Raw genomic sequence first — 114,022 nt, 5'->3', positions numbered from 1 at the left:
TTCAGCCCAGAAGCTGTAGTCGCCATGGCGGATGCCCTGTCCCTTCGGCCCGCCGACGGTCACCTGTGTGGGCGCGTCGGGTACTTCGTCGAGCTTGCCGCGGTTGGCGCCGTCGGTCACCACCACCTTGCTGCCGGCCAGCTTCACGCGATGCTCGATGGCTTTCGGCCCGAAGGCGGTGAACAGCGGCTGGTAGACCGCGCCCAGGCGCCAGGTGCCGAGCACGGTGATCAGCAGTTCCGGGGTACGCGGCAGCATGCCGGACACCACATCGCCGGGACGCACGCCGAGGCTGTGCAGAAAGCTGGCGAAGCGGGCGGAGAGTTCTTTCAGCTGGGTGAAGGTGTAGGAGGCGCTGCCGCCGTCCTTGCCCTCCCAGAACAGCGCGACACGGCCGGGAATGGCGTGGCGGTCGCAGCATTCGACGCAGGCATTGAGGGCATCGAGGTTGCCGGCCAGGGTGGCGTCGGCGGTGGCGCGGTAATCGAATTCGCCAGCGGCGGCGGAATGGGAACGCATCACTTGGGACTCCCGGGTTGTTCTTGTTGGAGTCCCCTGATGTTCCCGCCGCACGCGGGCACGGGCAATGTCGAAAGCCGCCAATCTGGATGAGCGGATTGGACAGCTTGGGCTGTGCGCTGACGATTGGTTGGCGTGGGAGCGGACTCCGTCCGCGATCAGCACCGAGTCATGCGGTTCGCGAGCAAGCTCGCTCCTACAGGCAAACACCAGCGCCAGACTGTAGGAGCGAGCTTGCTCGCGAACCCGCCGTGGCGCCGAACTCATCGGCTGACCGCGGAGGACGTTCACTACGGCGGGAAGTTTCCGAACTCGGATCAGCCCTCACCCTAACCCTCTCCCAGAGGGAGAGGGGACCGTTCGGCGTGCAACGAGAGAACGGCGTCAGCCGGTTGGCGATGGCGCAGCAAGAGCATCGCCCTCACCGGCCGCTACGGGCTGCTCCCTCGCCCCCCCAGGTGCGGGGCGCGCAGCCAGGGCTGGGGTGAGGGGAAAATCCGAGCTACGGAGGTCAGGCTCACACGCGGAACTGATCCATCAACCCCTGCTGATGGTTCGCCAGCTTGTTCAGCGACTGGCTGACCTGCGCCGATTCCTGCGCCTGGCTCGACAGCGACTCGGTGACGTCGCGGATGCCCGCCACGTTGCGGTTGATCTCCTCGGCCACCGCGCTCTGTTCCTCGGCGGCGCTGGCGATCTGCAGGTTCATGTCGGTGATCACGCTGACCGCATCGCCGATGCGCTTCAGTGCGGCGACGGCCTGCTCGACCTGGCTCACGCTGTCCTGGGCCTGGCGGTGGCTGTTGCTCATCGCGCCGACCACGTCGCGGGTGCCGTTCTGCAGGCCTTCGATGACCTGGCGGATTTCCTCCACCGAATCCTGGGTGCGCCGGGCGAGGTTGCGCACCTCGTCGGCGACCACCGCGAAGCCGCGGCCGGCCTCACCGGCGCGGGCCGCTTCGATGGCGGCGTTGAGCGCCAGCAGGTTGGTCTGCTCGGCGATGCCGCGGATCACTTCCAGCACCGAGCCGATCTGCTCGCTGCTCGCCGCCAAACCTTCCACCTGGCTCATGGCACTGCTCATGTCGCTGGCCAGTTCGTCGATCAGGCGGGTGGTGTTGTCGATCACGTTGAGACCGTCGCGGGTCGCACCGTCGGCGCCGCGCGCGGCATCGGCGGCCATGGCGGCGCTGTTGGCGACGTCGTGGGCGGTGGCGCTCATCTCCTGCGAGGCGGTGGCGACCTGGTCGACTTCGCGGAACTGCTGCTGCATGCCGGCACTGGTCTGGCTGGCGATTTCCGAGGATTGGTCGGCGGTGGCGCGGGCGTCGTGCACCGAGGATTTCACGTCGCGGATGATCGGCTGCAGCTTGTCGAGGAAGCGGTTGAACCAGCCGGCCAGCTCGCCCAGCTCGTCCTTGCCGGCGTAGTCCAGGCGCTTGGTCAGGTCACCTTCGCCGCTGGCGATGTTGCGCAGCATGGCGGCCACGCCGAGGATCGGCCGGGTCACGCCGCGCGCGGTGAGCCACACCAGCAGCAGGCCGACGATGGCGGCGATCAGGCCGAAGATGGTTTGCCACAGCGCACCGCTGGAGTTGCGTTCATCCAGCTGCTTCTGCAGTTGCAGCGCGGGGGCCAGGAGCACGTCTTGCGGCACGTCGAGCACCACGGCCCATGGTTTGCTGGCGTCCGGGATCGGCAGCAGCGGCTCGACCACGCGCAGTTGACCATCCTTCTCCAGCACCTGCGGGCGACCGCTGGCCTGCAGCGACAGCAGTTCGGCAGCCTGGCCGGGAATGGCTTTTTCCAGCGGCTGGCCGAGCAGCGCTTCGTCGCTGCTGTAGCCGGCGAGCAGGCCGGCCGGGCTGACGATGCTGACACTGCCGGCGCCGTCGTAGAGCTGGCGGTCGCCATCGACGGCCAGCTGTTGCAGGCGGCTGAGGCTGATGTCGATACCGATCACGGCGATGACCTTGCCCTGGTCCATCAGCGGGAAGGTGACGGTGGTCATCAGCACCTTGCTGCCCGAGGCGCTGTCGAAATACGGGTTGAGCACGCAGGCCTTGCGAGTCTGCAGCGGGCACAGCTGCCAGGTGTTGAAGGGGCTGCCGTCGAGCATGGCCGTGGTGTCGGCGATCATGTCCTCGGTCACCGCCAGGCCGGTCATCTCGCCGGAGGCCTTCTGCGCCCAGTAGGCGCCGAAGCGGCCCTTCTCGTTGCTGCCGGCGTCGGCCTGGTCATGGAAGGCGGCGTCCTGGCCATCAAGCGCATCGGGCTCGAAGACCACGTAGAGGCTGAGCAGATTCGGATTGCTCTTCAGGCCGTCGCGTACCAGCTGATTGAGGTCCTTGCGCACGCCGGCGGCATCCGCGCCGTGCTTGGTCGACTGCTCGCGCAGCTGGCTGACCTGGCGGGAGAACTGGTTGCCGAAGTGGTACACGTCGGTGAAGAAGCGCTGGATGATCTCCGCCTGCTGCTCGCTGCGCGCCTGCATCCGCGACTTGGCGGCGTCCTTGAGCATGTCCGCGTTGGCCGCCTTGATCAGCTCGGCGTCATGGTTCATCCGGAACAGCGAGAGGCCGACCAGCAGGCAGACGATGCAGAGCAGGCACAGGCCGGTCAGCAGCGTGATCTTCCACTGGATCGAAAGGCGGGACAGGGGCATGGAGTGGCGTCCTTGAGCGAGAGCGATTCTGTAACGATCTATCGGCTTTAAAGGCGGCTACTTGAGCCGCACCCTTAAATTTCAGGGCTCCTGGCGGATCAGTGCGCGGTATTGCCCCGGCGTCGATCCGGTCCATTTGCGGAAGGCCTTGTAGAAGGCGCTGGTGTCGGCGAATCCCAGCTCCTCGGCGAGGTCGGCGAAGTTGCCGTCATCACTGTCCAGTCGCGCAATCGCGAGGTCGCGGCGCAGCTGGTCCTTGAGTGCCTGGTAGGACTGCCCTTCGGCGGCCAGCTTGCGGCGCAGGGTCGAGGGCGCCATGTAGAAGTGGCTGGCGAGTGCGTCGAGGTCCGGCCAGCGCTCGAACTTCAGGCTGCGCAGATAGGCCTTGGTGCGCGCGGCGAGACTCTGCGGGTCGCGGTAGCGCACCAGGATGTTGGCTGGCGCACCACCGAGGAAACGCCGCAGCTCGCGCTCGTCGCGGCGCACCGGCAGCTCCAGGGCTTCGGCATTGAACAGCAGCCGCGACTGGCGGCGGGCGAAGTTGAGGTTCTCGCTGAACATCACCCGGTAGTCGGCGATGTAGTCCGGCTGCGGGCAGCGCAGTTCGATGGCCAGGACCGGAATGCGCCGCCCCACCAGCCAGCAGGCCAGGCCGTGCAGCATCAGCCACAGGGTGAAGTAGCAGAACGCGCGCGGCGCCGGGCCCTCCGGCTCGTCGAGGACGATGGCGGCGAGGCCGTCCTGGCGCACGAGGCGCGGGGTGAAGTCGTCGAACACCAGGCCCATGAAGCGCAGCGCAGCGTTCATCGCCGCTTCCAGGGTCGGCTCGCGGATCGCCGCAGCGGCCATGAAGTTGAAGCTGCCGGACTTCATGCGCCGGGTATTCATGCCGAAGAATTCGTCGTCCATCTCCTTCGCCAGGCGCAGCCAGAGCCGCGCATAGGCCTGGCTGGAAACCCGCGCATAAGGCTTGCCGAACAGCTCCGGGGCGATGCCGGCGGCGGCCAATAGCGGCCCGTCGTCGCGACCGGCGCGACGAAACTCGGCCAGCGCTTCGCCGACCAGGCGGATGGAGATGGTGCCCTTCTCTACGCCCATGGCGCCCCGGTTTCAGGAACGCGCGCGTGGGCGCAGGAAGGTGTCGAACGCTCAGCCACGCTTGCCGCGCACCTCTTCGATGCTGATCTCGCGCATGCGGAACTTCTGAATCTTGCCGGTCACCGTCATCGGGAACTCGTCGCAGAAGCGGAAGTGCCGCGGCACCTTGAAGTGCGCAATGGCGTTCTTGCAGAAGGCGCGCAGGTCCTCTTCCTCGACGCGGTGGCCGGGGTGGAACTTGACCCAGGCCACCAGTTCCTCGCCGTACTTCTCGTCGGGAATGCCGATCACCTGGGCATCGGCCACGGCGTGGTGGGTGTAGAGGAATTCCTCGATCTCGCGCGGATAGATGTTCTCGCCGCCGCGAATGATCATGTCCTTGCTGCGCCCGACGATGCGCACGTTGCCGGCCTCGTCCATCTCGGCGAGGTCGCCGGTGAGCATCCAGCGCGCCGGGCTGATGGCCTCGGAAGTCGCCTGCGGGTTGTTCCAGTAGCCGAGCATCACGCTGTAGCCACGGGTGCAGAGTTCGCCGATGGTGCCGCGCGGGACGATGCGGCCGTCGGCGTCGATGATCTTGCTTTCCAGGTGCGGCTGCGTGCGGCCAACGGTGGTGACGCGGGTTTCCAGGTCATCTTCCGGGCCGGTCTGCAGCGACACCGGGCTGGTTTCGGTCATGCCGTAGGCGATCTGCACCTCGGCCATGTGCATCTCGTCGATGACCCGGCGCATCACTTCGATCGGGCAGGTCGCGCCGGCCATGATGCCGGTGCGCAGGCTGGAGAGGTCGAAGTCGCGGCGGGTCGGATGGTCCAGCTCGGCAATGAACATGGTCGGCACGCCGTACAGCGCGGTGGCCTTCTCCTCCGCCACCGCAGCCAGGGTTGCCTCGGGCTCGAAGCTGGGCGCGGGGTAGATCATGGTGGAGCCGTGGGTCAGGCAGCCGAGGTTGCCCATCACCATGCCGAAGCAGTGGTACAGCGGCACCGGGATCACCAGGCGATCCTGCTCGGTGAGGCCGAGGCTGTCGCCGACCATCAGGCCGTTGTTGAGGATGTTGTAGTGGCTGAGCGTGGCGCCCTTGGGGAAGCCGGTGGTGCCGGAGGTGTACTGGATATTGATCGGCTCGTCGAACTGCAGCAGCGCCTGGCGCTCGGCCAGTTCGGCGGCGGACGTGCCACGGCCCAGCGGCTCCAGCTGGCTCCAGCGCAGGAAGCCGGACGGCGCGGTATCGGACAGGCTGATCACCCCGCGCAGCTCCGGCAGGCGGTCGCTGGACAGCTCGCCCGGGCGCCCCTGCCCCAGCTCGGGCAGCAGGTCGGCAAGCATGCCGTGGTAATCGGAGCTCTTGAACGCATCGGCGCACACCAGCCAGCGGCAGCCAGACTGCTTGAGCGCGTATTCGAGCTCATTCACCCGGTAGGCGGGGTTGATGTTGACCAGTACCGCGCCAACCTTGGCGCTGGCGAACTGGGTGACGCACCACTGCGCGCAGTTGGGCGCCCAGATGCCCAGCCGGTCGCCGGGACGCAGGCCGAGGGCGAGGAAAGCGCGGGCGATGCCATTGACCACCTCGGCCAGTTCGGCCCAGGTGTAGCGCAGGTTCTGGTGACGCACGACCAGAGCCTCGCGTGCCGCGAAACGCTCTACCGTGGCGTCGAAGGCCGCGCCGACGGTCATGGCCAGCAGGGGTTTGTCCTGGGGGCCGCGGGTGTAACTCAGGTGGTTCATGGCTTTCCCTTGTTGTGCTTGTTCTGGGATCAACGCTGAACGATCGGCTCTGGCAGCGGTGCCAAAGCACCGGGAGCCAACCTACCCCGCCGGCCTGACTGACCGGTCGCGGGCGACGGGGAATGTTTACGTTAACGTAAAGGTAAACGCAACCCCGACCATCGGCGGCGCGATGGCAGTGGGCGCCTCCGCATCATTCAGGATAGCTACTCACAAAGCGTGCCATTCGGCTTGAAAGCCATAGCTGGCGAGGCCTTGAGAAGAGTTTCGGCGGTCGGCCAGGCAGCCGCGGCGGTTGCATTTCGCAACAGCTCAGGCAAGCTGCCCCACCGCGGCTGCCAGCACCAGTCGTGGCCTTGCCCGAAGGCCATCGATACGTCTCAGGCTGTCGCAAACTGAGACGCCCCGCGCCACGTGCGCTAACGCAGGCCTTGCAGTAGAATTCGCCGAAAATGCCTACATGGATGTAGACAAATTCCCACTCAACGCTTGCGAATCACATCCATGACTACTCGTCGTTCGATACTGAGCCTGCTGTTTGCCTGCGCCGCTGTTGTCTGTACATCGAACTCCGTCGCCGCCACTCCCGCCAAGGCGGCCTCCCCGAAAGATCTGGTGCTTGCCTCCGGCAGCGCACTGGTGGTCGACCTGGAGAATGGCAAGACGCTCTACTCCAGCAACCCCAACCTGGTGGTACCCATCGCCTCGGTAACCAAGCTGATGACCGCCATGGTCACCCTGGATGCCAAGCTGCCGATGAACGAACTGATCCCCGTGGACATCTCCGAGACCGCCGAAATGAAAGGCGTGTTCTCCCGCGTCCACCTGGGCAGCATGATCAGCCGCCAGAACATGCTGCTGCTGGCCCTGATGTCCTCGGAAAACCGCGCTGCCGCGAGCCTGGCGCACAACTACCCGGGCGGCTCCAGGGCCTTCGTCGCGGCGATGAACGCCAAGGCGAAATCCCTCGGCATGACCAGCACCCGCTACGTCGAGCCCACCGGCCTGTCGATCCACAACGTCTCGGACGCCAATGACCTGATTCGCCTGGCCAAGGCCGCCTACACCTATCCGCAGATCCGCCAGTTGAGCACCACGGCGACCAGCGATGCGCGCTTCAGCAAGCCCAGCTACTCGCTGAGCTTCTTCAACACCAACCCGCTGGTGCGCAATGGCAAGTGGGACATCCGCCTGACCAAGACCGGCTTCACCAACGACGCCGGCCATTGCCTGGTGATGGTCACCATGATGAATGGCCGCCCGGTCGCCCTGGCCCTGCTCGATGCCTTCGGCAAGCGCACCCATGTGGCCGACGCCGCGCGCATCCGCCGTTGGGTGGAAACCGGCGTCGCCTCGCCGGTGCCCGCCGTCGCCCTGCAGTACAAGGCCCAGCGCAGCCAGGCGCGCGCGGCCGGCATGACCGCCACCGCCGAGTAAGCTCCCCCCGCGCTGGCGGAGCCCGCTCCGCCAGCGCCCTCTCCTTCCCCTTGTATTGCTGTCGCTTCAGCCCTGCTGGATGGCGCTTCCGTCACTTATATGCCGATCATCATTCAATGCTAGTATGATGACCGTAATATTTATTCGAAGTGCTGGAGCCCGCGATGACCGAACTGACACTGACCCGTGAACAGAAGATTGCCGCCTGGGAAGCGGCGGCCGCGCAGATGCGCCAGCGCCTGGCCGAGCCCGGCGTGATTGCCCTGCAGGAACTGCGTGGCAAGACACCCCAGGAGTTCTTCGACGGCATCGGCGCCGGTGAACTGCCCGCCCCGCCGATCAACGCGCTGATCGGCTTCGTCCCGCTGGAATGGAGCCAGGGGCGCTTCATCTTCCAGGGCACCCCGGACATGCGCCACTACAACCCGCTGGGCACCGTGCACGGCGGTTACGCGGCGACGCTGCTGGACTCGGCCATGGGCTGCGCGGTGCACACCATGCTCGAAGCGGGCCTGGGCTACACCACCACCGACCTGCGCATCAGCTACATCCGCGCGCTGACCCGCGACACCGGGCCGATCCGCGCCGAGGGCACGATCGTGCACGTCGGCCGCTCCACCGCCCTGGCCGAAGGCCGTCTCTACGACGTCGACGGCAAGCTCTACGCCACCGGTTCCACCACCTGCCTGATCCTCGGGCGCTGACAGCTGTTCAGGAGACCGACCATGACTTCCGTAGTGATCGCGGGTTATGCCCGCTCTCCCTTCCACTTCGCCAAAAAGGGCGCGCTGATCGACGTACGCCCGGACGACCTCGCCGCGCAGACCGTCAAGGCACTGGTACAACGCAGCGGCCTGGATGCCAGCCTGATCGAGGACCTGATCATGGGCTGCGCCTATCCCGAGGCCGAACAGGGCATGAATATCGCGCGCATCACCAGCTTCCTCGCCGGGCTGCCGGAAACGGTGGCCGGCGCCACGGTAAACCGCTTCTGCGGCTCATCCATGACCTCCATTCATTTTGCCGCCGGGCAGATCCAGCTCGGTGCAGGCGATGCGTTCATCTGCGCTGGCGTGGAATCCATGACCCGCGTGCCCATGGGTGGCTTCAACCTCTCGCCCAATCCGCGCCTGCTGGCGGAGTTTCCGCAGGCCTACATGCCCATGGGGCAGACAGCGGAAATCGTCGCCGAGCGCTTCGGCATCTCGCGCGCGGACCAGGAAGCCATGGCCGTGGATTCCCACGCCAAGGCGGCCCGCGCCCGTGAACAAGGGCTGCTGGCGGCGGAAATCGTGCCCATCGACACGCCAAACGGAGTGGTCAACGAGGACGGCTGCATCCGCCCCGGCACCAATCTGGAAGCATTGGCGCAGCTCAAACCGGCGTTCGGCGGCAGCGTCACCGCCGGCACCGCCTCGCCGCTCACCGATGGCGCAGCGGCCGTGCTGGTGTGCAGCGAAGACTTCGCCCGTGCCCACGGGCTGGACATTCTGGCGCGGGTGAAAGCCGTCGCCGTGGTTGGCTGCCCGCCGGAAATCATGGGCATGGGCCCGCTCTACGCCACCCGCAAGCTGCTCGACCGCGCGGGTCTGCGCATGGCCGACATCGACCTGGTGGAAATCAACGAAGCCTTCTCCAGCCAGGCCCTGGCTTGCCTGCGCGGCCTGGAACTGGATATCGACCGGGTCAACCTGCACGGCGGCGCTTTGGCCATCGGCCACCCGCTGGGCGCCACCGGCGCGCGCATCACCGGCAAGGCGGCGGCGCTGCTGAAGGAAACCGGCGGGCGTTATGCCGTTGCCACCCAGTGCATTGGTGGCGGGCAAGGTGTGGCGACGTTGCTGGAGGCTGTTCGCTGAGCTGAGAACCCGCTCCTGCAAGGAGAGTTTTCGAGCGGTGCGAAAACATCGCGGACGGAGTCCGCTCCTACCCGAGGCTGAGTCCCGTAGGAGCGGACTCCGTCCGCGATTGCCTTCGGCGCATGCCCTGTCTGCGCTGAATCACCTCCCCGAACCCACCCTGCGTTAGAATGTCACCCAGCATTCCATGCACCGCAGGAGACACCCGGTCATGCGTTACTCCGAAGACCACAAGGCCCAGACCCGCGAACGCATCATCAACGAGGCGGCGCAGCGCTTCCGCAGCGAAGGCGTCGACGCCACCGGCCTGCAGACGCTGATGAAGGCGCTGGGCCTGACCCACGGCGGCTTCTACGCGCACTTCAAGTCCAAGGACGAGCTGGTGGAAATCGCCCTGCAGCAGGCCGCCGAGCAACTGCGCCCGATAGTCGACCAGCAGTTCGCCAAGGACGACCCGCTGCCCGGCTTCATCGACCAGTACCTCTCCACCGGCCACCGCAACACACCGGGCAAGGGCTGCCCATTGCCGACCATCTCTGCCGAACTGGGCGCCCGAGGGCATGCCAGCGCCACCACGGACGCCATCGTCCAGGCGCGCATCGAAGCCATCGAGCAGGCGCTGCCCAGCGAACATGCCGAGGATGAAAGCGTCGCCCTCCTCGCCACCCTGATCGGCGCGCTGGTGCTGTCGCGCAGCGTGGCGGACACCGAGCTGGCCGAGCGCATCCTGGAGAGCACGCGGCGGCACCTCAAGCGGGAGATTGGCGCGGCGGAGTGAATCTCCCACAGCAGGTGCGAATGGCGCTTTTGTAGGGCGATAACGCGCCAGCGTTATCCGCCGTTAAAGGGCCGGCGGATAACCTGTTCCAGGTTATTCGCCCTACGCCCCTGCGCCCCACCCTTCCTACGTGTGACAGCTTTGCTCCGGGGAATCAGGCACCTGTAGGAGCGAGCTTGCTCGCGAACCGCTTGGCACCGTGCCTTGCAGGTTCGCGAGCAAGGACTAGGCGTCCCCCTCGATCCTACAAAGAGCCGCGCATAAAAAAGCCCCGGCGCCAGGCCGGGGCAAGCTTTTCGCCACTCAGTTACTCGGTTAGCCCACTGCAACTCCGTAGCGCTGCGCCGGCGCGCTGCGCGAGAGGTTCGGCGTCATCTTCAGGCGCGCGGCGGTGAAGGCTTCGAATTCGCCCGCATCCGGCAGCGCCGGCAGGGTTACCACTTCGCCCTGGGCCAGGCCGGCCAGCGCGGCATCGACCATGTGGTTCACGTCCATCAGCATTTCCGCCGGCAGTGCGGAGATGTCGGTGCCGGCGCGGTCCCAGATTTCGGTGCGGGTGGCGCCCGGCAGCACGGCCTGGATACGCAGGCCCTGCGGCGCCAGTTCCTGCTGCATGGATTGGCTCAGGTTGAGCACAAAGGCCTTGGTGGCGCTGTAGCTGCCGTTGAACAGTTCCGGCGCCAGGGCCAGCACCGAGGCCACGTTGATGATGGTGCCGCGCCCGCGACCGGCGAAGGCCTTGGCGGCAGCGCCGGCCAGGCGCGCGGTGGCGATGACGTTCAGCTCGATCATGCTTTCCAGGCGGTCCAGGTCGGTCTCCAGCAGGGTGCCGTTGATCGCCACGCCGGCGTTGTTCAGCAGCAGGCTGATGCTGCCGTCCTCAGCCAGGCGCGCTTCGACGCGGGCGCGGTCTTCGCGGCGGGTCAGGTCGGCCTTGAGCACATCCACGGAAACCCCGTACTCCTCGCCCAGCCGCGCGGCCAGGGCTTCCAGGCGTTGCTGGTCGCGGGCGACCAGCAGCAGGTCATAGCCCTGGGCGGCGAAGCGCTGGGCGTAGGTAGCGCCGATGCCGGAGGAAGCACCGGTGATCAGTGCGCGGCCCAGTTCGGATTTGGCATTCATGGTTCTGTCTCCAGTGAGGCGGTTGCCCCGCATGCAAGGTGGGTAGGGCCGGTTGGCCGTCTGGAATGTCCGACCTGATTAAGATTATGGCCGTCATCTGAAGGTGAATATTATGCTCATAATATTAACTGTCAAGGTCCATTCCCTGAGGGTGACGAGTGGTAACCGGCGTGGCGGCAGACCGCACCGCACGGGCCATGAAGGCCATTGGGCGGTTTAGGTTGCCCATTCCAGAGCGCTCGCGAGAACCTCTCGGGCGTCTCCACACAAGAACAAGCCGGGACCCACACCTGCACCTTTCTGCCTGTCTCAACACCGGCGTTGCCGGAGGAGGACACATGCGATTGCGCTGCTTTTTCCTGGGCTGTGTTTGGGATGAAGGGAATCTGACCGAGGTCGGCCATGTGCCGATGCTGTGCCAGCGCTGTGCGCGCTGCGGGGCGCAGCGGTACCTGAGGCCCGCCCCGGAAATCTGAGCCGGGATTGCGGGCCGGAAACGAAACTGCCCGGAGCACGCAAGTGCTCCGGGCAGTCCGCTACAGCAAGGTGAATCAGTTGGCCACGAAGGCCTGGCTGGTGGTGATCGCCATGTCGCCGCCGGGCAGCTTCAGATCGCCGATGCGCTCCAGGCTGTCGGCATCGTAGATCGCCACGTCGTTCAGGGTGCCGGTCAGGTACAGCTTGTTGCCGGCCTTGTTGGTCGACAGGCAGTAGTAGGAGTGGTCCAGGTTCGCCGCCTTGACCAGCTTCTGCTCCTTGATGTCGTACTTGGCCAGGCGGTTCAGCACGCCGTAGATGACGTTGCGGTCCTTGGCCGAGCGAATACCGCTGAAGTACACCTCGGTGACCGGGCCGAAATCGACGGTCTCGGTCTTGCCGGTGGCCAGGTCGATATTGAAGAAGCCATAGAGGAAATCGGCCGTGGCCATGTCCTGCTTGGCGTCCTTGAACTTCGCCGTGGTGTAGAGCAGCGAGAAGTCACGCGGGTAGGTCTGCTGGTTCCACACGTAGAGCACATCTGGCGGCGCGTAGTTGGGGCGCTTCCAGTTGCGGCTGGGGATGATCACGTCGAACTTGCCGGTCTTCACGTCCACCTTGTAGATGTCCGGGCCCGCCACGTAGAGGGTGCCGTCGTCGCCGCTCTGCATGATGGTCAGCTGGCGCGGCGCCGGGAAGGTGCGCACCGGCTTGGCGCCCATGCCGTCGGCCACCGAGTAGACCTGCAGGCGCGGCTGCTGCACTTCGTAGTGTTCGGAGAGGATTAGCGTCGGGTTGGCGATGGCGTAGATCTCCTTGCCGTCGTGGCTGACGGTCATGGAGAACATCGCCCGCGCGTTCTCGCCCGGCTTCTGCGCGATGGTGGCGTGGAACACCGGTTTGCAGTCATCGAGCTGGATGCCATAGATGTCCGCATAGTGGTTGCTGAGGATGTAGGCAACCTTGCGGTCCGGCGACAGCTGGGTCATGCCCGGGCCATAGGCGCCGGGGATGGTGCAGGTCTTGTAGAGCTTGTCGGTCTGCATGTCGATGACGTGCAGGTTGTTCGGGTAGTTGGTGCTGATCAGGTACTCGTGGCCACTTTCCAGCGCTTTGCCGGTGTCGGCGCCGGCATCGGCGGCGACGGCTTGCAGCGCGCAGGCCAGCGAGAGGCCGCCGAGCGCGGCGGCGAATGCTTTTCTGGACATGCAGGTTTTCCTCTTGTTCTTCTGGTCCATGCTCTTTGGGCCGATATTCGTCAGTCCGCTCATTTGTCGTCCGGGAATACGGTGCCGAGGTTGCGCCAGTTCTCGGCCGAGGCCTGCGCATCCTTGTTCCAGTCGGGGTAGGTGCTCATCATGTCCGGCACCTGGGCCGGCCACCAGCAAGGGTCGGAGCAGCCGTAGAGGTCCGCTTCCATCGGCTGGCAGAGCGAGGACACGCCGCCGAACACGTCGACTTCCCAGCCCGGGTCGGTGGTGGCCGCGCAACCGGCCACGGAGTTCATCGCCACCACGTCCTCGATGCGATCCTCGGCGGCGGCCTGTTCGAGCTTCTGTGCTTTGGTGTTGATCGCTTTCAGATGTTTCATGTCAGTGCGCCTTCCGCGGAGTGATGTGGCGGTCGATGAAGCTGGGGTTGGAAGCCATGATCCGGCTGTAGACCTCGATGCCGAAATCGACCCAGTCCCTCATCAGTTCGCAGTAGTGGTAGGTGGGGTGCGCCGGGTCGCCGTAGCGCGCATAGCTCTCGTGGTAGCAGCCGCCGGAGCAGAGGTTGCGGATATGGCAGCTGGCGCAGCCGGTGTCGGTACGATCCAGGCGCTGGGAGAGGAACTCGTTCAGCTCGGCCTGCTTCACCCCTTCATGCACGTTGCCGAAGGTCGGCAGCGAGGAGCCGGTGAAGCGGTGGCACAGGTTCAGCTCGCCCTTGTGGTCCACCGCCAGCATCTTCAGCCCGGCGCCGCACGGCAGGGCCTTCTTCTGCCCTTCGTGGATGTCGGTGATCAGCTGGTGCAGGTTGGAGAAGCCGATGTTGCGCCCTTGCAGCGCCTCGTCCAGGTAGCGCCGGCCGAGGGCCTTCATGCCGGCGAAGACCGCCTTCAGCTCGTCCCCGGTGAGGTTGTAGCTGCTGATATCGCCCGAGGTGACCGGGGCGAAACCGACTTCGGCAAAACCCATCTCGTTGAACAGGTGGTTCCAGATGGTCTCGACATCGGTGACGCCGGTGGTCAGCGTCACCCGCGCGCCGACCGGCCGCGCGGTGTAGCGCGACAGCAGCATGTCGGCCTTGCGCCGCACCACGTCATAGGTGCCCTGCCCGCCCACGGTGATGCGGTTGCGGTCGTGCACCGTCTTCGGTCCGTCGATGCTGATGGACAGCCCGAAGCGATGGGCGTTGAGCCAGTCGACGATTTCCTCGGTGAGCAGCGTGGCGTTGGTGGTCATGACGAAGTCCACCGTCTTGCCCAGTTCGCCGAAACGGCGCTCGCAGTACGCGACCATGTGCTCGATCAGCGGGCGGTTGGACAGCGGTTCGCCGCCGAAGAACACCACGGTGTAGCGCTGCTCGTCGGGGGACTCCTGGATCAGCATTTCCACCGAGGCCTCGGCGGTTTCCGCACCCATCTTCTTGCCGGCGGAGGGCTTGTCCAGGTCTTCCTTGTAGCAGTAGGTGCAGCTCAGGTTGCAGCCGGTGTTGACGTTCAGCACCACAGTGTTGAGCGCGGTGCGGTCAACCTTCCTGATGCCGATTTCAGGGGTCAGCGGCGAGCCGTCGCTGACCAGTTCCAGCGCGATCAGCTCGCGCAGGGTCTCGTCGATTTCCTCGGCGCCGAAGCGCCCGGCCAGGCGTTGGGTCAGCTCGTCCGGCGAGCAGGCATGCCCGCGCAGCGCGTCGATGATCCCGCCGGTCAGCGCGTCGCTGGCGAACAGCGAGGAGCTGGGGATATGGAACAACAGGCGGTCGGCGTCGACCTGCACTTCGTGCAGGTTGCGTTCGACCAGATTCAAGATGGCGCCCATGGCGACCTCCCGGAACTCTTGGAATGTGCCCGCCCGAAGGCGGGACTCACGCGTTCAGTTCATCCGAGCCCGAGGTTTACGGGATCGGCGGGTTGTTCCAACGCTGCACGGTGACGATCATGTGCCCTTCGCCCTTGTGCGACTGGCCGGCGTCGTCCACTGCGGCAATCACCTTCAGGTTGCCGGCGTTGTTGGTCATCATCTTGCGCGCCGGGTTCGGGCCGGCGTCGCCCGGCGTGAAGATGCCGCTGTCGGCGTCCATCACCCCGGCGAACTTCACGTCCTCGTCCTCCTTGGCGCGGTCGTCGAACGGTTCCACCGACCATTGCGCGGGGAACACGCCGATGCGGAACGGCTTGCCGTCGGCGCCCTTGCCCCAGGCCTCGGCGTCGAAGCTGCCCTGGACCTTGGGCGTCGAGCCGCCATTGCCGCCGATGCGGGAGATGGAGAACTCCGGCACCACCTTCACTTCGGCGATGTCCTTGTACACCGCGAGGCTGCCGCCCTTGGCGCTGCCCACAGCAACATCGCGCTCGCCGACGGCAGCGGAGTCGGCAGCCTTGACCTTGACGGTCACGCGTTCGGGAGTCTCGGAAACCACCGACACCACCTCGACGCCCGGGCCGAACGACGGCTTGCCTTTCAGGCCGCTGCCGATGACGCTGACTTCGGTCTCGGCACCGGCCTTCAGGTAGGCCGGCTGCACGCCCAGCACGCGGCTGGTGCCGTTCTGCGCGGCGACAAAGTCCAGGCCGCGCTCATCGTGGGCCTTGTCGAACATGCGGCCCTGCATCTGGCCGTTCAGGGCGGCGAACACCTGGCGCATAGTGACGTCACCAACCTTCACCGCGCCGCGCCATTCGTAACCGTTGTACAGGACCGCGCTGCCGTCACCGTTGAACGGCGTACCGTCGGCGTACTGGCCTTTCACACTGACCTTGAACGCGTCGTCGCCGTCCTTGCTGACCTTCATGCTGCCAGCGACGTCGCCCTTGCCCGGCATGTGCCCGGCGAAGCTCCACTCGCCGGCCAGCGCCTCGGCCTTCGGCCGGTTCTTCTGCCAGTCGCTCCAGGCCTTGTCTTCCAGCGGGAAGCGCTTGGCCAGCTCCGGGACCATCTCTTTCTTCGCCAGGTCGAACCAGTCGCGGTCGCGGGCCAGTGCCTGGTACTCCAGCGACGGCCAGCGGCCGAGGTGGAAGTTCACCAGCTTCTCCCATTCCGCCGCCGGGCGACGCTGCAGGGCGATACGCGCGGCCGAGTGGCAGCGGGCACACATCTGCTCGAAGTTGGTATCGAAGGTTTCGACGGTGTTCAGCCGGCGTTCCAGGGCGTAGCGCACGCCGTCGGTCTCGCTGGGTGCCAGGCCCTGCTTGTCGGCGAGGAACTTGACCACCGCGCGACGCTCCTCGTCGGTGATCTTCAGGCCGTACATCACCTGCATACGGCCAATGCTCATCAGCCAGCCTTCGGGAGTCTTGCGCTGGTGGCTGATGCGGCTGAGGGAGTTGTTGCCTTCGGGCGTGTGGCACGCCTGGCACTTGGCGTTGATGATCGCCTGGCCCTCGGGTGCGGCCTGGGCCGTCTGGTGCAGCGCAAGAGCCAGTGCGGCCAGGGTTCCGGCACCCAGATAGTGCCGAAGTCGTGTCATCTTCAAGGTCAGGCCTCCTCGGTATTCTTGTTGGTTATTGGCGCCCACCGATGGGCTAAGAGCGAGCTCTTCAAAGCGGTTTTGCAGGTTGTGTGCCACTACTGTGCAAACCCCGCCGAATCAGGCTTTCGGCGGTACTTGCCGGCACGCCCGGCGGGTGGCACCGGGGTTGCGACGTCACATTTCGCGATTGCTGTCTAACTCTGAGACAGGGCCTGTGAGACACCCTGCGAAGCAGTATGGTCCTGCCTGCGCAAAGTGCCGCCCACCGGCAGCATCAGGGCGCCGAACAGCATGGTGAGCAGGCCGATCCAGACCAGCGAGAGGAACGGGAAGCGACGGACCACCACCACGCTCTCGATGTCGTCACCGGGTTGCTTGAGCAGCCTTGCGGAAGCCGGCACCCAGATCTGCAGGTCGCCACTCCAGCCACGGACGATGAAGGGATGCAGCACGTAGCCGCGGTCCGAGGCGAAGCGTGCGTAGTGGTAGTCGAGGATTTCGCAGAGTTGGCGAACCGGGCCCTGGTAGGCCGGCGGGTTGCCGCGGCTGTCCTGGAACAGCGCGTGGCCTGCAAGTGTCTGTTCGCCGTCGCGCAGCTCGACCTTGGCCACCGCGTGGTAACCGGAGAAATCCGGGCGGCTGGAGTCCGGCGAGACGCGCATCTGCATGCCGCCGATCACCGCGTGCCACTGCTCGAAGGAAGTACCCGGCGGGATGCTGATCTGCTGGTAGCTGTTCAGCGCGGTGGCGGCCAACCCGCCCACCAGCGCAATCACCGCGCCGCCGTGCACCAGCGCCAACCCGCCGCTGTAGCGCAGGTTGCCCAGGCGTCGGCTGCGCCACAGGCTCTGCACACCCCACAGCAGGCAACTGCCCATCAGGAAGGCGCCCCCCAGCAGCGCCGCGTCCAGCCAGGGCAGCACCCGCACGATGTTCTGCGAAAGCATGCCGTCGCCGTTGTAGCCGCCGCTCAGCCAACCGCCGCGCCAGCCGGTCCAGAGCATCAGGGCGGCCATCAGGGCGCTTGCCAGCAGCGCCAGCCGGGGCCGCCCGCAACGGCGCAGGAAGCTGTAGCCGCCCATCAGGCCGAGGGCCGCCAGCAGCGGCACCACCCAGTGCGCCAGGCCGTAGCCGTTGACGTCCCACTGGTCGAAGGCGCGGCGCAGGCTGTCCATCTCGGCGGTGGTGGCCCAGGCGGTCAGCGTCTCGAAGAAGGGTTTCAGCTCGCTCGGCCGCTCCATCCCCAGCCATTCGTAGAGGTGCGCCTGGAGCAGCGCGCCGAGGGCCAGCAGGCCGGTGCCGGCGAACAGGCAGATGGCCACGTCCAGCGTCCAGTCCGAGGCTCCGCGCCGCCCTGCCCGCTTGCGGGATCGCCATCCGGCCAGCAGGTGGAATGCCGCCAGGGCCAGCAGGATTGCCGCCAACGCCAGGTGGCTGAGCCAGGACGTGGTGCCGATGTAGCGGTGCGAACTGGCCAGCACAGTGCTGCGAGTCACCGCCATGGCACCGCAGGCCATGGCCGCCGCCAGCAGGCTGAGCGCCGGCAGCAGGCGTGCGTAGGCGCCGTCCGCGCGCCAGCGGCGGGCACCGTGCAGGACCGCGCCGAGCAGCGCCCAGATGATGAAGGCCGAGGTCTGCACCGGGTCCCAGTGCCACAGCTGACCGTAGGTGAAGTCCTCCATGGCCCAGGCCATGCCGACGCCGATACCGGCACTGAGGATCAGCCAGGCACGACGGCTGTAGCGCGGCATCACCCAGGCGTAGGCGTGCCCGCCCCGCCCCAGCGCTTCAAGCGCGGCACCGGCCGGCGCCAGTACCCAGGCGTAGGCACAGAGAATCAGCGGCGCATGCAGCGACATCCAGAAGGTCTGCAGGTGCGCATTCATGCCCTGGCTCGGCTGCGCCGCCAGCCAGTCCCCCGGCGTCGCACTGAACGGCCCGAGCCAGGCGGCGGTGGCGGCATACCAGGCAGCGATCAGCGCCATGCCGCGCCCCGCCCAACCGCGCAGCGCAGCACTCTTCAGGGCGATCGCCATGCAGAAGGTCGCCAGCAGCAGCACCGTGCCTTCGTCGCCACCCCAGAGGTTGGAAAACTTCAGGTAGGCCGGCAGCGCCGCGGCGCTGTAGAGCCACGCATAACGCAACTGGAAATGATCGGCCACCAGGTGCAACGCCAGCGCCAGGCAGGCGCCGCAGAGCGCACCGACGGCAATCGGCCAAGCCAGCCCTCGCCACTCATGGCGGATGGCGCCCAGGGCAATCAGACCCGCCAGCGCCCAGAGCAAAGCGTTGCCCATGCCGGGCAGCAACCACAGCAAAAGGCAGCTCAACGCGGCGGCAAGCAACCCCGCCATCCACGGCAACGACAGATGCATCCTCTTCAAGCCAGGCCTCCTTGTGCAGCGCCTACGCGGCGCTTGGCGAAACCCAGCGCTCTTCACGTTGCGTGCCAGGGGGGAAAATCCTTGTGAAACAGCAGGCTGCGCTCACGCGATGGGCAATGCGACGTGGCAGATCGCGACAGCTGTAGCAGCCTGAGACAGCTCCACCCGTTATAGACGATGGTCTAACGGCAGAAAGCCATCATCGAATACCGCCCCCGAAAAAGGCGCCAGCCAGACACGTCACCTCCCACCGCTTGTCCAGAACAGGTGCCAATCCGCGCCAGCCGGGGCTTTGCCGGTGATGGCCAGTGGATATCCGCGGCAGGCCGATTATGCTTCTCATTGACCTTGCGACGTGCCGCAGGGCTGCCTGTATTCAAGCTTCGCGCAATCCGTACGACCTGACATCAGCCCTGGGCTCGAGTGCGGTAACGGTATTGAGGGACTCCGGCCCAACACAACAACAAGACGGAGACGAACATGGCACAGACATACAGCCCGTCCGCGGGCAACGCGCCTTCCACCGGAGTGACGAAGGAGGAGCGCAAGGTCATCTTTGCCTCCTCCCTGGGCACCGTTTTCGAGTGGTACGACTTCTACCTCTACGGCTCCCTGGCGGCGATCATCGCCAAGCACTTCTTCGCCGGGGTCAACGAAACCACCGCCTTCATCTTCGCCCTGCTGGCCTTCGCCGCCGGCTTCGCGGTACGGCCCTTCGGCGCCATCGTGTTCGGCCGCCTGGGCGACATGATCGGGCGCAAGCACACCTTCCTCATCACCATCGTGATCATGGGCGTGTCCACCGCCGTGGTCGGCCTGCTCCCGGCCTACTCCACCATCGGCGTCGCTGCGCCGATCATCCTCATCACCCTGCGCCTGCTCCAGGGCCTGGCGCTGGGCGGCGAGTACGGCGGCGCGGCGACCTACGTCGCCGAGCACGCGCCCAAGGGCAAGCGGGGCTTCTTCACCTCGTGGATCCAGACCACCGCGACCCTCGGCCTGTTCCTCTCGCTGCTGGTGATCATGGCCTGCCGCACCGTGCTCGGCACCGAGGCGTTCGAAGCCTGGGGCTGGCGGATTCCGTTCCTGCTGTCGATCCTGCTGCTGATCATCTCGGTGTACATCCGCCTGCAACTCGCCGAGTCGCCGGTGTTCATGAAGATGAAGGAAGAAGGCAAGGCCTCCAAGGCCCCGCTGACCGAGTCCTTCGGTCGCTGGGAGAACCTCAAGGTGGTGATCATGTCGCTGCTTGGCGGCACCGCCGGCCAGGCCGTGGTCTGGTACACCGGGCAGTTCTACGCGCTGTTCTTCCTGCTGCAGACACTGAAGATCGACCCGCAGACCGCCAACCTGCTGATTGCCGGCTCGCTGCTGCTGGGCACACCGTTCTTCGTGTTCTTCGGCAGCCTGTCCGATCGCATCGGCCGCAAGAAGATCATCATGACCGGCTGTATCCTCGCGGCGCTGACCTACTTCCCGATCTTCCACGGGTTGACCCAGTTCGGTAACCCGGACGTGTTCGCCGCCCAGGAGAAGAACCCGGTGACGGTGGTCGCCGACCCGAATGCCTGCGCCTTCCAGTTCGACCCGGTGGGCAAGGCCAAATTCGTCAGTTCCTGCGACATGGCCAAGAGCCTGCTGGCGAAGCGGGCGATTCCCTACGAGAACATCAAGGCTGAAAGCGGTGCCGTGGCCCAGGTGCACATCGGCGACAAGATCATCGCCAGCTTCGAAGGCGCCGGCATGCCCGCGGCGGACTTCAAGGTGCAGTCCGAAGTCTTCACCGCGCAGCTCGCCGCCTCGCTGAAGGAAGCCGGCTACCCCGAGAAGGCCGACCCGGCGAAGATCAACCACCTGATGATGCTGGTGCTGCTGACCGTCCTGGTGATCTACGTGACCATGGTCTACGGCCCCATCGCCGCGTGGCTGGTGGAGCTGTTCCCGACGCGCATCCGCTACACCTCCATGTCGCTGCCCTACCACATCGGCAACGGCTGGTTCGGCGGCTTCCTGCCCACCGTCGCCTTCGCCATGGTGGCGGCTACCGGGGATATCTACTACGGGCTCTGGTATCCCATTGTCATTGCGGTGATGACGGCGATCCTCGGCATCTTCTTCCTGCCGGAAACCAAGGACCGGGATATCACGAACTGATGTGTCGGGCCACGCCGGAGAACCCCTCTCCCTGACGGGAGAGGGGGTTCCGTGCAACCCGAGCCAGCGGTGCTCGCCCACGACTCAGTCGCCAGTGAGCGGTGAACGTTCAGTACCTGCCAAACAGTCCCCTCTCCCGTCAGGGAGAGGGGACGACCAGCTCCGGAGCCAGTTCCGCAAACACCCATCCGCCGTCTCAGCCGCTGTCGCAATGTGCGACAGCGGCTTCTCTTCTGCGCTGCCCATCAATCTATTAAATCGTTATATTTCAATAAGTTAAAAATACAGACCAGCCTTGGCACAGCCGTTGCGATGCTCCGCCTCAACGTTCCAGGAACAGACAACAAGAGGCCACCGCAATGCTCGCTTCCCTGCCCATCAAGCCCGAATCCCGCGCCTTCCTGCAGCGCGCGCCGAAGATGCTCATCGGCGCCGACTGGACCTCCGCCAGCGACGGCGCCCTGATGGACCTGCGCAACCCGGCCACTGGCGAAGTGCTCTGCCAGGTGCCGGCCGGCACCCCCGATGACGTCGACCGCGCCGTGCGCGCCGCGCGCCAGGCCTTCGACGATTCCGCCTGGAGCCGCACCCGTCCGCGCGAACGGCAGAACCTGCTGTGGAAGCTCGCCGACCTGATGGAGCGCGACGCCGACCTGCTGGCCGAACTCGAGTGCCTGAACAACGGCAAGAGCGCCGCCGTCGCCCGTGTGATGGACGTGCAACTGGCCATCGACTTCCTGCGCTACATGGCCGGCTACGCCACCAAGATCGAAGGCAGCACTGTGGACGTGTCGATGCCGCTGATGCCCGACGGCGACTTCCACGGCTACATCCGCCGCGAAGCCGTGGGTGTGGTCGGCGCCATCGTCGCCTGGAACTTCCCGCTGCTGCTGGCTTGCTGGAAGCTCGGCCCGGCGCTGGCCACCGGTTGCTCGGTGGTGCTCAAGCCCGCCGACGAAACGCCGCTGTCCGCGCTGAAACTGGCCGAACTGGTTCTGGAAGCGGGCTACCCGGCCGGCGTGTTCAACGTCGTCACCGGCACCGGCATCACCGCGGGCGCCGCCCTCTCCCACCACCCGCTGGTGGACAAGCTGACCTTCACCGGCTCCACCCCGGTGGGCAAGCAGATCGGCAAGGCGGCGATGGACAACATGACCCGCGTGACCCTGGAGCTGGGCGGCAAATCGCCGACCATCGTCATGGCCGACGCCGACCTCGCCACCGCCGCGGCCGGCGCCGCCCAGGCGATCTTCTTCAACCAGGGCCAGGTCTGCTGCGCCGGCTCGCGCCTGTATGTGCAGCGCAAGCACTTCGACAACGTGGTGGCCGACATCGCCGGCATCGCCAACGGCATGAAGCTGGGCAACGGCCTCGACCCGAGCATCGACATGGGCCCGCTGATCTCCGCCAAGCAGCAGAAGCGAGTGTTCGACTACATCGAACTGGGCCGCGACAAGGGCGCCACCATCGCCTGCGGCGGCGAGCAGTTCGGCCCCGGCTACTTCGTCAAGCCGACGGTAATCGTCGACGTCGACCAGAAGAACCCGCTGGTACAGGAAGAGATCTTCGGCCCGGTGCTGGTGGCCATGCCCTTCGACGACATCGAGGACGCCCTGCGCCTGGCCAACGACAGCCCCTACGGCCTGGGCGCCAGCGTCTGGTCCAACGACCTGGCGGCGGTGCACCGCATGGTGCCGCGCATCAAGTCCGGCTCGGTGTGGGTCAACTGCCACAGCGCGCTGGACCCGGCGCTGCCCTTCGGCGGCTACAAGATGTCCGGCCTCGGCCGCGAGATGGGCGCCGCCGCCATCGAGCACTACACCGAGCTGAAGTCGGTGCTGATCCGGCTGTAAGCGACCGGTTGCTCAACGCCAGCTATTGAGGACCGCGTAGGAGCGGACTCTGTCCGCGATGTGCCACGCCCACGCTCGGAGTCGCAGGGAAACGATCGCGGACGGAGTCCGCTCCTACGAAAGCAATACCGTCTACCTCGCCCACGCATCCCCTGCGCGGGTCTTGCATCCCTCGGCCACGGCAGTGGCCGGGGGATTTTTTTGCCGGCGGCCAGCGGCAGGCATGATGCCCTTTGTAGGAGCGAGCTTGCTCGCGAACCGCCCAGCACCCAAGTCGCCGGTCAATCTGTTCGCGAGCAAGCTCGCTCCTACAAGAGCAGGCGGCCCGGCGTTGGAGAAGCTCAATCCCGATCCGGCGCCCCCAGCGGGAACAAATCCCTGAGCGGTCGCGCTTCCTCCACCGCGCGGGCGAAGGATGGCCGCGCCAGCAGGCGCGAACGGTAGGCGCGCAGCGTCGGGTACTGGTCGCCGATGAGATGCGTCCAGTCGGCGTAGAACAGCGACGGTGCGGCGGCGCAGTCGGCGAGGCTGAAGCTGTCCCCCGCCGCCCAGGTACGCCCGGCGAGCTGCTCTTCCAGCCAGGCGTAGGCCAACTCGAGCTTGCTCACCGCGTGGGCCAGGCCCTCGGCACGCTTGCTCGCCTCGCCGCTCATGGCGCCCAGCACGGCATGCTGCACCGGCGTCATCACGTGCCAATCGAAGAAACGGTCGAGGAAGCGCACGTCCAGCGCCTTCAGCGGGTCATCCGGCAACAGGCGTACCGGGCCGGGGTGCTTCAGGTGCAGGTATTCGATGACGATGCTGGTCTCGGCGACGCTGTGCTCGCCGTCCAGCAGCACCGGGAACTTCGCCAGCGGCCACAGCCGCAGCCAGTGCGCGCCATTCTCCGGCTCATCCGGGCCGAGGCCGCGGAACTCGAAGGGCGTGGCGTTCTCGTAGAGGGCGATCAGCACCTTCTGCGTGTACGAGGAAAACGGGTGGCCGAACAGGACGAGGGACATGGCGGGATCACCTGGGGCGGACGAAAGTACTCAGCCTAGACCCGAATGAAGCCGCCATGGACTCAGCAGGCCTGCGCCTGATCGGCAACCGGGCGCTGCGGCGCGAAACGACAGGCCAGGACGAGCATTACCAGGCATACCAGCGCCATGCCGATCCAGGCCGGTGCCAGGCTGGCCATGGACTGCCGCGCCACCCCCGCCAGCAGCGGAAACAGCGCGGCGATCAGGTAGCCCACGCCCTGTACGAAGCCCACCAGCGCGCCGGCTTCGGCGGGACTGCGGGCGCGGTCCATGGCGACGATCAGCGACAGCGGGAACAGCGCGCCGATGCCCAGGCCGAGCCCGACCATCGCCAACAGCACCCGTTGCTCCGGCCACATCACCAGCACGATCAGGCCGCCGAGCAGCAGGGCAATGGCCAGGATCAGCGCCGGGCGGCGGTCTGGCAGGCGGTCGATGAACGCCGAGACCAGCAGGCCGGCAAGCACTTCGGTCAGGGTCAGGCCACCGAGCAGCGCACCGGCCTGGGCCGGCGTCCAGCCGAGTGCGGTGTAGTACGGCGGCAGCCAGGCGAGCACCAATACGTAGGCGCCAGTGCCAAGCCCGAAGAACAGCGCCAGCCAGGCTCCGCGCCGGGCGACGTTGGAAAAGGCCGGCGCAGCCGCACTGACGGGCGCCACGTCCCTCGCGGTGCGCACCCACAGCGGCAATGCCAGCGCAGCAGGCACGGCCCAGAACGCCAGCGCGGGTAATTCGCCCCAGGCTTTCGCCAGCCACGGCGCTGCCACGCTGGCCAGCACCGCGCCGCCCATGATCGCCGTGGAATAGGCCCCCATCGCCCCACCCACCCGCGCGCCGAAACGCTGGCGGATGAACACCGGCAGCAACGCCTGGCAGGCGGCGATGCCCAGCCCTGCGAGCACCGCGCCACCCAGCAATCCGAATTGGCCCGGCAGCAGCCGCAGCATGCAGGCCAGGACGATCAGCAACAGCCCGAACGCAACGCCACGGCGCACCCCCAGGTGGCGCAGCAACTGCGCGGCGCCCAGTGCGCCCAGGCCCATCAGCAGTACCGGCAGGCTGGTGAGCAGGCTGGCCAGGCTGTCGGAGAGATGCGTAGAAGCCTGCAACGCATCCAGCAGCGGGCCGATGGAAGCCAGCGCCGGGCGCAGGTTGAGACCGGCCAGCGCAACGGCCAGCAGGCAGGCGGCAAGGGAAACGCTTCGAGACATGGCAAACATCCTTCCAGTGGGGCACCAGCGCTTGATCGAAAAGACGGCGCAGGCGAATATCTCTACATCAAGACAAATCCAATGTATCTCGACATCAAGATAAAAAGGAAGCCCCATGGACAGAGCCGCGTTCGCCATCGAGCAATGGCGCCAGCAACTGCCCGAGCTGGATACCGATGGCATGCTGCTGCTCGGCCGCCTCGGTGAAGCCGCGCAACTGATCGCCCGCGACCACCTCAACCCGCTGTTCGCCGAGTTCGGCCTGCAGCCCGGCGAGTTCGACGTGCTCGCCACCCTGCGCCGCAGCGGGGCGCCCTTTCGCCTCACACCCACTGTGCTCTACGAGGCCGCGATGATTTCCTCGGGCAGCATGACCAACCGCCTCGACCGCCTGGAAAAACAGGGCCTGGTGCAGCGCATGCCCAATCCCGAGGACGGTCGCGGCTCGCTGGTCGGCCTGAGTGAAGCCGGTCTCGCGCTGATCGACCAGGCCGTCGGCGCCCACGCCGACAACCAGCGCCGGGTGCTCTCCGGGCTGAGCGCCAGCGAGCAGGAGCAGCTCGCCGGCCTGCTGGAAAAACTCCTCGCCAGCTTGCCCGCCACCGAGCGCTGAGCGCCTGCCCGCCGCTCGCAGCGGCGGGCCTCCGCACACAGCGGCAGCGCCGCAGAGCGGCTCCTGGCCAGTATCGCGGCCGCCGCCCATGTCGTTTTTGGTCATGCCCACGGCGATTTCGAGCAACTCGCCGACCCCCTACTGCCTTAGCTTGAGCCCCGCGTTAAGCGTATTGCCGCCACGCCGACTGCCCGGCACCGACTGCAGGTGCCACGGCGGCGGGGAAGCTGCGCGTCAGCGCGTCCTGCATAACAATTTCAAGAAAAGGCCGACAGATGAGTGCTCCCAGTGCAAAAGGCGCCCATGGCGACCTGGTGCAGGGCTTCAAGCCCCGCCACGTAACCATGCTTTCCATCGCTGGCATCATCGGCGCCGGCTTGTTCGTCGGCTCCGGCCATGCGATTGCCGCCGCCGGCCCCGCCGCCATCGTCGCCTACGCCCTCTCCGGGCTGCTGGTGGTACTGGTGATGCGCATGCTCGGCGAAATGGCCGTCGCCAGCCCCGACACCGGTTCCTTCTCCGCCTACGCCGACCAGGCCATCGGTCGCTGGGCCGGCTTCACCATCGGCTGGTTGTACTGGTGGTTCTGGGTGCTGGTGATTCCCATCGAAGCCATCGCCGCCGGCGTCATCCTCAACAACTGGTTCCCGCAGGTCGAGACCTGGGTATTCGCCCTGTCGATGACCCTGCTGCTCACCGCCACCAACCTGTTCAGCGTGGCCAAGTACGGCGAGTTCGAGTTCTGGTTCGCCATGCTCAAGGTGGTCGCCATCGTCGCCTTCATCGGCCTTGGCGCGGCGGCGCTGCTGGGCCTGCTGCCAGGCCGCGAGGTGAGCGGCCTGCACAGGCTGATGGGCGAGCACGGCGGCTTCATGCCCAACGGCTGGACGGCGATCTTCAGCGCACTGATCACCACCCTGTTCAGCTTCATCGGCACCGAGGCAGTGACCATCGCCGCCGCCGAATCCAGCGACCCCAGCCGCAACATCGCCAAGGCCACGCGATCGGTGATCTGGCGCATCAGCGTGTTCTACCTGCTGTCGATCCTGGTGATCATCTCGGTGGTGCCGTGGGACGACCCGCGCCTGGTGGAGATCGGCTCCTACCAGCGCACCCTGGAACTGCTGCACATCCCCAACGCGCAACTGCTGATGGACCTGGTGGTGCTGGTCGCCGTGGCCAGTTGCCTGAACTCCTCGGTGTACATCGCCTCGCGGATGATCTATTCGCTGAGCCGCCGCCATGACGCGCCGGCCTTCATCCAGCGCACCTCCGCCGCCGGCGTGCCACGCGCGGCGGTAATCGCCAGCACGCTGATCGGCATGTTCACCACCCTGCTCAACTTCTTTGCACCCGGGCGGCTGTTCGAATTCCTGCTGGCCAGCTCCGGCTCCATTGCCCTGCTGGTCTACCTGGCCATCGCCGTGTCGCAGTTGCGCATGCGCGGCATCCTACGGCGGCGCAACCACCAACTGGCATTTCGCATGTGGTTGTTCCCCTGGCTGACCTGGCTGGTGATCGGGATCATCAGCTTCATCCTCGCGGTGATGTTCATCATGCCGACGCACCGCATCGAGGTGAGTTCGACCCTGGCCCTGACGGTCATCATCATCCTGCTCAGCCAGACCAGCCCGCGCAGCACGGCGCACGCTCGATCAAGCATCGGCCGACGCGCCATGCGCGGCTGAGCCAGACCGACAACCCACGCAGACGAGGTGCCGATTGGTCGAACGCCGCCAGTTCAGTGGGGCCATGCAGGGCCGCAACCTGCGCTACCTCGACGCCGAGCCCCGGGAGCCCGACCGCCTTGCGCGGGTGGGCTTCCTGCTGCTCGAACACTTCTCCCTGCCGGCCTTCACCCAGGCGCTGGACACGCTGGTCACCGCCAACCTGATCCGCGCACAGACCTTCACCACGCAGACCTTCAGCCTCGACGGCGAATCCGTCACCAGCGACCTCGGCCTGGTGATCTGCCCCGGCGACACGCTGGCCTCGACGCAACTCGCCGAGCTCGACCTACTGGTGCTCTGCGGCGGCCTGCGCACCCCGCTGCGCGCAATTCCCGAACTGACGCGCCTGCTGCAGATGGCCGCGGACAAGGGCATCGCCCTCGCCGGCCTGTGGAACGGCGCCTGGTTCCTCGGCCAGGCTGGCCTGCTGGACGGTTACCGTTGCGCCATCCATCCGGAGAACCGCGCGGCGCTGGCGGAGATCGCCCGGCATAGCGAGGTCACCAGCGAAAGCTACCAGGTCGACCGCGACCGCCTCACTGCCGCCAGTCCCACCGGCGCCTTCAACCTGGTGCTGGAATGGATCAACGCGCGTCATGGCCGCGCACTGGTGGACGCCATCGTCGACATCCTCGCCTTCGAGGAATCGCGCTTCCGCCGCACCCGTCCGGCGCTGCACGAGAAGCTCAGCGAACCGCTGCGCGAGGCGATCAACCTGATGAGCGCGAACATCGAGGAGCCGCTGAGCCAGGATCAGCTGTCGAGCTACGTCGGGCGCTCCAAGCGGCAGATCGAACGACTCTTCCAGGAGCAATTGGGCACCACCCCGGTGCGCTATTACCTGGAGCTGCGCATCACCGAAAGCCGCCGCCTGCTGCAGCATTCCAGCCTGCCGATGTACGAAGTGGGCCTGGCCTGTGGCTTCGTCTCGCCCAGTCATTTCAGCAAGTGCTACACGTCGTTCTATGGCTACTCGCCGTCGAAGGAAGCGCGCTTCGGCAATGTCAAATCCCCTCGCACAGCCGAGCGTTTCTTGTAGGAGCGGACTCTGTCCAAGATGGCTTCCCGGCTGTCGCGCCAGGCCGGCTGGGGTTCGCGAGCAAGCTCGCTCCTACGAGGAACTGGACCGCCACAGCCTGTAGGAGCGAGCTTGCTCGCGAACCATGGCCCATCAACACACGAGATCATCGAGAACCTCGCACCCAACGCTTCTGGCAATAAAAAACCGCGCCCTGGGGCGCGGCTTTTCATCCTGCTGGCAACACAGCTGGTCAACCCAGCCTCGTAGGGCGCATAACCCGGAACGGGTTATCCGCCGAATGGGTGGATAACGCCTGAAGGCGTTATCCACCCTAGGGGACTGTAGGAGCGGACTCTGTCCGCGATGGCTTCCCGGCTGTCGCGCCAGGTCGGCTGGGGTTCGCGAGCAAGCTCGCTCCTACGAGGAACTCGACCGCCACAGCCTGTAGGAGCGAGCTTGCTCGCGAACCATGGCCCATCAGCACACAAGATCATCGAAAACCTCGCACCCAACGCTTCTGGCAATAAAAAACCGCGCCCTGGGGCGCGGCTTTTTATCCTGCTTGAAGCAACCGACCGATCAGCCCAGTGGCGGCGTGCTCGGCGGCACCTGGCGCTTGGAGCCGGTGGCCTCGAAGGCCGCGGCGAAGGTCAGCAGCGCGGAGTCGTCATAGGCGCGACCGGCGAAGGTCAGGCCCACCGGCATGCCGATATCGGCCATCACGCCCATCGGCACGGTGACGGTCGGTACGCCCAGGTGACGGATCGCCAGGTTGCCGTTGGCCACCCAGATGCCGTTGCTCCAGGCGATGTCGGCCGATTCCGGGTTCACGTCAGCATCCGCCGGGCCCACGTCGGCCACGGTGGGGAACAGCACGGCGTCCAGCTTCAGGCCATCCATCCAGTCTTCCAGGTCGAGCTTGCGGGTCTTTTCCAGGCCGCGCAGGCCGTCCGGCAGGCTGTCGATCTGGTCCCAGGTCTTCAGGCCGCGCTTGGCCATGTTGACGTACTCGTCCATGCCGGCGACCAGGTCGTCCTCGCGGTTCGGCAGGGTGCCCGGATCGTGGGGGAAGATCTGCGGCCCGTCGACGTCGGCCAGCTTGTTCAGCTTGGGGTCGCCGTTGGCGCGGAGGAAATCGTCGAAGCCCCAGCCGGACAGCTCCCACAGCTCGTCATGCAGGAACTGCTCGGAAACGAAGCCACGGTTGTACACGGTCGGCGCGCCAGGACGGTCGCCCTCGCAGTTGGAAACCAGCGGGAAATCCACTTCGACGACTTCGGCGCCGGCGGCTTCCAGGGCCTTGCGGGCCTGTTCCCAGAGGTCGATGACCGAGGCGCGGGTGTTGATGCGCTGGCCGGTCGGGCCGCCGATGCCGGGCTTCTCGCTGGTGCCGGCCAGTTCGTCCTTGTTGATGAACATGCGCGGCACGCCCAGGCGCTTGCCCTTGAGGGCTTCCGGGCCGGCGGCGAGGTCCAGGTAGGACGCCGGACGCACTTCGCTGACGGCGGGGATCGGCACCCACGGCTGCAGGCGCCACAGGTCGCCACGCTTGTCGGCATCTTCGGCGACGACCACATCGAGCACTTCCAGCAGGTCGGCCATGGTGCGTGCGTAGGGCACGACCACGTCCATGGTCGGCGTCAGCGGCCAGTTGCCGCGCACCGAGATCACGCCACGGGACGGGGTGTAGGCGCACAGGCCGTTGTTCGAGGCCGGGCCACGACCGCTGGACCAGGTTTCTTCCGCCAGGCCGAAGGCCGAGAAGCTCGCGGCGGTCGCGGTGCCGGCGCCGTTGGACGAGCCGGAGGCGAAGGGCGCGGTGAGGAACTTGCGGTTGTACGGGCTTTCCGCGCGGCCATAGACGCCACGCTGCATGCCACCATTGGCCATGGGCGGCATGTTGGTCTTGCCCAGGCAGATCGCGCCGCCGGCGCGCAGGCGCTCGACGGTGAAGGCGTCGCGGTAGGCGACCAGGTCCTTGAAGGCCGGGCTGCCGGAGGCCGCGGTCAGGCCCTTGACCAGGTAGCTGTCCTTGGCGGTATAGGGGATGCCATCCAGCGGGCCGAGGGTTTCGCCACGGGCGCGACGGGCGTCGGAAGCTTCAGCCTCCTTCAGCGCCTCGGTGTTGCGCACGACCACGGCGTTGAGCCTGGTCGGGCCATCATAGGCGTCGATGCGCGCGAGGTAGGCCTTGACCAGTTCGACCGCGGTGGTGCGGCCCGACTCCAGGGCTTCACGCAGCTGCGCAATGGAAACTTCGGTTACCTCGATCATGCTGTCACCGTCGGCTGAAGGTTGGTGGGAAGGGGCAGGTCTGCGTCGCGACGGACCCAGACGGCGCAAGTCGGAAAATGCGTGTTCATCTCGATTCTCTTGTACTTCTGTTACGCGACGGGAGTGAGTTTACCGTCGGCCGGCGGCCTCGTTCAGCGCCCGGCGGACAAACCGGATGCGCAGCTTGAGCAACGAAAGGCGAATACAGCCGCCAGGGCGCACACACTGGCATGCCCGATCAGAATACACAACAGTCGTAAATTAAAAAAAACGCCCACCGAGCGGGGACTCGGCGGGCGAGATGCGGGCGCTGGGGGAAGCGCCCCTGGAGAGTCAATCAGCGACAGCCCGAGGGCAGACACTGACGCAGGCTACTCGCCGCCTGCCGGCGCTGGGCGGGTCGCTGGGGGGAGCGACCGAGCCGAAGAGGGTTCAGCTGTGTTGCGCGCACTGGTAGGCGGCGTCCAGCAGCTCGCCTTTGTCCTGCCAGGCGCTGCGCTGGTAGGCGCTGAAGTGATTGCCGCCGGCGATCGGGGTCACCTGGACGATGCCGCTGGCCTGCAGCGGATCGGCGCTGCCGGTGAGCAACTGGCGGGTATTGCCGCTGTCGCTGACGAAGGTGGCGGTGCCGGGGGTGAGCCTGTTGTCGACACAGCTCAGGTAGGCGCCGCTGTCCTGGGCGGTGGTGCCGCCGAGACTGTCCCAGCTCAACCGGGTTTCGGCGGTCGATGCACAGCCGACCAGGCTGGCCACGGCCAGCAGCAGCGGCGCAACGGCGATGCGGACTGCCAGGCGATCGGGTGTGGGGCGCGGAGTGTTCATCGATTCTGTCCCTTGCTCGGTTCAACCAGCTGTTGGAACAGATAGTCAGGCGTGCCCGGCCCGCGCACCACTCGATTGCATCGATAGTGAGACTCGACGGTATTGATGGTTGCGCGCCGCCGCGCAGGAAGTTCGAACCCTCCCCGCTATGACCGGTCGCACATCAGGAGGCTCCCACCTTTCCCATCCCCTCGGAGGACACGCCATGAGCTACGACTGGGATCTGATAGAACGCCTGCTGCTGCACGCCCAGGAGTGTGCCGACCAACCCTACAAGGCCCGCGAATGCGGCGAGCAAGTCGCCGAGCAACACCGGCTGCAGGGCGAGCCATCGCACGCCAGCGTGGACCATCTGAAGCGCATCGCCGGCGACCTGGAGGGCGACCTGTTGAGGAACGACTACATCCGCGAGCGCCCGGTCGAGCATGGCGGCACCGGCAACAATTTCGAGTTGACCGAACGCGGTACCGAGCTGCTCACGCTGATCAGCCGCAGCTTCCCGGACCACCTGGTATTTCGCCAGTTGCTCGATGAACAGGGCGAGGCAGCGCTGCTGCCGGAACGTTTCGACCTGCTGGCCGAACGCGCCACGCGCGACCGCGTGAACGACCGGCCGGAACGCTGAGGCGCCAGGGGCCGGGGCTTACCCGGCGGCCAGTTGCATCTCCATTTCGTGCCAGGCCATGCCGCCGTGGTCGGACTCCGACGGCTTCACGTAGCGATAGCCCATGCGCTCGTAGAGCGGCACGTGGCGGTCCTTGCACATCAGGTGAATGGTGCGCTTGCCGAGGCCGCCCATACGCTCGATGAAGCTGCGCATCAGCAGCGTGGCATAGCCCTTGCCCTGCTGCGCCGGGTCGATCACCACGGACATGATCACCACGTTCGGCGCCGCCGGGTCATGGCCGATAAGCTCCTTGAACGCCTCGTCGGACATCACCACATCGAACGCGCAGCCGCTGTTGATGAAGCCGATGATCGCGCCGTCCAGCTCCATGATCAGGAAGCCTTCGGGGTACTGCGCGATGCGTGTGGCGATCTTCTCCCGGGTCGCCGCCTCGTCGCCTTCGTAGGCGGTTGTTTCGATCTCGAAGCAGCGGTCGGTGTCGGCGGGCGTGGCGGTACGGAAGGTCGGCGTGATCATGGAAAGTTCCTGGCAAAACAAAACAGGACAACATGGTAAAGAAACCCGGCTGTCCCGTCTCGCCACCCTGCCCTGCGACCGGTTCAGGCTTGCGGCAGGCGCGCGATCACCTTGATCTCGAAGTCGAAGCCGTACAGCCAGGTGACGCCGATTCCGGTCAGGGTGGGATGCGGAGCGTCGCCCCAGTATTCCGGGACGATCTGCCAGATGCGCTCGAAGGTCTGCTCGGGGTTGACCAGGAACACCGTCACGTCGATCACGTCATCGAACGTGCAGCCGGCGCCAGCGAGGATCCCATTGAGGTTGTCGAAGGCGCGGCGCACCTGGGCTTCCAGTCCTGGCTCGGGCGAGCCGTCTTCGCGACTGCCGACCTGGCCGGAAACGAACAGCAGGCCGTTGCTGCGGATTGCCGGGGAATAGCGGTTGCGTTCATAGAGGGCCTGGCGGCCAGCGGGGAAAACCACATCACGTGTACTCATCTGCTTGCTCCATGGAGAGGGTTTCAACGATGGAGGCAGGTTACGGCGCACAGCGACGCTGATAATCGGGCAACACTGGCCAGCATTGTTTGTAGAATCCAAACAATCAGCCCTTTCGCCGTCCTTCATTCTGTTCCGCCGGAGCTGCCATGGACCGTTTCGATGCGATGCAAGCTTTCGTCCGCGTGGTGCAAACCGGCAGCTTCACCAGGGCCGCCGAAACCCTGCACATGAGCCGCACCAGCGTGACCCAGCTGATCCAGCAGCTGGAAGCACGGCTGCGTGTGCGTCTGCTCAACCGCACCACACGCAAGCTCAACCTCACCGCCGACGGCGCCGCCTACTTCGAGCGCGTGGTGCGCCTGCTGGCGGACATGGACGATGCCGAGACCAGCCTCTCCGGCGCCGCCGCCATGCCGCGCGGGCGATTGCGCGTCGACGTGCCCAGCCCGCTGGCACGCCTGCTGCTGATCCCCGCCCTGCCGGACTTCCATCAGCGCTATCCGGACATCCAGATCGACCTGGGCGTCAGCGACCGCATGGTCGACCTGATCGACGAGAACGTCGACTGCGTGGTGCGCGGCGGCGAACTCACCGACCTGTCGCTGATGGCCCGCAGGATCGGCGACCTGCCGCTGGGTGTTTTCGCCGCGCCCGCCTACCTGCAACGCGCCGGTGTACCGGCGCACCCGAGCGAGCTGGAGAACAGCCAGCACCGCATCGTCGGCTACCTCTGGGCGCGCACCGGCAAGCCGCTTTCCTATGCGATGGACAGGGCTGGCGAAACCCTGCAGGTGCATGGCCGCCCGGTGCTCACGGTGGACGACGGCAACGCTTACCTGGCCGCCGGGATCGCCGGCATGGGGGTGCTCTGGTTGCCGCGCTACATGGCGCTGGAAGCCGTGGCGCGCGGCGAGCTGGTGGAACTGTTCGAGGACTGGAGCATGCAGAGCATGCCGCTCTATCTGGCCTTCCCCGCCAATCGCCACGTCAGCGCCAAGCTGCGGGTGTTCATCGACTGGGTCGCCGGACTGATGGCACGGCATGCGCCGGTGGCCCCGCCACCGCGGTAGCCAGCGGCCAGGTTTCAACCCAGGCGCATGGACAGTTCCACATCGTCGGCAAAAGGAATCGACAGGTAGCGCCCGCCGGGCATGCGAACCTCGGCGAGGTACTCGGGGCAGTAATCGGCGTTGTCCGCGATGATCATCGCACCGGGGCGCAGGCGGCTTTCCACCAGGGCAAGGATTTCCGAATAGAGCGCCTTGGCGCCGTCGAGCAGCAACAGGTCGATGCGCTCCGGCAGGTCGCGGGCGAGGGTCTGCAGCGCATCGCCCTGGCGGATTTCCACCAGGTCGGCCACACCGCCAGCCAGCAGGTTGGCCTGCGCCCGCGCCACTTTCGAAGGCTCGAACTCGCTGGTGATCAGCCGGCCACCGCCGTTGTCGCGCAGCGCCGCTGCCAGATGCAGGGTGGAGATGCCGAACGAGGTGCCGAACTCGACGATATGCTGTGCGCCGATGCTGCGCGCCAGCATGTACAGCAGCACACCGGTTTCCCGGGAGACGGGCAGTGGCTGGTCCTTGAGCTGGCCGTAGAGTTCGCGGTACCGGGTCTTGCTCTGCATCAGGCGGGTCAGCGCGGCCTGGTCGAGGTCGGCGAATGCCGGGCTGGACTGTGGCGAGGCCGCGTCAGCCTCCTCGAACAGGTGTTGCAGCAGGGGCGCCACGGGGGCGGAAGTCAGAGTCGTCATGCTGGGTTTCCCGTGTGGAATTTGAGTGCGAAAAAGCGCCCGGCTAGAATGCGATCTTTTCGTCAGGTTTTACTATTCGCATTACCGGAGCCAGCCATGGGCGAACGCCGCAGCCCGCGTATTTCCACGCGCAAGGAACCCCAACAGGCCCGTTCCAACGACCTGGTAACGGCCATTCTCGACGCCGCTGTTCAGGTTCTGGAAAGGGAAGGCGCCCAGCGCTTCACCACTGCGCGGGTTGCCGAGCGCGCCGGGGTCAGCGTCGGTTCGCTGTACCAGTACTTCCCGAACAAGGCCGCGATCCTCTTCCGCCTGCAGAGCGACGAATGGCGGCAGACCACCGAGATGCTGCGCGGCCTGCTCAGCGATGAAACCCAGGCGCCGTTGCAACGCCTGCGCAACCTGGTTCACGCCTTCATCCGCTCGGAGTGCGAAGAAGCGCGCATGCGCATCGCCCTCAGCGATGCCGCCCCGCTCTACCGCGATGCGCCCGAGGCCCGGGCAGCCAAGGCCGCCAGTGAAGGCATCTTCCAGGCGTTCATCGCCGAGGCCCTGCCGCACGTCGGCGATGCGCAGCGCAGGCTGGCCCGCGAACTGATCACCACGACACTGGGTTCGGTGGGCAAGCAGTTCTCGGAAAGCCCGCGCACTGCCGAAGAAATCCAGGCATTCAGCGAGTCCATGGCCGACATGTTCTGCGCCTACCTGAAGAGTTTCACGCCGTAACGGCTGGTCCCTGGCCCTCCACCAGCAGCATCCGGGCAGTGGCGCCCGGCATCATCGCCTGAAGCCCGGCGACCAGTTGCTCGCCGGCTTCGTGGAGTGCCTCCAGCGGCATCTCCGGCAGGCTTTCGAGGATGAACCACATGCGCTGCGCCTCGGCGTCCAGGCGGGTGCGCACGCCCTGCCGCCAGTTCCAGCGGCGGCAGGTAACGCCAGCGTCGTCGCGCCAGATGACTTCGCCGGCAGCGGGGGATTCCTCGGCCGGCGCGCCGTCCTTGAAGGTGTCGAAGGTCTCGCTGCCATTGGCGATCAGCAGCCGCGGCGTACCGACGTAGGCGGCGAGGTTTTCCCCGCCGACGGGAATCGCGAACTGCACACTGATGGCGTTGTACAGGTCCACCACTGGATCGATGTTCGGCAGGCTGCCGTCACGCAGCGCGCGCTTGCGCAGCGCTTCCGCCGAACAGGGTGTGCGCTGTGGTTTGGCGCCGAAGCGGCGGAACACCTCGGCCCAGGCCGCCAGATGCGCTTCAGCCCAGGCCGGCTCCCCCGCCGCCAGTGCCGCGCAGGCGCGCTGCAGAGCCTGCTCCGCCACCTCTGGATGACCAATCGGCGCGGCGTCCAGCGTGATGCTCAGGGCACGAAAACCGGGAGCGATGGCGGCGATGGCGGGATCGATGTGGGGTGTGACAGCTTGCATGGCGCAATCCTTGTACGGCGAAACAGGGTGATTCGGACTCTCGGGGCGCGCGCCTCAGCGGCGGACGATGTTGCGCTTGTTGTAGTCGCCCCAGGCGACGGAAAAGGTGCTCAGCAGGCAAAGCAAGGCGGTCCATCTGGACTTCATTGGAATAACTCCGGAAACAGTGGGGATGGGGCACGAACAGCGCGCCCGACCCGTACAGTTCTACCGGCATGGCGTCAGCGCTGCCATGAAATCCCCGAATGAACAATTAGCCCTGCTTATGCAGGAGCATGAAAATCAGCTTCGCTAATCCCGCCAGGCTTTAGCTGAACTGAACTGTCGGACCACAGAAAACGTGCATTGAAGTACACCCTCGCCAGCGCTGAGATGGGCAGGCGGCCGACCCGCCGCTACCGACAACAACGAGAAAGAGGTTCGCGCCCCATGCGCATGCTGATCAAAGTCCTGGCCCTGGCTTCCACTACCCTGCTCGGCGCTCCGTTCGCCGCGACCGCCGCCGAGGCAGCCAACGCCACTGCCCTCAAGGTGGAGAATCCGGCCTTCGTGGTGCACAAGCTGACGGATTTCCTCTACGCCATCGGCGAGCCGAACTACTACCAGAAGAACTATTCGTACCTGCTGGTGGGCTCGAACCAGGCGCTGATGTTCGACTCCGGCGCCAACCAGAAGGACGACATCACCCAGGTCGCCCGGCAGATCACCGACAAGCCGCTCTCCGTGCTGCCCTCGCACCTGCACTTCGACCACCTGGGCGGGCTGCACAACTTCCAGAGCATCTACCTGGTGGATACGCCGTTCACCGCGAAATTCCGCCGCGCCGACGGTCTCTACCACGTGCCCGAGCCGGTCTACCTGGGCAATATCGATCACATGACGCTGCCACCCTTCAAGGTGTCGCGCCTGGTCAAGCCCGATGAAGTGATCGACCTGGGCGGCCTCAAGCTGCGCCTGCTGAGCATGCCCGGCCACACGCCGGACGAAGTCGCGCTGTTCGATGAGGCGCACAACATCCTGCTCTCCGGCGACCACCTGTATCCGTCCTGGCTGCTGGCGGGGAACCTGAAGGATTACGTCGCCTCGCTGGACGCCACCCTGAAGGTGATCAACCCGCAGACCACCCTCTACGGCGCCCACGCCGACGAAGACCCGAGCAAGGTACCGGCGATGACATACGCCGACGTCGTCGCGGTGCGCGACAAGATGCAGCAGATCCAGGCCGGCCACGCCAAGGGCGAAGCCTTCAGCGACCCGGAGCTGATCAGGAGCTCGGAGCTGTACAAGGTGGAGAAGGACATCAGCATCCTCACCGATATCCAGTTCACCGATGGGCGCGGTTACGGCTACTGAGCCCTGCGCCCAGTGCTCTGCGTAGGACCGAGGGGGGCGCCCAGTCCTTGCTCGCGAACCGCGCGAACTTCGGCGCTGCCAGGAACCGCGTTCGCGAGCAAGCTCGCTCCTGCAGGCTCACCAGACTCACAGCGCTGCCGGGTTGAGCACTACTCACCCACCGACAGCAACCACTCGATGAACGCCCGGACCTCCGGGCGTTCGCGTTTCGCCTCGGGGCAGACGACGTAGTAGTTGTGCACCGCCGCCACCGCAATCGGCAACGGGCGCACCAGGCGACCCTCGTCGAGGTCGCGCTGCGACACCGTCTCATCGCTGAGCGCCACGCCGAAGCCATCGCGCGCCGCCTGCAGGACCATGCCGAAATCCTCGAAATGGATGTCCTCGGCGCCACCCCGGCTGTAGCCAGCCTCGGCCAGCCACTGCTGCCACTGGCTGCCGTCGTCCTCGTGGAGCAGACGGTGCCGCTGCAGGTCGGCGGCCGTACGGATCGCCAGCGGCCCGCGCAGGAACTGCGGGCTGCACACCGGCGTCATGCGGATGCCATGCAGCAGACGCCACCAGACACCGGGCCACGGCGGTGTGCCGTAGATCACCGCGACGTCGGCGCGACGCCAGTCCACCTGCGGCACGCCCGGCGCGGTGATCACGCTTACCCGCAGCGAACGCGATTCCTCCATGAAGCGCAGCAAGGGCCGGGTCAGCCACTCCACACCTTCGGCCGGCGGGATCGACAGGCAGATATCCGTGCGTTCCTCCTCCAGCCGGGCTCCCGCCTGCAACGCCTGGACGGCCTCGCTGATCTCGCCCATGGCACTGGCCACGCGCTTCTGCAACTGCCGCCCACTGGCAGTCAGCACCAACTGCCGGCCGCGCTTCTCGAACAGCTCCACGCCGAGGCTGGCCTGCAGTGCCTTCACCTGTTGGCTGACCGCACCGATGGTGACGTGCAGTTCGACGGCAGCCGCGGCCAGGCCGCCCAGGCGAGCCACGCTTTCGAACACCCTGAAACTGTGCAGCGGCGGAAGGGCCATCTTTTCTGCAATCCGGCGGAAACCTGGGCGCACGGTTATAGCAGGAGCTGCCTTCGGCGGGGAGAGCAGCGGGCAACCCACGCCGCTGGCGCGCAATTTGCGAAGCCCTGGCTCCAGGTGCTGGCAAAGAACCTTTCGGCGCCCTGCATGCAGCCTACTGGTGCTTTTGGATTCAAATATGCACACATTTTGTGCAGTACGCTGCGAGTCAGGATTTCATGCAGAACGCCGATTGCAGAGCCATTTCAGCGAAAAAAACACTTAACCTCCCGGTCAGATTCCGGACCATCGGCCGCGAAAATGTATACAAACCAGTGGATATTTCCTACGAACTTTGTCTACAGTGGCCGCACAACAAAAACAAGCGAGTCCTCAGCCATGAATGATCGTTCAGCTGTAGCGTCCGCCGGAGCACGCCCGGAAGACGAGAACCTCGGAATCGGCGCCAACCTGGCGTACGGCCTGCAACACGTTCTGACCATGTACGGCGGTATCGTCGCCGTGCCCCTGATCCTCGGCCAGGCGGCCGGGCTCTCCCCCAGCGAGATCGGCCTGCTGATCGCCGCCTCGCTGTTCGCCGGTGGCCTCGCCACCCTGCTGCAGACCCTCGGCATCCCCTTCTTCGGCTCGCAGATGCCACTGGTGCAAGGCGTATCCTTCGCCGGCGTCGCCACCATGATCGCCATCCTCGGTGGCGGCTATGAGGGCGGCGGCATGCCCGCCGTGCTCGGTGCGGTGATGGCGGCCTCGTTCATCGGCTTCCTGATCACCCCGGTGTTCTCGCGTATCACCAAGTTCTTCCCGCCGATGGTCACCGGCATCGTCATCACCACCATCGGCCTGACGCTGATGCCGGTGGCGGCGCGCTGGGCCATGGGCGGCAACCCCAAGGCACCGGACTTCGGCAGCATGGCCAACATCGGCCTGGCCGCGCTCACCCTGGTGATCGTCCTGCTGCTGAGCAAGCTGGGCAGCGCCTCCATCTCGCGCCTGTCGATCCTGCTGGCGATGGTGATCGGCACCCTGATCGCCGCCGCCCTGGGCATGACCGACTTCTCCCGCGTGGCCGAAGGCCCGATGGTGGCCTTCCCGTCGATCTTCCACTTCGGCATGCCGACCTTCCACATCGCGGCGATCCTCTCGATGCTGATCGTGATTATGGTGACCCTGGTGGAAACCTCGGCGGACATCCTCGCCGTCGGTGAGATCATCGGCACCAAGGTCGACTCCAAACGCCTGGGCAACGGCCTGCGCGCCGACATGGCGTCAAGCATCGTGGCGCCGATCTTCGGCTCCTTCACCCAGAGCGCGTTCGCCCAGAACGTCGGCCTGGTGGCCGTGACCGGCGTCAAGAGCCGCTACGTGGTGGCCACCGGCGGCCTGATCCTGGTGACCCTCGGCCTGCTGCCGGTGATGGGCCGGGTGATCGCCGCGGTGCCCTCCTCCGTGCTCGGCGGCGCCGGTGTGGTGCTGTTCGGCACCGTGGCGGCGAGCGGTATTCGCACCCTGTCCAAGGTCGACTACCGCAACAACATGAACCTGATCATCGTCGCCACCTCGATCGGCTTCGGCATGATCCCGATTGCCGCACCGAGCTTCTACGAGCACTTCCCCAGCTGGTTCGCCACCATCTTCCACTCGGGCATCAGCTCGGCGGCGATCATGGCCATCGTCCTCAACCTGCTGTTCAACCACTTCAAGACCGGCAACTCCGACCAGCAGTCGGTATTCGTCGCCGCCGAGGAGCGCACCCTGCGCTACCGCGACATCGCCGCGCTGAACGAGGGTGACTACTTCCAGAATGGCAAGCTGTATGACGCCGAGGGCAATGAGGTACCGGTGATCGTCGACGATCACGACCACGACGAGCACCACGCGCCAGCAACCCGAACGGTGAAACGCGAAACGGTGAACAGCAGCGCCTGACCCGGCTCCACCCATGAAAAAGGCCCCTTTGCGGGGCCTTTTTCATTGCCGTATCTCCGGCCTGGGGTAGGAGCGAGCTTGCTCGCGAACGGCTCTGCCGGCGGCACCGGTGGGAAGCGGTTCGCGAGCAAGCTCGCTCCTACAAAAGCCAAAGACACTCGTGGCTCAGTGCAGCGCTACCGCCGAATCCTCTTCCGCCGACGCCACCACCATCGCCACCGGCCCGGCCTGTGCCGGTTCTGCCTCGGCTTCGGCGGCCTGCGCTACGTTCACCTCCAGCATCAGCGACGCGGACGGTCCGCCTCCCGGCGGCGGGTTGACCACCACCACGGCCAGGCTGCCGGCGCTGGCCACATCCTCGGGCAACAGCTGGAACGCCAGCCGCGAACTGTCGGCCAGCGACGTCTCGCGCTGCAGGCCGTTCACCTGCACCCGAGCACCACGGCTGAAACCGCTGCCGCGCAAGGTGACGTAAAGCGACTGGGCATCGAGGACCGGCGGTTGCGCCTCGCTGATGACCGCCACGGGATTCTCCAGCTGATCCTTGCGCCGGGCGTCACCTCTGGCCTGCCGGGTGCGGAACAGCCGGTCGAGCACTTCGGCGAACTTGTCGGTGCCCTGCTTGGACGCCATCCCCACCAGGGTGGCCATGGCCATCAATCCGTAGAGATTGACGCTGGCAGCATCACTGGCGGCATTCACCATGAGCAGCAGCGCGCGCACGATCAGGTAGAGCATCAGGGCCAGCGCCATGCCGATGCAGGGCTTGAGCAGATACCACCAGATCCAGCTGGCCATGAAACGGTCGTTGCCGACGAAATCACCGAAGGACTTCGCCACATGCACGAAACTGCCCAGCGCCCCGGCGACCATGACCATCACCAGCAACCGCGCGTCCGCGCCCGGGCACCAGCCGAGCAGGCATTGCACGCCAGGGTCGCCGACGGCGCCGGCAGGGGGAAACTTCGGATAGGACTGCGGCCACAGGCTGACCAGGGAAACCGCCAGCAGCAGGGCCAGGAGCATCAGCCCCGCGCCCATCAGGCTGATCTGCAAAGCATTGGCGCGTCGTCTCTTGCTGCGTGTCTCCATCATGCGCTCCGGGCAGAAGGCCAGCGGGGAAAACGCCCTGCCGCGAAGGGCGTATTCCGCCTTCGCACGACGGACAGAGAGACTCACGTTAGCGCAGCGCAAAGCCTCCGCAAGAGGCGCTGGCGAATTTTTAACCGCTGTCTCGAAGGCGTTACGTAACGCTGGCGCAACAGCGTGCGCAAAGCCCCGCGCTCAGGCCACCTCAGCCTCGGCCAGGGGCGCGTCCAGTAGTCCGATAAATGCCCGCAGCGCCGGCGTATCGGTGCCGCGCCGCCAGAACAGCCAGGTCGTCGCGTCGGCATGCTGCGGCGCCAGCCGGTGGATGGCCACGTTACGACCGCCGGCCAGGCTGTCGAACATCGCCCGCGGGATGATCGCCACGCCACCGCCCGCCGCGATGCAGGCGAGCATGCCGTGGTAGGACTCCATCTCCATGATCTTGCCCGGCACCACGCGGTGCTCGGCGAACCAGCCTTCCAGGCGCTTGCGGTAGGAGCAGGTATCGCGGAAGGCGAACACCGTCTCCCCCGCCACGTCCCGCGCATCGTGCACCGGCGCATGGTGCCGGGCGCTCATCAGCACCAGCTCCTCGTGGTACACCGGCTTGCCGTCCAGTTGCGGGTGATTGGCCGGACCGTCGGCGAAGGCGGCGATGAAGCGCCCGGAGAGCACCCCGTCGATCATCTCGCCCGAGGGGCCGGTGGAAAGATCCAGCTGCACCTTCGGGCACTGCTGGTGATAGCGCGCCAGCATCTCCGGGATGCGCACCGCTGCCGTGCTTTCCATCGAGCCCAGGGAAAAACCGCCATGGGGCTCGGCACCCACCGCCACCTGCCTGGCCTCTTCCACCAGATCGAGGATGCGCTCGGCGTACTCGAGGAAGCTGCGACCCGTCGGCGACAGGCGCAGGCGCAGCTTCTCGCGGATAAACAATTCGGTGCCCAGCTCGGCCTCCAGTTGCTTGATCCGCGTAGTCAGGTTCGACGGCACGCGATGCAGACGGGCGGCGGCGGCGGTGATGCTGCCTTCGTTGGCGACGGCGCGGACGATTTCCAGTTGGGTGAGATCCATGATTCTCTCCGAGAGAAAGAGTCTTTCTTGATTATTCATTTTACATGAATGGTTGCGCATCTTAATTTCTGCGCCATCCCGGAGCTACTCGCCCGGACGAACGACCGGCCTTGCGGCCCCTCAACAGAACAAGCAGGACTCACCATGAACCAGATTGCCGCCATCCCCGCTGCCATCTCCCGCAGCCCCGCCACCGGCCAGGAACTGGCCCGCTACACCTTCGAAGACGCCGCCCAGCTGGAAACCTCGCTGGCCCGCACCGATGCCGCGTTCCGCCAATGGCGCGACACCAGCATCGCCGAACGTGTCGCCGTGCTGCGCAAGATGGCCGAAGTACTGCGCGCCAACGTCGAGCCGATGGCCCGCATGGAAGCCCAGGAAATGGGCATGCCGGTCACCCAGGCGCGGGGCGAAATCAACAAGTGCGCCAACCTCTGCGAGTGGTACGCCGACAACGGCCCGGCCATGCTCGAAGACGAGAAGACCAGCATCGAGGGCGCGTACATCTCCTACCTGCCGCTGGGCCCGGTGCTGGCCGTGATGCCGTGGAACTTCCCCACCTGGCAGGTCATGCGCGGCGCGGTGAGCATCATCCTCGGCGGCAACACCTACGTGCTCAAGCACGCGCCGAACGTCATGGGTTGCGCCTATCAGCTGCGCGACGCCTGGCTGCAGGCCGGCCTGCCGGAAGGCGTGTTCGAGGTACTGAACGTCGAGCCGCCGCTGGTTTCCAAGGCCATCGCCGATGACCGCATCGCTTCCATCGCCGTGACCGGCAGTGTCGGCGCAGGCGCCGCCATCGCCTCCCAGGCCGGTGCCGCGCTGAAGAAGTGCGTGCTGGAGCTGGGCGGTTCCGACGCCTTCATCGTGCTCGCCGACGCCGACCTCGACGCCGCCGTGAAAGCCGCTGTCGCCAGCCGCTTCGGCAACTGCGGCCAGGTGTGCATCGCCGCCAAGCGCATGATCCTCGAAGAATCCATCGCCCCGGCCTTCACCGAGAAGCTGCTGGCTGCGGTCAAGGCACTGAAGATCGGCGACCCGCTGGCGGACGACACCTTCGTCGGCCCGATGGCCCGCTTCGACCTGCGCGACGAGCTGGACGGCCAGGTGCAACAGGCCATCGCCGACGGCGCGACCCTGCTGCTGGGCGGCCACAAGCTCGACGGCGAAGGCAACTACTACGCGCCGACCGTGCTGGCCAACGTGCAGCCGGGCAACACCGCGTTCAAGAAGGAAATCTTCGGACCGGTCGCTTCGCTGATCGTCGCCCGCGACGCCGAGCACGCCCTGGAGCTGGCCAACGACAGCGAGTTCGGCCTCTCCGGCGCGATCTGGACTGCCGACAAGGCCAAGGCCCAGCACATGGCCCGTCGCCTGGTCAGCGGTGGCGTGTTCATCAACGGCTTCTCCGCTTCCGATCCCCGCGTACCGATCGGCGGCGTGAAGAAGAGCGGTTTCGGCCGCGAGCTGTCGCACTTCGGCCTGCGCGAATTCACCAACCCGCAGACCGTGTGGATCGACCGCAAGTAAGCCACGCCAGTCAAAAAGCCCCCTCTACCGCCTGGCGGTAGAGGGGGCTTTGTGTTTGCAGGTGGACGGTTGATGTGCCGTGCGGTTCGCGAGCAAGCTCGCTCCTACAGGGGGGGGCGCCGGCGTGTTTCTTGTAGGAGCGAGCTTGCTCGCGAACCCACCGGGATGTCAGCGCGATATCAGGGCTTGGCCGCGCCGCTCTTCTGAACGTAGGGCGCATGACCTGGAACAGGTTATGCGCCCTACAGGCTTCGGCCTGCGCGAGTTCACCACCCCGCAGACCGTGGGGATCGACCGCAAGTAAGCCAGTGCTCGCGTAGGAGCGGACTCCGTCCGCGATGGTGTCCGGCGCGATGCAGACCTATCGCGGACGAAGTCCGCTCCTACGCTCCTGCCAACAACGATCCGAGCCCTGCGATATCAGGGCTTGGCCGCATCCTTCTTCAAGCGCAGGAGTTCCTGTGTGCTATGCCGCAGGTTCTCCGCCAGGCTGCCCTGCTCATTGAAGCAGTCTTCGACCAGCCAGCCCCCGGCCGTGCGATGCAACAGCAGGCCAAGATCGCGGTCCTCTCCGGTCAGTGCGTCCTTGAGCACCACCCGGGCCTTCAGGCGTTCGTCGTCCACCGCGGCAAAATCCAGCGACTTCACCTTGATATCGCCCCAGTCCTGGCAATCGCACAGCGGGTCCCCACCGAGGTAGCCCAGCTCGCCTCCGGCGGCGTCCTGGTCGGCTTTCATCAGGGCGATCAGCGAGGCATCGTAGACGTCCTCTTCCTTCAGCGTCTTGTTCGGCACGCCCGGGCCGTCCGGCGAATAGCTGGCGTACAGCTGGCGCAGGAAGCGTTCCGCGCTGGCGGCATCGGTCGCCGACGTCGAAGCCGCGAGCGAAGTATCGAAGAGCGTCAGCAGGATCAGCGACAGGGCAAAGGCGGATCGCAGGAAGGCCATGGGATTCTCCATCGGGCAGCCGTGCATCATCGCCCAGCGCAGCCTCGAAAATCCGTGAAGTGGTTAAAGCTGCGGCCGATAGCCCTGAGACAGCAGCCAGCCCTGGAAGGCCCGGCGACGCTCCGGCGGCAAGTCCGCCAGCACCTGGCCCTCGGGCTCCGTGCGTAGCCGCCGCAGCCAGGGCGCCAGCTCCAGGCCATCCAGATGCCAGATGCCCAGCGGCTGGTCGGCGCTGACCACCACCTCCGCCTCGTCGACGAACTCGCCCTTCAGCACGGGCGCTCGTTCGATGCGCAGGCTGGCGAAGTCCGTCGGCACATGGCTCGGCTGCTCGTCCGGCCAGGCGCGGCGCGCTTGCCAGAACGGCTGGTCGGTCCATTGATTTTCGCTGGCATAGAAGTCGCGGCCGACACGGGCAAAGCGCAGGAACAGTTGCTCGACCCGTTGCTGGTGGAAGCGCCGGGCCAACTCCGCGCGCTCCGGCGCACGCAGCAAGGTGTTGATCACCAGCGGCGCCTGCAACGCCGACGACAGCGACTGGAAGATGCCATTGCCGGACAACGGGTCCACCGCCATCGCCGCATCGCCCACGCGAATCCAGGTGTCGCCACAGGCTTCCAGGCAGAGGATCGCCGTGCTGCTGCGGGCGTGCAGGTCCAGTTCACGCTCCTCGGCATCCCCGAAGAATTGCCGGACCAGCTGCGACGTGGCGCGGCGCTCGCGGCAGTAGGCGAGCAACTGCTCGCGCGGCGGCAACTGGCTGCTGGCGACGTCCAGGGTCAGTTGCCAGTAGCAGCGCCCATCCTCCAGCCGCGCCATCCACGCCCAGCCATCGGCCAGGCTTTCCACCGCCGTCGCCAGCGGGCCGGGCTCGCCCTGCCAGCGGTTGAGCAGGCTGAGGGTTTCCGGGCCGCGCCGGGCTTTCATGCCCTTCTGGTTCAGCGGCGCCTGCCGCCCCCGGGCTTCGACCAGAAAAGTACCCTGCACTTCCCGGCCATTGTCGAGTTTCACGCGCCAGCCGGGGCCTTCTTCCGCCACCGCCAGCACCTGGGCTTCGACCAATTCGACGCCGGCTTCTTTCAGGTCCTCGCGCAGTCCCACATCGAAGCGCGGGCGGTCGAGGATGCATTCGATGTTCTGCGCGCTTTCCACGCCGTTCCAGCGCACGCGACGCTGTGACGGTGGCGCGGCGCATTCCAGTGCGTGCTTCAAGCCGGAATTGCGCAGGCCTTCGAGCACACGCTGGGAGACGCCTTCGACGGCGGCAAAGCGACGCCACTCGCTGATCACGGTGACGGCATGGCCGAGACGGCGCAGGCCAAGCGCGACGGTGGCTCCGGCGGGGCCGGCGCCGAGGATCAGAATCGGGAGCTCGCTCATGCTACGGAGGCCCTCACCCTAGCCCTCTCCCAGAGGGAGAGGGGGCTGATCGGCGTGCATGGGAGTTTCTGCGCACATAGAAGGCCGCGGGAAAGTCTGCGTAGTGAACGCTTGCAGAGGACGGCTCCCTCTCCCTCCGGGAGAGGGTTGGGGTGAGGGGCAAAAACTCGACCATGACTCACAAACTCACCTTCCGCTCGATCCCCCGAAAAACCGCCCGCTCGCGCATCACCTCAATGATCTGCACATTCGAAAGCTCCGACCGCTCCGCAAGCAGCGCCGCCAGATGGCCGCTGAAGGCTGCACACCCCAGGCTCGCCCCGGAACGCCCGGCCACCTTCACCGCCGCACCGAAATCCGCCTGCGGGCTATCCAGCCAGGACCACTCTTTTTCACCGCAGCGCGCATCACCCGTCACTCGAATTACACCGGGATAGCCCGCAGGGAACACCGACTCGCCCCGCGCCGGGCTAGACGCGCAAACGATCACGCCCGTCTCCACCAATTCCGCCACCGCATCACGCAGGATCGGCCGGTCCTGGCGCACGCCCAGGCTCAGGTTGATCACCCGCACCCCCTGCTCGCCGAGCCAGTGCAGTGCGGCGGCGATCTGCAACGGGCTGGTTACACCGCGCTCATCGAAGACCTGGGCGACAGACAGACGGACACTCGGCGCATGGGAAAGAATGGCTTCGCAGACAGCGCTTCCGTGGCCAAGGGCATCCACCAGGGGCTCGCCCTCGGCATGGCCGGTGTCGGTGAGGAAGAAACGTCGCGCAGCGCTCACGCTCGCTGAATGCGACTCGGCAAAACCACTGTCGACCACCCCAACCCGCAGCTCAGGCTTCATGTCGCTGCACCGGCTGCGCTTCGCGCACGCGCATCCGCCCTTCCTGCAGCTCCAGATGCAGGTCGGCTGCCGCCAGTGTCGACGTACGGTGACTGATCAAAAGCCGCGTGCGCCCGGCGAACAAGCGGTCGATGGCAGCAATCACCTCGCGCTCGGTGCTCTCGTCCACCTGCGAAGTGGCCTCGTCCAGCACCAGGATCAGCGGGTCCTGCAACAGCGCGCGGGCGATGGCGATGCGTTGTTTCTGCCCACCGGAAAGCTGCTGGCCGCGCTCGCCCAGCGGGCTGTCGAGGCCCTCGGGCAGGCTGGCGATCAGGCTGTCCAGCTGCGCCGCGCGGGCGGCCCTGTCGATGGCTTCGCGGCTCGACTCGGGTGCGCTATAGGCCAGGTTGTCGGCCAGGCTGCCGCGGAACAGCACGATATCCTGGCTGACCACCGCTACACGCCGGCGCAGGGCGTGCAGGTCGAGTTCGCGCAGGTCCACGCCGTCCAGCAGGATGCTGCCCTCGTCGGGGTCGTAGAAGCGTTGCAACAGATCGATCAGGGTACTTTTGCCGACGCCGGACGGGCCGCTCAGTGCGACCTTGAGACCGGCGGGAATCACCGCTTGCACAGCCTGCAGCACCGGCTGCGCACGGCCCGGCCAGGCGTAGTACAGGTTGTCCAGGCGCAGCTCGCCGACCGACGGCATCGGCCGGGGCGCAGCGGGTGAAACGATGGTTGCCTCTTCGCCGCGCAGTTCCATCACCCGACCAAGGCTGACCGTCATGCGCTGCAGCGCGACGTACAGGCCGAGCAGGCTCTGCACCGGCCCGATGGCCATGCCCAGATAGGTGGAAAAGGCGATCAGCGAGCCCAGCTGCCAGGTGCCCTGCACTACCCAGTAACCGCCGACCAGGAAGGCACAGGCGCGGGACAGTGACATCAGCGTGCCGGGCACTGCCTGGGTGAAGAATTCGGTCAGCTGCAGGCGCAGCAACTGGCCGAGGTAGCCCTGCCCCAGCCCTTCCAGGCGCCCGGATTCGCGGGACTGCTGGCCGGCGGACTGAATGAACTTCATCGCCGGCAGCGTCTCGACGAAGAATGACGAGAGGTCTGCCGAACGCTCGCGCAGGCCGCGCGCCTCGCGCTCCACCTTGCGCCGCATCCAGCGCAGCCAGAGCACGTCCAGCGGGATCAGCAGCGCCACCAGCAGCGAGAGTTTCCACGACAGCGTAAGCAGCAGCACCAACGCGCCGACCAGGCCGATCACGCTGGAAACGGCAGAGAACAGCGAATCCACGGCGAAGCGCTGGATCTCGGCGACATCGCCGTCGAGCCGGGACATCAGGTCGCCGATGCGTCGGCGGCCGAAGAAGCTCGGCGACAGGGTCTGCAAGTGACGGTACAGCGCGTCACGCAGGGAAAACAGGATGCGCCCGGACAGGCGCGTGTGCAGGTAGCGGTTCAGGCCGGACAGCGCCGTGCCGACCAGGCCGACGACGATCATCGCGCCGGCCACCATCACCAGCACCGGGAAGTCCTTCGCCAGCAGGCCGTCGTCGATCAGCGTCTTGGTCAACCAGGGTTGCGCGAGCACCAGGATCGAGGCGCAGAACGACAACCCGAGCAGCCCGGCAATGGCCGCCTTGTGCGGCCGCACGAAACCGTACAGCCAGCGCAGCGAGGCCTTGAGCGCCTGCGGGTCGTCGCTCTCGATAAGGCGGGTAACGAACATCAGCCCACCTTGAGTTGCTTGAGCTTGCGGTACAGCGTGGCGCGACTGATTCCCAGCGCGTCGGCAGCAGCGGAGACGTTGCCCTGGTGGCGCTCCAGCGCCTGGCGGATCAGCTCCAGTTCGTTCTCGCGGATGCTGCCGCTCTGCGGGCGCTCGCCAGCGGCGAGTTCGTCCAGGGTGCTGTCGGGCAGGTGATCGAGGCACAGCTCGTCCTCGCCATCCTCACGCATCGCCAGCGCCGTGCGCAGGACCATCTCCAGCTGGCGGATGTTCCCTGGCCAGTGATACTCGCTCAGCAGCCCGAGCAACTCGGCGGAAAGCTTCACCCTGGGCGCGCCCAGGCGGATCAGCAGGCTGCTGGCGAGTTCGGCGAGATCGTCGCGCTCGCGCAGCGCCGGCAGCTTCACGCTGATGCCGTTGACGCGGTAGTAGAGGTCTTCGCGGAAGTGTTTTTCCTCCACCAGCCGCTTGAGGTCGCGGTGGGTGGCGCAGATCAGCGCGACGTCGATGTCCTGCTCCTCGCCGGCACCCAGCGGTGCCACCTTGCGCTCCTGCAGCACACGCAACAGGCGCGCCTGCAGCGCCAGCGGCATGTCGCCGATCTCGTCGAGGAACAGCGTGCCGCCGTGAGCCTGCTGCAGCCGACCGACCATGCCGCCACGGCGCGAGCCGGTGAAGGCGCCGTCGCGGTAACCAAACAGTTCGGATTCGATCAGGCCTTCGGGAATCGCCGCGCAGTTCACCGCAACGAAGGGCTTGTCGCTGCGCGCGCTGGCTTGGTGCAGGGCACGGGCGACCACCTCCTTACCGCTGCCGGTCTCCCCCAGCAGCAACACGGGCAGTTCGTTCACCAACCCCTGGCGCGCCATGCGCAGGGCACGGGCGTAGCGTGGATGGCTGCCGGCCAGGGCTTCGAGTTCGGGACCGGCGGCCGGGCGCGGGGCGCGGGCGCTGACCGGCACCGCGTGGCTGCGCAGCGGCGCCTGCAGCGTCTTGTAGAACAGCTCGCCCTTGGGCGTCTGCAGGCTGCCGACGCCGCCCTGGTAGAGGCGGCCGAGCAGCTGGTCGCCGCGCAGGCCGAGGAAGTCTTCGCTGCGCCGGCCCACCAGGCTTTCGCGGTGGGCGCCGAGTAGCTGGCAGGCCTGGCTGCTGACGGCCAGCACCTTGCCGTCCAGCCCCAGCGCCAGCAGGCCCTGCCAGGCGGAATCCAGGTACTGGCGACGGTAATGGAAGGCGATCACCACCTGCCCCGGATGGCTGACGGCGAACAGCCGCGCCTCGATCTGGAACACCGCGAGGCTGAGCAGCGAAAGGCTTTCGCGCGGGCCGGAGAGCGGCCCTTCGCGAGTCATGTCGAGCACGCCGAGCAGCGTGCCCTGCGGCCCTTCGATGGGCACTGAGGTGCAGGAGAAACGGCTCAGGCGATCGAGGAAGTGTTCGCCGCAGTCGATCTGTGTGGCGCGCTTTTCCACCAGCGCGGTGCCCAGGGCGTTGGTGCCACGCGAGGCCTCGCTCCAGCAGGCGCCCTGGACGATATCGGCCAGGCCCTTGCTCTGCATGCGCTCGCGCGCGCCTTCGACGGACAGGATGGTGGCGTCGGCGTTGGCCAGGATGATCACGCCATCGTGACCCTGGCGCTGGTGCAGATAATCGAGTTCGGGGGTGGCGGCGTCGAGCAGCAGGCGATTGCCGGCCAGCAGCACGTCAGGTTTGACCCGCGTCTCGAGGCCGTGTTCGGTGCCGCTGGCGCAGTCCAGGCCGTGACCGAGGCTGCGCCGCCAGGAGGCGTCGATTTCCTCGCGGAGCACGCCGCTGGGGACCTCGCCTTCCTGTTGCAGGCGTTCACGGGCCAAGTGGGCTTCACGCAGCAGGTCGCCGCTTATTGTTCTTGTAGTCATGCATCGCTCCGGTAGGTTCCGTGCACCTTTTCAGGGAGATAGGGGCGCGGAACTCGCAGGCTGGTCAGGGCTGTGTACACCCGCAGACAGCGTCAGTAAAGGGGAAGCCCTCGGTAGGAAGGTTCGCAGGCAAGCACGAGGCAATTCCCGCGCCACTCCCCCGTGCATCTCCCCTTTCGCGTCGCCTCCGCGTTGTGTTGACAGTGACTCAAGGCAGGTTTACGTTAACGTAAAGGTAAACGACCGAGCAAGAACATTCCCATGCCCACGACCTACACCATCTCCGAGCTGGCCCGCGAACTGGACGTCACCACCCGCGCCATTCGCTTCTACGAGGAACAGGGGATGCTCAGCCCCGAGCGCCGTGGCCAGGAGCGCATCTACAGCGCCAAGGACCTGGTGGCCCTGAAGCTGATCCTGCGCGGCAAGCGCATCGGCTTCTCGCTGGCCGAGTGCAAGGAGCTGATCGACCTCTACGATCCCAGCAGCGGCAACACCAAGCAGCTGCAGACCTTCCTCGACAAGATCACCGCGCGCCGCGCGCAGCTGGAACAGCAACTGCTCGACATCGAGCAGATGAAACTGGAACTGGACACGGCCGAGGAGCGCTGCCTGGCGGCCATGGCCGAGACCGACAAACCCCGCAAGCAGCGCGCCACGAGCTGATCTCGCCGCCCTGCCCGCTCTCTCATCCGATTACAAATACAAGTACAGGTGATTCCATGAGCTACCCCTCCCTCAACTTCGGCCTCGGCGAAACCATCGACATGCTGCGCGAGCAGGTGCAGGGCTTCGTCGCCAGCGAACTCGCCCCGCGCGCCGCGCAGATCGATGCGGACAACCTGTTCCCCATGGACATGTGGAAGAAGTTCGGCGACATGGGCCTGCTCGGCATCACCGTCGCGGAGGAGTACGGCGGCGCCAACATGGGCTACCTGGCCCACGTCATCGCCATCGAGGAGATCAGCCGCGGCTCGGCGTCGGTCGGCCTGTCCTACGGCGCGCACTCCAACCTGTGCGTCAACCAGATCAAGCGCAACGGCAATGCCGAGCAGAAGGCCAAGTACCTGCCCAAGCTGATCAGCGGCGAGCACATCGGCGCCCTGGCCATGAGCGAGCCCAACGCCGGCTCCGACGTGGTATCGATGAAGCTGCGCGCCGAGAAGCGCGGCGACCGTTTCGTGCTGAACGGCAGCAAGACTTGGATCACCAACGGCCCGGACGCCAACACCTATGTGATCTACGCCAAGACCGAGCCGGAAAAAGGCGCCCACGGCATCACCGCATTCATCGTCGAGCGCGACTGGAAAGGCTTCAGCCGTGGCAGCAAGTTCGACAAGCTGGGCATGCGCGGCTCGAACACCTGCGAGCTGTTCTTCGATGACGTGGAAGTGCCGGAAGAGAACGTGCTGGGCGCGGTCAACGGCGGCGTGAAGGTGCTGATGAGCGGCCTGGACTACGAGCGTGTGGTCCTCGCCGGCGGCCCGATCGGCATCATGCAGGCCTGCATGGACGTGATCGTCCCCTATATCCACGACCGCAAGCAGTTCGGCCAGAGCATCGGCGAGTTCCAGCTGATCCAGGGCAAGGTCGCCGACATGTACACCCAGCTCAACGCCAGCCGCGCCTACCTGTACGCGGTGGCCCAGGCCTGCGACCGTGGCGAGACCACCCGCAAGGACGCCGCCGGGGTGATCCTCTACACCGCCGAACGCGCGACCCAGATGGCCCTGGACGCCATCCAGATTCTCGGCGGCAACGGCTACATCAACGAGTTCCCCACCGGCCGCCTGCTGCGCGACGCCAAGCTCTACGAGATCGGCGCCGGCACCAGCGAAATCCGCCGCATGCTGATCGGCCGCGAGCTGTTCAACGAAACGAAATAACAGCGGCTACAGGCGGCAGGCCATAGGCTCCAGGCCTGCCTGCCGCCTGCAGCATGAAGCCTGCAGCTCGGACGGAGTCCGCCATGACCATCCTCGGCACCCAACTCAACACCCGTTCCCCGGAATACGCCGCCAACGCCGCGACCATGCTGGAGAACGTCCAGGACCTGCGCACCGTCCTCGGCCGCGTCCATGAAGGCGGCGGCGCCGCCGCCCAGGCCAAGCACACCGCGCGCGGCAAGCTCTTGGTGCGCGAACGCATCAACCGCCTGCTCGACGCCGGCTCGCCCTTCCTCGAAGTCTCCGCCCTCGCCGCCCATGACGTGTACGGCGAAGACGTCGCCGCCGCCGGCGTGGTTGCCGGCATCGGCCGGGTGGAAGGCGTCGAATGCATGATCGTCGGCAACGACGCCACGGTAAAAGGCGGCAGCTACTACCCGCTGACCGTGAAGAAGCACCTGCGCGCCCAGACCATCGCCCAGCAGAACCGCCTGCCGTGCATCTACCTGGTGGATTCGGGCGGCGCCAACCTGCCGCGCCAGGACGAGGTGTTCCCCGACCGCGAGCACTTCGGCCGGATCTTCTTCAACCAGGCCAACATGAGCGCCCAGGGCATCCCGCAGATCGCCGTGGTGATGGGCTCCTGCACCGCCGGCGGCGCCTACGTGCCGGCGATGAGCGACGAGACCATCATGGTACGCAACCAGGCCACCATCTTCCTCGCTGGCCCGCCGCTGGTGAAGGCCGCCACCGGTGAAGTGGTGAGCGCCGAGGACCTCGGCGGCGCCGACGTGCACTGCAAGACTTCCGGCGTCGCCGATCACTACGCCGAGGACGACGAGCACGCGCTGGCCATCGCCCGCCGCTGCATCGCCAACCTCAACTGGAGCAAGCAGGGCAAGCTCAACACCCGCGCCCCGCGCGCCCCGCTGTACGCCAGCGACGAGCTGTACGGCGTGATCCCGGTGGACAGCAAGCAGCCCTTCGACGTGCGCGAGATCATCGCGCGGCTGGTCGACGGCAGCGAATTCGACGAGTTCAAGGCGCTGTTCGGCACCACCCTGGTGTGCGGCTTCGCCCACCTGCACGGCTACCCGGTAGCGATCCTCGCCAACAACGGCATCCTCTTCGCCGAAGCCGCGCAGAAAGGCGCGCACTTCATCGAACTGGCCTGCCAGCGCGGCATCCCGCTGGTGTTCCTGCAGAACATCACCGGCTTCATGGTCGGCCAGAAGTACGAGGCCGGCGGCATCGCCAAGCACGGCGCCAAGCTGGTCACCGCGGTGGCCTGCGCCCAGGTGCCGAAGTTCACCGTGATCATCGGCGGCAGCTTCGGCGCTGGTAACTACGGCATGTGCGGCCGCGCCTACGACCCGCGCTTCCTGTGGATGTGGCCCAACGCGCGGATCGGCGTGATGGGCGGCGAACAGGCCGCCGGCGTGCTGGCCCAGGTCAAGCGCGAGCAGACCGAACGCGCCGGCAACGCGCTGTCCGCCGAAGACGAAGCGAAGATCAAGGCGCCGATCCTCGAACAGTACGAGCGCCAGGGTCACCCATACTACTCCAGCGCGCGCCTGTGGGACGACGGCGTGATCGACCCGGCGCAGACCCGCGACGTGCTCGGCCTCGCCCTCTCAGCCTCGCTCAACGCGCCTGTCGAAGCGACCCGCTTCGGCGTATTCAGGATGTAAGCGGCGGCAGGCAGCAGGCTTCAGGCGGCAGGCAAGAGAGTTCTCGCCTGCAGCTTGTGGCCTGCAGCCTGCGGCCCAGGAGTCCCTAATGACTACTTTCGAAAACATTGAGCTCGATATCGACCCGCGCGGCGTCGCCAGCCTGTGGCTGAACCGCCCGGAGAAGAACAACGCCTTCAACGCCCGGACCATCGCCGAGCTGATCCAGGCACTGGACGCCGTGGCCAACGATGAGCGCGTACGCCTGCTGGTACTGCGTGGACGCGGCAAGCACTTCTGCGGCGGCGCGGACCTGGCGTGGATGCAGGAATCGGTGAAGCTGGACTACCAGGGCAATCTGAACGACGCCCAGCAACTGGCCGAGCTGCTCTACAACCTGCACCAGCTGAGCAAGCCGACCCTCGCCATCGTCCAGGGCGCGGCCTTCGGCGGTGGCGTCGGCCTGACCGCCTGCTGCGATATGGTGCTGGCCGCCGAGGACGCGCAGTTCTGCCTGTCGGAAGTGCGCATCGGGCTGATCCCGGCCACCATCGGCCCCTTCGTCACCAAGGCCATCGGCCAGCGCGCCGCGACTCGCTACGCCATGACCGCCGAGCGCTTCAGCGGCATCCGTGCCCGCGAGCTGGGCCTGGTCGATGAACACTATCCGGCTGCCGAACTGGACGATGAGGCCGAAGCCTGGATCGCCAACCTGCTGAACAACAGCCCGGCGGCCCTGGTCGCCTGCAAGGCGCTGTTCCACGAAATCGGCGCCGGCGAACTCACTCCCGAACGCCGCCGCTACACCGAAGCCGCCATCGCCCGCATCCGCATCAGCCCCGAGGGGCAGGAAGGCCTGCGCGCCTTCCTGGAGAAACGCAAACCGGCCTGGCAGGAGCAAGTCTGATGAAGAAGATCGATACCCTGCTGGTGGCCAACCGCGGCGAAATCGCCTGCCGCGTGATGCGCACCGCCAAGGCCCTGGGCCTGACCACCGTGGCCGTGCACAGCGCCACCGACCGCAACGCCCGCCACGTCGAAGAGGCGGACATCGCCATCGACCTGGGCGGCGCCAAGCCCGCTGAAAGCTACCTGCGCGCCGACGCTGTGCTGGCCGCCGCGAAAGCTGCCGGCGCCCAGGCCATCCACCCCGGCTACGGCTTCCTCTCGGAGAACGCCGGCTTCGCCCGCGCCTGCGAAGAGGCCGGGCTGGTGTTCCTTGGTCCGCCGGCCAGCGCCATCGACGCCATGGGCAGCAAGTCCGCGGCCAAGGCCCTGATGGAAACCGCCGGCGTACCGCTGGTGCCCGGCTACCATGGCGAGGCTCAGGACTACGCCACCTTCCAGCGCGAAGCGCAGCGCATCGGCTACCCGGTGCTGCTCAAGGCCGCTGCCGGCGGTGGCGGCAAGGGCATGAAAGTGGTCGAGCGCGAGGCCGAACTGGCCGAGGCGCTGGAATCCGCCCAGCGTGAAGCGCAGTCCGGTTTCGGCGACTCGCGCATGCTGGTGGAGAAGTACCTGACCAAGCCGCGCCACGTGGAAATCCAGGTGTTTGCCGACCAGCACGGCCACTGCCTGTACCTCAACGAGCGCGATTGCTCGATCCAGCGTCGCCACCAGAAAGTCGTCGAGGAAGCGCCGGCTCCGGGCCTCTCCGCCGAACTGCGCGCCGCCATGGGCGAGTCCGCTGTACGCGCAGCCCAGGCCATCGGCTACGTCGGTGCCGGCACCGTCGAATTCCTCTACGACGAAGGCAGCGGCCAGTTCTTCTTCATGGAAATGAACACCCGCCTGCAGGTCGAGCACCCGGTCACCGAAGCCATCACCGGCCTCGACCTGGTCGCCTGGCAGATCCGCGTCGCCCGTGGCGAGCCGCTGCCGATCACCCAGGAACAGGTGCCGCTGAACGGCCACGCCATCGAAGTGCGCCTCTACGCCGAAGACCCTGAAGGCGGCTTCCTGCCGGCCAGCGGTCACCTCGCGCTGTACCGCGAACCCGCCGCCGGCCCCGGCCGCCGGACCGACAGCGGCATCCGCGAGGGTGACGACATCTCGCCGTTCTACGACCCGATGCTGGCCAAGCTGATCGCCTGGGGCGAGAACCGCGAGGAAGCGCGTCAGCGCCTGCTGTCGATGCTGGCGGAAACCGCGGTTGGCGGCTTCAAGACCAACCTGGCCTTCCTGCGCCGCGTACTGGCCCACCCGGCCTTCGCCGACGGCGAACTGGATACCGGCTTCATCGCCCGCTACCAGGATGCCCTGCTGCCCGCTCCGACCGCCCTGCCCGAGCGCTTCTGGCAACTGGCCGGCGAAGCCTGGGTACAGAGCGAAGCCGCCCGCGTGCGTGGCGACGACGCCCACTCGCCGTGGTCCGCCCAGAGCGGTTGGCGCAGCGGCCTGCCAGGCGAAACCGACCTGCACCTGCTGGCCAAGGGTGAATCGCAAGTAGTGCGCCTGCGCCATGCCGATGGGCAGCGCATCGCCCAGCTCGATGGCCAGTGGCTGGATGTGAAGGACGGCGAACTGCGCCGCCGCCACCAGGTGATCCGCCGCGGCGACAGCCTCTACCTGGAGTGGAACGGCGAGCTGGTGGCCGTGCAGCGTTTCGACGCCATCGCCGAGGCCGAAGCCGCCCACTCGCACCAGGGCGGCCTGGGCGCGCCGATGAACGGCAGCATCGTGCGCATTCTGGTGGAACCCGGCCAGAGCGTCGAAGCCGGCGCCGCGCTGGTGGTGCTCGAAGCGATGAAAATGGAACACAGCATTCGCGCGCCGCACGCCGGCGTGGTGAAATCGCTGTATTGCAGCGAAGGCGAACTGGTGTCGGAAGGCACGGCGCTGGTCGAACTGGAAGAAGCGCCGGCCTGACGCCGGCTTTGTAGGGCGCAATACGCGCCAGCGTTATCCGCCGCGAGGCAACGGCGGATAACGCGTTCCCTTTATGCGCCCTACTTGGCTGAAGCCATCGCTTGGCTCTTCGTAGGAGCGAGCTTGCTCGCGAACCCGCTTCACTCCGATAACCCAGGGTGCAACGCGTTCGCGAGCAAGCTCGCTCCTACAGGTAGAGCCGCCATTCGCCTGAATCCAACGAGGACAAGTCATGACCCTGCCCCAATCCGTCCGTTTGGTCGAAGTCGGCCCGCGCGACGGCCTGCAGAACGAGAAGCAACCCATCGCCGTGGCCGACAAGGTTCGCCTGGTCGATGACCTCACCGCCGCCGGCCTCGGCTACATCGAAGTCGGCAGCTTCGTCTCGCCCAAGTGGGTGCCGCAGATGGCCGGCTCGGCGGAAGTCTTCGCCGGTATCCAGCAGAAGGCCGGCGTCACCTACGCCGCCCTGGCGCCGAACCTGAAGGGCTTCGAGGCCGCTCTGGAATCCCGGGTGAAGGAAGTCGCGGTATTCGCCGCCGCCTCCGAAGCCTTCTCGCAGAAGAACATCAACTGCTCGATCAAGGAGAGCCTGGAGCGCTTCGTCCCGGTGATGGAAGCGGCGCGCCAGCATGGCGTGCGCGTGCGCGGCTACGTCTCCTGCGTGCTCGGCTGCCCCTACCAGGGCGAGGTCGACGCAGCGCAGGTGGCAGCCGTCGCCGAGGAACTGCACGCCATGGGCTGCTACGAAGTCTCGCTGGGCGACACCATCGGCGTCGGCACCGCCGGCGCCACCCGGCACATGTTCGAAGTCGTCGGCCAACGCGTACCGCGCGCGCAACTGGCCGGGCACTTCCACGACACCTACGGCCAGGCCACGGCGAACATCTACGCCAGCCTGCTGGAAGGCATCGCGGTGTTCGACAGCTCGGTCGCCGGCCTCGGCGGCTGCCCCTACGCCAAGGGCGCCACCGGCAACGTCGCCACCGAAGACGTGCTCTACCTGCTCAACGGCCTGGGCATCCACACCGGCATCGACCTGGACAAGCTGATCGACGCCGGCGCGCGCATCTGCGCCGTGCTCGACAAGCCCAACGGCTCGCGGGTGGCCAAGGCGCAGTTGTCCAAACGCTAAGGCGCCTGCCTGAACCTGTAGGAGCGAGCTTGCTCGCGAACAAACCCCGCTGCGGGCACGGTTCACGAGCAAGGACTAGGCGTCCCCTCGCTCCTACAAAAGCCTTCCTCGTCTCCTACATCTCGGCGTCCCGTGCCACACTGGTTCGAAAGAAAAACCGGACGGACGCCCAAGATGACCCCATTGTGGACCCCCTCCCCCGAACGCATCGCCGCCACCCGCATGGACGCCTTCCGCCGCAAGGTGGCGCAGCAGCACGGGCTCGACCTGCCCGACTATGCTGCCCTGCACGCCTGGAGCATCGCCGAGCGCGAGGCCTTCTGGCTGGCGATCGTCGACAGCTTCGCCGTGCAATTCCACGAGGCGCCCACGGCGGTCCTCGAGGAAGGCCCGGAAATGCCCGACGCGCGCTGGTTCCCCGGCGCCACCCTGAACTTCGCCGAGCACCTGCTGCGCCGCCGCGACCATCAGCCGGCGCTGGTCGCCATCAGCGAGGACGAACGCCGCGAGGTGCTCAGCCACGCCGAACTGGCGGCCCAGGTCGCCGGCCTGCAACGCGCGCTGCGTGAAGCCGGGGTGGGCGTCGGCGACCGCGTCGCGGCCTTCATGCCCAACACCTGGCAGACGGTGGTCGGCATGCTCGCCACCAGCAGCCTCGGCGCCACCTGGTCGAGTTGCTCGCCGGACTTCGGCACCCAGGGCGTGATCGATCGCTTCGGCCAGATCGAACCCAAGGTGCTGATCGCCTGCGCCGGCTACCGCTACGCCGGCAAGCTGCTGGACCTGACCGCCAAGCTCAACGAAATCCTTGCCCAGCTGCCAAGCCTGGAACAGTTGCTGATCGTGCCCTACGCCAATGGCCACGCTCGCCGCAGCGACTTCCAGACACAAGCGCACGTCAGCCTCTGGCAGGACTTCTTCCGCAGCGGCGGCGAGCCCGTGTTCACCCCGGTGCCTTTCGACCACCCGCTGTACATTCTCTATTCCTCCGGCACCACCGGCGTGCCCAAGTGCATCGTCCACGGCGCCGGCGGTGTATTGCTGCAGCACCTCAAGGAACATGGCCTGCACGTCGACCTGGGCCAGGACGACACGCTGTTCTACTACACCACCTGCGGCTGGATGATGTGGAACTGGCTGGTCTCGGGCCTGGCCGTCGGCGCCACGCTGGTGCTCTACGACGGCTCGCCCTTCCACCCCGGCCCGGAACGGCTGATGGACCTGATCGACGCCGAGCGCATCAGCGTCTTCGGTACCAGCGCCAAGTACATTGCTGCGCTGGAGAAGGCCAATGTGCGGCCGCGCCTGACCCACTCGCTGGAGCGCCTGAAGGCGCTCCTCTCCACCGGCTCACCGCTGGCCCATGAAAGCTTCGACTACATCTACCGCGATGTGAAAGCCGACCTCTGCCTGTCGTCGATTTCCGGCGGCACCGACATCGTCTCCTGCTTCGCCCTGGGCAATCCGACCGCGCCGGTGTGGCGCGGCGAGCTGCAATGCAAAGGGCTGGGCATGGCCGTGGAAGTCTGGGGCGAGGCCGGCAAGCCGGTGCGCGGCGAGAAAGGCGAACTGGTCTGCGTGCGGCACTTCCCGTCGATTCCGGTGGGCTTCTGGAACGACGAGAACAACGAGAAATTCCTCGACGCCTACTTCGCCACCTTCCCCGGCGTCTGGGCCCACGGTGACTATGCCGAAGAGACCGAACACGGCGGCCTGGTGATCCACGGTCGCTCGGATGCCGTGCTCAACCCCGGCGGCGTGCGCATCGGCACGGCGGAAATCTACCGCCAGGTGGAAAAGATCGAGCAGGTGCTGGAATCCATCGCCATCGGCCAGGACTGGCAGGGCGACGTGCGCGTGGTGCTGTTCGTGCGCCTGCGCGACGGCGTTGCTCTCGATGAAACGCTGCAGGAACGCATCCGCCAGACCATCCGCAGCAACACCACCCCGCGCCATGTACCGGCGAAGATCCTCGCGGTGACCGACATCCCCCGCACTATCAGCGGCAAGATCGTCGAACTGGCCGTGCGCAACGTGGTGCATGGGCAACCGGTGAAGAACACCGACGCACTGGCCAACCCGCAGGCGCTGGAGCTGTTCAGGGATCGGAAGGAGCTGGAGAGCTGAGCCAGTGATTGGGTAGAGGCACAGCATGGGTATCGAAGCCGCGACGGGTTACTGCTCCAGCGACTCGATGCCCAGCTCGTCCCACACCGCTTCGGCGAGGTGGAAGGTGGCGTTGGCGGCGGGGATGCCACAGTAGATTGCGCTCTGCAGCAGCACTTCCTTGATCTCCTCGCGGGTCACGCCGTTGTTGCGCGCGGCGCGCAGGTGCAGCTTGAGCTCGCCCTCGCGGTTCATGCCGATCAGCATGGCGATGGTGATCAGGCTGCGGGTGTGGCGCGGCAGGCCTGGGCGGGTCCAGATATCACCCCAGGCGTGGCGGGTGATCATTTCCTGGAATTCTTCATTGAAGTCCGTGCGCTTCTCCAGACTGCGGTCGACATGGGCATCGCCCAGCACCGCGCGGCGGACCTGCATGCCGGCTTCGTAACGTTCTTTCTCGTCCATCTCAAACTCCAAATCGGAACCTTGTAGGACCGAGGGGGGCGCCTAGCCTTTGCTCGCGAACAATCTCCGCTGCGAAGGCCCAGGTTCGCGAGCAGGCTCGCTCCTACGAAAAGCAAAAACCGTTATGCGCGCAGGAAGGAAAGCACACGCTGGCTGAAGGCATCGCCGGCCTGCACGTTGGACAGGTGCGCAGCGCGGAACTCCACCAGCTCGGCAGCGGGAATGCGTGCCTGCAGGAAGCGCCCGTCCTCGGTGGTGGTCACCGGGTCGGCGGCGCCGCAGACCACCAGGGTCGGCGCGCTGATGGCGCCGATCTCGCCACGGAAATCGGCGTCGCGCACGGCGGCGCAGTTGGCCGCGTAACCTTCCGGCGAGGTTTGCGCCAGCATGCCGACAATGGCCTCGACCTTGCCCGGCTCGGCCGTGGCAAAGTCAGCGGTGAACCAGCGCGAAATCGACGCATCGCGCAGGTTGCGCATCGCCTCGGCACCGCCGCTAAGCACGCTGTCGATGCGCGGATTCCAGACCTCTGGTGTGCCGATCTTGGCGGCGGTGTTGCACAGCACCAGCCGCTCGATGCGTTCCGGCGCATGGACGCCCAGCCACTGGCCGATCAGGCCACCCATGGACAGGCCGCAGAAGTGCGCGCGCGGAATGTCCAGTGCGTCCAGCAGCGCCAGCACATCGCGGCCGTTCTGCTCGATGCTGTAGGGGCCAGGCGTGACCAGCGAGGCGCCGTGGCCACGGGTGTCATAGCGCAACACGCGGAAGTGTTCGGCGAAGGTCGCGAGCTGCGCGTCCCACATGTGCAGGTCGGTACCCAGGGAGTTGGACAGCACCAGCACCGGCGCGTCAGCCGGGCCTTCCAGTTGATAGTTGAGGTCGCCATCGGCGAGACGTACGGCAGGCATGCAAGGCTCCTATCGGGATTCTTTGCGCAAGGAAAGTGCTTGGTGTTCGGCCAGCGCGCGTTCGACCCAGCAGCGCGCCTGGCCCAGGTAATGGGCCGGATCGAGCAGGCGATCCAGCTCATCGGCATTCAATTGTTCGGCAACCTCGGCATTGGCGCCGAGCACGGTGCGCAGGTGCGCATCCTCCTTCACCGCCTGCTTGCAGCATTGCTCCACCAGGTGGTGGGCGGCATCGCGGCCGATGCGCTGGGCCAGGGCGATACTCACGGCTTCGGCGAGCACCAGGCCGCGGGTGAGGTCGAGGTTCGTCAGCATGCGCTCGGCGTCGACTTCCAGACCCGGCACCAGAAGCAGCGCCTGTTGCAGGGCACCCGAGACGAGGCAACACAACTCCGGCAGGCTCTCCCATTCGGCGTGCCACAGGCCGAGGCTGCGTTCGTGTTCCTGCGGCATGGCCGAGAATAGCGTCGAGACCAATCCCGGCGCGCGGGTGGCCGCGCCGATCAGCACGGCAGCGCCCACCGGATTGCGCTTGTGCGGCATGGTGGACGAACCACCCTTGCCCGGCGCGGATGGCTCGAAGACTTCGCCGGCCTCGGTCTGCATCAGCAGGCTGAGGTCGCGACCGAGCTTGCCGAGGCTGCCGGCGATCAGGCCGAGCAGGCTGGCGAACTCCACCAGGCGGTCGCGCTGGGTATGCCAGGGCTGCTCGGGCAATTGCAGGTGCAGTTCCTCAGCCAGCGCTTCGGCCACGGCAAAGCCCTGTTCGCCCAACGCGGCGAGGCTGCCGGAGGCGCCGCCGAACTGCAGGCACAGCAGGCGTGGCTTGAGTTCGTTCAGACGCTGGCGATGGCGGCTGATCGCCCCCAGCCAGCCGGCGATCTTCATGCCAAGGGTGACCGGCGTGGCGTGCTGCAGCCAGGTACGGCCAACCATGGGCGTGCCGGCGTGGGCCTGTGCTTGAACGGCGAGTGCGCCGGCCAGTTGGGCAAGGTCGCTTTCCAGCAGCTCGATGGCGGCGCGCAGTTGCAGGACCAGACCGGAGTCCATGGCGTCCTGGCTGGTGGCGCCCAGGTGCACATGGCGTTCGGCTTCGGCATCCTCGGCGGCGATGCGCTTGCCCAGCGCCTTCACCAGCGGGATGGCGGAGTTGCCGGCGCTGCAGATGGCCTGGGCCAGTGCAGCGAAGTCGTAGAGCTCGGCGCGACAGGCAGCGGCGATGGGCGCCACGGCGCTCTCCGGGATCACGCCCACGCGAGCCTCGGCACGGGCCAGTGCGGCCTCGAAGTCGAGCATGCCCTGCACCCGGCCGTGGTCGCTGAAGATGGCGCGCATGGCAGGCTGGGTGAAGTAGGCGTCGAACAGAAGATTGGTGCTCACGGGTTGGCTCCGGAGATCAGCGGGCGTGGTCGGGACAGTATGATCGCAGAGCAGGAGTCTGTAGCAGACTCCCATTTGCTGCGCGCGAGGACGTCGGTTTGCGTAGGGCGAATAACGCGCCAGCGTTATCCGCCGAACAGGAACCGGCGGATAACCTGTTCCAGGTTATTCGCCCTACGCGGCTGTAGGAGCGAGCTTGCTCGCGAACCCGGCCCCGCAACGGGGTTTGCTCGCGAGCAAGGACCAGGCGTCTCCCTCGATCCTGCAAGTGCTAAACGCGCTCGACGACCAGCGCCACACCCTGCCCTACGCCCACGCACATGGTGCACAGGCCCAGCTTGCCGCCGGACTTCTGCAGCTGATGCACCGCCGTCAGCACCAGACGCGCACCACTGGCCCCCAGCGGATGCCCAAGGGCGATGGCGCCGCCGTTGGGGTTCACTCGTGCATCGTCATCGGCGATGCCGAGATCACGAGTGACTGCCAGGCCCTGTGCAGCAAAGGCTTCGTTCAGCTCGATGACATCGAACTGCTCCATCGACAGGTTCAGGCGCTCCAGCAGCTTGCGCACCGCCGGCACCGGGCCGATGCCCATTACCCGCGGGGCAACGCCGGCGCTGGCCATGCCGAGCACTTTTGCGCGCGGGGTGAGGCCATGTTTCTTCACCGCTTCGGCGCTGGCGAGGATCAGTGCCACGGCACCGTCGTTGACGCCCGAGGCGTTGCCGGCGGTAACGGTCTTGCCTTCACCGTTGACCGGCTTGAGCTTGGCCAGCGCTTCCAGCGTGGTATCCGGGCGCGGGTGTTCGTCGCTGTCGACGACGGTCTCGCCCTTGCGGCCCTTGATCACCACCGGGACGATTTCCTCGGCGAAGTAGCCGCTGGCCTGGGCAACGCCGGCACGCTGCTGGCTGCGCAGGGAAAAGGCGTCCTGGTCGGCGCGGTTGACCTTGTAGTCGTCGGCCACGTTGTCGGCGGTCTGCGGCATGGCATCCACGCCGTACTGTGCCTTCATCAGCGGGTTGATGAAGCGCCAGCCGATGGTGGTGTCCTCGATCTTCTGCCCGCGACCGAAGGCGCTGTCGGCCTTGCCCATCACGTAGGGCGCGCGGGACATGGACTCGACGCCGCCGGCGATGACCAGCTCGGCCTCGCCGCTGGCGATGGCGCGGAAGGCGGTGCCCACCGCGTCCAGGCCCGAGGCGCAGAGGCGGTTGAGGGTCACGCCCGGCACGCTCTCCGGCAGGCCGGCGAGCAGCAGCGCCATGCGCGCGACGTTGCGGTTGTCCTCGCCGGCCTGGTTGGCGCAGCCGAGGTACACCTCGTCCAGCGTGGCCCAGTCGACCTGAGGATTGCGCTCCACCAGCGCCTTCACCGGCACGGCGGCAAGGTCGTCGGCGCGCACGCCGGCCAGCGCACCGCCGAAGCGGCCGATGGGCGTGCGCACGGCATCGCAGATGAAGACGTCGCGGCTCATTCCTCACCTCCCAGTTGGCCGTGGGCGGCGGCGGTGCGAGCTTCCAGGGCGCGCAGGGCTTCGAGTTCGACGTCGGTCGGGGCGACGGTTTCCTTCACCTCTTCGGCGAAGCGGATCGCCCAGCCGGTGTTCTCGACCACCTGCTCGCGGCTCACGCCCGGGTGCAGCGAGGTGACGATGAATTCGTTGCTGCCGGCTTCCGGTTCCATGATGCACAGGTCGGTGATGATCGCCACCGGACCCTTGCCGGGCAGGCCGAGTTGCTGGCGATGGTCGCCGCCTTCGCCGAAGCCGACCGAGGTGACGAAGGCCAGCTTGTCGACGAAGGTGCGGTGTGATTGCTTGAGGATGATCAGCACCTCCTTGGCCGAACCGGCGATCTCCGGCGCGCCGCCGGCGCCGGGCAGGCGCACCTTCGGCTTGTGGTAGTCGCCGATGACGGTGGTGTTGATGTTGCCGAAGCGATCGACCTGGGCCGCGCCGAGGAAGCCGACGTCGATACGCCCGCCCTGCAGCCAGTAGCGGAAGATCTCGCCGGTGGGCACCACGGTGTCGGCGGTCTCGGCCAGCTCGCCGTCGCCGATGGACAACGGCAGCACGCTGGGCTTGGCGCCGATGGGGCCGGATTCGTAGATCAGGACCACGTCAGGGGATGCAGTCAGGCGCGCGAGGTTGGCGGCCTTGGACGGCAGGCCGATGCCGACGAAGCAGACGGCGCCGTTGTTCAGGCGGCGGGCGGCGGCCACGGTCATCATTTCATTGGTGCTGTAGGCGCTCATTACTTGGCCTCCGCGAGTTTGGCTTTGAACTCAGCAAAATCCTTGGTGCCGCGGATGTAGCCGTCGATCCAGGCGTTGAAGGTGTCGCGGTCGCGGGCGATCGGGTCCCAGGCCTGGTAGAAGCGGTTGTCACGCTCGGAGTAGCCGTGGGCGTAGGACGGATGCGAGCCGCCGGGCACCAGGCAGACGGCGGACAGCGCCCAGGTCGGCAGCACGCAGGAGTTCATCGGCGCGTTCAGGTCGTCGACGACTTCTTCCACGGTGACGATGCAGCGCTTGGCGGCCAGCGCGGCCTCCTTCTGCACGCCGAGAATGCCCCACAGCAGCACGTTGCCCTTGCGGTCGGCCTTCTGCGCGTGGATCACGGTCACGTCCGGGCGTACCGACGGTACGGCGGCCAGTTGCTCGCCGGTAAACGGGCACTCGATGAACTTGATGTTCGGGTTGACCTTCGGCAGGTCGGAGCCGGCGTAGGCGCGCAACACGGCGAACGGCAGGCCCGAGGCACCGGCAACGTAGGAGTTGGCCAGGTCGGCGTGGCTGTGCTCGTCGATCTCCAGCTCGCGCGGCCAGCCCTTCTCCACCGCATCACGCAGGCGGTGCAGCGAACCGACGCCAGGGTTGCCGCCCCAGGAGAAGGTCAGCTTGCGCACGCAGCCGGCGCCGATCAGCAGGTCATAGACCAGGTCGGGCGTCATGCGCACCAGGTGCAGGTCTTTCTTGCCCTGGCGGATCAGCTCGTGGGAAGCGGCGGTCGGAATCAGGTGGGTGAAGCCTTCGAGGGCGACGGTATCGCCGTCGTTGACGAAGCGCTCGACCGCTTCGCGGAGAGTCAGGAGTTCAGCCATGGTCGGTCTCGTTGTAGGGGGTGGTGCGGGTGGGAAAAAGGTACCGCCGGGGGAATGGTCAAACAATGCGATAATCGACTATTGGTGCGAATATCGAACACTTCTCTTAGGGGGCTAACGGACGTCATATCGCTCGGCCGTCAACGTTCGTGTGCCCACTCGAAGGCAGGTGCAGCGACGAAACGATCGCGGACGAAGTCCGCTCCTACGCTCCTGGCGAGAAAGGCTCCGGGGGCGTAGGAGCGGACTCCGTCCGCGATTGCTCCCCGGCCACACCAAGGTCAGCAGCGAGCTGGGTAGGATGGGTGGAGCGCAGCGATACCCATGCTGCCGGTGCACGGATTGATGGGTATCGCTTCGCCCCACGCCATCCTACGGCGGGGTTACCGGCAAGGCCGGACTCTGCCGGCAATCGCAGGATTCCCTTGCGGGACCGAGGGGGACGCCCAGTCCTTGCTCGAGAACCGCACGCCTCTGATGCTTCGGCATGAATGGAAAGCCATCGCGGACGAAGTCCGCTCCTACACGCCTGGCGAGAAAGATCCCGGGGCGTAGGAGCGGACGCGATCGCTCCCCGGCCACACCGAGATGAGCAGCGAGCTGGGTAGGATGGGTGGAGCGCAGCGATACCCATGCTGCCGGTGCACGGATTGATGGGTATCGCTTCGCTCCGCGCCATCCTACGGCGAGGTCATCGGCAGGGTCAGAGCAGTTGGAGAATCAGGCTTGCTGCAAGGCGCGAGGGCGGTTGCTGCGGTCTTCGGCGCCGGCGGAAACCGCCTGCTGCAGCTGGAAATCGAACTCGATCTCGGCGAAGCGCCCTTCCACGCCGCGCGCCTGGGCGGCGGCTGCGTCCTCGACGAAACGCACCTCGCCGATCAGCCCGTCACGGGTGGCGTAGGCGAAGTCGTCCCACAGGTACTGGTCGCCGGCCAGGTTGATCTGGGTGGTCAGGTGGCGATGCCCCGGCGCGGAGATGAAGAAGTGGATGTGCGCCGGGCGCTGGCCGTGACGGCCGAGCTGGTTCAGCAGCTCCTGGGTCGGGCCGTCCGGCGGGCAGCCGTAGCCGCTGGGCACGATGCTGCGGGCCTGGTAGCGGCCTTCGGCGTCGGTGACGATGCGCCGGCGCAGGTTGTACTCGGACTGGGTGCTGTCGAAGTACGAATAAGTGCCCTTGGTGTTGGCGTGCCAGAGGTCGACCACGGCGCCGGCCAGCGGCTTGCCGTCGAGGTCGAACACGCGGCCGGAGAGGAACATCACGGTGCCGGCGTCTTTTCCGTCATCCATGCGCGCCTCGCCTTCGGACAGCGGCGCACCGGCCACGTACAGCGGGCCTTCGATGGTGCGCGGGGTGCCGCCCTCGATGCCGACGGCAGCGTCCTGGGCGTCCAGCAGCAGGTCGAGGTAGTGCTCGATGCCCAGGCCGGCGACCACCAGACCCGCCTCCTGGCGAGCGCCGAGGCGGTTGAGGTAGTCCACGGCTTTCCAGAACTCGTCCGGGGTGACGTGCATGTCCTCGATAAGCCTGGCCGTGTCCTGCAGGATGCGCAGGACCAGGCTCTTCACCCGCGGGTTGCCGGCATCGTTCAGGGCGCCGCTGGCCTCTTCGAAGAAGCTCTGGATATCGGCAGTCTGGGAAATCTTCACGGTCATGGTGCGATCCTCAAATCTTGTTCTTGTTGAGTCGTACGGAACGGAAATCAGCGGTCGTCGGAATGGATCGAGGACGGATGGCGGCAGAGCCCGTCGACCTCGATGTCCATGTAGGGGAACAGCGGCAACTGCATCAGGGTGTCGTGCAGTTCCTCGACGCTGGCGAGGTCGAACACGCTGTAGTTGGCGTAGTGCCCGGCGATGCGCCACAGGTGGCGCCACTTGCCCTCACGCTGCAGGCGCTGGGCCAGTTCCTTTTCGTCGGCCTTGAGCTGGGCGGCCTTGGCCGGGTCCATGTCGACCGGCAATTTCACGGTCATCTTCACGTGGAACAGCATCGGCTTTTCTCCTCTCTCTCAATCGAAAAAATCAGGTACGGCGGAAGCGCGCCAGGCGCTCTTCGTCCAGGGTCAGGCCCAGGCCGGGCGTGCGCGGCACGTGCAGCTGGAAGTCGCGATACACCGGCGGCTCGGTGACGATCTCTTCGGTGAGCAGCAACGGTCCGAACAGCTCGGTAGCCCAGGTGAGTTTTTCCAGGGTGATGAAGGCGTGGGCCGAGGCCAGGGTGCCGACCGCGCCTTCGAGCATGGTCCCGCCATACAGGGCGATGCCGGCCGCTTCGGCGATCTGCGCAGTGCGCAACACGGCGCGCGGGCCGCCGTTCTTGGCGATCTTCAGGGCGAAGATGCTGGCTGCGCCGTCGGCGGCGAGGCTGAAGGCGTCGGCCACGCTCTCGATGGATTCGTCGGCCATGATCGGCGCCGGGCTGCGCTGGTTCAGGCGCACCTGGCCGCTGCGATTGATACGCGAGATGGGCTGTTCGATAAGGTCGATGCCGTTCTCGCCGAGCACCTGGCAGCCGCGGATGGCCTGGGATTCATCCCAGCCCTGGTTGACGTCGACGCGCACGCTGGCGCGCTTGCCCAGGGCCTGCTTGATCGCCACCACATGCTTGAGGTCCTGCTCCAGCGGGTTGGCGCCGATCTTCAGCTTGAAGATGCGGTGACGGCGGATCTCCAGCATCTGTTCGGCTTCGGCGATGTCGCGGGCGGTGTCGCCGGAGGCCAGGGTCCAGGCCACTTCCAGGCTGTCGCGCACGCGGCCGCCGAGCAGCTCGCTGACCGGCAGCCCGAGACGCTTGCCCTGGGCGTCCAGCAGCGCGCTCTCGATGCCGGAGCGGGCGAAGGTGTTGCCCTTGATCGACTTGTCCAGGCGCTGCATGCAGGCGTTGATGTTGCTCGCGTCCTGCCCATGCAGCAGCGGCGCGAAGTGCGCATCGATGTTGGCCTTGATGCTTTCCGGGCTCTCGTTGCCATAGGCCAGGCCGCCGATGGTGGTGGCTTCGCCGATGCCCTCGACGCCGTCGGAGCAGCGCAGGCGGATGATCACCAGCGTCTGCCGCTGCATGGTGTGCATGGCCAGCTTGTGCGGGCGGATGGTCGGCAGGTCGACGATGATCGACTCGATGCGATCGATGACAGGGCTACTCATGGACGGCGTTCCGGTGTTGGATTTCTGGGGTGGCCGGGCAGTCAATTAGCGATACCCGGAAGGTCTTTTCGCGATTGACGAAGGATTGCGCCGGGGCCTGTAGCCAGTCCAATATCGATGCCGTCTTGTTGCATACCCTGGAGGTATCATGGAGCTGCGACACCTGCGCTACTTCCGCGAAGTGGCCGGCACCCTCAACTTCACCCGCGCCGCCGAGCGCCTGCACATCGCCCAGCCGCCGCTGAGCCGGCAGATCCAGCAGCTCGAGGAGCTGCTCGGCGTGCCCTTGCTGGAACGCGGTCGGCCGCTGCGCCTGACCGACGCCGGGCGCTACTTCCACGAGCAGACCGGCACCCTGCTGGCGCAGCTGGAAAGCATCTGTGAGAGCACCCGGCGCATCGGTCGTGGCGAGCGCCAGTGGTTCGGCATCGGCTTCGCCCCGTCGACGCTGTACGACGGCCTGCCCGAGTTGATCCGCGAGTTGCGCGGCGACGCCGGGCTGGAATTGGGGCTGCAGGAAATGACCACGGTGCAGCAGGTCGAGGCATTGAAAAGCGGGCGCATCGACATCGGCTTCGGGCGCATCCGCATCGACGACCCGGCGATCAGCCAGATCGTCCTGCGTGAGGAGCAGATAGTCGCCGTGCTGCCCGCCGGGCACCGTCTGTTGGGTCACCCAGTGAGCCTGGAGCAGCTGGCCGGCGAGGACTTCGTGCTCTACCCCGCCAACCCACGTCCCAGCTACGCCGACCATGTGCTGGCGCTATTCGCCAACCATGGCCTGAGCGTGCGCGTGGCGCAGTGGACCAACGAATTGCAGACCGCCATCGGCCTGGTCGCCGCTGGCCTTGGCGTGGCGCTGGTGCCGGCGTCGGTGCAGCAACAGCACCGCGCCGATATCGGCTACGCCACGCTGACCGATGCCGAGGCAGTCTCGCCGATCATCCTCAGCCTGCGCCGCGGCGATGTCAGCGCGCCGTTGCAGCGCTGCCTGCAACTGATCGGCGCGCCGCTGCCGTGAGGATCAGGTAGCGTCGGCGTGGCTCACCAGCCCCTTGATCAGCACCGCCGCGGTGGCAATCGCAGCCGGCAGCATCAGCGCAGTCAGTACCTGCTCGAAGTTCCAGCCCAGGCCCAGCAGGGTTGCGCCGATCCAGGCGCCGAGAATGGCGCCGAAGCGGCCGATGCCAAGCATCCAGGACACCCCGGTGGCGCGTCCCTGGGTCGGGTAGAAGCGCGCGGCGAGAGACGGCATGGCCGACTGCGCGCCGTTCACGCACATACCGGCAGCCAGCACCAGGGTCGCCAGCAACGTGACGGTGCCCAGGCTCTGCCCGACGAAGTAGGCGAACACACCTGCCAGGCAGTAGAAGATGCCGATGACCTTGTGCGGGTTGAAGCGGTCCATCGCCCAGCCCACCGCCACCGAACTGAGCACCCCGCCGAGCTGGAACAGCGCGCCGATGAAGGCGGCCTGCTCCATGCTCGCGCCGGCGTCACGCATCAGCGTCGGCAGCCAGCTGGTGAGCAGGTAGACGATCACCAGGCCCATGAAGTAGGTCAGCCACAACAGCAGGGTTCCCGCGCTGTAGCTGCCGGAAAAGATCACCTTGAACACGTTGCGGCTCTGCACCGTCTTCTGTTCCGGCACGCTGAACTCGCGAGCCGTGACCACTTCGGCCGGAGCAATCGGCGCCAGTACTCGCTTGACTCTGTCCGCCCCGCGATTGCGCACCACCAGGAAACGCGCGGACTCCGGTAGCCATACCAGCAGCACCACCGCCAGCAGCAGCGGCAGTACGCCGCCGAGCAACAGCAGGCTGTGCCAGCCATACGCCGGGATCAGCTTGGCAGAGACGAACCCGCCCGCCGCCATGCCGAGGTTGAAACCGCAGAACATGCTGGTCACCAGCAGCGACTTGAGGCGCTCGGGGGTGTACTCCGAGAGCAGCGTGGTGGCGTTGGGCATTGCCGCGCCCAGACCGATGCCGGTCAGCAGACGCAGCGCCATCAGCTGGTCGAGGTTGCTGCTGTAGGCCGAGAGCAGACTGAACAGGCCAAACAGGAATACCGCCACCACCAGCACACCCTTGCGCCCGAAGCGGTCAGCCAGCGGGCCGGAGCCCAGGGCGCCGAAGACCATGCCGATCAGCGCGGCGCTCATCACCGGGCCGAGGCTGGCGCGGTCGATACCCCAGTCCTGGGTCAGCGCCGGGGCGATAAAGCCCATGGCGGCGGTATCCAGGCCGTCGAGGAAGACGATGAGGAAGCACAGCAGGACGATACGGCACTGGTACAGCGACAGCGGCTGGGCATTGATGAAAGACTGGACGTCGAGGGTGCCGGCAGCGGGCACGTGGGCGGAACTGGTCATGCGAAGACTTCCTGCGAAGGCGTCGTCGCGGGAAGGCCGGCTGGATCGCCCTGCACTCCCGCAAGCTGGACAGGAATGAGGCGCGAGCCGGTGGACGCACGGACCGGCGGATGGGGCAGGCACACAGGGGCCATGGCTGACGCTCATTGTTGTTATTGCCCGTCCGGCTGAACGGGTCGAGCAACAGTACGAAGAGACGTTCAGCCGATCAATTCGATAATCGCCACTGTGGGCGGTTAGCGAACGGGATTACCGCAAGACGGGCCGCGCAAGGCAATCAATGGAACAGCCGCGTGCCCAGCTCGCGGCTGGCTTCCAGCAACACTGGCAGGAAGCGCGTTTCCAGCTCCTGGCGCGACACCCGGCCGGCGTGGGTGCCGACGTTCAGCGCGGCCAGCACCTGGCCGGCGGAGTCCTTCAGCGGCACGGCAATGGAGCGCAGGCCGACTTCCAGTTCCTGGTCGATGATCACCCAGCCCTGCTGGCGGATCTCGGCGATGCTCGCGCGGAGCATCTCCGGGGTGTGCACGGTGCGGCTGGTCTTCACCTGCAGGTCGGCGTGGGCCAGGTAGTCTTCCAGTGCTTCGTCATTCAGCCCGGCAAGCAGGATGCGGCCCATGGACGTGCAGTAGGCCGGCAGCCGGCTGCCGACGCTGAGGTCCACCGAGATCAGGCGCTGCGGCGTGGCCGAACGGGCGATATAAAGAATCTCGTCGCCCTCCAGCGTGGCCATCGAGCAGGCCTCGTGGAGTTGCTCACTGAGGCGGTCGAGGATCGGCTGCGCGGTGACTGCCAGCGGCGTCGACGACAGGTAGGCGTGGCCGAGCGTCAGCACCTTGGGCAACAACGAGTAGGTACGACCGTCGGAGGTGACGTAGCCCAGCTTCATCAGCGTGTGCAGGCAGCGGCGCACGGCCGCGCGGGGGATCTCGGTGCGGTGGCTGATCTGCGCGATGGTCAGGTGGCGCTTGCGCTCCTGGAACGCATGGATCACCGCCAGGCCGCGGGCCAGCGAGGTCATGAAGTTCGGGTCGCCGGTGAAGGCCTCGATGCGCTTGGCGGGCGAAGCGATGATCGGCGGCGCAAGAGGCGGCAGGCTGGCACGGGGGGCGTCGGTCATTGTTGTTGTCCTGGCAGGCGAATGCCGGGCGATTATCGACACCCGCGGGCGATTATCGCAACACGGACGGCCGATTATCGAACAGAGCTTATCGCCACCCCGCGCCACCAGCGTAGGGCGCATAACGCGCCAGCGTTATCCGCCGTCCAGAGGCCGGCGCTTCGGTGCCAACACGGATTCGCGAGCAAGCTCGCTCCTACAGGTGGGATCGGAGCGATCTTCGTAGGAGCGAGCTTGCTCGCGAACCAAAATAAACAGCCGCACAAAGGCCTAAAGCGGCTCCAGCTTCAACTGCCGCAACCGGCTCAGCGTTCGCGAAAAGTCCAGCGCCGCGCCGCCCGCTGCCAGTTCGTCCAGCGACACCGTGGCGAACAATTGCAGCCTCAGCTGCCGGTCGTAGGCGATGTCGATGAAGTTGAGGAAGCGCATGCTCACGTCCGGCGGATAGTCCGCCAGCGGGCCGAGGCCGCTCACCGCCATGCGCGGGAAATGCTCGATCAGCCACAGGTAGTCGCTGGCCGAGCGCGGGCGCTCGAACATCTCGCTGAAGTCCATCCACGCGCAGTGATCGTCGTGGGCATGCACCTTCAGCGGGTGGTGATTGACGCTCAAGACCTCGTCGAACTTCGCGTCCGCCGCCAGCCCCAGGCGCGAGCCGATCAGCTCCAGATCATCGGCGCGTGCCGGCCAGAGGAAGCTGCCCCACTCCTCCAGCGACGTGCTGTGCTCGCGGTAATCCTGGCCGGCATCCACCGAGATCACGTCGAAGCGCTTTTCGATCAGCTCGATGGCCGGGCGGAAACGCTCGCGATACAGCGGATTCGGACAGAGGTTTTCCGGCTCGTAGTTGGACGTACAGACCAGTCCTACGCCTTCGTCCACCAGCACCTTCAGCATCCGCCCCAGGAGCATGGCATCGCCGATGTCGTGCACGTGGAATTCGTCGAAGCACAGCAGTCTGGTTTCTTCGGCGATGGCGCGGGCTACGCGCACCAGCGGGTCAGACTGCCCGGTGATCGCCAGCATGCGGCTCTGCAATTCCTGCAGGAAGGCGTGGAAGTGCACGCGGCGCTTGGCCTGCGTGGGCGCGGCGGCGAAGAACTGGTCCATGACGAAGCTCTTGCCGCGCCCGACGCCGCCCCACAGGTAGACGCCCGCCACCGGCTTGCGCAGGAAGCCATGGCGGCCGGCGAGGAAGTCGTCGAGCCAGGTGGCGAGGTGATCCACCGCCGTCACCTGGGCTTCGTCCGCCCGGTAGCCGCGCTCGTCGAGCGCGGCCGCGAAGTGCCGCCGAACGCGGTCGGCGACCGGCTCGGCGAATGTCTCATGTAGTCGTGTATCAGAAGTCAAAGAACACCGTTTCCGCATTTCCCTGAACGCGGATATCAAACCGGTAAGCGAGCCTCCCGTCCACCTCGCAACGCTTTGCAATGAGGGTTTGCCGACGTTCGGGCTGCTCGATCAGGTTCAGCACCGGGTCCACGGTGTTCGCTTGCGCCTCGTCTTCGAAGTACAGGCGCGTCTGCAAATGCAGGTTGATGCCACGGGCGAACAACGAGATGTTGATGTGCGGCGCCATGGGCACGCCGGCGGCATTCTTCACCACACCGGGCTTGATGGTCTGCACCTGCCACTCGCCGGCATCGAAGGTCGTTGCCGTGCGTCCGAAGCCATTGAAAGGCTTTTCCAGATCGTAGGCAGTGTCATACACGCCTTCGTGATTCGCCTGCCACAGCTCCAGGAAGGAATCGCGGATCAGGTGGCCGTTGCCGTCATACACATGGCCGATCAGCAGGATGTGTTCGCCGGGCGCGTCGGGCTTGGCCATCTCGCTGCAGATTTCCTGGTCACGGGCCGGATTGCCAGCGGCGGCCAGCGCCAGGCCGATGTGCACGTAGGGGCCGGCGGTCTGCGAGGGGGTTTCCGGCAGCAGTTCGATAGGCATGGTCAGTCCTCCTCAGCGGTTTTCGAAATGGGTCTTGCGTTGGCCACGCAGCACGATGTCGAAGCGATAGGCCAGGCAATCCATGGGGTTGGCGTTGCTCATGTCGAGCTTGGCGATCAGCGATTCCACCGCGTCCGGGTTGGCGATGGATTTGACGATGGGGCACATCGGAATCAGCGGGTCGCCCTCGAAGTACAACTGGGTGATCAGCCGCGTGGAGATCGACGGGCCGCTGATGGAGAAGTGGATGTGCGCCGGGCGCCAGTCGTTCGGGCCGTTGCGCCAGGGATACGGGCCGGGCTTGATGGTGCGGAAGATGTAGCGTCCTTCGCTGTCGGTCAGCGCACGGCCGACGCCGCCGAAGTTCGGGTCCAGCGGTGCGAGGTAACGGTCGTTCTTGTGCCGATAGCGGCCGCCGGCGTTGGCCTGCCACATCTCTACCAGGGTATGCGGCACAGGCTTGCCATACTGGTCCATGACCCGGCCGGACACGATGATGCGCTCGCCGATAGGCAGGCCACCGTGGTCGAAGTTGAGCAGCAGGTCGTTGTCGTACTCGCCCATCTTCAGATGCGAGAAGTCCGGGCCACTGGTTTCGGAAACCGATTGCGGAATGCTCACCAGCGCCTGGCGCGGGGAGCGGGCGATGGAAGTCTTGTAGTCAGGCGTCAGGGCTTTGGGGTGCCAGTTTCGGTCACGAATGACGAAGCGGCTGTTCTCCGCGTCGGACATGTCGGTCTCCTCTTGTTGGATTTATAGGAGCCTGGTGCATCAGGCAGTGCGGCGGAGTGTCGTCTGCTGATCCGACATGGAAAACTGAAAAAACGCCCTCAATCCATAACCATATGGTTATGGATAACTCCCCTCGCGGTATGCCTCCCCCACCTCGCGCAGTACCTCCAGGCACCAGTGCACACCGAGGGAAACCGGCAGTGTCGAGTTGCTGCAAACCCCTACCGAACCGCCCGGTTCCTGTACGTCCAGCGGCAGTTCGACCATCTCGCCGGAGCGCAGGTCCAGGCGTACCGAATCCAGCGGGGCGATCCACAGCGCATCACTGGTCAATACATAACGGCGGCTGAGCACCGTGGACAGGGTTTCCAGCCTCTGCCGCGGCTGGCCGAGGCCGCTCTGCAGCAGCAGGCTGTCGGCGAATTTGCGGATGGTGGTACCCGCCAGCGGCAGCACCAGCGGCCAGTCGTCCAGCGCCGAGGGCGGCAATGGGCGGCCCAGCAGCGGGTGCCCGGCACGGGCCACCAGGGTCATGGATTCGCTGTACAGGTGCTCGAACGTCAGGCCCTGGATTTGCGGGCTCTCAGTCATCCGACCGACCACCAGGTCCAGCTCGCCCACGCGCAGTTGCGAGAGCAGGTGCGCACTCGGGCCGGTGACCACACTGACCACCAGCGCCGGGTGACGCTCGTGCAGTCGGCGCACCACCTCCGGCATCAGCAGGCTCTCCACGGTGGAGAGCACGCCCAGGCGCACCGCACTGGAGGCGTACTCGCCGCCGCGCAGGCTGTTCACCCCATCGCGCAACGCCTGCACGCAGGGGCCGGCGTAACGCAGAAAGGCCACGCCCGCCTCGGTCAGGCTGGCGCCGCTCTTGCCCCGCTCGAACAGGCTGGCCTCGAGCAGGTCCTCCAGCTCCTTGAGTGTCTTCGAGATGGCCGGCTGGCTCACCGCCAGGGCATCCGCCGCGCGGGCCAGGCTGCCCTGGCGGGCGACTTCGAGGAAGCACACGAGATGGCGGAACTTGATACGCGAATCGATATTCATGGCAGCTCAACGCAGCTCGCGGAACGCGCGGGGCGAGACCCCGGCGTAGCGCTTGAAGAATCGGGAGAAGTACGCGGGTTCGGAGAAGCCCAGGCTGTCCGACACCTGCTGGATGGTCATGGCGGTGTACACCAGGTTGCGCTTGGCCTCCAGCAGCAGGCGCTGATGGATCATCTGCAGCGCCGACTGCCCGGCCAGGCGCCGGCACAGCGCATTGAGGTGCGCGGCGCTGATGCCCAGTGCCGCCGCGTAGTGTTCGATGGGCCGATGTAGTCGGAAATCCTGCTCCAGCAGGCGGGAAAACGCCTGCACATGCTCGACGCCGCGATCCTGCTGGCTCGCCTGGGCGCGCGCCTGTTCCAGCGCGCGGCGACTGAGCCAGACCAGCAGCAGGTTGAGCAGCGACTGCAGCACCAGGTCACGGCCCGGTGCCTGCGCGGCGTATTCGCGCTCGATGGATTCGAACAACCCATCCAGGTGGCGCTTGCCCTCGCCCACGGTGAAGCACGCCGGCTGCTCCAGCACCGGGCTTTGCAGCAGGCCACCGAGCTGCTCAGCCAGCGGCAGGCCCATGCTCAGCACCCAGCCCTGCACGTCCTCGGCGAAGCGGAAACCATGCACAGCCAGCGCTGGCGTGACCTGCAACGACGCCTCGCGGACAGGCATTACCTGCCCCTCCACTTCCAGCTCCGCCGCGCCGGACTGCACATACAGCAATTGCACCAGGTCGCCATGGCGATGCGGGCGGATTTCCCAGTCATGCAGGCGACTGCGTGAGGCGATCGACTCGCAGTGGATCAGGTCCGGCGTCGGCCAAACCGTCGTTTCGCCATACAGGCGGAACACCGGGACCGGATTGTCAGCACGTTGTTCGATCACCGCCCGCATCCATGAAAAGTCCAAGAAGACTATTGGAAATTACCTTCAAAGGCCGATCTCATCCACAAAAAATGCAGGGGACAAAAACAACAGCGCTCTCCAAGGAGCCACTCCATGAAGACTCAAGTCGCCATCATCGGCGCCGGTCCTGCCGGCCTCCTGCTGGGCCAGTTGCTGCACAAGGCTGGCATCGAAAACGTCATCCTCGAACGCCAGACACCCGACTATGTGCTCGGCCGCATCCGCGCCGGCGTTCTCGAACAGGGCACCACCGATCTGCTGCGCGAAGCCGGTGCCAGTGCACGGATGGACGCCGAAGGCCTGCTCCACGATGGCTTCGAACTGGTCCTGAATGGCCGTCGCGAACGCATCGACCTCAAGGCCCTCACCGGTGGCAAGCAGGTGATGGTCTACGGCCAGACCGAAGTCACCCGCGACCTGATGCACGCCCGCGCGGCCAGCGGCGCGATGAGCGTGTACGAAGCGGCCGATGTGGGGCTGCATGACGTGACCAGCGAAAAGCCCTACGTCACCTTCACTCACCAGGGCGAACCCGTACGTCTGGACTGCGACTACATCGCCGGCTGCGACGGCTTCCACGGCATAGCCCGGCGCAGCATTCCCGCCGAGCGCCTGAGTGTCTTCGAGCGCGTCTACCCCTTCGGCTGGCTCGGCCTGCTCAGCGACACCCCGCCGGTCAACCACGAACTCATCTACGCCAGCAGCGAACGCGGCTTCAGCCTGTGCAGCCAACGCAGCGCCACCCGCAGCCGCTACTACCTGCAGGTGGGGCTGGAGGAGAAAGTCGAGGACTGGTCTGACGGTCGCTTCTGGGAAGAACTCAAGCGCCGTATTCCCGAGGGCGCAGCGCGCCAACTGGTCACCGGGCCGTCGCTGGAAAAGAGCATCGCCCCGCTGCGCAGCTTCGTGGTGGAGCCGCTGCAGTACGGCCGGCTGTTCCTCGTCGGCGACGCCGGCCACATCGTCCCGCCCACCGGCGCCAAGGGCTTGAACCTGGCCGCCAGCGACGTGAACACGCTGTACCGCATCCTGCTCGGGGTCTACGGCGAAGGCCGAGTCGATCTGCTGGAAAGCTACTCGCCCATCGCCCTGCGACGCATCTGGAAGGCCGAGCGCTTCTCCTGGTGGATGACCTCGATGCTGCACCGCTTCCCCGACAACGACGCCTTCACCCAGCGCATGCTGGAGACCGAACTGGACTACTTCCTCGGCTCCGCGGCGGGCCGCACGACCATTGCCGAAAACTATGTCGGGTTGCCGTTCGAGGACGTCGCCTGACGGCGCTTTCCCAGATCCGTAGGGCGCATAACGCGCCAGCGTTATCCGCCGCTCAATGGCCGGCGGATAACCTGTTCCAGGTTATTCGCCCTACGACGCTGGAGCACCCAAGTGTATGACCAGCTACAACAGGTGAATTCTGGGCTCGGGCCGGCCCTCACCCAAAGGGTGAGGGTGAGGGTGAGGGCCGGCTGGCGTCGAGGTTTCATCCTGCACCGAACGGTCCCCTCTCCCGCTCGCGGGAGAGGGTGAGGGTGAGGGGCTCTTGATCTGGTAGGAGCGAGCTCGCTCGCGAACAGAGGCTCACTGGGAGCTGCCCTGCTGGGCGGTTCGCGAGCAAGCTCGCTCCTACAGAAGGCATCGCGATCTATCCTTACCCTCCAGCCACACCGCTCGCCGCGACACCGCCGGAGGCCGCCATCGACCCGGACGAAGCCAACTTCCTCAGCTACCTGCTCGCCGAAAGCGGTGACGGCGACGCGCGTGCCTTCGCCACGCTGTACCGCTGCACCGCCCCGCGCCTCTACCCGCTGGCGCTGAAGCTGAAGAGCGCGCAGACCGACGCCGACGCCCTGCTCATCGACACCTTCCTCCATGTCTGGACCGACGCCGACCGCTACCATCCCACGCGCATTGCCGCGCTGGACTGGATGATCGCCCTGCTCTACCAGCTCGCCGGCCACCCTTCCCCGCCACCCAGCGACGAACCCTGGCCGGAACTGCCGCCGCCAGACGAACTCTGGCCAGCCATCCAGGCGCGGATTCCCGACGACGAGAACGACAGCCCCGGGCTGCGCTGGCCGCTGATCATCGCCAGCGTGGTCGGCGTGCTGATCGGCGCGGCGATCTGCCTGAGTCTGCTGCTGGAGCTGCGCCCCGCGACTTAGGCGTTCGGCTGAAAGACGATGGCTGCCACCGCACATCCGCTCTCCGTAAATCCGGAAACTCCCCGCCACACCGCGTAACACGCCATAAAAACCCTGAATTCCGTACGGCATCACCTTGCCAAGCCGCCGCGTACTTGGCATAAACGTCCGATTCTTTTTCGCACATATAACAAGGAAGTTTCGATGCGCATTCTTGGACGCGTCCTACTTGCAGTTCTGCTGCTGCTCTTGCTCGTCGGCGGCGTCATCGCCTGGTACACCGCGCATCCCAATCTGCCGGAATACACCCCGCCGCAGAAGATGATCCACCTCGAGGAACAGTGGTCGAAACAGGACCGCGAAACCTACTACTACACGCCCCAGGGCACCCAGGTGAAAGGCCTGCGCTACGACTGGTTCACCCACCTCGAGCAGCCCTTCTCCAAGGACAAGTTCGCCAGCCCGGAAAACCTCGCGCGCTTCGGCTTCCTCATCGAGCCCGAGCAGATCGGCCGCGACGCCGACGACAGCGTTGCCACCACCGCAAGGAATCCCGGCAACCTCCCCGTGGGCTTCGCCCGCCACCAGGACGGCGAGACCGGCGCCTGGTACCTGGACATCACCTGCTCCGCCTGCCACACCGGCGAACTGCGCTACAAAGGCACCGCCATCCGCATCGACGGCGGCGCGGCCATGCACTCCATCGCCTCCACCGTGCCCACCCTGCGCGGCGGCGCGTTCGGCCAGGCGCTGGGCGCCAGCCTTGCGTCCACCTACTACGTGCCATGGAAGTTCGACCGCTTCGCCCAGGGCGTGCTGGGCGACCGCTACCCCAAGGGCAAGGCCGCGCTGAAACGCGACGTGCGCAATGTGCTCGGCACCCTCGTCTCCACTGCCTGGAACGACACCCACCGCGGCCTCTACCCGACCCTGGAAGGCCCCGGCCGCGCCGACGCCTTCGGGCGCATCGCCAACAGCGTGTTCGGCGATGGCATCGACGCCTCCAACTACCGCGTCGCCAACGCCCCGGTGAACTACCCGCAGGTGTGGGACATCTGGAAATTCGACTGGGTGCAATGGAACGGCTCGGCCATGCAACCCATGGCCCGCAACATCGGCGAGGCCCTCGGCGTCGGCGCCACCCTGCGCATGTTCGAGAGCGACGGCAAGCCGGTAATGGGCGATGAGCGCTACGCCTCCAGCGTGCGCCTGCGCGACCTCTACACCCTCGAGGAAACACTCAAGCACCTGAAGCCGCCGGCCTGGCCGAAGGAAGTCTTCGGCGAAATCGACCTGAAGAAGGCCTCCCAGGGCCGCGCCCTGTTCCAGGCCAACTGCGTGTACTGCCACGGCCCGCACATCAAGGCTCTGGGCTCCGCCGACACCATCGCCGAGAAGCGCGTCCCCGAATGGGCGATGAAGATGGTCCCCACCAGCGAAATCGGCACCGACCCGACCACCGCCGACAACATCGCCGACCACACCTTCGACGTGCGCCCGCTGAAGCTCAAAGTGGAAGAGCTGCAGAACATGAACGTCGTGCTGATCCCCAAACCCGACGCACCGCTGGACCTGTCGAAGATCTCCGCCGCCAAGGGCCTGGCCTACGTCACCGCCTTCGTCGAGCAGCGCGCTTACCGTGACGCGCACATCGGCCCGGAACAGCAGCAGGAAATGAACGGCTACGGCCTGCCCATCGGCGTGCGCGAACTGCGCGCCTACAAGGCCCGCCCGCTGGACGGCATCTGGGCTACCCCGCCGTTCCTGCACAACGGCTCGGTGCCCAACCTGTTCCAGATGCTCTCCCCGGTGGCCGAGCGTGACGCGCAGTTCTGGGTCGGCAGCTTCGAGTACGACCCCAAGTTCGCCGGCTACCGCACCGAGCGCTTCCCCGGCGGCTTCCTCTACAAGACCAGCGTCACCGGCAACAGCAACCGCGGCCACGAATTCCGCGACGGCTGCCGGAAGGACGGCGTCATCGGCCGCGCCCTGTCGCCGGAAGAACGCTGGGCGCTGGTGGAATACCTGAAGGTGCTGGGCAACCCCGAATACGAAAACAAACTCGACCCGAACGTCCCCACCCCACCGTGGACGCCCGGGCCGAAGTGCGAATGACCGGCCAGCGCTGAACTGTCTTTTGTTTTTTTGTAGGAGCGAGCTTGCTCGCGAACAGACTCCCCACCGCTCCAGAGTGAAGCGGGTTCGCGAGCAAGCTCGCTCCTACAGGTAAAGCTCCTGAGCACAACCGAAACACCGGACAGCCCCCTCTCCCCCTGGGAGAGGGCTGGGGTGAGGGCCAGCCCCACTCCGAACTAACAACCAAGCACATAACCCATCCCCTCTCTCATCAGGGAGCGGGCCAGGGAGAGGGAAACGCCCCACAGCAAGCCCCCACGGGCCAGGGAACGGAATCCCCTCCAGAAAAAGAAAACATCAAAGGACCCCGTGCCATGCGCTCCCTGCTCACCCGAATCTGGCTCTTCCTCGGCAAATGGCTTGGCCGTCTGCTGCTCGCCGTAGCCGCCATCGGCCTGCTCGGCTGGGGCATCGGCAGCCTCTACTACGCCTGGAAATTCTCCGGCCCCGTCTCCGCCCAGGAAGAAATCCCGCCGGGCGAAGCCCAGCTCACCCAGGCCATCATCGAAGACGCCGTGCGCATCGTCGAACAGCACCGCGACAACACCCGCGTGCTGCGTGACGCCCACGCCAAGGCCCATGGCTGCGTGAAGGCCGAGGTCACCGTCGCCAGCGACATCGCCCCCGGCCTGCGCCAGGGCGTGTTTGCCGAACCGGGTCACAAGTGGGAGGCCATGGTCCGCTTCTCCAACGGCAACGCCTACCCGCAGTTCGACAGCGCCCGCGACGCCCGCGGCATGGCCATCAAACTGCTCGACGTGCCCGGCGCCAAGCTGATGCCCGGCAAGGGCCACGACACTGAACAGGACTTCGTCATGTTCAACCACCCGGTGTTCTTCGTCCGCGACGTCGCCGAATACCGGCAGAACTTCGCCGCCCAGGCCAGCGGCCAGAAGGTCGCCGCCTTCTTCCCCAGCTGGAAGCCCAGCACCTGGGAAATCCGCCACCTGGTCATCGCCCTGCAGACCCTCGCCCCCGCGCCCGACAGCCCCTTCGAAACCGGCTACAACGGCATCGCCCCGTACAAGCTGGGCGAGGCGAACAACATCAAGTTCCGCGTCATCCCGCAGACCGAAGGCTGCCCGGCCTACCAGCTACCCAAGCTCAACGAAAAGCTGCCCAACTTCCTGCGTACCGCCATGTACCAGCAACTCTCGGTCGACCGCGTGCCCGCCTGCTTCGCCCTGCAAGTGCAGAAACAGGACCCGAGCAAGTACATGCCCATTGAAGACACCAGCGTCGAATGGAGCGAATCCGACGCCCCCTTCCAGACCGTCGCCACCGTCAGCATCCCGCCCCAGGACTTCGACAGCCGCGAGCAGAACCTCGCCTGCGACAACATCTCCTACAACCCGTGGCACGCCCTGCCGGAGCACCAACCGATTGGCGGTATTAACCGGCTGCGGAAGGCGGTTTATGAGGCGGTGAGTGTTTATCGGCATGAGCGTAATGGAACGGGAGGTGAATGATCCTCTCGTATCAAGCAACAGCAACCCAAGCTCAGTATGGAGAGGTCCAAAGTGAACAGCGGCTCAAGAGTTCATGCCTGTGCTTGGCGAAAGCACACCCTACTGACAATCGCTTAAAGCTCTTAACACCAATGATCCGTGACGAATTATTGAGTGAAAACATTCCCACTAAAACACCCCACATTCCAAATGAAAATATAAACCACCTATTGAGAAGCTCAGAAATTATTAAGATTTCCCCATACGCGCTTATTATCAGATCAAAAAATCTTGAGGACCCGCAATCAAGATACAGTGCTACTCATGAGCACCACAACCAAAATCCCAGCACATAAATCATTCAATCCAAATTGAAAAACTCAATCAACAGGAGAAAGAGCGTGACATTGGTAGTAGGGTGGGTCAGGACAACAGCTCAAGGAGCGCAAGAAGTAGTATTTGCGTCAGATAGCAGACTCAGCGGCGGAGGCACCCTAGATTGCTGCCCAAAAATAATCCAGCTTTCCCGAGGAGACTGTATATTAGCTTTTTCCGGAGACACCTATTTTGCGTACCCTTTACTACACCAAATAAGTGAGTCAATTAGCTCCTTTAGCCCGCTGGCCGATGGTGTAGTTGATTATTTGCACCTTAGAAGCCATATTCTTAATATAATGAACGGCATGTATTCTCAATTCAGCGCTTACGTTAAGGGATTTGAAAGTCCAGATACCGGTTTCTTGCTCGGCGGATACTCCTGGTTCCACAAAGAGTTTCACATTGACAAAATAAGCTTTAGCAAGGCAGATAAAAAATTCACCAATCGATCCTGCACTAAAGGAATCGGTAATTTCGGAAAAGTGCTTTTTTCCGGAGACTGGGACCGAAAAGCGTACAGAAAACTTTTGGACTTACTTAAGACCAGATATGGATATGAATCGGTGTCCAAAGTCAGTAAATTCGAAAAACCCTTTCACATGGAACCGTTCGAGGTACTACGAGACTGCCTCAGAGAATGCGGCGATGCTGACAGCATAGGCGGAGCACCGCAACTAGTAGCTGTAGCCCAACATATGAACTCTAGACAAACCGCTATTTACTGGCCGACCAAAGATGACGGAAGGATTTTTCTAGGCGGAAGGCCAATTTTTGACTATGAAAGAATAGATAGCTGGATCATGGATCCCGATACATTTGAGAAATCCCATCAAACCATTCAACCCAAGATCAATCCACCAAATTAAATAGAACCATGAAAAAATTCCTCTTAGACAACTGGCAATCGAAATTGCTCGATCACTACACAAAGTTCATGAATCTTCACGAGCTAATAAACAATTCAGAAGCATTAGCAGCCCATAGAAATTCACTAGAATACTTCGCGATAGAACCATCGCTTCACGAGGAAGGCACTGAAGAAAACCTAAGGAATAGCATAGTAAATGACATCCAAGGGTTGACCACACATTTTGCATCTCAAACACTGGTAGGAATGTGTACCACACTAGAAGTGGCAATGAAGGATTTTTTCCATAGCGTATTCTTCACCCACCCGAAATTCATGACCAATTACGTGGGCGAAGAAAAAAACAAGGGGATGATAAAATTCTCAGAAATCACCAGCGCAAAAAGCTTAGAATCCTTAATGTATGATCAAGCCGAAAAATCTGCAGGAATAGCCTCTAGAGGAAAGTACTCCAAATGCCTTTTACAAGCTGGACAGCTGTGCGACAGCCCTTTTAACGATGACCTTATATCAAGAATTGCTGAAATCCAGGATATAAGAAACGAAGTCATCCACGAAAACGCACTAGCAGAATTAACACTAGAGAACATCAGCGAAATACACGGCACCATATCCAATGCAATTGAAGGACTTGGACGAATAGCAAGATCGAAAGGTGTGGAAGGTAACTACACTTGGCTCGAAGGCGACTACATAGAGCTCTTGAGCTTCGCATTAGTTTCGCCAAAGACCTGATTACAGAATACTAGCGCTACGGCAATTTATTTCAATGGCTTGACCTTAAGAGTTTAAGTTACTAATCTGCCCGCGCCCAAACGGGCCGGGTTTAGCAGCCCGAACGATCAGAATGCGGAAACGCCTAGCGATTTTCGGCGATGGAATTCGCCCGGAATTTGCCTTTACGGTGGGCCGCATTGGGAGACCTTCGGGTCTGCCGGTCCTCTGGTCCCGGTCTGCTAACCCGATGCGGTTCCGCCTCCATTCTGTTTAGCAGCGGAGGGGGCGGTCCTACTGACCAGTAAAGGACTCTCTCCATGGACGATCTATCCTTACCCACCCCACTCCCCTTCCTCCGCAACCGCCGCACCCTGCGCGCCCTGCTGATCGACGATCAGGTCTGGTTCCTCCTCCCCGACTTCTGCCGCGTGACCGGTTACCACTACGAAGACCGCCTGGCCATGCGCATGGCCGACGACCAGATTCGCCAGGAACGGCTGCTGACCGAGGACGGCCTGGAACTCGACCAGGTGCTGATCAGCGAATCCGCCGTGTACCAGGCGCTGGTGCTGTTCAATGTGCCGGACTACGGTTCGCTGCGGCGCTGGATCAGCGGTACGGTGGTGCCGCAGGTGCGCAGCCAGTTCAGGGCCAGCGGCCCGCGCTATGTGCAGTTGCAGTTCGAGCGGCAATGCCTGCGGGTGCTGGAGTGGCAGGATAATCTCTGGGTGAGCTTCAGCGATCTGCCGCGCGTACTCGGTGGGCGCTCGCCGATTGCCGGGCGCACCGGCTGGCGCGGTTGGGCGAAGCGGTTGCGGATGTAAGGCGTATAAGGCTCGACGCTATACGCATTGGCCTGAGGCCAAAGGCCGCGTCGAACTCGGCAATGACTAGCGCGGTGCAGGGCGTACTACAGCGAACGGTTATACGCCCTGCAAAGCTGCTGGCCTGCACCTTGCCCGGAGCGCTCTTTCCGAAAGAGCAACATGGCCTAGACTTCCCGGAGTTGAAAACGAAGCGCTGGCAGTTGTCTATTTCCCGGTGCTACCAGGTGGATATCTTTTCCAAGGAACTGGATATGCCCGTACCACTGCAGGACAAAGCACTCTTTGATCGCATAACGCTTGCAAATCGAGTTATTGCAGTTGTTCAAGCACTGCTGGGTAATACGCCGCTGAACCGCCGAGGCAGGCTTAATAATATTGACAAGCTGACCGTTGATGTTCTCGGCGACATGCAGGTCTTTTATCAAGTCATAGAAGTCCGAAATTATTTATATGGCCGCAGCAATACCAATCGAACCCAGGCTGCGCGCCAGCGACATGAGCAACGTGTCCAGAATGGTCAGATACGAAGGACGTACGACCCAAGCAATCCGGCGCACCGACCCAATGTAGTCATGGGCTCGCTGTCCGTTGAGGGGCGCAAGGGGATGTGCCAGGAGTATGCATCCCTGACGTATGCTCTTTTACGGCACCTGCTGCCGGCGACAGACCAGGTCTGCTATGTCTATGAAGCGGATATCAAGCACTTCTTCTGCACGATAGGAGATCACGACCAACGCGCAGCCAATCCACTGGGCCTGATCGTGGTGGACTCGTGGTACACCTGGGCAGAGGCGGTACTCTGGGAACATAGTAGTCACAAGGCTAGCCAGTACGGAGGCTCAGCTATTTACTGCAAACCCGGCAAAGGTGATGACAATTTTCTCAACAAGGAAGTGAATACGGCACTGGCTCTCCGCCTGATCGCCGAATCGCGTCATGGTTATGTTGGGCGCAAGGCAGAAGTGAACTTCAACGCAGAAATACAAGGCTTGGTAAATTCGGTTGACCGACTTCCGAAAAGTAATGAGACACTACATATTCACGATCGAAACCAATACCCAGGACATATGTCAACTTTTGCGAAATCAGATACCTATGTGGGATATACCTATATCAATCCGACACAGTAACTTGGACATTATTTAATTCACCAATCGCGGCGGCGGGTGAGCGATGGGTATCGCTTCGCTCCACGCCATCCTACGCAGCTGCAAGGCGTTACCCCCTTACGGTGAAGGCAGAGCCCGCCGGCGAGGGCGTGGGGCGCATAACGCGGCACGCGTTATCCGCCGCTCGGACTGGCGGCAAGCGGTTCGCGAGCAATAACGATGGCGTCCCCCTCGCTCCTGCAGGGAGGCGTTGTTCGTAGGATGGGTGGAGCTTGCGATACCCATCGGCTGTGGTGGCGGGTGAACGATGGGTATCGCTTCGCTCCACGCCATCCTACGCAGCAGCAAGGCGTTACCCCGATGTACGGTGAATGCAGAGCCCGCCGGCGAGGACGTAGGGCGCATAACGCGGCACGCGTTATCCGCCGCTCGGAGTGGCGGCAAGCGGTTCGCGAGCAATAACGATGGCGTCCCCCTCGCTCCTGCAGGGAGCGATGCTCGTAGGATGGGTGGAGCTTGCGATACCCATCGGCTGAGGTGGCGGGTGAGTGATGGGTATCGCTTCGCTCCACGCCATCCTACGGGGCGGCCAAGGCGCGGCCTCGATGCAAGGCGAATTCAGAGCCGGCCAGTCAGTTTGAGGACGCTGAAAACCAGTCCGCCGATGGTCATCGCGGCCGAAAGGATGGTGCCGAGGATCAGCGGGACGAAGGTGACTGGCGAGACGTAGGGCGAGACTTCCAGTTGGAAGCCGGGGCGGATGTGTTCCGGGGTCAGGCAGGTGACCTGGTAGTCGCCGGGCTCGCTGCAGTTGAACTCGCCCAGGGGGTTGCTGGAGTTGCCGCCCATGTCGCTGCGCCGCACGCTGAACAGCTTGAAGCGGCTGTAGCGCTGGTACGGCACAAGCTGGCCGGTGGCGCACGCGGTGATGGCGAAGTCGGCGGAGAAATAGGCGCTGCCGGTGACCACGGTGAAAGCCGGGAAGACGATGTTGATGACGTAGCGCCCGGCGCGGGGCAAGGCGACCGTTTGCGGGCGCGTGGCGTCGGCCCAGCGCTGGCGCACGTCGGGGAAGATGATGCGACGCAACCGACCGATGCAGCGGATCAGCCCGTAGCCACCCAGCAGCATCAGCAAGGGGGCGCCCCATAACAGGCTGGTGGGTTCGAAGGTCATGGTCGCCCTGTGCGGTCAGGTGGATTGAAGGCGTGCGGAAACTATAAGCCACGCCGCTCCCCGAGCTTGCAATCTGCGGCGCCGCGCCGGGCCTATCCTGCAATCTGCATGACCGGCAGCCGATGCCGATTTTCAAGCCATTGATAATCCAGAACTTATTATTTTGTTACAACTGGCACAACCGCTGCACTGAAGTGATTGAGGTTTCCACCTCTCTGACACGGAGCAGCCAACAATGATTACAACGACCGATGCCTACGCCACTGCCGCCGTGGACACCTCCGATCACTCGGGAGTGTCCTGGGCGGCGGTGTTCGCCGGAGCCGCCGGGGCGGCGGCGCTGTCCCTGATCCTGATCATCCTGGGTTTCGGCCTGGGCTTTTCCGCGGTTTCGCCCTGGCCGGGCGATGGCGCGACGCTCAAGCAAATAGGCGTTTCCACCATCGTCTGGCTGATGCTGACGCAGGTCCTGGCCTCGGGCCTGGGCGGTTATATCGCCGGGCGCCTGCGGGCGCGCTGGGCGACGCTGCATGACGATGAGGTGTACTTCCGCGACACTGCCCACGGCTTCCTCGCCTGGGCCGTGGCGACGCTGGTGACCGCCACGCTGGTGGTGGGCTCGGTGAGCAATATCGTCGGCGGTGGCCTGCAGGCCGGGGCTTCTGCGGCAACCACCGCCGCCGCTGCCGCGGGTTCGAACGCCAGCGCCAGCCGCACGGACGCTGGCTCGGCGTACTTCATCGACATGCTGTTCCGCGATAACCGCCCGGTGGCTGTCAGTGACGACGCCGCCCATGCCATCGCCACGCGCATTTTCCTGCGCGGCCTGGCCGACGGGCAGCTGAGCGCGGACGATCGCAGCTATCTGGCCCGCGTGGTGGCCCAGCGCACGGAGATCAGCCAGGCGGAAGCCGAGCAGCGCATCGACCAGGTGTTCGCCGCGGCGCAGCAGGCCAAGCTGAAAGCACAGCAAGCAGCCGATACCGCCCGCAAGGTGGCCGCCGCCTCGGCGCTATGGATGTTCGTCGCCCTGCTCTGCGGCGCCTTCTTCGCCAGCTTCCTGGCCATCCACGGCGGCCGTCGCCGCGATGCGGTGGTGCTGCTGACCAATACCCGCACCCTGCACTCCACGCAATCCCGTTCTGCCCACTGACCGGAGGCACACCATGCGCTCGATCCTTCTGTATTTCCTCGGCGTTCCAATCCCGATCATCATCCTGATCGCGCTGTTCTGGCACTGATTGCGGCCCGATGGCGCCCAAGCAAAAGCCGCCCTTCCGGGCGGCTTTTGCTTGGGGCAACCCCAGGGTCGGTTCGGGTTCGCGGGCAAGCGCGCTCCTACAGCCCAAACCGATCCGTCTGGCGAAGGCGGGAGTGGTATCGCGATACGCCACGCCGTTCTGCTGCGCTCAGCCGCAGGAGCCGTCCATGGTCTGCTGGCTTTCACGGATGATGCGCTGGCCTTCGTCGCGCAATTGCGTCCAGGTGGGGATTTCGTGGCAGAGCTCGGCGACGCGCACGGTCATCTCGCCCACCTTGTGCATCGCCTTCGCCGAACCACAGATGCCGAGGTCCTGGTTATTGGCCTCCTGGCCGAGCCGCTCCATGTAGGCCTGGCCCTTCTGCTGCGCGGCCTGGCAGCCGCCGGAGAGGTCGACCGCCGCGACTTCGGCGGAAACCGCCGCGCCATCGGCACCCTGGCCGGCGACGGCTGACGCGGCGGGAGCGTCGGCCTGCACCAGTTGGCTGTTGTTGAACACGCCGCTGGTGGTGGTGCCATCGGGGTAGCGGTACTTGCCGTGACCGCTGAGCGCGCCGTTCTGCAACTCGCCTTCATAGCGATCGCCTTTGGCCCACTGGATCACCGCCGGGCCGTTGAAGCTGCCCTTGCGCATGGTGCCTTCGGTGGTGGAGAACACCTGCCCATCCACCAGCGACAGAAGGATGCCCTTGCCGTCGGCGAAGCCTCCGGTGCACTGGCCGGACCAGATGTAGCTCGGGTTGGCGCGCTGGCTGTTCCAGTCCTGCACCTGGCAACCCTTGTCCGTCCTGGCGAACTCGCCGGCCAGGCACGCTGTACTGACCTGCACGGCGAGCAGGCTCGCCAGTCCGATGCGCTTCATTCGATCACCCGCTGAAAGAATCCGGGGCCTGATGGCTTCCCTGCGGGCGAAAGAATAGTGGCGTACCGATATCGCCGCTAGGGAGAGGCGGCAGGCGGGACGGGAGAGACTTCATACTTATCGCCGCCATACGCGGGAATTTTCCGATAGAGCCCTCTCTCCCGGCTCCCTAGCCTTGCGCTCCATGCGATCGAAGGCGTGCGAGCTGCTCATCCCGTGCAGGAACCACCGCCGCCCACCTGCCCTGGAGAGCCCCTGCATGTCTGCCGTCGAGAAGAAGTTCAACAAGCTGGCCGCCACCTTCCGCGCCGCCCTGGCGGCGGGCAATTATCGCCAGGGCCGCGATGCGGCGCGCCAGGCGCTGCAAATCTCGCCGAAGAATCCCACTTTGCTGGCGGACTACGCCCTGTGCCTGATGCGGACCAAGGACTACGAACAGGCCTACAAGACCTACCTCAAGCTGCTGCACACCCTGGGGGAGGACAAGATGCCCGGCACCGCGCTGGATGGGCTGACCGAGGCCTGCGGCTGGCTGAAGCGCGACGATCTGGTACGCCGCTACGGCAACCTGTCGCTGAGCGTGGCGGACCGCAAGTACAGCCAGTTCCCCGCCTACCCGCTGCCCGATGCCCCACCCCCGGCATTCGATGGTGCGCACCCGGAGCGCAACCTGATCGTCTTCTCGCTGTTCGGCGCGCGCCCGCGCTATTGCGAGAGCGCGCTGGAGAACGTGGTGGCCGCGCGTGATCTGTTCCCCCAATGGCGCTGCCGCTTCTACGTGGACGACTCGGTACCGGCTGCGGTACAGGCCCGCCTGCGCGAGGCCGGCGCACAGGTAGTGCAGGTGGACGAGGCGACGCGCACGGCGGTCCCGCCGACCATGTGGCGCTTCCTGGTGATGGCGGACAGCGACGTAGCGCGCTTCCAGGTACGCGACGCCGATGCGCTGCTTTCCGAACGCGACCGCGCAGCGGTGCAAGCCTGGCTTGAGAGCGGCTTCTGGTATCACCATATGCGCGATTACTTCAGCCACACCGAGCTGCTGCTGGCGGGTATGTGGGCCGGCTGCCACAACCCGAACCTGCCGGGCATCCGCGAGTTGATCGCCCAGTACCTGAAAGAGGAAGAAGCACACCAGCGCTTCGCCGACCAGTACTTCCTGCGGCGCAGCCTGTGGTCGACCATCCGCCAGAGCCTGCTGAGCCACGATGACCTGTTCGGCTTCCTCGATGCGCAGCCCTTCCCGCCGCACGAGCCGGTGCGCTGGCGGACGGAGTCGTTCCATGTGGGCTGCAATGCCAGCTACCAGGGCATCAAGGTGCGCAGCCAGTTGAAGGATGGCGAGTTGCAGCCCTGGGGCCTGTTCGATGACCAGGGCTCGCTGCTCTGCCGTTACGAATCACCGGTGGCCAGGGGGCATTGGGACGAGTTTCTGCCGTACTTCCTCTGCGAGGCCATTACGGCCGGTCGCTATACGGTGCGCAGTCTGGCGAAGTGAGGTGTTCTCGGCGCGAGCGCGCCGCGTGCAGATCGCGGGCATGACCAGTTCCTGCAACGAGGCCGGACACCCGCAGGATGGGTGGGGCCAACGCGATTCTCATGCTGCCCGTGCACCGGATAGACGGGTATCGCTGTGCTCGGCGCCATCCTGCGCTTGCGCTCAGTAGACTTCCGGCACCTGCAATTCCAGCGGCGTGGGGTGCCGGCGGTAACCCTCATGGCGCTGCCGCTCGGGCAGGCTGACGGGGGGTTGCTGCACTTCCTGGTAGGGAATCTGGCTCAGCAGGTGGCTGATGCAATTCAGCCGCGCACGCTTCTTGTCATCGGCCTGGACGATCCACCAGGGCGCCTCGGGGATGTGCGTGCGCTCGAGCATCACTTCCTTGGCCTTGGTGTAGGACTCCCAGCGTCGGCGCGACTCCAGGTCCATGGGGCTGAGCTTCCACTGCTTGAGCGGGTCGTGGATGCGGCTGAGGAAGCGGTAGTGCTGCTCCTCGTCGGAGATGGAAAACCAGTACTTGATGACCTGGATGCCGGAACGCACGAGCATGCGCTCGAATTCCGGCACGCTGCGGAAGAACTCCTCGTACTGGCCGTCGGTGCAGAAGCCCATGACTCGCTCGACGCCGGCGCGGTTGTACCAGCTGCGGTCGAACAGGACGATCTCTCCCGCCGCCGGCAGGTGCGAGACGTAACGCTGGAAGTACCACTGGGTCTGCTCCCGGTCGTTCGGCGCGGGCAGCGCGGCGACCCGACAGACGCGCGGGTTGAGGCGCTGGGTAATGCGCTTGATCACCCCGCCCTTGCCGGCTGCATCGCGACCTTCGAAGAGGATGACCACCTTGTGGCCGGTCTTCACCACCCAGTTCTGCAGCTTGACCAGCTCGGCCTGCAGGCTGAACAGAGTGTGGAAGTAGCGCTGGCGCGCCAGACGTTCTTCATGAGTCTGCAGACTGCCCTGGCGCAGCCCTTCGAAGTCGTAGAGTTCGTCGAACAGTTCGAGTTCGAGCTCTTCGTCGCGGTCATCCTGCAGGTCGCGGCGGACGCGGCGTGGGAAGTTCTTGTCATCGAGCAGCATGGTGGATTGCCTTGTGCCGTCACTGGCTCAGTCACATCGAGTGACACTTTCATGACAGAAAAATGTAGTCACGCTTTATGACGAATTCATTACAGCCAGTGAAAGATATTTCTTACAAAGCCCGTGCTAGAGCGTTCTTCGATGGGACCGTCAATGAACCGGGAAGGTCTTGATGATGTAGACGAGCCGCCGAGCGGCACTGCAGTCGAGGCGTTATCGGCGCAGGCGAGCAGCCGCGAACTGCCGTTTGCGGCTGTCGAGACAAGCCAGGAAGGGGAAGGCTCAGGCGTCGGCCAGCGGGCGCGGCCGGTTGACGTACTTGAAGGTGCCGGAGGCGGACGCCACGTCCACGCCGGCGCTATTGCGCAGCTCGGCCTCGCAGAAGGCGATGGAGCGCGTGTGATGCCGCACGCTGCCGAGGGCTTCCAGCACCTCGCCCACCTCTCCGCCCGGACGCAGGAAATTGGTCTTCATTTCCACCGTCACCACGCCACGGCCGGCTTCGTCGGCATCGCTGGCACTCAGGGCCATGGCAACGTCGAGCAGGGTCATGATCAAGCCGCCATGGGCGTTGGCCCAGCCGTTCACATGCTGCGGCTCGACGCGCACGACCAGACGGCCCGGCCCGTTTCCATCCTCCGCCGGGGCGTGGCGGAATTGCAGGAAGTCGAGCATGGGAATGGCAATGCCACGGTGGGCGGTGTAGAGCTTGAGCTGTTCGATATCGAGGGGCATGGTGCTTCCTGAAGCAACGAGTGGGGCCCGGCGATATTCCCTGCTCCAGCCCGCCGCTCGCAAGCGATGCGCTACGCCATGCACGACGGGAATACCCCTCGATTGCGCCACTCGGGAACCTTGCCGTGGATGATCAGCGCGAACGGCGGGTACCGTTCTTCTTTTCGCTCTGGCGTTCGACGGCCTGGACGAAGAGCTCCTCGACCAGCAGCGACTGGATGGGCGAGCGCGTTTCCAGCGACAGGCTCATCGACTCCAGCTTCTGGTTCACTCCCAGGCGGGCGATGCCACAGAGCAGGATGCGCTGGGCACCGAAGATGCTGCCCTTGTCGACCAGCACTTCCCGGGGCTTTTCGCCATCCAGATAACTGACCTTGAGCGTAATGGCGGTGTCGTCGCGCACGGCGAGGTTGAGCCAGGTGGCGATATTGAACTCGACTACCCAGCCGAGTCCGGTCTTCTTGGCCACGGCTTCGCGGACCAGATGAGCAGGGACCGGACCCAGGGGGGTACTGTGGTTTTCCATGGGGCTACTTCTGACTGCTGCGGGTAGAGCGAAATGCACTAACGGAAGACCCGAGTTTATGTGAAGCAGTTCAAGTTTACAGTCGGTTTTTTGTAAGACTTCGGCTACTGAACGAGCCTGAAGTTACAGATACGCACCGCTCTGGAATGCCGCTTTCGGGATGGAAAGAGATGACGGAAGGGAAACAGCGTCGCACAACACCCAGTGCCGTCCGACGAAATGAGCGACGCCAGGCATAGCGTCGCGCAAGGCCGGTCCGGCGCGCTGCCGAATCGACCTTGCCGTGCCTTGTGTGCTGGCTGACTCCAGTATGACCGGGCCTTGCGGCCCCACTCGCTCAGACTGCTCCAGCGTAGAGGCGAGGCCTGTGATCGCCCGAGCGGTTCTTGCGCACTTCGCGGCGCTCCCTGAAGTCCAGTTCCTCCAGGGCGTCCATGCGCTCCTGCAGATATTCGATTTCCTGCGGGGTCAACAGCTTGCGGTGTCGAGTCATACCTGCCTCCTGAATGCGTATGCCTCACTCTTGGGATTAGCACGCGAGGAGGAAGATTCAACATCCGGGCGGGACGGATTGACCGAATGGTCAGGCCGGCGAGGTGTAGGAATGGCGCAGAAAAGCGCCGCAGCCCGATGCGAACCTGTAGGAGCGAGCTTGCTCGCGAACGGCATTTTCCGGCAGACCCGGAAGCATGCGGTTCGCGAGCAAGGACTAGGCGTCCCCCTCGGTCCTACAAAGAACAGGTGCGGCGGCGTATCCGAAAATCAGCGCAACTCGTCGACCAGACTGGCAACGGTGACTAGCACCGCCGCCGCCAGCGCTTTCGAGCGTGCGCCGCTCCAGCCGGTGCGCGCGTTGGGCGACAGGTTGTGATCCTTGAAGGGCATCTCCAGGGTCAGCGACAGGCAGTCATAGGTGCGGCCGACATGGTTACAGGCCAGGGTCAGGTTGGCCTGGCCGGGGGCGTCCTTCGGGTAGCCGTGCACGCTCTGGAATTCGCCGTTGGCTTCCAGCCGCTCGCGGAACAGGCTTTCCAGGCGATCCAGGCGCGGCGTGAACTCCGGGTTGCCTTCACAGCCGGCGGCAAACACGAAGGGGATTTCCTCGTCGCCGTGCACATCGAGGAACAGGTCCACTCCGTACTTCGCCATCTGCTGCTGGACGAACAGCACTTCCGGGCTTTCTTCGGCGCTGGGCGCGGCCCAGGCGCGGTTGAGGTCCTTGCCGGCGGCATTGGTGCGCAGGTGGCCGTGGAAGGCACCGTCCGGGTTCATGTTCGGCACCAGGTAGAAGTCGGCGCGCTCCAGCAGACGCTGGACCTCGGCATCACCCGATTGCAGGCGGTCGATCAGGCCTTCCATGAACCACTCGGCCATGTGCTCGCCGGGGTGTTGCTGGGCGATCAACCAGATCTTGCGCGCGCCCGCCGCGCCCTTGCCGATCCGCAGCAGGGGCAGCTCGCGGCCTTCGAGACTGTGACCGGTGGCGAGGAGCTCCGCACCGTTGGCGACTGCGCGCTTCACCAGTTCGGCATGGCGAGCGCGGCTGTAGGGTTCGAAGTAGGCAAACCAGGCCTGGGGCTGCTCGGCGTCGAGGCTGAAGTGCAGGCCGTTGGAATCGTAGGTGCTGGGCACGCGGAACCAGTCGCGCTGGTCATACGAAGCCACGGCGTTGTAGCCCGGCCAACCGCCGGTGTAGCTGGAGCCAGGGGTATTGGTCAGGCTGAACCGGTACTGCTCGCCGGGTTCAAGGCCCTCGGCCTTGAAGTGGAACCACTGGAAGTGCGGGCTTTTCGTGTCCGGGCGCAGCGCCAGGCGCACGTGGTGCGGGTCGCTGGCGTCGATCACCTGGATGTTGCCACTGTCGAAATCGCAGTCGATCTTCATGAATTCTCCGTAGGCGCACGAACCTGAGGCGCCAAAGCCCTCCATTTTCGCCCTCCCCGGCGCGTCTGTCATGTCTGTGTGACTTGCGCAGAATCATATATTATGTTCGTAATATAAATCGAGTAACGCTTATCCCAGGCCCTGCGCTGGTGATCCGTCGAGCGCGGGCTAACCTCGATTCACCCCTTTTTCCAACTCGGAGAGCACTGCATGAGCGCATACGATGTGATCGTCATTGGCGGCGGCCCCGGCGGCTACAACGCGGCCATCCGCGCCGGCCAGCTGGGCCTCAAGGTCGCCTGCGTGGAGGGCCGTGAAACCCTTGGCGGCACCTGCCTGAACGTCGGCTGCATGCCGTCCAAGGCGCTGCTGCACGCGTCGGAACTGTACGAAGCGGCGGCCGGCGGCGAGTTCGCCAACCTCGGCATCCAGGTCAAGCCCAAGCTGGACCTGGCGCAGATGATGAAGCAGAAGGCCGAGAGCGTGACCGCGCTGACCAAGGGCGTGGAATTCCTCTTCCGCAAGAACAAGGTGGACTGGTTGAAGGGCTGGGGCCGCATCGACGGGCCGGGCAAGGTCGATGTGACCGCCGCCGACGGCAGCAAGACTGCACTGACCGCCAAGGACATCATCATCGCCACCGGCTCCGAGCCCTCCCCGCTGCCGGGCGTGGAGGTCGACAACAAGCGCATCCTCGACTCCACCGGCGCGCTGTCGATTCCCGAGGTGCCCAAGCACCTGGTGGTGATTGGTGCCGGCGTCATCGGCCTGGAACTGGGCTCGGTCTGGCGCCGCCTGGGTTCGCAGGTCACGGTGATCGAATACCTGGACCGCATCTGCCCCGGCATGGACCTGGAAACCGCCAGGACCTTCCAGCGCGCCCTGACCAAGCAGGGCATGAGCTTCAAGCTGGGCTCCAAGGTCACCCAGGCCAAGGTCAGCGGCAAGCAGGTGACCCTGAGCGTGGAGCCGGCCGCCGGCGGCGCGGCGGAGTCGATCCAGGCGGATTACGTGCTGCTCGCCATCGGCCGCCGTCCCTACACCCAGGGGCTCGGGCTGGAGAGCGTGGGGCTGAGCACCGACAAGCGCGGCATGCTGGAAAACCACGAACACCGCAGCAGCGTGCCGGGCATCTGGGTGATCGGCGACGTGACCTCCGGCCCGATGCTCGCGCACAAGGCCGAGGACGAGGCCATCGCCTGCGTCGAGCTGATTGCCGGCAAGGCCGGGGAAGTGAACTACGACGTCATCCCCAGTGTGATCTACACCCATCCGGAAGTGGCCACCGTGGGCAGGACCGAGGAACAGCTCAAGGCCGAGGGCCGCGCCTACAAGGTGGGCAAGTTCCCCTTCACCGCCAACAGCCGGGCAAAGATCAACCACGAGACCGAGGGCTTCGTGAAGGTGCTGGCGGACGAGCGCAGCGACGAAATCCTCGGCGTGCACATGATCGGCCCGAACGTCGGCGACATGATCGCGGAGTATTGCGTGGCCATGGAATTCCGCGGCGCCGCGGAGGACATCGCGCGCACCTGCCACCCGCACCCGACGCGTTCCGAGGCGCTGCGTCAGGCGGCGATGAACGTGGATGGCTGGGCCATGCAGGCATGACCGGCGGTCACTTCTGACGAACGGTACGTGCGGCGCGATGGCGCACCCTGCATAGCGCTACAGGCCCCGGCTGGCGGGGCCTGCAGCGTTTCACTCGGATTAATTTGCGACTACTTTGTGTACAAACGCGACATGCCCTGTGACTTTCTTCGACTCTGAAACCATCAATTGCGTGAACGAACACGAAAGTGGATGACCCGCTTTCACCACCTTCGCAATGGATTACCACGCAGAGAGATCACAACCATGCATGCGACTCTTCGTTTCAACGAGGCTCTGCTGATCACTGGACGAGCCTTCCAACCCTTCAATTGTGTGACCTGGGTTGACCAAGGGGGCGACGGCAGCCTCGACCTGTCCGTCCTTGATCGCACCGGTACCCGTCTGCTGGGCCTCACCCGCATTCCCAGCTCCGCCTACTCCGACCCGGAGCAGCTCGAAGGCCTGCTGAACCAGGCCCGCGACGAGCTGAACCGCGAAGGCCACCGCCTGCAGGAATGGCACATGCCCGCCTGACCCACAGACAGGTACCACACAGAAGCCCGGCCCCAAGCCGGGCTTCTGCGTTTGCGCTGCCAGCCGTCGGCAAACGCTCAACTTCCCGCTTCACCCGCCGATAGCGCGTTATCGGTCGCCGCTCCTGCTGCATCGTTTCAGCTTCGATTCCGAACCTTGGCCTCCCGCTCGTCCGATTCCGCCGCCATGGCACGGTTTTCGCGGGTACAGCGACCGACAATGATGGCAATTTGCATCCATCCTGTGTTCTGCTCACTTCAGTCTCGTCTTCCACCGGGCCTTCGGCACGCAGTACGGTCTTCGTTCAATGCTCGATCTGCAGCGATATTTCTACAGCGGCGATACCCCTTCGCTGCTGGTTTTCGGCGAGCACAACACGGCGCTGGTGCTGCTCTCCATCCTCATTGCGATCTTCACCTCGGCCATGGCCCTGCAGTTGTCGGGCGTTGCGCGGCTGGCTCGCAGCCCGTTCTACCGGCAACTCGCCCTCGGTACCGGCGCGGTGGCGCTGGGCGGCGGCGTGTGGGCGATGCACTTCATCGGCATGCTGTCCTTCCAGCTTTGCGCGGCAGTGCGCTATGACCCGCTGATCACTTTGCTTTCCGGCCTGCCGAGCCTGTTCGCCTCATGGATCGCGCTCAACCTGCTGGCCCAGCGCAACGTCAGCAAACTGCAATTCATCGGCGGCGGCGTGCTGGTCGGCGCCGGTATCGGCGCCATGCACTACAGCGGCATGGCAGCCATGCAGATGGCCCCGCTGCTGCGCTACAACCCCTGGATGTTCGCGCTATCGATCCTGGTCGCCGTGGTGCTGGCGGTGATCGCCCTGTGGGTGCGTTTCGGCCTGCGCGGGCGGATGCGGCCGAACCTGGCAATCCTGGCCAGCGGCGTGGTCATGGGGCTGGCGATCGCCGGCATGCACTACACCGGCATGGCCGCGGCGCGCTTCGTCGGGCGGGAGGAGTTCGGCGTGCCGCAAGGCGTGCAAGGCAGCTTCTACCTCGCCATGGCGATCTCCATGGCCACCATCAGTTTGAGCATCTGCGTCGCCGCGGTGAACGGCCTGCTGCGCTACCGCCAGCTGTTCCAGGAACTGCAGCGCCGGCGCAAGCACCTGGATTCGCTGCTCGACGCCGCCGTCGAGGCCATCCTCACCATCGACCACAGCGGCGTGATCCGCTCGGTCAACCACGCCGTGCTGCGCCTGTTCGGCTGGCACCCGCACGAGTTGGTCGGCCAGCCCATGCAGGTGCTACTGAACGAGGCTTACGGCCATCAGTTCCGCATGGCGTTGGAGAACTACAAGAGCAGCGGCAAGCGCCAGTTCAGCAACTCCGAACTGGAACTGGAAGGCCTGACCCGCGACGGCCGGGAAATCCCGGTGCGCGTCAGCCTCGGCGTCACCGATCACAACGGCAAGCCCTGGTTCGTCGTGTTCGTCGCCGATATCAGCGAACGCCGGGTGATGGAGCAGGCCCTGCGCAGCAGCGAGGAGCAGTACCGCTCGCTGATCCGCAACATGCCCGGCATCGCCTTCCGCGTCCTCCCGGACGAGGCCTGGAGCACCCTGTTCGTCAGCGATGCGGTGGAGGCCGTGACCGGCTGGTCGGCGCAGGACTTCAGCGCCCGGCGCATCGCCTTCGGCCAGCTCTACCACCCCGACGACCAGCAAGCGGTGAACGAGGAAGTCCGCCGCGCCATCGCCGAGCGCCGCAGCTACGTCGTCGAATACCGGCTGTTCGACCGCAGCGGCACCGAACGCTGGATCTGGGAAGGCGGCAGCGCCTGCTACGACGACGCCGGCAATCCCCAGTGGATCGACGGCGTGCTGCTCGACCAGACCGAAACCAAGCTGCTGAGCAACGAGTACGAAGGCAAGGTCACCGCCATCGGCCGTGCCATGGCGCTGATCGAGTTCGACCTCGATGGACGTGTGCTGGCCGCCAACGAGAACATCCTCGAGCTGTTCGGCTATACCGAGGCCGAGGTGCTGGGCCAGCACCACAGCCTGTTCTGCCCGCCGGACATCGCCGCCAGCGCCCGCTACCAGGCGTTCTGGCAAGGGCTGCGCGAGGGCGAGTACAGCGCCGGCGAGTACCGCCGCCTGGCCAAGGACGGTCGCGAAGTGTGGATCCACGCCACCTACAACCCGATCCTCGATTTCGACGGCAAGCCGGTGAAGGTGGTGAAGCTTGCCACCGACCTCACCCCGCGCCGGGTCATGGAACAGGAACTGCGCAGCGCTCGCGACCGCGCCGAGCAGGCCGCCGCTGCACGCAGCAGCTTCCTGGCGAACATGAGCCACGAAATCCGCACGCCGATGAACGCCATCATGGGCTTCACCGAACTGCTGCTGGATTCGCCGCTGGAAGAGAACCAGCGGCGCTACCTGAACACCGTGCAGAACGCCTCGCGCTCGCTGCTGGGCCTGCTCAACGACATCCTCGACACCGCCAAGCTGGACCGCGGCGCCATCGAACTGGAGGCCCTCGACTTCTCCCTGCCGGAGCTGTGCGAGCAGGTCTGCGCGGCGCTGCGGCTGTCCGCCGAGCGCAAGGGCCTGAGCCTGCAGATCGACTACGGCCAGCGCGCCGGCGAGTACTTCCAGGGCGACCCGCTGCGCCTGCAGCAGGTGTTGACCAACCTGCTGGGCAACGCGGTGAAGTTCACCGAGCGCGGCGAAGTGCGGCTGGTCATCAGCGGCGAACCGGGTGCCCTGCGCCTGGCCATCCGCGATACCGGTATCGGCATCGCCGCCGACCGTCTGGAGCGCATCTTCGACCCCTTCGCCCAGGCCGACGCCTCCATGAGCCGGCGCTTCGGCGGCACCGGGCTGGGCACTACCATCTCGCGCCAGCTGGTGGAGCTGATGGGCGGCCGCATCACCGTGGAAAGCCAGGTCGGCCGCGGCAGCGTGTTCACCGTCGACCTGCCATTGCCGGCCGGCCGCAGCGTGCAGCCGATAACCCGCAGCCACGCGCCGAGCCTGCCACCACTGCGCATCCTGATAGCCGACGACGTACCGCAGAACGTCGAGCTGCTGGAGTTGAACCTGCGCCGCCTGGGCCACCATCCGCACAGCGTTGGCGACGGCCAGGCCGCCGTTGACGCCTACAGCGAGCAGGACTTCGACCTGGTCCTGATGGACGTGCAGATGCCCGGCATGGACGGCCTGGAAGCTACCCGGCGCATCCGTACCAGCGAGCAGCAGCGCGGCGTGCAGGCCGTGCCGATCATCGCCCTCACCGCCAGCGTGCTCGACCGCGACCGGCAGAACGCCCTGGACGCCGGCATGAACGGTTTCGCCAGCAAGCCGCTCGAGCTTGCCGGCCTGCTCGACGAAATCGCCCGGTTGCTGGGCGCCGCGCCCAGCGTGCGCCGCACGCCAACCGCCGAGCCAGCGCCGCTGGCGACCCTGGACTGGGCCGCCGGCGCACATCTCTGGGGCGGCCCGCTGCCCATGGCGCGGGCCATCGTACGCTTCCTCGACGAGCAGGAAAGCAGTCTGGCCACCCTGGAAAGCGCGGTGAACCAAGGCGATCGCGCCAGCATCAGCGCCCTCGCCCACCGCTTGCGCGGCGCCGCCGCCAACCTCGCCCTGCCGCGCCTGGCCGGCGCCATCGGTGCGCTGGAGGGCGCCGCCGAGCATGGCCCGGCCGAACAACTGGTCTCCACGCTGCAGCGGGTCCGCGCCGAGTTCGCCACGGTCCGCGAATCGGTGCCAGTGGTGCCGGAAGCCGTCGCCGAAGCGGTCGGTTCGGCCGTGGGCGAAGCCGCCTCGCAGGACCTGCGCGCGGCATTGCAGGCCCTGCAACTGGCGCTCTCCCGTGGTGGCCTCGACGACCAGGCGCTGGAGCGCCTGCGCCTGGGTACCGCCCAGGGCGAACACCGCGAGGCCTTCGAAGCCCTGCGCTATGCCATCGACGACTTCGACTTCGACCAGGCCCTGGAATGGGTCCGGACTCTCGACGCCCGCCTGGAGCAAGCATGACCCTGACCGCCCAAGATCATCGGCCCTGCCTGCTGCTGGTGGACGACGAAGCCACCAACCTCCAGGTGCTGCGCCACATCCTGCAGGACGACTACCGCCTGCTGTTCGCCAAGGACGGCGAGAAGGCGCTGGAACTGGCCAACCGCGAACGTCCGGAGCTGGTCCTGCTGGATGTGATGATGCCCGGCATGACCGGCTTCGAAGTCTGCCAGCGACTCAAGGCCGAGCAGGCCACCTGCGCCATTCCGGTGATCTTCGTCACCGCGCTGGCCGATGTGCCCGACGAGGCGCGGGGCTTCGAGGTCGGCGCCGTGGACTACATCACCAAGCCGGTCAGCCCGCCCATCGTCAAGGCCCGTGTGCGCACCCATCTGTCGCTGGTACGGGTGGAAGAGTTGCGCGAGACGCGCCTGCAGATCGTCCAGCGCCTGGGCAAGGCCTCGGAGTACAAGGACAACGAGACCGGCCTGCACGTCATTCGCATGAGCCACTACGCGCATATCCTGGCGCGCGCCGCCGGCTACTCGGAGAAAGCCGCCGACGACCTGCTCAACGCCGCCCCCATGCATGACGTGGGCAAGATCGGCATTCCCGATGCCATCCTGCAGAAACCCGGCCGCCTCGACGAGCAGGAATGGGCGGTGATGCGCCAGCACCCGGAGATCGGCGCGCGGATCATCGGCGAACACGACTCCAGCCTGCTCACCCTGGCCCGCAGCATCGCCCTCACCCACCACGAACGCTGGGATGGCACCGGCTACCCCAATGCCCTGCGCGGTGAGGAAATCCCGCTGGAAGGCCGCATCGTTGCCATCGCCGACGTGTTCGATGCGCTGACCAGCGTGCGCCCGTACAAGCCGGCCTGGAGCATCGAGGAAGCGCTGGAACTGCTGCGCCGGGAGAAAGGCGGCCAATTCGATCCGCAGTTGGTGGAGCTGTTCCTCGGCTGCCTGCCCGATATCCTCGTCGTGCGCGAGCGCTGGGCCGACGCCGGCTGAACCGCAGGCTGCGCAAATCCTGCTTTACTCTCTGACCTTCACCCCCTGCCGAGAGTAAGCAAGATGAATGCGAAGCAACGCGACGCCCTGCTGGCGACACTACAGGCCCGTTTCGAGCAGCATCCGGAACGCCACCAGGGCATCGCCTGGGCGGACGTTGAGGCGCGCCTGGAAGCTGCCCCGGCCAAGCTCAAGGCGCTGCAGCAGATGGAGGAAACCGGCGGCGAGCCCGACGTGGTCGGTCGCGAAAGCGCCAGCGGCGCCCTGCTGTTCTTCGATTGCTCCGCTGAGACCCCCGCCGGCCGCCGCAGCCTCTGCTACGACCGCGAAGCACTGGATGCGCGCAAGAAGGACAAGCCCGTCGGCTGCGCCACCGAGCTGGCCGCGCAGATCGGCATCGAGCTGCTCGACGAGGCGCAGTACCGCCAATTGCAGGAGCTGGGCAGCTTCGACCAGAAGACTTCAAGTTGGCTGCGCACGCCCGGCTCCATGCGCAAGCTGGACGGCGCGCTGTTCGGCGACCGCCGCTACGAGCGGGTCTTCACCTACCACAATGGCGTGCAATCGTATTACGCCGCACGCGGGTTTCGCGGGGTGCTGAAGGTCTGAAAAGCATCTCCGGTGCCGAGGCCGATCCTTCCTGGGGCCGCCCAGCGGCTCCGGGTGTTTGCCCGGCAGGCTACGGCCTCGCTCTACCCGCTCAGCGCAACCGCACGCCCGTGTGAGCTCGCAGGCGCCGCTTCGGCGCCATGACGCGGCCCGGCCTGGGCGCCCTCATGCCGCAGTCACTGATCGCGCTTGCGCCGCTCGCCGGGTACGGGTCGAGAGTTTGGCAAGATTCGTGGGCTGACTGACGTTGCCGCCAGCATCGGTCATCGCCACACTCGTGGCATCCAATGAACGAGGCCCGCCATGGATTCGCCGCGCCGCATCGCCTGCCTGCTCTATCCCGACGTCATGAGCCTGGACATCACCGGGCCACTGCAGGTGTTCGCTTCCGCCAACGTCGAACGCCAGCGCCAGGGCCTGGCGCCGGTCTACGAACTGCTGGTGCTGGGTGAACAGCCCGGGCCTGTAGCGACCTCCGCCGGCATACGGATCTGCGCCGACCAGGCCTGGCGTGAAGTCGATCCCGCCAGCCTGGATACGCTGCTGGTGCCCGGTGGGCTGGGCGTCCCCAGGCAATGCGAAAACACCGACCTGCTGCACTGGCTGGCGGCTGCGGAACCCCAGGTGCGTCGGCTCGGCTCGGTGTGTTCCGGGGCGCTGATCCTCGCCGCCGCCGGGGTGCTGAATGGCCGCCCGGCCACCACGCACTGGGCGGATGTCGATGAACTGTGCGCCGGTTTCCCGGAAGTCCTGGTCCAGGGTGACCGCCTGCACACCTACGATCCGCAACGCCGCGATGGCGACGACCACGTGTTCACTTCCGCAGGCGTCACCGCCGGTATCGACCTTGCCCTGGCGCTGGTGGAGGCCGACCTCGGTCGCGCACTGGCCCTGGCGGTGGCGCGGCGCCTGGTGATGTTCCTCAAGCGCCCCGGCGGCCAGGCGCAGTTCAGCCACTGGCTGACTCCGGAACCCAGCCGCACGCCGCGCCTGGCCGCGCTGCTGGAATGGATCCCGGCCAACCTGGGCAGCGACCTGTCGCTGGAAGCCCTGGCCGGGCAGGCCTGCATGAGCCCGCGCACGCTCTCGCGAGTGTTCATCAACGAACTGGGCATGGGCCCCGGCCGCTACGTCGAACGGGTACGCCTGGAGGCTGCCCGCGCGCTGCTGCAGGACGCCCAGGCGTCGATCAGTACGGTGTCGCGGCTGTGCGGCTTCGGCCACCCGGAGAACCTGCGCCGTACCTTCCACAAGCACCTGGCGATCAGCCCGCAGGAGTACGCCGAGCGCTTCGGCCAGTTGCACTGACTTCAATCCACAGCAAAGGACTTTGCCATGCTCGAACTCCGCCCCGGCTGCGAATGCTGCGACCGCGACCTCCCCGGCGACAGCGCCGACGCACGCATCTGCAGCTTCGAATGCACCTTCTGCACCGACTGCGCCGAGCAGGTGCTGCACGGGCAGTGCCCGAACTGCGGCGGCGAACTGCTGCCGCGCCCGCGCCGGCCGCTGGAGAAGCTGGCGGCCAACCCGGCCTCGACCCAGCGCGTACTCAAGCCTGCGGGCTGCCAGGGCTGAGGGCGGAGCATGCTGCTGCGCACTCCGGCGATCCGCCTGCTGTTCAGCAGCCAGGCGCTGTACTGGTCCTGCTCGCTGATCGGCATCACCCTCACTTCGCTGGTCGGCGCGCAGCTCACGCCGATCAACGGCCTGGCGACGCTGCCGCTGGCAGTCCTGGTGCTGGGCAACCTGCTGGCGGTGCAACCCTTGTCGCTGTTCATGCAACGCCATGGACGGCGACGCGGCTTGCTGATCGGCGCCGCCTGCGGGGTATTGGGTGGCCTGCTCTGTGCGCTGGGCGTGTGGCTGGCGGATTTCCTGCTGTTCTGCCTCGGTGCCCTGCCCATCGGCGCCTACCAGGCGTCAGCGATGTACTACCGCTTCGCCGCGCTGGAAGCGGTGGATGAGGCGCACAAGGGCCGCGCCACCGCCTACGTGATCGGCGGCGGTGTACTGGCGGCAGTGCTCGCGCCGAGCCTGGCACTGTGGTCGCGCAGCGCCCTGCCTGCGCCCTTCGTCGGCTCCTACCTGGCGATTGCCGCGCTGGCACTGGTTGCCATCGCAGTGCTCAGCCGCCTGCCGGAAGGCGCAGCGCCCGCGCCATCCAGCGGCGGCTGGAAGGTGATGCGCGAGCTGCTGTCCCGTCCGCCGGTCCGCGCGGCCATGGCCTGCACCGCCGCCGGCCACGGGCTGATGATCCTGATCATGAACGCCACGCCACTGGCCATGAGCTTCTGCGGGCTGCCGCTGGAGCGCTCGGTGAGCGTGATCCAGTGGCACGTGCTGGGCATGTTCCTCCCCGCCTTCGTCGCCGGCCCGCTGGTGGACCGCCTCGGCGGCCGCCGCGTGGCCTGGATCGGCATGGCATTGCTGGCGGTAAGCGCGGCGGTGGCGTTGAGTGGGCAGAGCGTCGCGCAGTTCCTGGTCAGCTCGCTGCTGTTGGGCATGGGCTGGAACCTGATGCTGGTGGCCGGTACCACACTGCTCGCCCTGGGTCATTCACCGCAGGAGCGCGGGCACGCGCAGGGCCTGATGGAACTGGGTAATGGCAGCCTGGCGGCGTTGATGTCGTTCAGCTCCGGCGCGCTGATCAGCAGCGTCGGCTGGAGCGCGGTCAATCTGCTGGTGTGGCCGGTGTTGCTGGTGGCGCTGGTGGTGCTCTGGGCGGGGCGGCGGGAAATGGCGCAGGCCTGAGGGTTTGGCTGCCTGCGCGGTTCGCGAGCAAGCTCGCTCCTGCAAGGAGCACCACTGCGTAGGGCGCATAACCCGGAACGGGTTATCCGCCGCAATGGCGGATAACGCCTGAGGCGTTATTCGCCCTACGTTTCCGAGCAGGCCCGGGCCCGGCTCCAAACGAAAAAGGCGACCCGGAGGTCGCCTTTTCGCTGCTCGATCGCCTGCCTTCAGTAGTAGGCGTTCTCGCGGTTGCTGTGGTCGGTGACGTCACGCACGCCCTTCAGCTCCGGGATGCGTTCGATCAGGGTCTTCTCGACGCCATCCTTCAGCGTCATCTCGACCGCGCCGCAGCCCTGGCAACCACCGCCGAAACGCAGCACGGCGATGTTGTCCTCGACCACGTCCACCAGGCTCACCTGGCCGCCATGGCTGGCCAGGCCGGGGTTGATCTCGGTCTGCAGGTAGTAGTTGATGCGCTCGGTGAGCGGGCTGTCCTCGTTGACCATCGGTACCTTGGCGTTGGGCGCCTTGATGGTCAGCTGGCCGCCCATGCGGTCGGTGGCGTAATCGACCACGGCATCGTCCAGGAACGGCTCGCTGATGGCGTCGATGTAGGCGGTGAAGGCCTTCAGGCCGACCGGGGTATCTTCCGGCTTCTGCTCGCCCGGCTTGCAGTAGGCGATACAGGTCTCGGCATACTGGGTGCCCGGCTGGGTGATGAAGATGCGAATGCCGATGCCGGGGGTGTCCTGCTTGGACAGCAGCTCGGCCAGGTAATCCTGTGCGGCTTCGGTAATGGTGATAGCGCTCATGGCAACTCCTCGCAAACGTGGCGCCAGTTTACGCCAAACGGGGGGATCGGATAAAGCCCTACTGATTTAGTAGGAATAATTCGCAGGTAGGCTAAGCACTTTCCTGTAGGAGCGAGCTTGCTCGCTCCTACAGGTTCAGGCCCGGTCCGCGACCTGGTTTACAGGTTCTCGTAGCGATTCATGTCCAGCACGCCCGCCTCCACCGGCTCGGTTTCGCGCAGGTAGGCATCCAGGTCGTGGAAGTAGAACCAGAACTGCGGGTTGCTGCGACGCACTCCCCAGCGGTCGGCGACCTTCTCGAAGTCCAGCGCGCTCTTCACCTGTTCCAGCGCCCTGACGAAATCGCCCACCTCTCCGGCCTTCAGGTTGAACATGAAGTTCGGATAGCTCGACAGCACGCCTGGGTAGATGGTCAGGGTATCCAGGCCCGGCTGGTAGCGCAGCGACTCGCCCGTCATGAAGGCGACGTTGCTGTGCGCGCGGTTGCGCAGCACGGTGTAGATCTCGCGCTGGCCGTCCGGCAGTTCCACCCGCAGCATGGTCGCCTCGGGGAACTGGTCGATCACCGGCAGGCCGGCGGCCGGGCGGCTGACCAGGCGGCTGAAGGCCTGCTCGGCGTCCTGCAGCGGCGCGGCCACGGTGTTGCGGTAGCAGGCGCCGTTTTCGCACAGGTTGATCGGGTCGGGCCGCGCATTGAGCGCCACGTAGTGCTTGAGCAACTGTTTGGCGAAGGCCAGCTTGGCGCCCTTCTCCGGCAGGAACAGGCCGGTCGGCGCGTCGCTGTCGGAGTTGTAGTAGTCGGCCCACATCTTCAGCTTGCCGCTGCTCTGGTACCAGTCGTCGAGCAGCTTCTTGCGCGCACCGACGGGCATCAGGCGCAGGAAGTTCTGCTCGGCGCCGTTGCGGATCAGGTCAAAGTACAGCCGCGTCTGCGCCTGGTGGGCAACGTTGCCGAACACGTCGAAGTTCACCACCAGCCCGTAGTAGGTGCGCTCCAGCAGCGGGTAGTCCATCCACCAGATAGTCTGCGGCACGCCGCCGATCAGGCCCTTGCGCACCGACGCGCTGTCGTACTGGCGGAAGATGCTCAGCACGGCGTTGTCGTTGCCGGCCCAGATGTCCGCCCAGGTCGGCGCGGGCGCCTCGTCATAGACGTCCTGGCGCAGCTCTTCGTATTTATTGCGCTTGTCGCGGTAGGAACGCCATTGCGACAGCATCGCCCCCACATCGTCGATCTGCCCCGGCAGCGCCAGCAGCGGCGAGGCCTGACGCTGGAATTTCGGATCGGTGACGTAGAGGTCGTGGTCCGGGTCCTGGAACACCGCCCAGAAGTTGTCGCGGATCACATCGGTGGCGATCTGCCCGCGGCACACCGGCCCACGGATGAAGGTACGGACAAAGTACTCGGCGTTATCCAGCATGAACTGGTAACGCGCCCGCGCCGGGATCGCCTCGAAGGTCACGAAGGGGTTGGCGCGGTGCTGCAGGCCGTAGCCGGGCACCTTGTCGGTAGTCCAGGCGGTGCCGTAGAACAGCTCCTGGTTGCGCTTGAGGCGGGCCTCGTTGAGCGGATAGGTGATGTGCGTCTTGTGCACGATCACGCCCTGGATAGGCCACAGGCGGTAGTAGAAGGTATTGCCCGGATCGTCGTTGGGACGCCGCGTGGCGATGGGGTCGATGGGCTGGCCGCTGGGCGTACGCGAACGCACCAGCTGGAAGAAGTGCCCCGGCTCGCCGCGCTCGGTGAAGTACAGGTGGGCGAGGAACAGGTGCTCGTAGATCCAGCGCGACACCAGGCTCTGGCGGGCGCCGGGCTGGTTGAGGAAGCTTTCCCAGTCGGCAATCTGCGAGGCCTCGCCGCTGCCCGGCTGCCAGGCCTTCTCATCCACTGGAGCGCCCTGGGCCAGCCAGGTCCTGATGGTCTTCAACTGCTTGTCGGTCAGGCCGGTGACGGCGAACGGCATGCCGCTGCGGGGGTTCTTGGCCACGAAGTCATCGATGCTCTGCGGCGTCGGGCACTGGTTGGTGCGGTTGATCGACAGATCCAGTCCGTCGGGAATCTTTGCATTGGGCACCAGCGGGTGCTCGTGGCCCAGGTCGATCATCCGCGCCATCAGCGCCGCCTGGCTGCCACGGCCGTCAAGCACCGACCAGAAATCCTTGCGCCGCCAGGCGTCCGCGCCGTTGGCGTCGAGGAACAACCGGGTCGGCTCCTGCGCCTTCGTGCGCGCACCGTCGTACACCGGCAGCTTGTTCGCCCCGCGCTGGGCGCCTTCGGCGGCCGTCAGGTTGAGCTGGCACGGCGAGTCGTAGCAGGCGTGGCAGGCCACGCATTTCTCGGTGAAGATCGGCTGAATATCGCGGGTATAGGACATCGATTCGGCACGCAGGCCCAGGCTGGCCATCAGCAGGGCCAGCAGCACGAGGATCCGGGGGAGCATGGAGACGTTCCTTGACCATTAACAGCGGAAGTCTACCAACTCATGGGCCTACCGACAGCGCGCCTTTCGGCTAGCCCGCCTCGTTGCGTAGCGCGGCCAGCTCGTGGCGCACCAGCAAGGGCAGCTCGCCCGCCTCGAACTGGCCGGCGAACAACGGCACGGCAAACTCGTAGCCATCGCCGTTGCGCTTGAGGACGAAAGCCAGTTGCAGGCGTGCCAGGGACTCCTTGAGCGCCACGGCATCGATGGACGCTCCGACCACTCCGATCAGCCCCGCGAGGCTGGTGCTGCCGTGCTGCGCGGTGTGATAGACGAGGATGCGGTCCAGGCGGCAGGCCGCTTCGTCCTGGCTCAGGCGGCCCCAGCCGGCGAGCGCGTCCTGCACTGCCTGGGAAGCCAGGGCGGCGCTGAGCTGCTGGCGCTCGATCACCCGCACGCCAGGGGGCAAGGCCTCCAGGCATTCCTGGCAGAGGATCGCGACCAGGTTGGCGCGCTGCCCGCTGGCATCCACCAGGTCATCCAGCAGGGTATCGCTGGCAAACCCCAGACGCAGGCGCGCCAGCGGCACGCTGGCCAGTTCGCGGCAGGCCTGGCGCTCCAGCGCGCCGATGGTCAGCACCTCGCCGAAGTTGCGCAGCGGCGACTGGTAGTCCAGCACGGCGGTGGCATAGAGGTCCCAGAAGCCGGCCAGCATGAACCAGCACCGGCCCTCCTCGCTCAGCGCGCGCAGGGTCGAAAGCTGCGGGTAGCCGTGGGCGGCTTCGTCGCGGAAGAACAGGTCGGCCTCGTCGATCAGCAGGAACAGGCGCTTGCCCGCTTGGTGCGTAGCGATGTGCTGGATGATCGACTCCAGCGGGCTCTCCGCTGGCAGGCCGAACTGCAGCGCCAGGCGCGGGGCGAGCCGGTGATCGCGCAGCGAGATGTAGTGACAGCTCAACTGCGGGTGGTCCTCGAGGCGCCGCTGCACAGCCTTCAACAGGCTGCTCTTGCCCAGTTGCCGACCACCGACCACCAGGTAGTTGGCCGGCTCGCGGTTGAGCACCCGCGCGAGCAGTTGGTCACGGCCGAAGAAAGAACCCGCGCGCACCACGCCGCCGCGTGTCTGGTAGGGAGATATCCGGGTCAGGCGCAACTGCGCCGCCAGCAGGCGCAGCAGCACCTCGCCGGCATTGCGAGCGAGCAGCCATTCGCTTTGCTGGCGGCTGCCGATGGCGACGAACAGGTTGCTGTGCTCGCCGCAGTAGGCCTGCAGCTCCTCCTGGTCATCGGTGGTCAGTACCAGCATGACATCCAGCCCCAGCTGCAAGGCCCGCAGGTGCTGCACGACCTGCTCCGCATCAAGCTCCGGCGCTGGCAGGTAGACCAGGCAGCGATCGAGGGAAATCGGCACGTCCGCATTCAGCTTCCACTCGCACAACACACCGGGCAGCACCCAGCCGCCGCTGGGCTGGCACGCGGCACCGAGCCTCAGCGCAAGCGCCCGGATGCGCTCGGAGCCGTCGCCACGGGCGCAGGCCAATGCCTGCTGCCAGCGCGTCGGCGTGACTCCGGCGGCGCGCAAGGTCGCCTCCCGGCGACCGAGCAGGCGGAGCAGGCGATCCACTCGCGGCAGGTCCTGCAAGGGCGTGTTCAGCAGGCGTGCAGGACGTAGCTGGATCGGCGCCAGCAACGGGTGGCGGAGCAACTGCATCAGACCGAAACAGAGGAACAACAGCGCGCATCCGGTCACGATGGCGCGCAGGGAAGTCACCAACGGGCTGTCATCATCAGCCGGCTCCCCGCGATAGCCGGTGCTGCAGCCCGGTGGCAGGAATCGCTCGTCCAGCGGTGGATTGCCGGCGCTGCAGGTCCAGTCGTTGCTGCGCGGCCGCAGGTCGATGATCACCTGCCGCCCGGCGAGGCTGCCCAGTTCGGCGCGATCGACCACGGTTGCGACCAGTCGGTAGGGCTGGGGCGACACGACCTTGAGCAGCGGGTCGCGGTTCACCGGGGCATGTGCCTGGATGTCCGCCGGCCAGCCGGCGCCGCTCAACTGAGCCTTGAGCAGCGCCGTGCGCCAGTTCAGCAGTTCGGACCACAGATCGTAGGTTGCCTCCGCCGCCAGCGCAGCATCGCGGGAGAACGGATTGAGGCGCGGCACCAGCACGGCACTGCCCAGCAGGAACGTGATCAGCGCAACCATCAGCAGGCGCTTGTAGCTGAGCGCACCACGCTGCCGGTTCAGGCCTCGACGCATGCGTCCAGCACCTGCCGACCAGTCTGGCGAATGACCTCACAGCGCCAGACCAGCCTGGCCGAGTCGCCCTGGCCACGCACGGTGATCAGGTTGTTCCAGAACAGCCGGCGCAGCTCGCCATCGGCCAGGTACGGGCTGGCGCGCCCCAGGTCAGCCGCCTCCAGGCGCTGACGCAGGCGTTCGCGTGAACTGTCGGTTTCCGCCAGCGGCAGGAAGGCTTGCCAGAGGCGTGCGCTGCGTGACAACAGCTCATGCAGCGCGCGGCGCGATTCGCTGCTGAGGCCGTCATGCTGCACCAGCCACTCCAGCCCTTCTTCCGCCAGCGCCGGGTGGCCGCCGCAGCTTTCCAGCAGCTCACCCAGCATGGCCTGGTCGAAACGCTGCTCAGGCCAGCGACGCTGGGCCAGCAGGCCGAGGTCGGCGAGGGTCAGCTCCGACCAATGGCTGACCTGGGCGATGTTCAGCAGCGACAGGTCGCCGCTGCGGTACTTCAGGTCGGCCAGCCCTTCGCCGCCGCACAGCAGCAGGTGCAGGCGACCGCTGTGCATCTCACTGAGGCTGCGCAGGATACCGGCAAGCATCTCGCGCAACTGCGGGGTGCCCTGCTCGAAGCGGCTGACCAGGCAGAACAGCCGCTCACCGGCCAGCAGGCGGCGCTCCAGCGCGGCTTCGAACTCATAATCCGAGGTAACGTCGGCAAAACCGCACTGGCGGCCGATAGCGGCAAAATAGTCGCCGCTGGCGGTGCTGGCACTGTAAGGCGGCTGGATGTGCAGCACCGACTGCTCGCCGTAAAGCGCGCGGGCGCGGCCCAGCAGCTCCTGACGGAACGGCGGCTGGCCCCAGTGCGCCTGGGACAGCAGCAGGACGATGGGATACGGCGTGAGCCTGCGCAACTGGTCGAACAGCGACTCGATATAGGGAGCGAAAGGCACGCTGCCGGCGGTTTCGGTCTGCAGCGGAAACTCCTGCTCGAACCCCGCGGCGCTGAACAGCCGATTGGTTTCCAGCTCGGTGAGGCGCAGGTAGCGGGCGCAGGCGATGAGCTTGTCGCGGGATTTGGGATTGGGTAGCGACAGGCCATTGCGCCAGTTGTTCACGGCTTCGCGGCTCAGGCCGATTTCCGTCGCCACGCCCGAGGCACTGGCGCGGATACGCCGCATGTAGAGCGTCAACAGTTGCGAGAAAGCATCCGTGTCCAAAATCGCCAATCCGTAGCTTGCGTGGGGCGGCCAGCTGCGCCGCACGCTCCATCCCTGCCGGTCTTGCGATGCTGCCGGCTTCATGATCCGGCAGGCGATCATGAAGCCCTGCCGACAGCGAGCAGGCAGATAGCCACTACCTGTCGCCGCGCGCCAGCATACGCATGGCAAGGTTTTGCGCCTAGATGGGTGCGACAGCGTTTCGCTTTTGACTGCGACGGATTTCGCATTTCGCGGTAGCGGACCGACAGGCCGGAAGCTGGCGCATCAGTCCGCGCCATCGATAGCCTCGGATTCCTCGCGCTTTTCGCTGAGGTCGCTGTACTCGACCCAGCCATAGAGCAGCGGCAGGACGATGGCGAGCAGCACACCCAGGCCCAGCCACATCCAGA

At 65.7% G+C, this 114,022-nt stretch carries 96 protein-coding genes and 1 pseudogene (2 of these 97 running past the window's edge); 42 read left to right on the top strand and 55 right to left on the bottom strand.

Translation table 11 applies throughout. The features are described 5' to 3' along the window. From L6D89_RS12080 to L6D89_RS12065, 5 genes and pseudogenes are all read right to left on the bottom strand, one after another. Positions 1-519: the start of an acyl-CoA synthetase gene (locus L6D89_RS12080; RefSeq protein WP_236199843.1), read on the bottom strand. It extends 1,146 nt beyond the left edge of the window; 519 of the gene's 1,665 nt are visible here — the first part of the coding sequence; its start codon is at positions 517-519; the stop codon falls past the left edge of the window. A 517-nt stretch (positions 520-1,036) separates the two neighbouring features. Beyond that, complete coding sequence (locus tag L6D89_RS32785) at positions 1,037-1,792, bottom strand: methyl-accepting chemotaxis protein (RefSeq protein WP_373874947.1); 756 nt, start codon at positions 1,790-1,792, stop codon at positions 1,037-1,039. A 102-nt stretch (positions 1,793-1,894) separates the two neighbouring features. Then, positions 1,895-3,013 (bottom strand): annotated as a pseudogene (locus tag L6D89_RS32780) (methyl-accepting chemotaxis protein); the annotation flags it as partial. A 252-nt stretch (positions 3,014-3,265) separates the two neighbouring features. Next, on the bottom strand, positions 3,266-4,282 hold the full coding sequence (locus L6D89_RS12070; protein ID WP_236199841.1) for an AraC family transcriptional regulator: 1,017 nt from the start codon (positions 4,280-4,282) through the stop codon (positions 3,266-3,268). A 51-nt stretch (positions 4,283-4,333) separates the two neighbouring features. After that, positions 4,334-6,013, bottom strand: a complete 1,680-nt coding sequence (locus tag L6D89_RS12065) for an AMP-binding protein (RefSeq protein ID WP_236199840.1) — start codon at positions 6,011-6,013, stop codon at positions 4,334-4,336. A 504-nt stretch (positions 6,014-6,517) separates the two neighbouring features. Between L6D89_RS12065 and pbpG the strand changes: the two genes are divergently transcribed. From pbpG to L6D89_RS12045, 4 genes are all read left to right on the top strand, one after another. Beyond that, positions 6,518-7,450, top strand: a complete 933-nt coding sequence (gene pbpG / locus L6D89_RS12060) for a D-alanyl-D-alanine endopeptidase (RefSeq protein WP_236174600.1) — start codon at positions 6,518-6,520, stop codon at positions 7,448-7,450. A gap of 227 nt (positions 7,451-7,677) precedes the next feature. Next, positions 7,678-8,154 (top strand): PaaI family thioesterase, encoded by a 477-nt coding sequence (locus L6D89_RS12055; protein WP_236200001.1) that lies wholly within the window; start codon positions 7,678-7,680, stop codon positions 8,152-8,154. Positions 8,155-8,175: 21 nt separating this feature from the next. Continuing rightward, positions 8,176-9,309 carry a thiolase family protein gene (locus tag L6D89_RS12050; protein WP_236174599.1) on the top strand — a complete coding sequence of 378 codons (1,134 nt, stop codon included), beginning with the start codon at positions 8,176-8,178 and terminating at the stop codon, positions 9,307-9,309. A 211-nt stretch (positions 9,310-9,520) separates the two neighbouring features. Further along, positions 9,521-10,087 (top strand): TetR/AcrR family transcriptional regulator, encoded by a 567-nt coding sequence (locus L6D89_RS12045; RefSeq protein ID WP_236174598.1) that lies wholly within the window; start codon positions 9,521-9,523, stop codon positions 10,085-10,087. Between the two features lie 315 nt (positions 10,088-10,402). Here L6D89_RS12045 and L6D89_RS12040 read toward each other — a convergent pair whose 3' ends face one another. Continuing rightward, positions 10,403-11,209 (bottom strand): SDR family NAD(P)-dependent oxidoreductase, encoded by an 807-nt coding sequence (locus L6D89_RS12040; RefSeq protein WP_236199839.1) that lies wholly within the window; start codon positions 11,207-11,209, stop codon positions 10,403-10,405. A 197-nt stretch (positions 11,210-11,406) separates the two neighbouring features. Between L6D89_RS12040 and L6D89_RS32775 the strand changes: the two genes are divergently transcribed. Continuing rightward, entirely contained in the window at positions 11,407-11,685 is a 279-nt protein-coding gene (locus L6D89_RS32775; protein WP_373873611.1) for a PSPA7_2676 family Cys-rich small protein, read from the top strand. A 75-nt stretch (positions 11,686-11,760) separates the two neighbouring features. Here the strand turns inward: L6D89_RS32775 and peaD are convergent, their stop codons facing one another. From peaD to ccsA, 5 genes are all read right to left on the bottom strand, one after another. Further along, the gene (gene peaD / locus L6D89_RS12035) at positions 11,761-12,894 is read right to left on the bottom strand and encodes a quinohemoprotein amine dehydrogenase subunit beta (protein ID WP_082450592.1); all 1,134 of its coding nucleotides are present in this window, start codon (positions 12,892-12,894) and stop codon (positions 11,761-11,763) included. Positions 12,895-12,953: 59 nt separating this feature from the next. Further along, positions 12,954-13,277: a quinohemoprotein amine dehydrogenase subunit gamma gene (qhpC, locus tag L6D89_RS12030; RefSeq protein ID WP_015477047.1), complete on the bottom strand. Its 324-nt coding sequence runs from the start codon at positions 13,275-13,277 to the stop codon at positions 12,954-12,956. A gap of 1 nt (position 13,278) precedes the next feature. Beyond that, positions 13,279-14,709 (bottom strand): quinohemoprotein amine dehydrogenase maturation protein, encoded by a 1,431-nt coding sequence (gene peaB / locus L6D89_RS12025; RefSeq protein ID WP_236199838.1) that lies wholly within the window; start codon positions 14,707-14,709, stop codon positions 13,279-13,281. Between the two features lie 76 nt (positions 14,710-14,785). After that, on the bottom strand, positions 14,786-16,357 hold the full coding sequence (gene peaA, locus L6D89_RS12020; RefSeq protein ID WP_236200000.1) for a quinohemoprotein amine dehydrogenase subunit alpha: 1,572 nt from the start codon (positions 16,355-16,357) through the stop codon (positions 14,786-14,788). Between the two features lie 197 nt (positions 16,358-16,554). Then, on the bottom strand, positions 16,555-18,735 hold the full coding sequence (ccsA, locus tag L6D89_RS12015) for a cytochrome c biogenesis protein CcsA (RefSeq protein ID WP_236199999.1): 2,181 nt from the start codon (positions 18,733-18,735) through the stop codon (positions 16,555-16,557). A gap of 489 nt (positions 18,736-19,224) precedes the next feature. Here ccsA and L6D89_RS12010 point away from each other — a divergent pair, with 489 nt between their 5' ends. Both L6D89_RS12010 and L6D89_RS12005 read left to right on the top strand, forming a co-directional pair. Further along, positions 19,225-20,898, top strand: coding sequence for an MFS transporter (locus L6D89_RS12010; RefSeq protein ID WP_236174593.1), 1,674 nt, complete (start codon positions 19,225-19,227; stop codon positions 20,896-20,898). A gap of 359 nt (positions 20,899-21,257) precedes the next feature. Beyond that, the gene (locus L6D89_RS12005) at positions 21,258-22,751 is read left to right on the top strand and encodes an aldehyde dehydrogenase family protein (RefSeq protein WP_236199837.1); all 1,494 of its coding nucleotides are present in this window, start codon (positions 21,258-21,260) and stop codon (positions 22,749-22,751) included. 341 nt (positions 22,752-23,092) lie between these two features. Here the strand turns inward: L6D89_RS12005 and L6D89_RS12000 are convergent, their stop codons facing one another. Next, a complete protein-coding gene (locus L6D89_RS12000; protein WP_236199836.1) occupies positions 23,093-23,752 on the bottom strand; it encodes a glutathione S-transferase family protein in 660 nt (219 codons plus the stop codon). Positions 23,753-23,814: 62 nt separating this feature from the next. Further along, positions 23,815-24,984, bottom strand: a complete 1,170-nt coding sequence (locus tag L6D89_RS11995; protein WP_236199835.1) for an MFS transporter — start codon at positions 24,982-24,984, stop codon at positions 23,815-23,817. Between the two features lie 115 nt (positions 24,985-25,099). Here L6D89_RS11995 and L6D89_RS11990 point away from each other — a divergent pair, with 115 nt between their 5' ends. The 3 genes from L6D89_RS11990 (at position 25,100) to L6D89_RS11980 (ending at position 28,366) form a co-directional block, all read left to right on the top strand. After that, positions 25,100-25,597 carry a MarR family winged helix-turn-helix transcriptional regulator gene (locus tag L6D89_RS11990; protein WP_236199834.1) on the top strand — a complete coding sequence of 166 codons (498 nt, stop codon included), beginning with the start codon at positions 25,100-25,102 and terminating at the stop codon, positions 25,595-25,597. 275 nt (positions 25,598-25,872) lie between these two features. Then, entirely contained in the window at positions 25,873-27,285 is a 1,413-nt protein-coding gene (gene gabP, locus L6D89_RS11985; RefSeq protein WP_236199833.1) for a GABA permease, read from the top strand. A 64-nt stretch (positions 27,286-27,349) separates the two neighbouring features. After that, positions 27,350-28,366, top strand: coding sequence for a GlxA family transcriptional regulator (locus tag L6D89_RS11980; protein WP_236199998.1), 1,017 nt, complete (start codon positions 27,350-27,352; stop codon positions 28,364-28,366). A 561-nt stretch (positions 28,367-28,927) separates the two neighbouring features. Here L6D89_RS11980 and L6D89_RS11975 read toward each other — a convergent pair. Together L6D89_RS11975 and L6D89_RS11970 are read right to left on the bottom strand one after the other, a co-directional pair. Beyond that, the gene (locus L6D89_RS11975) at positions 28,928-30,622 is read right to left on the bottom strand and encodes an amidase (RefSeq protein WP_236199832.1); all 1,695 of its coding nucleotides are present in this window, start codon (positions 30,620-30,622) and stop codon (positions 28,928-28,930) included. Between the two features lie 432 nt (positions 30,623-31,054). Beyond that, positions 31,055-31,444, bottom strand: a complete 390-nt coding sequence (locus tag L6D89_RS11970; RefSeq protein ID WP_236199831.1) for a hypothetical protein — start codon at positions 31,442-31,444, stop codon at positions 31,055-31,057. A gap of 205 nt (positions 31,445-31,649) precedes the next feature. Here L6D89_RS11970 and L6D89_RS11965 point away from each other — a divergent pair, with 205 nt between their 5' ends. Continuing rightward, the gene (locus L6D89_RS11965) at positions 31,650-32,069 is read left to right on the top strand and encodes a transcriptional regulator (RefSeq protein ID WP_236175824.1); all 420 of its coding nucleotides are present in this window, start codon (positions 31,650-31,652) and stop codon (positions 32,067-32,069) included. 18 nt (positions 32,070-32,087) lie between these two features. Here L6D89_RS11965 and L6D89_RS11960 read toward each other — a convergent pair whose 3' ends face one another. Next, entirely contained in the window at positions 32,088-32,588 is a 501-nt protein-coding gene (locus L6D89_RS11960; RefSeq protein WP_236199830.1) for a GNAT family N-acetyltransferase, read from the bottom strand. A gap of 83 nt (positions 32,589-32,671) precedes the next feature. Then, the gene (locus tag L6D89_RS11955) at positions 32,672-33,067 is read right to left on the bottom strand and encodes a RidA family protein (protein WP_236175822.1); all 396 of its coding nucleotides are present in this window, start codon (positions 33,065-33,067) and stop codon (positions 32,672-32,674) included. A gap of 149 nt (positions 33,068-33,216) precedes the next feature. Between L6D89_RS11955 and L6D89_RS11950 the strand changes: the two genes are divergently transcribed. Then, positions 33,217-34,140 (top strand): LysR family transcriptional regulator, encoded by a 924-nt coding sequence (locus tag L6D89_RS11950; protein WP_236199829.1) that lies wholly within the window; start codon positions 33,217-33,219, stop codon positions 34,138-34,140. A 14-nt stretch (positions 34,141-34,154) separates the two neighbouring features. Here the strand turns inward: L6D89_RS11950 and L6D89_RS11945 are convergent, their stop codons facing one another. Continuing rightward, on the bottom strand, positions 34,155-34,820 hold the full coding sequence (locus L6D89_RS11945) for an O-methyltransferase (RefSeq protein WP_236199828.1): 666 nt from the start codon (positions 34,818-34,820) through the stop codon (positions 34,155-34,157). A gap of 96 nt (positions 34,821-34,916) precedes the next feature. Here L6D89_RS11945 and L6D89_RS11940 point away from each other — a divergent pair, with 96 nt between their 5' ends. Continuing rightward, on the top strand, positions 34,917-35,546 hold the full coding sequence (locus L6D89_RS11940) for a TetR/AcrR family transcriptional regulator (protein ID WP_236199827.1): 630 nt from the start codon (positions 34,917-34,919) through the stop codon (positions 35,544-35,546). On the opposite strand, the gene L6D89_RS11935 is transcribed toward L6D89_RS11940, so the two are convergent. Beyond that, positions 35,536-36,243, bottom strand: coding sequence for a B3/B4 domain-containing protein (locus tag L6D89_RS11935; protein WP_236199826.1), 708 nt, complete (start codon positions 36,241-36,243; stop codon positions 35,536-35,538). The two genes, L6D89_RS11940 and L6D89_RS11935, sit on opposite strands and share 11 nt — an antisense overlap. Before the next feature lie 429 nt (positions 36,244-36,672). Between L6D89_RS11935 and L6D89_RS11930 the strand changes: the two genes are divergently transcribed. Further along, on the top strand, positions 36,673-37,596 hold the full coding sequence (locus tag L6D89_RS11930) for an MBL fold metallo-hydrolase (protein ID WP_236199825.1): 924 nt from the start codon (positions 36,673-36,675) through the stop codon (positions 37,594-37,596). Positions 37,597-37,745: 149 nt separating this feature from the next. On the opposite strand, the gene L6D89_RS11925 is transcribed toward L6D89_RS11930, so the two are convergent. Further along, positions 37,746-38,630: a LysR substrate-binding domain-containing protein gene (locus L6D89_RS11925; RefSeq protein ID WP_236199824.1), complete on the bottom strand. Its 885-nt coding sequence runs from the start codon at positions 38,628-38,630 to the stop codon at positions 37,746-37,748. A gap of 378 nt (positions 38,631-39,008) precedes the next feature. On the opposite strand from L6D89_RS11925, the gene L6D89_RS11920 reads away from it, so the two are divergent. Continuing rightward, positions 39,009-40,556: a nucleobase:cation symporter-2 family protein gene (locus tag L6D89_RS11920; RefSeq protein WP_236175815.1), complete on the top strand. Its 1,548-nt coding sequence runs from the start codon at positions 39,009-39,011 to the stop codon at positions 40,554-40,556. Positions 40,557-40,721: 165 nt separating this feature from the next. Here the strand turns inward: L6D89_RS11920 and L6D89_RS11915 are convergent, their stop codons facing one another. Together L6D89_RS11915 and ptrR are read right to left on the bottom strand one after the other, a co-directional pair. Next, a complete protein-coding gene (locus L6D89_RS11915; protein ID WP_236175814.1) occupies positions 40,722-41,648 on the bottom strand; it encodes a hypothetical protein in 927 nt (308 codons plus the stop codon). Positions 41,649-41,840: 192 nt separating this feature from the next. Continuing rightward, entirely contained in the window at positions 41,841-42,719 is an 879-nt protein-coding gene (gene ptrR, locus L6D89_RS11910; RefSeq protein WP_236199823.1) for a putrescine utilization regulator PtrR, read from the bottom strand. Between the two features lie 144 nt (positions 42,720-42,863). Here ptrR and L6D89_RS11905 point away from each other — a divergent pair, with 144 nt between their 5' ends. Further along, positions 42,864-44,249, top strand: coding sequence for an NAD-dependent succinate-semialdehyde dehydrogenase (locus tag L6D89_RS11905; protein WP_236175812.1), 1,386 nt, complete (start codon positions 42,864-42,866; stop codon positions 44,247-44,249). A gap of 420 nt (positions 44,250-44,669) precedes the next feature. On the opposite strand, the gene L6D89_RS11900 is transcribed toward L6D89_RS11905, so the two are convergent. The 5 genes from L6D89_RS11900 to L6D89_RS11880 form a co-directional block, all read right to left on the bottom strand. Further along, the gene (locus L6D89_RS11900) at positions 44,670-45,197 is read right to left on the bottom strand and encodes a DUF3828 domain-containing protein (RefSeq protein ID WP_236199822.1); all 528 of its coding nucleotides are present in this window, start codon (positions 45,195-45,197) and stop codon (positions 44,670-44,672) included. Between the two features lie 63 nt (positions 45,198-45,260). After that, positions 45,261-46,577 carry a flavin-dependent monooxygenase QhpG gene (qhpG, locus tag L6D89_RS11895; RefSeq protein ID WP_236199821.1) on the bottom strand — a complete coding sequence of 439 codons (1,317 nt, stop codon included), beginning with the start codon at positions 46,575-46,577 and terminating at the stop codon, positions 45,261-45,263. Positions 46,578-46,755: 178 nt separating this feature from the next. Beyond that, entirely contained in the window at positions 46,756-47,427 is a 672-nt protein-coding gene (gene qhpE / locus L6D89_RS11890) for a subtilisin-like serine protease QhpE (RefSeq protein WP_236199820.1), read from the bottom strand. After that, complete coding sequence (locus tag L6D89_RS11885; protein WP_236199819.1) at positions 47,417-49,144, bottom strand: ABC transporter ATP-binding protein; 1,728 nt, start codon at positions 49,142-49,144, stop codon at positions 47,417-47,419. The genes qhpE and L6D89_RS11885 overlap by 11 nt, the downstream gene beginning before the upstream one ends. Then, positions 49,144-51,042 (bottom strand): sigma-54-dependent Fis family transcriptional regulator, encoded by a 1,899-nt coding sequence (locus tag L6D89_RS11880; protein WP_236199818.1) that lies wholly within the window; start codon positions 51,040-51,042, stop codon positions 49,144-49,146. Before L6D89_RS11880 ends, L6D89_RS11885 begins: the two co-directional genes overlap by 1 nt. Before the next feature lie 261 nt (positions 51,043-51,303). Between L6D89_RS11880 and L6D89_RS11875 the strand changes: the two genes are divergently transcribed. The 7 genes from L6D89_RS11875 to L6D89_RS11845 all read left to right on the top strand — a co-directional run bounded on the left by L6D89_RS11875 (position 51,304) and on the right by L6D89_RS11845 (position 60,728). Further along, positions 51,304-51,708: a MerR family transcriptional regulator gene (locus L6D89_RS11875; RefSeq protein ID WP_236199817.1), complete on the top strand. Its 405-nt coding sequence runs from the start codon at positions 51,304-51,306 to the stop codon at positions 51,706-51,708. 56 nt (positions 51,709-51,764) lie between these two features. Then, complete coding sequence (locus tag L6D89_RS11870; protein ID WP_236199816.1) at positions 51,765-52,928, top strand: isovaleryl-CoA dehydrogenase; 1,164 nt, start codon at positions 51,765-51,767, stop codon at positions 52,926-52,928. Positions 52,929-53,011: 83 nt separating this feature from the next. Beyond that, complete coding sequence (locus tag L6D89_RS11865; RefSeq protein ID WP_236199815.1) at positions 53,012-54,619, top strand: carboxyl transferase domain-containing protein; 1,608 nt, start codon at positions 53,012-53,014, stop codon at positions 54,617-54,619. 88 nt (positions 54,620-54,707) lie between these two features. Continuing rightward, on the top strand, positions 54,708-55,505 hold the full coding sequence (locus tag L6D89_RS11860; protein ID WP_236199814.1) for a gamma-carboxygeranoyl-CoA hydratase: 798 nt from the start codon (positions 54,708-54,710) through the stop codon (positions 55,503-55,505). Further along, a complete protein-coding gene (locus L6D89_RS11855; protein ID WP_236199813.1) occupies positions 55,505-57,466 on the top strand; it encodes an acetyl/propionyl/methylcrotonyl-CoA carboxylase subunit alpha in 1,962 nt (653 codons plus the stop codon). The genes L6D89_RS11860 and L6D89_RS11855 overlap by 1 nt, the downstream gene beginning before the upstream one ends. Before the next feature lie 232 nt (positions 57,467-57,698). Beyond that, positions 57,699-58,601 (top strand): hydroxymethylglutaryl-CoA lyase, encoded by a 903-nt coding sequence (locus L6D89_RS11850; protein WP_236199812.1) that lies wholly within the window; start codon positions 57,699-57,701, stop codon positions 58,599-58,601. Positions 58,602-58,775: 174 nt separating this feature from the next. Continuing rightward, positions 58,776-60,728, top strand: a complete 1,953-nt coding sequence (locus tag L6D89_RS11845) for an acetoacetate--CoA ligase (RefSeq protein WP_236199811.1) — start codon at positions 58,776-58,778, stop codon at positions 60,726-60,728. 48 nt (positions 60,729-60,776) lie between these two features. On the opposite strand, the gene pcaC is transcribed toward L6D89_RS11845, so the two are convergent. From pcaC to L6D89_RS11800, 9 genes are all read right to left on the bottom strand, one after another. Further along, a complete protein-coding gene (gene pcaC, locus L6D89_RS11840) occupies positions 60,777-61,172 on the bottom strand; it encodes a 4-carboxymuconolactone decarboxylase (protein ID WP_236199810.1) in 396 nt (131 codons plus the stop codon). A 122-nt stretch (positions 61,173-61,294) separates the two neighbouring features. Beyond that, a complete protein-coding gene (gene pcaD / locus L6D89_RS11835) occupies positions 61,295-62,083 on the bottom strand; it encodes a 3-oxoadipate enol-lactonase (RefSeq protein WP_236199809.1) in 789 nt (262 codons plus the stop codon). Positions 62,084-62,092: 9 nt separating this feature from the next. Next, entirely contained in the window at positions 62,093-63,463 is a 1,371-nt protein-coding gene (locus L6D89_RS11830) for a 3-carboxy-cis,cis-muconate cycloisomerase (RefSeq protein WP_276574797.1), read from the bottom strand. Between the two features lie 271 nt (positions 63,464-63,734). Further along, on the bottom strand, positions 63,735-64,940 hold the full coding sequence (pcaF, locus tag L6D89_RS11825) for a 3-oxoadipyl-CoA thiolase (RefSeq protein ID WP_236199808.1): 1,206 nt from the start codon (positions 64,938-64,940) through the stop codon (positions 63,735-63,737). After that, positions 64,937-65,719 carry a CoA-transferase subunit beta gene (locus tag L6D89_RS11820; protein WP_236199807.1) on the bottom strand — a complete coding sequence of 261 codons (783 nt, stop codon included), beginning with the start codon at positions 65,717-65,719 and terminating at the stop codon, positions 64,937-64,939. The genes pcaF and L6D89_RS11820 overlap by 4 nt, the downstream gene beginning before the upstream one ends. Then, positions 65,719-66,567, bottom strand: coding sequence for a CoA transferase subunit A (locus L6D89_RS11815; RefSeq protein WP_236199806.1), 849 nt, complete (start codon positions 66,565-66,567; stop codon positions 65,719-65,721). The genes L6D89_RS11820 and L6D89_RS11815 overlap by 1 nt, the downstream gene beginning before the upstream one ends. Positions 66,568-67,287: 720 nt before the next feature. Continuing rightward, complete coding sequence (gene catA, locus L6D89_RS11810) at positions 67,288-68,220, bottom strand: catechol 1,2-dioxygenase (RefSeq protein WP_236199805.1); 933 nt, start codon at positions 68,218-68,220, stop codon at positions 67,288-67,290. Between the two features lie 47 nt (positions 68,221-68,267). After that, entirely contained in the window at positions 68,268-68,558 is a 291-nt protein-coding gene (gene catC, locus L6D89_RS11805) for a muconolactone Delta-isomerase (protein WP_017519458.1), read from the bottom strand. A 31-nt stretch (positions 68,559-68,589) separates the two neighbouring features. Beyond that, entirely contained in the window at positions 68,590-69,711 is a 1,122-nt protein-coding gene (locus L6D89_RS11800; RefSeq protein ID WP_236199804.1) for a muconate cycloisomerase family protein, read from the bottom strand. Between the two features lie 148 nt (positions 69,712-69,859). Between L6D89_RS11800 and L6D89_RS11795 the strand changes: the two genes are divergently transcribed. Beyond that, entirely contained in the window at positions 69,860-70,732 is an 873-nt protein-coding gene (locus tag L6D89_RS11795; RefSeq protein ID WP_236199803.1) for a LysR family transcriptional regulator, read from the top strand. A gap of 3 nt (positions 70,733-70,735) precedes the next feature. On the opposite strand, the gene pcaK is transcribed toward L6D89_RS11795, so the two are convergent. From pcaK to L6D89_RS11760, 7 genes are all read right to left on the bottom strand, one after another. After that, the gene (gene pcaK / locus L6D89_RS11790) at positions 70,736-72,085 is read right to left on the bottom strand and encodes a 4-hydroxybenzoate transporter PcaK (RefSeq protein ID WP_236199802.1); all 1,350 of its coding nucleotides are present in this window, start codon (positions 72,083-72,085) and stop codon (positions 70,736-70,738) included. Positions 72,086-72,362: 277 nt separating this feature from the next. Beyond that, a complete protein-coding gene (locus L6D89_RS11785) occupies positions 72,363-73,205 on the bottom strand; it encodes an IclR family transcriptional regulator (protein ID WP_054907667.1) in 843 nt (280 codons plus the stop codon). A gap of 270 nt (positions 73,206-73,475) precedes the next feature. Then, the gene (zapE, locus tag L6D89_RS11780; RefSeq protein ID WP_236199801.1) at positions 73,476-74,555 is read right to left on the bottom strand and encodes a cell division protein ZapE; all 1,080 of its coding nucleotides are present in this window, start codon (positions 74,553-74,555) and stop codon (positions 73,476-73,478) included. Beyond that, positions 74,545-75,150 (bottom strand): protocatechuate 3,4-dioxygenase subunit alpha, encoded by a 606-nt coding sequence (gene pcaG, locus L6D89_RS11775; protein WP_236199800.1) that lies wholly within the window; start codon positions 75,148-75,150, stop codon positions 74,545-74,547. The genes zapE and pcaG overlap by 11 nt, the downstream gene beginning before the upstream one ends. A gap of 12 nt (positions 75,151-75,162) precedes the next feature. After that, a complete protein-coding gene (gene pcaH / locus L6D89_RS11770; RefSeq protein ID WP_236199799.1) occupies positions 75,163-75,882 on the bottom strand; it encodes a protocatechuate 3,4-dioxygenase subunit beta in 720 nt (239 codons plus the stop codon). 117 nt (positions 75,883-75,999) lie between these two features. After that, a complete protein-coding gene (pcaQ, locus tag L6D89_RS11765) occupies positions 76,000-76,929 on the bottom strand; it encodes a pca operon transcription factor PcaQ (RefSeq protein WP_236199798.1) in 930 nt (309 codons plus the stop codon). Between the two features lie 6 nt (positions 76,930-76,935). Beyond that, positions 76,936-77,805, bottom strand: coding sequence for a helix-turn-helix domain-containing protein (locus tag L6D89_RS11760; RefSeq protein ID WP_373874946.1), 870 nt, complete (start codon positions 77,803-77,805; stop codon positions 76,936-76,938). Positions 77,806-77,922: 117 nt separating this feature from the next. Here L6D89_RS11760 and pobA point away from each other — a divergent pair, with 117 nt between their 5' ends. The 8 genes from pobA to L6D89_RS11720 all read left to right on the top strand — a co-directional run bounded on the left by pobA (position 77,923) and on the right by L6D89_RS11720 (position 87,477). Further along, positions 77,923-79,107, top strand: coding sequence for a 4-hydroxybenzoate 3-monooxygenase (pobA, locus tag L6D89_RS11755; protein ID WP_236199796.1), 1,185 nt, complete (start codon positions 77,923-77,925; stop codon positions 79,105-79,107). 650 nt (positions 79,108-79,757) lie between these two features. Then, positions 79,758-79,994, top strand: a complete 237-nt coding sequence (locus L6D89_RS11750) for a hypothetical protein (protein WP_236199795.1) — start codon at positions 79,758-79,760, stop codon at positions 79,992-79,994. Between the two features lie 183 nt (positions 79,995-80,177). Next, on the top strand, positions 80,178-82,088 hold the full coding sequence (locus L6D89_RS11745; protein ID WP_236199794.1) for a di-heme-cytochrome C peroxidase: 1,911 nt from the start codon (positions 80,178-80,180) through the stop codon (positions 82,086-82,088). A gap of 335 nt (positions 82,089-82,423) precedes the next feature. Further along, positions 82,424-83,578: a catalase family protein gene (locus tag L6D89_RS11740; protein ID WP_236199793.1), complete on the top strand. Its 1,155-nt coding sequence runs from the start codon at positions 82,424-82,426 to the stop codon at positions 83,576-83,578. Between the two features lie 380 nt (positions 83,579-83,958). Continuing rightward, positions 83,959-84,801, top strand: coding sequence for a hypothetical protein (locus L6D89_RS11735; RefSeq protein ID WP_236199792.1), 843 nt, complete (start codon positions 83,959-83,961; stop codon positions 84,799-84,801). Between the two features lie 8 nt (positions 84,802-84,809). After that, positions 84,810-85,538, top strand: coding sequence for a hypothetical protein (locus L6D89_RS11730; RefSeq protein WP_236199791.1), 729 nt, complete (start codon positions 84,810-84,812; stop codon positions 85,536-85,538). Positions 85,539-85,837: 299 nt separating this feature from the next. Beyond that, positions 85,838-86,344, top strand: coding sequence for a BRO-N domain-containing protein (locus tag L6D89_RS11725; RefSeq protein ID WP_236199790.1), 507 nt, complete (start codon positions 85,838-85,840; stop codon positions 86,342-86,344). A 62-nt stretch (positions 86,345-86,406) separates the two neighbouring features. Next, entirely contained in the window at positions 86,407-87,477 is a 1,071-nt protein-coding gene (locus L6D89_RS11720; protein WP_236199789.1) for a transglutaminase-like domain-containing protein, read from the top strand. A gap of 597 nt (positions 87,478-88,074) precedes the next feature. On the opposite strand, the gene L6D89_RS11715 is transcribed toward L6D89_RS11720, so the two are convergent. After that, on the bottom strand, positions 88,075-88,632 hold the full coding sequence (locus L6D89_RS11715; protein WP_236199788.1) for a hypothetical protein: 558 nt from the start codon (positions 88,630-88,632) through the stop codon (positions 88,075-88,077). A gap of 235 nt (positions 88,633-88,867) precedes the next feature. Here L6D89_RS11715 and L6D89_RS11710 point away from each other — a divergent pair, with 235 nt between their 5' ends. Then, on the top strand, positions 88,868-89,785 hold the full coding sequence (locus tag L6D89_RS11710) for a hypothetical protein (protein ID WP_236199787.1): 918 nt from the start codon (positions 88,868-88,870) through the stop codon (positions 89,783-89,785). 256 nt (positions 89,786-90,041) lie between these two features. On the opposite strand, the gene L6D89_RS11705 is transcribed toward L6D89_RS11710, so the two are convergent. Continuing rightward, complete coding sequence (locus L6D89_RS11705; RefSeq protein ID WP_236199786.1) at positions 90,042-90,755, bottom strand: MORN repeat-containing protein; 714 nt, start codon at positions 90,753-90,755, stop codon at positions 90,042-90,044. Positions 90,756-91,014: 259 nt separating this feature from the next. On the opposite strand from L6D89_RS11705, the gene L6D89_RS11700 reads away from it, so the two are divergent. Then, on the top strand, positions 91,015-92,253 hold the full coding sequence (locus L6D89_RS11700; RefSeq protein WP_236199785.1) for a tetratricopeptide repeat protein: 1,239 nt from the start codon (positions 91,015-91,017) through the stop codon (positions 92,251-92,253). Between the two features lie 162 nt (positions 92,254-92,415). Here L6D89_RS11700 and ppk2 read toward each other — a convergent pair whose 3' ends face one another. From ppk2 to L6D89_RS11675, 5 genes are all read right to left on the bottom strand, one after another. Next, positions 92,416-93,333 (bottom strand): polyphosphate kinase 2, encoded by a 918-nt coding sequence (gene ppk2 / locus L6D89_RS11695; RefSeq protein WP_236199784.1) that lies wholly within the window; start codon positions 93,331-93,333, stop codon positions 92,416-92,418. A gap of 282 nt (positions 93,334-93,615) precedes the next feature. Continuing rightward, positions 93,616-94,068, bottom strand: coding sequence for a PaaI family thioesterase (locus L6D89_RS11690; protein WP_236199783.1), 453 nt, complete (start codon positions 94,066-94,068; stop codon positions 93,616-93,618). 133 nt (positions 94,069-94,201) lie between these two features. Then, complete coding sequence (locus L6D89_RS11685; protein ID WP_236175487.1) at positions 94,202-94,594, bottom strand: hypothetical protein; 393 nt, start codon at positions 94,592-94,594, stop codon at positions 94,202-94,204. Between the two features lie 337 nt (positions 94,595-94,931). After that, positions 94,932-95,087: a hypothetical protein gene (locus L6D89_RS11680; protein ID WP_236199782.1), complete on the bottom strand. Its 156-nt coding sequence runs from the start codon at positions 95,085-95,087 to the stop codon at positions 94,932-94,934. A 269-nt stretch (positions 95,088-95,356) separates the two neighbouring features. Next, entirely contained in the window at positions 95,357-96,478 is a 1,122-nt protein-coding gene (locus L6D89_RS11675; protein WP_236199781.1) for a M14 family metallopeptidase, read from the bottom strand. 210 nt (positions 96,479-96,688) lie between these two features. Between L6D89_RS11675 and lpdA the strand changes: the two genes are divergently transcribed. From lpdA to L6D89_RS11635, 8 genes are all read left to right on the top strand, one after another. Continuing rightward, positions 96,689-98,089, top strand: a complete 1,401-nt coding sequence (lpdA, locus tag L6D89_RS11670) for a dihydrolipoyl dehydrogenase (RefSeq protein ID WP_236199780.1) — start codon at positions 96,689-96,691, stop codon at positions 98,087-98,089. 246 nt (positions 98,090-98,335) lie between these two features. Continuing rightward, positions 98,336-98,605 carry a hypothetical protein gene (locus L6D89_RS11665; protein WP_236175491.1) on the top strand — a complete coding sequence of 90 codons (270 nt, stop codon included), beginning with the start codon at positions 98,336-98,338 and terminating at the stop codon, positions 98,603-98,605. A gap of 307 nt (positions 98,606-98,912) precedes the next feature. Next, positions 98,913-102,596: a PAS domain S-box protein gene (locus L6D89_RS11660; protein ID WP_236199779.1), complete on the top strand. Its 3,684-nt coding sequence runs from the start codon at positions 98,913-98,915 to the stop codon at positions 102,594-102,596. Beyond that, complete coding sequence (locus L6D89_RS11655) at positions 102,593-103,594, top strand: HD domain-containing phosphohydrolase (protein ID WP_236199778.1); 1,002 nt, start codon at positions 102,593-102,595, stop codon at positions 103,592-103,594. Before L6D89_RS11660 ends, L6D89_RS11655 begins: the two co-directional genes overlap by 4 nt. Before the next feature lie 63 nt (positions 103,595-103,657). After that, a complete protein-coding gene (locus tag L6D89_RS11650) occupies positions 103,658-104,203 on the top strand; it encodes a DUF4256 domain-containing protein (protein WP_236199777.1) in 546 nt (181 codons plus the stop codon). A 303-nt stretch (positions 104,204-104,506) separates the two neighbouring features. After that, complete coding sequence (locus L6D89_RS11645) at positions 104,507-105,511, top strand: GlxA family transcriptional regulator (protein WP_236199776.1); 1,005 nt, start codon at positions 104,507-104,509, stop codon at positions 105,509-105,511. 27 nt (positions 105,512-105,538) lie between these two features. Further along, positions 105,539-105,781 carry a DUF1272 domain-containing protein gene (locus L6D89_RS11640; protein WP_236199775.1) on the top strand — a complete coding sequence of 81 codons (243 nt, stop codon included), beginning with the start codon at positions 105,539-105,541 and terminating at the stop codon, positions 105,779-105,781. Positions 105,782-105,790: 9 nt separating this feature from the next. Beyond that, positions 105,791-106,957, top strand: coding sequence for an MFS transporter (locus L6D89_RS11635; RefSeq protein ID WP_236199774.1), 1,167 nt, complete (start codon positions 105,791-105,793; stop codon positions 106,955-106,957). Between the two features lie 209 nt (positions 106,958-107,166). Here the strand turns inward: L6D89_RS11635 and nfuA are convergent, their stop codons facing one another. The 5 genes from nfuA to L6D89_RS11610 form a co-directional block, all read right to left on the bottom strand. Next, complete coding sequence (gene nfuA / locus L6D89_RS11630; RefSeq protein WP_184597512.1) at positions 107,167-107,751, bottom strand: Fe-S biogenesis protein NfuA; 585 nt, start codon at positions 107,749-107,751, stop codon at positions 107,167-107,169. Positions 107,752-107,909: 158 nt separating this feature from the next. Continuing rightward, entirely contained in the window at positions 107,910-110,192 is a 2,283-nt protein-coding gene (locus L6D89_RS11625) for a fatty acid cis/trans isomerase (RefSeq protein WP_236199773.1), read from the bottom strand. Positions 110,193-110,262: 70 nt separating this feature from the next. Then, on the bottom strand, positions 110,263-112,428 hold the full coding sequence (locus L6D89_RS11620; protein WP_236199772.1) for an AAA family ATPase: 2,166 nt from the start codon (positions 112,426-112,428) through the stop codon (positions 110,263-110,265). Next, positions 112,413-113,630, bottom strand: coding sequence for a hypothetical protein (locus L6D89_RS11615; RefSeq protein ID WP_236175500.1), 1,218 nt, complete (start codon positions 113,628-113,630; stop codon positions 112,413-112,415). Before L6D89_RS11615 ends, L6D89_RS11620 begins: the two co-directional genes overlap by 16 nt. Positions 113,631-113,897: 267 nt before the next feature. Next, a protein-coding gene (locus L6D89_RS11610; RefSeq protein ID WP_236199771.1) for a hypothetical protein crosses the window boundary here: on the bottom strand, positions 113,898-114,022 show its final stretch. Its footprint extends 682 nt past the window's final position; 125 of the gene's 807 nt are visible here — the last part of the coding sequence; the start codon falls outside the window, past its right edge; its stop codon occupies positions 113,898-113,900.

The sequence above is a fragment of the Pseudomonas pseudonitroreducens genome, assembly GCF_021603645.1.
Lineage (GTDB): Bacteria > Pseudomonadota > Gammaproteobacteria > Pseudomonadales > Pseudomonadaceae > Pseudomonas > Pseudomonas pseudonitroreducens.
Note: the sequence above shows the minus strand (reverse complement) of the source record. Positions and strands in the feature narration are given on the sequence as shown.

What these genes read in the sequence shown, in the direction of transcription:
- L6D89_RS32785 (WP_373874947.1), bottom strand. Translation starts at nt 1,792, where the DNA reads ATGCAGCAGCAGTTCCGCGAAGTCGACCAGGTCGCCACCGCCTCGCAG.
- L6D89_RS12070 (WP_236199841.1), bottom strand. Translation starts at nt 4,282, where the DNA reads ATGGGCGTAGAGAAGGGCACCATCTCCATCCGCCTGGTCGGCGAAGCG.
- L6D89_RS12065 (WP_236199840.1), bottom strand. Translation starts at nt 6,013, where the DNA reads ATGAACCACCTGAGTTACACCCGCGGCCCCCAGGACAAACCCCTGCTG.
- pbpG (WP_236174600.1), top strand. Translation starts at nt 6,518, where the DNA reads ATGACTACTCGTCGTTCGATACTGAGCCTGCTGTTTGCCTGCGCCGCT.
- L6D89_RS12055 (WP_236200001.1), top strand. Translation starts at nt 7,678, where the DNA reads ATGCGCCAGCGCCTGGCCGAGCCCGGCGTGATTGCCCTGCAGGAACTG.
- L6D89_RS12050 (WP_236174599.1), top strand. Translation starts at nt 8,176, where the DNA reads ATGACTTCCGTAGTGATCGCGGGTTATGCCCGCTCTCCCTTCCACTTC.
- L6D89_RS12045 (WP_236174598.1), top strand. Translation starts at nt 9,521, where the DNA reads ATGCGTTACTCCGAAGACCACAAGGCCCAGACCCGCGAACGCATCATC.
- L6D89_RS12040 (WP_236199839.1), bottom strand. Translation starts at nt 11,209, where the DNA reads ATGAATGCCAAATCCGAACTGGGCCGCGCACTGATCACCGGTGCTTCC.
- L6D89_RS32775 (WP_373873611.1), top strand. Translation starts at nt 11,407, where the DNA reads ATGAAGGCCATTGGGCGGTTTAGGTTGCCCATTCCAGAGCGCTCGCGA.
- peaD (WP_082450592.1), bottom strand. Translation starts at nt 12,894, where the DNA reads ATGTCCAGAAAAGCATTCGCCGCCGCGCTCGGCGGCCTCTCGCTGGCC.
- qhpC (WP_015477047.1), bottom strand. Translation starts at nt 13,277, where the DNA reads ATGAAACATCTGAAAGCGATCAACACCAAAGCACAGAAGCTCGAACAG.
- peaB (WP_236199838.1), bottom strand. Translation starts at nt 14,709, where the DNA reads ATGGGCGCCATCTTGAATCTGGTCGAACGCAACCTGCACGAAGTGCAG.
- peaA (WP_236200000.1), bottom strand. Translation starts at nt 16,357, where the DNA reads ATGACACGACTTCGGCACTATCTGGGTGCCGGAACCCTGGCCGCACTG.
- ccsA (WP_236199999.1), bottom strand. Translation starts at nt 18,735, where the DNA reads ATGCATCTGTCGTTGCCGTGGATGGCGGGGTTGCTTGCCGCCGCGTTG.
- L6D89_RS12010 (WP_236174593.1), top strand. Translation starts at nt 19,225, where the DNA reads ATGGCACAGACATACAGCCCGTCCGCGGGCAACGCGCCTTCCACCGGA.
- L6D89_RS12005 (WP_236199837.1), top strand. Translation starts at nt 21,258, where the DNA reads ATGCTCGCTTCCCTGCCCATCAAGCCCGAATCCCGCGCCTTCCTGCAG.
- L6D89_RS12000 (WP_236199836.1), bottom strand. Translation starts at nt 23,752, where the DNA reads ATGTCCCTCGTCCTGTTCGGCCACCCGTTTTCCTCGTACACGCAGAAG.
- L6D89_RS11995 (WP_236199835.1), bottom strand. Translation starts at nt 24,984, where the DNA reads ATGTCTCGAAGCGTTTCCCTTGCCGCCTGCCTGCTGGCCGTTGCGCTG.
- L6D89_RS11990 (WP_236199834.1), top strand. Translation starts at nt 25,100, where the DNA reads ATGGACAGAGCCGCGTTCGCCATCGAGCAATGGCGCCAGCAACTGCCC.
- gabP (WP_236199833.1), top strand. Translation starts at nt 25,873, where the DNA reads ATGAGTGCTCCCAGTGCAAAAGGCGCCCATGGCGACCTGGTGCAGGGC.
- L6D89_RS11980 (WP_236199998.1), top strand. Translation starts at nt 27,350, where the DNA reads ATGCAGGGCCGCAACCTGCGCTACCTCGACGCCGAGCCCCGGGAGCCC.
- L6D89_RS11975 (WP_236199832.1), bottom strand. Translation starts at nt 30,622, where the DNA reads ATGATCGAGGTAACCGAAGTTTCCATTGCGCAGCTGCGTGAAGCCCTG.
- L6D89_RS11970 (WP_236199831.1), bottom strand. Translation starts at nt 31,444, where the DNA reads ATGAACACTCCGCGCCCCACACCCGATCGCCTGGCAGTCCGCATCGCC.
- L6D89_RS11965 (WP_236175824.1), top strand. Translation starts at nt 31,650, where the DNA reads ATGAGCTACGACTGGGATCTGATAGAACGCCTGCTGCTGCACGCCCAG.
- L6D89_RS11960 (WP_236199830.1), bottom strand. Translation starts at nt 32,588, where the DNA reads ATGATCACGCCGACCTTCCGTACCGCCACGCCCGCCGACACCGACCGC.
- L6D89_RS11955 (WP_236175822.1), bottom strand. Translation starts at nt 33,067, where the DNA reads ATGAGTACACGTGATGTGGTTTTCCCCGCTGGCCGCCAGGCCCTCTAT.
- L6D89_RS11950 (WP_236199829.1), top strand. Translation starts at nt 33,217, where the DNA reads ATGGACCGTTTCGATGCGATGCAAGCTTTCGTCCGCGTGGTGCAAACC.
- L6D89_RS11945 (WP_236199828.1), bottom strand. Translation starts at nt 34,820, where the DNA reads ATGACGACTCTGACTTCCGCCCCCGTGGCGCCCCTGCTGCAACACCTG.
- L6D89_RS11940 (WP_236199827.1), top strand. Translation starts at nt 34,917, where the DNA reads ATGGGCGAACGCCGCAGCCCGCGTATTTCCACGCGCAAGGAACCCCAA.
- L6D89_RS11935 (WP_236199826.1), bottom strand. Translation starts at nt 36,243, where the DNA reads ATGCAAGCTGTCACACCCCACATCGATCCCGCCATCGCCGCCATCGCT.
- L6D89_RS11930 (WP_236199825.1), top strand. Translation starts at nt 36,673, where the DNA reads ATGCGCATGCTGATCAAAGTCCTGGCCCTGGCTTCCACTACCCTGCTC.
- L6D89_RS11925 (WP_236199824.1), bottom strand. Translation starts at nt 38,630, where the DNA reads ATGGCCCTTCCGCCGCTGCACAGTTTCAGGGTGTTCGAAAGCGTGGCT.
- L6D89_RS11920 (WP_236175815.1), top strand. Translation starts at nt 39,009, where the DNA reads ATGAATGATCGTTCAGCTGTAGCGTCCGCCGGAGCACGCCCGGAAGAC.
- L6D89_RS11915 (WP_236175814.1), bottom strand. Translation starts at nt 41,648, where the DNA reads ATGGAGACACGCAGCAAGAGACGACGCGCCAATGCTTTGCAGATCAGC.
- ptrR (WP_236199823.1), bottom strand. Translation starts at nt 42,719, where the DNA reads ATGGATCTCACCCAACTGGAAATCGTCCGCGCCGTCGCCAACGAAGGC.
- L6D89_RS11905 (WP_236175812.1), top strand. Translation starts at nt 42,864, where the DNA reads ATGAACCAGATTGCCGCCATCCCCGCTGCCATCTCCCGCAGCCCCGCC.
- L6D89_RS11900 (WP_236199822.1), bottom strand. Translation starts at nt 45,197, where the DNA reads ATGGCCTTCCTGCGATCCGCCTTTGCCCTGTCGCTGATCCTGCTGACG.
- qhpG (WP_236199821.1), bottom strand. Translation starts at nt 46,577, where the DNA reads ATGAGCGAGCTCCCGATTCTGATCCTCGGCGCCGGCCCCGCCGGAGCC.
- qhpE (WP_236199820.1), bottom strand. Translation starts at nt 47,427, where the DNA reads ATGAAGCCTGAGCTGCGGGTTGGGGTGGTCGACAGTGGTTTTGCCGAG.
- L6D89_RS11885 (WP_236199819.1), bottom strand. Translation starts at nt 49,144, where the DNA reads ATGTTCGTTACCCGCCTTATCGAGAGCGACGACCCGCAGGCGCTCAAG.
- L6D89_RS11880 (WP_236199818.1), bottom strand. Translation starts at nt 51,042, where the DNA reads ATGACTACAAGAACAATAAGCGGCGACCTGCTGCGTGAAGCCCACTTG.
- L6D89_RS11875 (WP_236199817.1), top strand. Translation starts at nt 51,304, where the DNA reads ATGCCCACGACCTACACCATCTCCGAGCTGGCCCGCGAACTGGACGTC.
- L6D89_RS11870 (WP_236199816.1), top strand. Translation starts at nt 51,765, where the DNA reads ATGAGCTACCCCTCCCTCAACTTCGGCCTCGGCGAAACCATCGACATG.
- L6D89_RS11865 (WP_236199815.1), top strand. Translation starts at nt 53,012, where the DNA reads ATGACCATCCTCGGCACCCAACTCAACACCCGTTCCCCGGAATACGCC.
- L6D89_RS11860 (WP_236199814.1), top strand. Translation starts at nt 54,708, where the DNA reads ATGACTACTTTCGAAAACATTGAGCTCGATATCGACCCGCGCGGCGTC.
- L6D89_RS11855 (WP_236199813.1), top strand. Translation starts at nt 55,505, where the DNA reads ATGAAGAAGATCGATACCCTGCTGGTGGCCAACCGCGGCGAAATCGCC.
- L6D89_RS11850 (WP_236199812.1), top strand. Translation starts at nt 57,699, where the DNA reads ATGACCCTGCCCCAATCCGTCCGTTTGGTCGAAGTCGGCCCGCGCGAC.
- L6D89_RS11845 (WP_236199811.1), top strand. Translation starts at nt 58,776, where the DNA reads ATGACCCCATTGTGGACCCCCTCCCCCGAACGCATCGCCGCCACCCGC.
- pcaC (WP_236199810.1), bottom strand. Translation starts at nt 61,172, where the DNA reads ATGGACGAGAAAGAACGTTACGAAGCCGGCATGCAGGTCCGCCGCGCG.
- pcaD (WP_236199809.1), bottom strand. Translation starts at nt 62,083, where the DNA reads ATGCCTGCCGTACGTCTCGCCGATGGCGACCTCAACTATCAACTGGAA.
- pcaF (WP_236199808.1), bottom strand. Translation starts at nt 64,940, where the DNA reads ATGAGCCGCGACGTCTTCATCTGCGATGCCGTGCGCACGCCCATCGGC.
- L6D89_RS11820 (WP_236199807.1), bottom strand. Translation starts at nt 65,719, where the DNA reads ATGAGCGCCTACAGCACCAATGAAATGATGACCGTGGCCGCCGCCCGC.
- L6D89_RS11815 (WP_236199806.1), bottom strand. Translation starts at nt 66,567, where the DNA reads ATGGCTGAACTCCTGACTCTCCGCGAAGCGGTCGAGCGCTTCGTCAAC.
- catA (WP_236199805.1), bottom strand. Translation starts at nt 68,220, where the DNA reads ATGACCGTGAAGATTTCCCAGACTGCCGATATCCAGAGCTTCTTCGAA.
- catC (WP_017519458.1), bottom strand. Translation starts at nt 68,558, where the DNA reads ATGCTGTTCCACGTGAAGATGACCGTGAAATTGCCGGTCGACATGGAC.
- L6D89_RS11800 (WP_236199804.1), bottom strand. Translation starts at nt 69,711, where the DNA reads ATGAGTAGCCCTGTCATCGATCGCATCGAGTCGATCATCGTCGACCTG.
- L6D89_RS11795 (WP_236199803.1), top strand. Translation starts at nt 69,860, where the DNA reads ATGGAGCTGCGACACCTGCGCTACTTCCGCGAAGTGGCCGGCACCCTC.
- pcaK (WP_236199802.1), bottom strand. Translation starts at nt 72,085, where the DNA reads ATGACCAGTTCCGCCCACGTGCCCGCTGCCGGCACCCTCGACGTCCAG.
- L6D89_RS11785 (WP_054907667.1), bottom strand. Translation starts at nt 73,205, where the DNA reads ATGACCGACGCCCCCCGTGCCAGCCTGCCGCCTCTTGCGCCGCCGATC.
- pcaG (WP_236199800.1), bottom strand. Translation starts at nt 75,150, where the DNA reads ATGCCTATCGAACTGCTGCCGGAAACCCCCTCGCAGACCGCCGGCCCC.
- pcaH (WP_236199799.1), bottom strand. Translation starts at nt 75,882, where the DNA reads ATGTCCGACGCGGAGAACAGCCGCTTCGTCATTCGTGACCGAAACTGG.
- pcaQ (WP_236199798.1), bottom strand. Translation starts at nt 76,929, where the DNA reads ATGAATATCGATTCGCGTATCAAGTTCCGCCATCTCGTGTGCTTCCTC.
- pobA (WP_236199796.1), top strand. Translation starts at nt 77,923, where the DNA reads ATGAAGACTCAAGTCGCCATCATCGGCGCCGGTCCTGCCGGCCTCCTG.
- L6D89_RS11750 (WP_236199795.1), top strand. Translation starts at nt 79,758, where the DNA reads ATGATCGCCCTGCTCTACCAGCTCGCCGGCCACCCTTCCCCGCCACCC.
- L6D89_RS11745 (WP_236199794.1), top strand. Translation starts at nt 80,178, where the DNA reads ATGCGCATTCTTGGACGCGTCCTACTTGCAGTTCTGCTGCTGCTCTTG.
- L6D89_RS11740 (WP_236199793.1), top strand. Translation starts at nt 82,424, where the DNA reads ATGCGCTCCCTGCTCACCCGAATCTGGCTCTTCCTCGGCAAATGGCTT.
- L6D89_RS11730 (WP_236199791.1), top strand. Translation starts at nt 84,810, where the DNA reads ATGAAAAAATTCCTCTTAGACAACTGGCAATCGAAATTGCTCGATCAC.
- L6D89_RS11725 (WP_236199790.1), top strand. Translation starts at nt 85,838, where the DNA reads ATGGACGATCTATCCTTACCCACCCCACTCCCCTTCCTCCGCAACCGC.
- L6D89_RS11720 (WP_236199789.1), top strand. Translation starts at nt 86,407, where the DNA reads ATGACTAGCGCGGTGCAGGGCGTACTACAGCGAACGGTTATACGCCCT.
- L6D89_RS11715 (WP_236199788.1), bottom strand. Translation starts at nt 88,632, where the DNA reads ATGACCTTCGAACCCACCAGCCTGTTATGGGGCGCCCCCTTGCTGATG.
- L6D89_RS11710 (WP_236199787.1), top strand. Translation starts at nt 88,868, where the DNA reads ATGATTACAACGACCGATGCCTACGCCACTGCCGCCGTGGACACCTCC.
- L6D89_RS11705 (WP_236199786.1), bottom strand. Translation starts at nt 90,755, where the DNA reads ATGAAGCGCATCGGACTGGCGAGCCTGCTCGCCGTGCAGGTCAGTACA.
- L6D89_RS11700 (WP_236199785.1), top strand. Translation starts at nt 91,015, where the DNA reads ATGTCTGCCGTCGAGAAGAAGTTCAACAAGCTGGCCGCCACCTTCCGC.
- ppk2 (WP_236199784.1), bottom strand. Translation starts at nt 93,333, where the DNA reads ATGCTGCTCGATGACAAGAACTTCCCACGCCGCGTCCGCCGCGACCTG.
- L6D89_RS11690 (WP_236199783.1), bottom strand. Translation starts at nt 94,068, where the DNA reads ATGCCCCTCGATATCGAACAGCTCAAGCTCTACACCGCCCACCGTGGC.
- L6D89_RS11685 (WP_236175487.1), bottom strand. Translation starts at nt 94,594, where the DNA reads ATGGAAAACCACAGTACCCCCCTGGGTCCGGTCCCTGCTCATCTGGTC.
- L6D89_RS11680 (WP_236199782.1), bottom strand. Translation starts at nt 95,087, where the DNA reads ATGACTCGACACCGCAAGCTGTTGACCCCGCAGGAAATCGAATATCTG.
- L6D89_RS11675 (WP_236199781.1), bottom strand. Translation starts at nt 96,478, where the DNA reads ATGAAGATCGACTGCGATTTCGACAGTGGCAACATCCAGGTGATCGAC.
- lpdA (WP_236199780.1), top strand. Translation starts at nt 96,689, where the DNA reads ATGAGCGCATACGATGTGATCGTCATTGGCGGCGGCCCCGGCGGCTAC.
- L6D89_RS11665 (WP_236175491.1), top strand. Translation starts at nt 98,336, where the DNA reads ATGCATGCGACTCTTCGTTTCAACGAGGCTCTGCTGATCACTGGACGA.
- L6D89_RS11660 (WP_236199779.1), top strand. Translation starts at nt 98,913, where the DNA reads ATGCTCGATCTGCAGCGATATTTCTACAGCGGCGATACCCCTTCGCTG.
- L6D89_RS11655 (WP_236199778.1), top strand. Translation starts at nt 102,593, where the DNA reads ATGACCCTGACCGCCCAAGATCATCGGCCCTGCCTGCTGCTGGTGGAC.
- L6D89_RS11650 (WP_236199777.1), top strand. Translation starts at nt 103,658, where the DNA reads ATGAATGCGAAGCAACGCGACGCCCTGCTGGCGACACTACAGGCCCGT.
- L6D89_RS11645 (WP_236199776.1), top strand. Translation starts at nt 104,507, where the DNA reads ATGGATTCGCCGCGCCGCATCGCCTGCCTGCTCTATCCCGACGTCATG.
- L6D89_RS11640 (WP_236199775.1), top strand. Translation starts at nt 105,539, where the DNA reads ATGCTCGAACTCCGCCCCGGCTGCGAATGCTGCGACCGCGACCTCCCC.
- L6D89_RS11635 (WP_236199774.1), top strand. Translation starts at nt 105,791, where the DNA reads ATGCTGCTGCGCACTCCGGCGATCCGCCTGCTGTTCAGCAGCCAGGCG.
- nfuA (WP_184597512.1), bottom strand. Translation starts at nt 107,751, where the DNA reads ATGAGCGCTATCACCATTACCGAAGCCGCACAGGATTACCTGGCCGAG.
- L6D89_RS11625 (WP_236199773.1), bottom strand. Translation starts at nt 110,192, where the DNA reads ATGCTCCCCCGGATCCTCGTGCTGCTGGCCCTGCTGATGGCCAGCCTG.
- L6D89_RS11620 (WP_236199772.1), bottom strand. Translation starts at nt 112,428, where the DNA reads ATGCGTCGAGGCCTGAACCGGCAGCGTGGTGCGCTCAGCTACAAGCGC.